The sequence below is a fragment of the Porphyrobacter sp. MBR-155 genome (genome assembly GCF_040547625.1).
Classification (GTDB): Bacteria; Pseudomonadota; Alphaproteobacteria; order Sphingomonadales; family Sphingomonadaceae; genus Erythrobacter.
The window spans coordinates 223,924-309,513 of record NZ_JBEPQB010000003.1; the positions used below are offsets into that span (position 1 = coordinate 223,924).

Genomic DNA, 85,590 nt, shown 5'->3' on the forward strand with positions numbered 1-85,590 from the left:
GCGGCTCCAACTAGCGTGACCAGAGAAACCACGATGGCAAGCGCCGAGGCCGAGCCGTTCTCGGCCAAGAGCCAGTCGCCTATTCCCAACCGCGCAAGACCGGCGACGAACTGTTCGACCCCTAACCCCATCGTCACTGCCACGCCGAGGATCGTTGCCACCACGGCGACGATGTCGACCACGTGGCCGGCTGGCCCTTCCATAACTCGCCCGAACAGCGGAGCGAGCGCGGAGCGGATCGTCAGCGGCAGATCGCGCCGGTGCGCGACATAGCCGATCGCGAGGCCGACGAGCGCATAGGTGCACCACGCTCCGAGCCCCCAGTGGAGGAAGGTATACATGTAAGCCGGGCGCACCGCCGCTGCGCTTTGCGCTGCGATGGTTCCACGGATGATATCGGGGTTATTGGCAAAATGGGCGAGCGGCTCACCGGTCGAATAGGTCAGCATGCCGATGCCGATCCCGGCCCCGAACAGCATCGAAAACCACGAGAAACGGCTGAACTCGGGCTTTTCTCCGGGTGGGCCGATCCTGAGCGATCCGGTCCCCGGCACCAGCGCCAGCCCAAGGCAGGCGATGATCAGGGCCGTGACGAGATAGACATACCAGCCGCCGAAGGTCGAGATGATGGTTGAATTGGCTGCGCTCAGCGTCTTGCTGGCATTCACCGGAAAAAAGATCGCCCACATGATCAGCAGCGATACAATCACCTTGGCCGGGATTGTCACTGCCCGGCTGAACCCGTCATAGAAGCCGCGGTCGTGGGTTTCGATTTCAAGTTCGACCAGCGGCGGATCAATCGGCCAGTCGGCTGGCTCGCCCATGTGCTGATCTGCCTGTGAGGGTGTCTCGCTGGCCCTGCTGCTCATCGCGTTCCTATCCCGAACGGAACCGTGGCAAAAGGCGACGCGGAATTACGCTGCCGGCATAAATGCCAAAGCTCTGTCCGCTTTCGTGAAAAGGCATGGGGCTGTCCCAGACGGACACCAACGTAACAGTCATGCGCATAGCGGCAATGACCCGTTCCCCGGCTGCGGAGTTTGTGATGGACGTAGTCCTACCCCGCTTGATGGCATTTGCAACCCCTCAGGACAGCACGCAGCACCGCAAGCAACGAATCACCGCTTCACCAGGTAAGGGTGCCTTGCGCCCTAGGTGTTTGGTCCCAGCATGTGATGGGTGGGTTTGGTGAGGCGATGCTCGATGCCGTTGCCTTGGCAGGTGCGGGCGAAGACCAGCTTTGAGGTGCGGTCGACAGCGACGAACAGGAAGCCTTTCCCGCCCTCGTAGCGCAGTTCGGCAATATCGATGTGGAAGTAGCCGATCTCGTAGTTCTTGAACTTCTTCGGCTTCTCGCGGTCGGCTTTGGGCAGGCGACTGATGCCGTGGCGTTGCAGGCAACGGTGCAGCGACGAGCGCGTCAGTTGGGGAATAACATCCTTCAGCGCGATGTAGACGTCATCCAGGGGCAGCCGCGCCTGCACCCGCAGCGCCACGATGGCAGTTTCTTCCATCGGTGAGAGCACGGTGCTGCGGCGCTCCTTCGGACCCATTGGCATGTCCTCCACTGACTGCCGCTTGCGCCACTTTAGGACTGTCTTCTCGTTGATGCTGAACCGCTTCGCAAGGCTCGCGACCGAAGCTTATGATCGCTGTAGCTCGCCTCGAATGGCGTGCGTGGTCTTGGCGCTGCCGCGTAGAATCTGTCCCATAGATCCCTCCGCTGTGATGATAATAATCTTACACCATCACATGCTGGGACCAAACACCTAGGCTCAGAGCCCTAGAGAATGACCCGCTCGAACAACCAGAAGCTGCCAGTTATGCCGATGCCATAGGCGGCGACCCGCAATGCTGGTAGTTCAAGCCGCGGCAGCGCACGGCTTATCGCGGCTAGCAGCGCCAGAACCCCCGCGATCACCAGCAATTGTCCCGCTTCGACCCCGATGTTGAACGCCAGCAGCGCGGCCGCGATTTCCCCCTGCGGCAGACCGATTTCGGCCAGCGCCCCGGCAAAGCCGAAGCCGTGAAACAGGCCAAAGCCGAACGCGACCAGCCACGGCACGCGCCGGGCCCATGTTCGCCGCTGCGGATCACGCAGCACCAGCGCAACCTCCACCGCAAGGAACACGATCGAAAGCGCGATCAACGCCTCGACCGGGCGGCTCGGCAAGCCGGCATAGCCCAGCGCGGTTGCCACCAGCGTGATCGAATGGGCGATGGTGAAGGCCGTCGCCGCCTTTATCACCGGCCATGGCGTCCGCACCAGCAACACCAGCGCAATCACGAACAGCAAATGATCCCAGCCCCACAGGATGTGCTGCGCGCCGATGATGAAATAATCGCGCGCCACCTGCCAGCGATCGGGCGCGGCGGCGATGGTGGCGGTGGGTGCAGCGGCGGTCAGGCGGAATGTCTGCGCCGCGCCTTCGCGCGGGATCATGCGGGCGATGGCATCGGCGCTGCCGATCAGTTCGGAAAAGCCGAAAGCCTGACCGGCCAGCGTGCCCGCGCACATCAGCCGCGCGCTGCCGAGCAATGCCGTGGGCGCGGCGCGCTGCACCAACGCGCCCTGCATGGTGCAGGTTTCCGGGATCACCGGGCCGGGCAGCGCGGCGATTTCCCCGCTGCGGGTTGCGGCGATGGGAATCTGCCATTCGATCGTCCATTCACCCGAAGCGCGTTCGGTCAATTCGATCACCGCAGGGCGCAATTCATCGGCGGTGAGTGGCGCAGCGGCGCAGGCGGCCCACAGCGCGGCCAGCATCGCCACCACGCGGCGGATCATTGCGCGATCTCGACCCGATAGGCTTCCCGCAGAACGGTGAAGGCGCGTTCCTTGCGCGCGGCGATTTCGGCGCTGCGCCAGTCGTTTTCAACGCGTGCGCGAACGCTCTCGAAGTCCACCATATCGCTGTAACGATTGCGCAGCCTGACAAGGTGCCAGCCGAAGCCTGAACGTATAGGCCCCTGCCAATCCTCGCCGGGTTTGAGGGTGGTCAGTCCGCGGGCGAATTCCGCCCCAAACTGGATTTCCACATCGCGCATCGGCTTGCCGCCGACCACGCCCGGGAGGCTGATCGAGCCGCCCCGCACATTTCCGCCCAGCGCCGCTTTTGCCTCGGCCTCGGTCTCGAACCACGCTTGGACGAAGCTGACCTTTTCCTCGCCGTCATACCGGTCTGCATTCTTTTTGTAGAAGGCGCGCAGCACCGCCTCGTCCGGATCGGCTGCTTCCGCCGCCGCGCTGGCCGACAGATCCATCTTGGTAACAAGCCGCCGCCGCACAACCGCGTCCCCCTGGCCCAGCCCCAACCGCAGCGCCTCACGATACAGCACCTCATCGCGCACGAACCGATCAATCGCGGTGGCGAGTTCGGCATCGGTCGGCGCGCGGCCCATCATGCGTTGGAATTGCAGCGCAAGCTCGGCCTGCTGCGCGCGATCGACCGAAATCACCCGGCTCGCAGGATCGACCTCACCGGAGCTGCTCCAGGTAAGCAGCGCAAACAGCGCGAAGCCTGCGACAAGAAAGTGGACCAGCGGTTCTCGCGTCCAGCCGGAAAGCCTCACTTGCGCTCCATCACCGCCGGGGCAGCGGGACGTTTTGCCAGCTTCAGCCAGATCGGCGACGTATAGGCGCGTTCTTGCGCCACGGCGTCATCCATCGCTTCCTTGCTCAGCGTGATCCCGAACCGCACCGCATCGAACAAAGTCCAGCGCGGTGTCGGGATTTCGATCACGCGCACGTAATAGAACGCGCGCTGGCCGGGGGTGTAATCGGGATCGGTCCACACGGTGCGCAGTTCGGTGGCACCGATGGTGTTGGTGAAGGTCGCGTTCTTGCGGTTGACCGTATCGCCGACCGCCGGAACCTTGCCGCCAGACCGCACGCGGGTGGCCATGTCGCTCCACACGGCATCATAGACGCGTTCCTGCGTCTGGCCGCTGGAATCCACCCAGCCCTTGACCACCTGAACGCGGTCAAGATTGGCGCCGTCCGGGTCTTTCAGCGCGCTGATCATAAAGCGCGGCGCGGTGCCCTTGTCGGTCAGTTCGCCGCCCATCGGCACGCCGCTGGCATAGCCCTTGCGCACCCAGTCGCCGTCCCAGTCCTGCGCATCGAAGTCAAAGCCGCCGAACACCCGCACGCTCATGCGCGGGCCGGTGGTGGCGTAAACCTCGCGCCGGGAGAAGGCATCAAAGATTTCGGCGCGCGTATTGCCCCGCGCCCAGGCCGCCGCATAGCCGCCGGCAAGGTAATGCCAGCCAAACCGTCCCTGTGACGTGCCAAGGTTCTGAGACACCACCGCACGGTCTTTATAGGCCGGTTCGTTGCCGGTGTGCTTGCCCCAGAAATTGTCTTCATCCGACGTGGCGAGCGAGGTGTGGCTATCCGTCGAACCGACCATGCCGAAAGCATAGGGGTTCACGCCAAGCTGTTGTTCCAGCGACAGGCCCCGCTTCAACGCCTCGCGCACATAGGACCCGCCGAACATATCATCCTTCATCGGCGCGGTCAGCGGCAGGTTGCCCAGTTCCCAGCCCTTGACACCAAATCCGGCCATTTCATCATTGGGCGAAAGGAACGGATGGCTTTCGCTGTCGCCCTTGATCTGGGCTGCCTCAACCACCGGTTCATAGGTCGCGCGCTTCATCGCGTATTCGGCAGTCATGGGCGACCCATCGGGCATGGTCATTTCGAACATCAGCCCGTTCGAAACGTTCGAATTATGCGGGATCGCCAGCGCCCTGCCGCCGGTGCTCTGTTCATAGGCCGCAAGGTAGTCCCACAGCTGTTCGGCAGTGGTGCTTAATCCCGGAAACGGCAGCACGGTTTCGGTCCGGTCGCGGCCATCGCGGAACATCACCACGCGGTGCAGATTGTTACCATCAGGCATCAAGGTCCATTCAAACCCGGCCAGCGCGGTGAACTTGCCCGGCTTGTTATAACGGTCAAGAATGCTCAGGTGAGTGGCCCAGATGTCGCGCGTGTTCTCTTCCCGATTGGCCTGATCGCGCAGCGCTGCGGGCAATTCGTTATTGGCCGCCGCAGTAACCAGTTCGGCAACGGCGCGAACCGATTGTTCGGGGCTTTCGTGCATCATGTCATACCACCGCAGCATGGTATCATCGCCGATCACCCATTTCACATACCAGCGTGGGGCGTCATAAAGCCGCCGGGTCGCGCCCAGCCCGTCCGAGTGATCGGCAATCACGAGGAAATCGAGCGGCCGCGCCAGTCTGGCCTTACCCCCGGTGGTCGCCTCAACTTCCTCGCCCGAGGCAAAGCGCAGCGCGGCCTCCGGCCCAAGCCTGACGCCAAAGCCGAATGCGTCGATCGAATTGTCGGTGTGAAGGTGGGTGTCGCCCCAATATGGCCGATCGGGAAATTCGGCGAGCGTGATCGTGCCTTCACCGGTGCCGGTCTGTTCTTCGGGCACGTCGGCTTCGCCGCCACACGCCGTCAGTGCCATCGCCAGAACGCTGGCCAGCGTCAGCCGCCTGATTGCGCGGTTCATGCCTTTTCCCCTCAAAATCGCCCGAGCGCGGTTATTGTGCCGCGCGGGCCGTGCGTCAAGCAGAGCGCCTCAGCAACGCCGACCGTTCGCAGCGGCACACCACCTCGTCGCGCTGGTTCCACATTTCGTGGATGAAGGTGACGATCCCGGCATCGGGACGCGATTTGCTGTCCCGCAATTCCTTGACCTCGGAATAGGCGCGCAGCGTGTCGCCGATGAACACCGGCTTGGGCGTCACCACCTTGTCAAAGCCGAGGTTGGCGACCAGCGTGCCCAGCGTGGTGTCCCCCACCGACAGGCCGACCAGCAGCGCGAAGGTGAAGGTGGAGTTCACCAGAATCTGCCCATAACCGCTTGCCTTGGCCGCCTCGACATCCAGATGCAGCGGCTGCGGGTTATGGGTCATGGTGGAGAACAGCAGATTGTCGGTTTCCGTCACGGTGCGGCGGATTTCGTGTTCGATCCGTGTCCCCACCACCCATTCATCGAAAAACTTGCCCGCCATTATGCTTGGCTCCCCCAGCTTGCGACCACATCCGCGCCGTCATCCGCGCTTGATCGAACGGCGCCCGGCGTGCGGCTGAAACGCGGCGCAGGGGCGGTGTGCCATGCGCCGTCATGTTCGACATAGGCCCCGCGCGCCTTCATGTGCGGATGGCTGCGTGCCTCGTCGAGCGTCAGCACCGGGGCGAAGCAGGCATCGCTGCCTTCGAGCAGATCGCACCACTCCGCCTGCGTCCGGGTGAGGAACAGCGCGGCCAACCGGGCGGCGTAATCATCCCAGTTGGCGGGGTTCATCTGGCCTTGCGCCAATTCCGCCGGAGCGCCTGCCTTGGCCAGCATCTCGGCATAGAATTGCGGTTCGATGGAACCGAGCGAGATTTCCTTGCCATCCTTGCAAGTGAAGCAGCGGTAGAAATGCGCCGCCCCGCCCAGCATCCCCTTGCCCCGCTCGGTCGAGAGATGCGGCACCCCGCGCGCCCCGAAGAAGAAACTCATCAGGCTGGTCACCCCGTCGACAATCGCGGCATCGACCACCTGGCCCTTGCCCGATTTTTCGCGTTCATACAGCGCGGCCATGATCCCGAAGGCGCAATACATCGACCCGCCGCCGAAATCGCCGACCAGGTTCTGCGGCGGGGTGGCGGTTTCGCCCGGCTTGCCCACCGCCGCCAGCGCGCCGGTGATGGCGATGTAGTTGATATCGTGGCCAGCCGCGTGGGCGAGTGGGCCGTCCTGCCCCCAGCCGGTCATGCGGGCATAGACAAGGCGCGGGTTGAGGCCGAGCAGTTCTTCCGGCCCCAGCCCCAACCGCTCCATCACGCCGGGGCGAAACCCTTCGATCAGCACATCGGCATGGGCCACGGCGGCGCGCACCTGCGCCTTGCCATCATCGCTTTTCAGATCCACCGCCAGCCGATGCCGCGCGCGTTCAACCACGGGGTTGCCCACCCCCGCGCCGGGCCGGTCAACCCGCACCACTTCGGCGCCCAGATCAGCCAGCAACATCGCGACATGCGGCCCCGGCCCGATGCCGCTGAATTCGATCACCCTGAGGCCCGAAAGCGGCCCTGATGGCTGGTTCATCTGTCTCTCCCTTTGGCCGCGTGTGTGGCGTGTCATGAACCGGAGGGCAAGCCCGCGCTTGCGACAACCCGGCCTGCGCGGCAATTGACAGCGCCAGCCTCCTGCCCATAGGCGCAACCTTACGTATTTGTGCGGGCGGCGAAACGAGGTTGACGAATGAAAAGCGGCTCGACCAGAGTGCTCGCAGCGGCATCGGGCGGCGGCCATTGGGAACAGCTGATGCTGCTGCGAGCGACGCTGGACAATTACGACATCCGCTTTGCCACGACCGAACCTGCGGTGGCCGCGCAGCACGGCATCGAAAGCGCTGAACGCCTGCCCGATTGCAACCAGAACAAGCCGTTGCAATCCGCGCTGTGCGGGCTGGTGGCCTTGTGGATCGTGCTCAAACACCGCCCGCAGGTGGTGATATCGACCGGGGCCGCGCCGGGTTTTTTCTGCATTCTGGCCGGGCGTCTGGTCGGCGCGCGCACCCTATGGATCGATAGCGTCGCCAATGGTGAGCAATTGTCGCTGTGCGGCAAGCTGTCGCAGCGCTGGGCGCATGAATGTTGGACGCAGTGGGAACATCTCGGCACGGACGCGCGTCCGCGCTATTTCGGAGCGGTGCTGTGATCCTTGTCACTGTCGGGATGCAGTTGGGGTTTGATCGCCTGATCGCAGCGATGGACGCGCTTGCGCCAACGCTGGGCCTGCCGGTGATCGCGCAGACCGGCAAGGGCCGCTACTCCCCGCAACATATGGATGCACGCGCAAGAATCGCACCTGCGGAATTTGAACGGCTGGTGCAACAATCGCGCCTGATTGTCAGCCATGCCGGGATCGGCACCGTGCTGACCGCAGCCCGCTTTGCCAAGCCGATCATCCTCGTCCCGCGCCGCGCGGCGCTGGGCGAACATCGCAATGATCACCAACTGGCGACCGTGAACCAGCTTTCCGGGCGGCCCGGCATTCTGGTGGCGATGGACGAGGCCGCGCTGCCCGCGCGCATTGCCGAGGGCTTGGCGGTCAAGGACTGGTCAGCCGTGCAATCATCCACCGCGCGCCAGTTGCATCGGGCATTGGCCGCCTTCATCGAAAACCGCCCCTTGTGATCCCCATCACACGGCGAGTGGAGCGCAACATGGTGAAAAACACAGCAAGCCTAACGCGATTTTAAGGGCTTTGCGGCCATGGTTCCGCCTGAAAAAGCCGGGACAGTGATTTCATGAACGCTCCTTTTTATGCCAATGCCGCGCTCGGGCGCGAGGCGCAGGTTCATCCCGCGCCCGATCATCAGGTTGCGGTGATCGGCCTTGGCTATATCGGCCTGCCCACCGCTGCGCTGCTTGCCAGCTACGGCTGGAACGTGTGCGGCGTCGATGTGTCGCAAGCCGTGGTCGATACGGTAAACGCGGGCGGCGTGCATATCGAGGAACGCGATCTCGATCGGCTGGTGCATGATGCCATCACCGCGCAAACGCTGGTGGCCGCGACCGAAGTGCCCACCGCAAGTTTCTACATGATCGCCGTGCCCACCCCGCTGGGGCCGGACAATACGCCCGACATTTCCTATGTCGAGGCGGCCGCGCGTTCGATTGCGCCAAAGATCCTGCCGGGTGCCTGCGTCATCATCGAAAGCACCTCGCCGGTCGGCACCACCGAACGCGTCGCCGCAATCATTGCAGAGGCGCGCCCTGATCTGGTGGTGCCGCGCGATGGCAGCACCGGCGCGGCGGACATCGCGCTGGCCTATTGCCCCGAACGCGTCTTGCCGGGGCGGATCGTCAACGAACTGGTGCATAATGACCGGGTGATCGGCGGGGTCACTGCGGCCTGCGCCGAACGGGCTTCGGCGCTCTATGCCAGCTTTGTGAAGGGCGATTGCCTCACCACCACCGCCCGTGTGGCCGAGACGGTCAAGCTGGTCGAAAATTCCTTTCGCGATGTGAATATCGCCTTCGCCAACGAATTATCGATGATCGCTGACGTGATCGGGGTGGATGTGTGGGACGTGATCCGGCTGGCCAACCGCCACCCGCGCGTGAACATCCTGCAACCCGGCCCCGGCGTGGGCGGGCACTGCATCGCGGTTGATCCGTGGTTCCTGGTGGCCGGCGCGCCGAATGCCGCGCGGCTGGTGCGCACCGCGCGCGAGGTCAATGATCACAAGGCGGTGCACACCGAAAACCGCATTCGCGCGCTGCTGGATGCCGCACCGGGCGGCAAGGTCGCGTTGCTCGGCCTTGCCTTCAAACCCGATATTGACGACTTCCGCGAAAGCCCCGCGCTCGCCATCGCGCAAAGCCTTTCCCACACGCACGGGCAGCGGATACTGGTGGTCGAACCGTTCACCGAAAGCTTGCCCGATGCCCTTGCCGGATCGGGCGCCGCGCTGGTGACGCTTGACGCCGCGTTGCTGACGGCCGAGATTGTGGTGGTGCTGGTCGATCACACTGCGTTCAAATACCTTTCGCCCGATGATCTGGCGGGCAAGCTGGTGTTCGACACGCGGGGCATGCTGCGGCGATGAGTCCGGTTGGCGGGAAACCCCGCATTCTCGTCACCTTCGGCACCCGACCCGAAGCGATCAAGATGTTTCCGGTGGTCGATGCCTTGCGCGAAACCGGGCAGTTCGATGTGAAAGTGGTGGTGACCGCCCAACACCGCGAATTGCTCGATTCGGTGCTCGCGCTAGCCGGACTTAGACCCGACCTTGACCTCGACTTGATGCAGCCTAGCCAGTCGCTAGATGCCCTCGCCGCGCGCATTTTGACGCGTTTTGGTGAGGCTTTGGACGCGCTCAAACCTGATCGCGTTCTGGTTCACGGCGACACACTGACAACGATGATGGCGACTTTGGCGTGCTATTTCAGGCGGATACCTGTAGGCCATGTCGAGGCCGGATTGCGCAGCGGCGATATCTATTCGCCTTGGCCCGAAGAGGTAAATCGCAAGGTAACTGGCGCAGTGGCCGACCTACATTTCGCCCCGACAGCAACCGCGGCGGCAGCTTTACGCGCTGAAAACGTGCATGAAAAAGCCATACACGTCACCGGCAACACGGTGATCGACGCACTGATGTTTGCGCAGCAAAAACTGGCCGCCGATCCGTCATTGGCACCCGCCATCGGCCCGCTAAAACGGCGCTTCGCGGGCAAACGGATCATCGCGGTCACGGCCCACCGACGTGAGAATTTCGGAGCCGGGATGCGAGAAATTGCCAATGCCTTACAGACACTTGCTAGGCGCGCAGACGTGGCGATCATCTATCCGCTGCACCCCAATCCCAACGTCACAGAAGTCATGCGCCCCGCGCTTTCGGGGCATGACAACATCGCCTTGATTGACCCGCTCGACTACCTCGATTTCGTCGCGATGATGGAAGCTTGCGACATTGTCCTAACCGATTCAGGCGGCATCCAGGAGGAAGCGCCCAGCCTCGGCAAACCAGTGCTCGTGATGCGCGACACCACCGAACGGCCCGAAGGTGTTGCCGCAGGGACAGCACGATTGGTCGGAGCGGAGTCGGCAAAAATTACCATGGAAACTAGTCGCTTGCTTGACGACAGCGACGCTTACGACCGCATGGCCAGGGCGCATAATCCCTATGGCGATGGCACCGCCAGCCGCACGATTGCAGCGATCCTTGCCACTGCCGGATAGTTTGCCCGGCCAACCGCTCAAGGGCGCGCACGCACCAATTGGACGTAATAGATCGCTGCAACCAGCACCACGAAGCTCACCCCGATATCAATCACCCAGTTAAGTTTCGGAGGGCCATAAAGGAGGGCATCGGTCAGGTGCAGCGAGGCGATCCGCAAGGCCATCAGACACACCATCGCAGCAGCGGCAAGAACCCCGGTCAAACGCGCAACGTTCCGGCGCCCGCGAAGGTTGCGTGCCCATCGCTGCAGCGCAAACATCGCTCCCGCTCCCGCGATGGTCAGTATCGCCGCTACCAGCGGGGCTTGAAGGCTGCGGCGGTCGCCATAATGACCTGATATTCTGAGGTAATCACGAAGAATTGCGCGCAGCCATTCTTCGGCATTGACCAGACGCAATGTGATCAGGACGCCGAAGAACAGCGCTAGCATCAACCAAGTTCGCAGGTGCCCCGACACTTGTCGCTGGCGCAGCGCGGTCGCGGCAGCGGCAAGGCAAGCGAGCATGACAATGCCGTAAAGGCAACTTGCGGCAAGGCTAAAGGTTGATGGGCCCGATATCATCACTAATTTTCCTGCCGCAGTTTACCAGTTGGGTCACGCCGCTGCGATGTGACCATGTCGATCATTCAGCCAACCAATTCTGCGCACAAGGCAATTCTGATAGGGTCAAACGTTTTTATATAACATCCTAATGCCCCGGCGCCGAGTATGGCTCGGCGTGGGCGACGCCTCGAATCGTGTGCCAAGTCGGCATTAGTATTGCACTGCGATATCCCTACGCCTAAGCAAAAATACGTGCCTAGGGAGGATGTTGTGAAGTTGATGAGCCACACTAGTTTTCGGACAGTGTCAGTTCTCGCAGCCGCCATGGTTGCGCTCACTGGCTGCGCATCGACACCCGAACCCGTGATTGGCGCAAGCGTGATCAAGCCAGCAACCGATTTGGGGCAGTCCGGGTATTCTTACCAGCGGCCAACGACCTATCTTCTGCGTCCGGCGGATCGCATATCAGTCAACGTATTTCGCGAACCGGACTTTACAATCGACGCGGTGCAGATCGGCGTAGAGGGCAATGTTTCATTGCCAATGCTCGGCTCGATACCTGCTGCAGGAATGACGGCAAAACAATTCGAACAGGACGTGACCCGACGGCTTGCTACAATCGGACTTAAATCGCCGATGGTCAGCGTCAATGTTGCTGAATATGCGTCGCATCTTGTTACTGTTGAAGGAGCCGTGAATACTCCCGGTGTTTACCCATTCCAACCCGGCGCGCGCCTCTCCTCTGCAATCGCGCTGGCAAAAGGGCCGAAACGAACTGCGAAAGTCCAACAGGTTGCGGTATTCCGGGAGAGTCCGGAAGGCATCATGGTCGCCAAGTTTGATCACCAGCAGGTGAGCCAAGGGACAATGCTTGACCCGGTACTTCAGCCCGGCGATCGCGTGGTCATGGGCACCGATGGTTTGTCGGTATTCTGGGAAGATTTGCTGAAAGCGTTGCCGGTTTTCGGTGTTTTCGCGGTGGCTGGTCTCGACAACTGATCCGATGAACGAAAGATCGATTATCCACTCACCAGAGCATTCCCGCCAAGGCACTTGGCTTGATGCTTATATGCCCGATGGCCCGATGGGACAGCTGGCCCCGCGTCAGCAGTTTTTCAATTTCGCAGCCATCCGTGGGATCATTTACCGGCAGCGCTGGCTGGTCGTCGCTGTCATCATGGTGGCCTTGCTCGGCGGACTGATTGTCACCCTGCTGTCCACCCCGATGTACCAGGCTGACGCCAAGGTAAGCGTAAAGCCCTACGGACAATATGTGGTTGAGGGGCAGGATACCGATCCCGGGTTCAATCCGGTTCAGATCTACGATTACCTCGCGACCCAAGTCGAAGTAATCAAGAGCCGCAGCCTTGCCGAAGGCGTGGTAACTGAACTCAATCTGGCCTCGCGCTATGACCTGTTGGGCAAGGATGTCGACGAAGGCCGTGCCCCGGGCATGAGCGATGAGCAGTGGATCAAAGCCAAACAGCAACTGGCTGTGTCGATCCTCACCGGTGACGTTGTCGCCGAGGTTCCAACCCAGAATTGGGTGATCACGATCGGCTTTCAATCCGAAAGCCCCACCCTTGCTGCGGAAATCGCCAATGCATATGCCGATGCCTTCGTGGCGACCGGTTCGCGCAACTCCGCTGAGGGGAACGAATACGCACTCGAATACCTCAAGAGTCAGATAGATGAAACGCGGCAACGGCTAGCTGAGGCCGAGCAGGTCTCCAATTCCTATGCTCGGAGCAGAGGAATCATTCTTGAGGCATCAGAATCCGAAGAAGGCACCCCCACCACATCGACTCTGACAGCAATTAATCTCTCCAGCATCAATACCCGCGCCGCAAACGCGCGCGCGGCACGGATCGAAGCAGAGCAAAGATGGCGGGCAATCCAGAAGTTGCCGGTAGCGGAGCTTCCCGAGGTGCAGGCCAATCCGGTGCTGCAAGGCCTATTGTCTGAACGCACCGCCAAGCTTGCGCAGCTCGCCGACCTAAGTCAGCGGTACAACGACGATTTCCCGCAGATTCAGAACCTGCAGGAACAGTTGAAGGTACTTGAAACACAGATCGAACGCATAAGCAGTGATATCAAGGCGAGCGCCCGCAGTCAGTTTCTGGTGGCCCAGAGTCAGGAGCGCGCGCTGACAGCAGAATTGGCCGCTCTGACGGGCGAACGACTGGTCGAACAAGATCAGCAGGTCGAACTAAGCGCCCTCGACCGTGAGGCCCAAGCGCTTCGCGATCAGCTCAAATCACTACTGGATCGCTATAATCAAATCACCAGCGCCGCGAACCTTGACCCCGGCACGATCAGCAAGATCGATTCAGCGATGGTGCCGGACTCGCCCTTCGCGCCGAATATACCGCGCAACATGGGCCTTGCGTTGGTGCTTGGCATTGCGTTGGCCGCTGGGCTGGCGGTGCTACGTGAAGCGCTCGATGATCGTATCCGCTCGCTGGATGACGTGGAGGAAAAGGTCGGCCTGCCGCTGCTGGGGCACACCCCGCATGTCGAGAACCGTGATATTGAATCACACGGTAATAATCGTTTCAGCGCGTTGATGGAGGCCTATTCCTCCATTCGTGCAGCGATTGACTTCACGCTGCCACGAAACCGCAACGTCATCCAGCTTACCAGCAGCCAGGCCGGTGAAGGTAAAAGCACGACCGCCGTGATTCTGGCCGAGCTATTCGCAAGCCTTGGCCGCAAGACCCTACTGATTGATGCCGACCTGCGCCGCCCCTCAGTGGCCAACCTCCTCGACATCGAGCGGCCCAAAGTTGGCTTGGTAGAAGTTCTGCTCGGCCACGTTGAGATCGAGAGGGCGGTGGTCAAAGGCATTCACGAGAATCTCGAAATCCTGCCCGTCGGCGAACTTCCGCCCAATCCCACCGAGATTCTGGCATCACGCGAGATGCGCGAATTCATCGAGAAGTACCGGCACGAATACTCGCTGATCATCTTCGATTCTTCCCCGATCCTGGGACTGGCTGACGCTCCGGTTCTCGCCAACCTTGTCGATGCAACGGTTTTCATTCTCGAAGCCAACCGCCTACCCTTCGGCCAAGCGCGCGCTGCGGTGCGCAGGCTGATGCAATCGGGCGGCACAATCATCGGTGTAGTTCTGACCAAATACCGCGCGCTTGAGGCTGGGCAGGCTTACGGCTACCAATATGGCTATTACGAATATGGGCGCGATAAATAGGGCCAGCTGTCGCGCCCGGCTAGCGGTAGGCTTGAACACTGGACCGAACTGCCCCGTTGCTCCAACTGGAAAATCAACCTTGGCTTTCAATAGTCGCGGACAAGGATAGGTCGCAGGTTTTGGTCGAGCATCAGCCGTTTACGGTCATCATTCCAGCCCACAATGAAGAGGCTGTGATTGCACGGTGCCTGGAAACCATATTTGCTGATGCCCCCTCAGAATGCATGATGGAGGTCATAGTTGCGGCCAATGGTTGCAATGACAAGACCGTAGAGGTCGCACGCATCGCTGCTCCAGGAGCAGTGTTGCTCAATCTTCCTGTCGGATCAAAGACCGCGGCGATCAACGCAGCCAATCGCGCTGCCTCATATTTCCCTCGCATCTATGTCGATGCAGATGTGCAATGTGGATACTGGTCATTATTAGCGCTTGCCCGTGCGTTGCGCGAAGAAGGTGTAATGACCGCCGCCCCCGCCATCAGGCTGGACCTGTCACGCTGCAACTGGATAATGAAGGCCTATTACCGCGCTTGGTTGCGCCAACCCTACGCCACGGCGGGCAAGGGCGGCGCCGGATGCTATGCCCTCTGTGCCGAAGCGCTTGACAGTGTGGGCGAGTTTCCGCCGATCACTGGTGACGATATATGGATCCATACGCGCTTCCCTGACCACCAGAAGCGCTACATCACCGAGGATGAAGTTGGGCGTCCGGTGGTCTCGGTCGTCTATCCGCCGCGAACTGCGCGCGAGCAGATCAGGGTTGAGGCGCGGCGCCAAAACGGCAATACCGAAGTCCGGCGGGAATACCCCAGCCCCCACTTCGCCAATGCGCGCAATGGTGGAGGATTGTCTGCAGCTCTCAGAAGCGGCACGCATCCGGTCGATCTGATCATTTTCTTCGCTATCAAGTTTGCAGCGCGGGCGCTGGCTGTTTGGAATCGCAAGCGCGGTGCCAGCACGGCGTGGACACGCGATCTGTCGACCCGACAGCCATCCTGAACACCGGCCCCGGACATGATGAACATTACTGCCACCACACCTGATGTCAGCATCCTGATCGTTGCCTATAATTCGCATGCGATTATCGCAGCCTGCCTTGGCTCGATCCCTGCCGCCTGCACGCGCCATACATACGAAGTCCTGCTGATCGACAACGGCGACGGGGCATCCGCCGATGTCGTCGTCGCCGCGTTCCCCTCAGTAAAAATCGTTCTCAGCCGCGGCAATGTTGGCTTCGCGGCTGGAAACAATCTGCTCGCCGCGCAGGCCAAGGGCAGGCATCTGTTGCTGCTCAATCCCGATGTGGTGCTCAAACCCGATGCCGTGGATCGACTGTTGGAGGCAACGAAGACCTATCCTTATGCGTCGGCGTGGGGTGGAGTGACCCTTGACCATAATGATCGCCCTGACTTGGGCAACACGGTGCAGATCCCATCATTAAAAGAGATGTTGAGCCGGACACTGGGCCGATCGTCTGCCGCCCTGCGAAACAATGCCACTGTAGCGGCTGACGCTGAGGTGGAGGTCATGAGCGGCAGTTTCGTAATGTTTTCGCGCAGCGCATGGGACGAAGCCGACGGGCTGGATGAACGATACTTCCTTTACTGCGAGGAAGTCGATCTGTTTCACCGTCTGGCGCAGCGAGGGCATTCATTCTGGAGAATTGCCAGCTCTTTAGCGAATCATGATATTGGGCATGGAGAGGCTTCATCCCCAAATAGGGAATTGTATCTAAATGCTGGCGTAATTCAGTTTACGCGACTGCATTGGAGTAAGATTGATAGCCTGCTTGCATTCTTTTTGATTTGGCTTTCATCCCTACAGCGAGTCATATTGGGTTGGCTTTTTGGTTGGTTTAAACCTAATTTGTCCACGGCAGGCAAAAAACAGCGTCTTGTAGCGCTAAGGCCAAATTATTGGCGTCATGGCTATGATCCGCAGCGCGGCCTTCTTGCACGGTTGCGGCGCTAGCGCAGCACCCTCTGACCATCCTCGCTTGATGCGGCCAGCATTAGCGCGGGCGCTCCGCTCCGCGTGTTGGCCGGGCGAAAACCATTTGCGCCGCAGGTTGCGCGCCGAGGCTCACCGTCAGCCCCAGCAGCATGAAGAACCAAGTGAGCGCTGACATCCACAGTGTCACCGAGTTGATCCCGAGCGCAAACACCGACAGCGAAATCGCCACACCGCGCAACAGCCGCGCATCGTGCGGTGGCATGTGCCGCGATCGGCGTGCAACCATGACCAGCCCGATCAGGGTTGCGCCGAGCAATAGCACCGTTTCCGGAATTCCGAATCGAAGCGCCATGATCAGCCAGAAGTGATCGAAAGAGCCCGAGTTCATCCAGTCAGGGCGAACCCAATCGGAGTATCCGATTCCGAACCACGGATGTCTTTCGATATTTTCGGTGCCATATCGCCATATCAAAACACGATTATAGGCTGAGGCTGTATTGAGCGACGCGTAGCGAATGAGCAGATTGTAGAAGCCGGAGTTACTCGCAAGTTCCACGACCCCATAGAAACTGACTGCGAAAAACAGAAATAGCCGCCAGCTCAAATTGCCTATCCGCTCGCCTATCCAGTCATAAACTGACAGAAGCCCGCCAACAACCACACCAAGCATGGCAGCCGAACTCATTGTGAATATCCCGCCAAAGGAGGCGGCCAATCCAAGCAATCTCGGCCATCCCCGCAATCCAGATAGAAGGTATATCGGCAGGAAACTCGCGAGGAAAATGCCCGCTAGAATTGGATGAGGAAATGACGCCGTACCCCGTACCAGGCCCATTCTGACCTCATACCTGATCGGCATCGGCATCCCCGTGACGGCCGACGCCAAGGGTTGAAGCAGTAAGGTGCGAGTGATGGATTCGATTATCACCACCGCGCCGATAATTGCGACCCCAGGGGCAATCAGGATGAGAAATCGTCGCAGGTCGGTTGGTGATTGAATCGTTGCGCGCGCCAGGAAATAGGCCAGCCCCATATCAACCGTATGGGAGCCTCCCATGATAATCGCAGTTCCGACCGAGCCACTGCTCATGTACGACGCCAACCATATCCAAGCCAAAGCAAGGATGATCAGCAAGTCCGGCCAGGCAAAACGTATGGACTTTCGCAACGTGCCCGACAGCACGTACAAACTCGCGCCGAGTAAAAATATGCGGGCAGGTGAAAGATAGACCCCTGCGATTGTTATATTGAATTGCTGAGGAATCAGAAGTAGATACAGCGACAGTGTCGCCAGAATTATTGCCACCATGCTTCCCCGTGGGCGGAAGGCCTGTACGCGTTGGGAGCGCAAAGGAACTGGTAACTGGCTGTAGGCTGTGCCCATCAGTTCAATTCATGCCCTTCGCTCGCCAATTCAGCATACCGGATAAGGCATACTGCATGATCTTCACCAACAGCGCTTCTCTGCCCCGACCGCATAGTGCATACCGCGTGACTGATTAGGCAAGATGCGTTCTAGGCGGCGCTAGCACCCCTTATCCGATCTTTCCAGACATAGCCTAAACCCAACCTGCCATTTACGTGTGCAGCACCCAATGTCCGCATCGTCGATTCGCGCCATAATAAAATCTCAGCTCGCATTGGTGGGCGCGGGCCTCGCTTTGGTTCTGGGCGAGTGAGATGCCCTGACCGTGACCACCTGGACCCTCTCCGCGACCGACGGCGAGCATTCCTTGACGAATTGCGCAAAAAGTCGCTTTCCTACACATAACCAATATGGTTCATTAAAGGGGTAAATTTCATGCAGAGAGGTTAGTTCATGTCGGACAATTTTATCGCTTTTGGATCATCGCCAGCAACACCCAGTGAAAATGCCTACCCTGTTACCCCGAACGACTCTGCAGCGCTGCCCTTGGTCCCGAAATATCTCTACGTTGGCCAAGCCGGAAACGTGGCCTTGCGCACCAGGGACGCAGCGAGCGATGTGGTGTTCGAAAATGTTCCGGCGGGCGGCTATCTGTTCGTACGCGCTACCCATGTCCGTCAGGCCGGAACCACCGCTGCTGCGATCGTGGCTTGCGCCTGATGATTGCCAACATGATCATGGCTCGCCAGCAACTCTTGTCAGGCACCACCCCCCGCCCACCCGCAGACTTCATCGTCACGTCTGACGCCGAGTGGGATGCCGTATTCGCCAATGACGCGGCGACGCTCGCGGGTAAGACTGTCGAGATTGTCGGCTCCAGCTTCACCCAGCGCACCATTAATAGCCGCGATATGTCGGGCAATCCGCTCACCATTCGCAGTGCCAATGCTTCGGCGTCCCTGCCGTCTATCCTGCTTGACGGGATAACGCGCGGGATCGACTTTTCGGGCCTCAATTTCCAGATGACGGGTTGGCCCAAGGCCTATGGCTCTTGCGTGGTGTTCAATAACGGCACATTTGGCGGCATCCGTTTCATCAACGGCACGTCCTTTCGCCACGGCTACGGCGTGGGACTGACCAATATCGACACCGCCGCCGACCTGCCTGAATATGAGCGGATTGATAATGTCCAGACCGCCACCACGACCAGCGCGGCCTATCCGCTGACATGGAAAGACACCGCGCCGGGGCTGACCGGGTGGATCGAGTTCTTCAATCGCGGCGCGCAGACCGTCTTTGTCGAAGTGGGTGGGCCGGGTGTGGTGGCAACCACAGGCAGCACCGCCGCACCAGCGGGGCAGCGCACACGCATCAGCACCGGCATCACACCTGCGGGAAGCACTCATTTCGCCGTGCTGGCCGCATCGGGGACGGTCGAGGTGAACGCCCGCACCGAAATCGGGCTGTCCACATATCTCGCTGCTGCATTCACTTCATCGGGCGCGGCCACCGTCGAGGATTTGGAAATCCGCAATTGTACGTTCCGCGATCTGGTGAACGGGGTGAAGGGAATAAATCCCATGTCCGCGGTGGTCATGGATTGCGACTTTACCCGCATCTATCAGGACATTCTTTCCTTTGCGCCGAAACCGGGCGGGTTTGCCTATGTCCTGCGCAATACCGAATGCCTGCCGTTTGCGCGGTCGGGCATTGCCGAAAACCTCAACGGCGATGCGCGCGATCCGCATGGCGACCAGTTCCAGATTTTCAGTGATGGCACAGGCGTGATTGGCCCGGTCTTCTATGCGGGCAACCGGGTGCGCCCCGGCAATCTGCGCGTAGGCGTGAGCAGCCAAGGCTTGTGGATTTCGGATAATGACCACACCCCGGCATTCTCGGACTTCTATGTGATTTCGACCATGCAGGTGGGCGGTGCGCCGAACTCGCTGTTCATGGGTGAGCCACCCAAGCCCGAGTTCATGGTGCGCAATGCCTTGGTCTATGGCGCAACCGTGGTGGACTGGCGCGATCCTGCGAGCATATCGCCGGGAATCACCTTTGTTACCGATGACGGCGGATCGGTCTATCTGGGTAGCGCAATTGCCGCCCGGATTGTGGCTTCCGAGGATGAGTTCATGCAGCAAGACACGCTGCTATTGCTCAGCGCCGCCGACCCCGCAGCGGTGTTCCCGAACCTTGGCGATCTGACCACGGCGAACACCCGCGCCGAAATTGAAGCGGCGATCACGCCTGCCGCCGAAGGAGCGGGGCTGGGCGCGGTGGCGACCCGTGACGCGGTGGACTGGGCCACCAGCGATCACACTGCGGTAATCCGCTGGGAGAATGTGCCGAGCGGGGCGCATTGGAATGACTTGGCCGGGGTGGCAGAGAACACGCTTATCTCCCTGCCGCTGCGCAAGGTGTTGAACCGGCGCGTAGGCCAGAGCGTGAGCGTTGGTGCGGGCACCGAATGGCGTAAGGTGGCGGCTGATGGCACCACCGAATTGCAGGCGTGGGGCAGCGCGGCGGGCACTATCGAGCCGGATCAGTTCATTCAGATCAGGCGGCAGAGTTCGCCCACGGGCAACGGCTTTGTCACCGCATCGGTGACGATCAACGGGTTTGAACAGGCGGTCAGCATTCAATCCGCCAACACGCCTTCGGTGTTCCTGACGCAAGGCAGCCCGGTGGGTTATTTTGGCGACACAGCCAATCCGCCAGCGGGCCTGACCCGTGTGACATACCGGGGCAAGTTCTTCTGGCCTACGGGGACGCTGGCCAACGCGCAGAAGCCGTTCGCGCAGCTTTCGCTGGGGTGTGATCTTGAAACCTTCAACAACGCTTTCCGCGTTTCGGTCGAGGACGGAACGCAGGCGGCGATGTTCGCAAGCGCTCCAGATCGTCATGCCGGCAGCCTTGTCGAGAACAAATGGCTGGACATCATCTTTGACGCGGATCAGTCTGCGCAGACAGTCACACTGACGGTCAATGGTGTTACCGAAGTCTATCCGTTCAATAACGCCAGCAACGGCGTGTTTAACACCGTGCGCCGGTTCAGCTTTGTTGCAGTGAACAACGGCACCAATCCGCTGCCCGCCGGAGTGCGGATGGCCGATATGTCGGTCGAGTTCAACGGGGTGCTGCACAAGGCAATCCCGAACAGTGCCGCCAGCGCCAACGCCGATCCGTGGAAGCTGGGCGGGGCGTTTGTGTGATGGGTGTGAGAATCAGAGCGAATAGCGCTTTAAACAAAAATCATGCCGATGCCCGACCAACGCCGATCAGCATTCGAGTTGCGTTGCAAGCTCGCGCGGATCAGCACTTGAGTCGCCAGCACGTTGCAAGCGCTTGCCAAGCGACTTCCACAACCGAAGCTTGGCCCACATCAGCGGGAAAGGAGAGCGAGTCAGCGGAACCGTAAGGGTGGGCACTGGCAACTGCTCACTCCACTTCCAGCGCATATAATGCCACGCGTCAGAATAGCCGCCGCGATAACCCCGCACAGGCTTACTGTTGTGGATTGCCGGAATATCAGCGACGTATGACTTCAGCCCGATTGCAGCCGCACTCAGGACGATATCGGTTCCATAAAGATGGAACCCCGGCAGCGCTGAATCGAAGCGCAAACCGCTCGCACGGTTGAGAACGATCACGAACTCGTCGATACACGTCGCCTCGACCGGATTGGGAAATCGCCCGCCCAACCTGCACGCTAACCCAGTCGACCACGCATGACCAACCGGTCGCCCGCCGAGGTCGACGCCGAATGCGCCGATAATCGCCCAATCCGGATCAGTGCTTTCGATCTGTGCGATGGCGCGGTCCAACTGTCGGCCCCAATTGTCTGGGAGAAATACGTCTTGGTGTGCAAACACCACGATCTGCGCCGCGCTATCATCGAGACCTTGATTATACGCCTCTGACGCAGAGGCCGCGCCACTATAACATTTGAGATCGACCTTCCCCTTACGGATGATCGTCGATCGCAAAAGATTGTGTGCCAGCACCGCCCCATCGTTGACTGCGGCGACAATCTGCAAGTTGTCAAGAATATCGGATTGCTGTGTCACGGTGCGCGCCCGACGATGCAAATTTGACGCATTGTAAGGTGGCGGAAACGGTTGAGCGTGAAAACATTAAACAGTGTGCCGGCCGGTCCCGGCGGAGCCATCGCGCGCACATGCTCGATCACAATGCCCGCATCCTCGAACATCCTCCTATACGTGCCTTGCGTGAACCAGCGCAGGTGAGTGCGGTCCATCACGCCTTCATCGGTCAGTTCCCAGCGGTCAGAAATCAGGCCGCGCAGCACCGCGATCTGAGCAACATTGGGCGAACTGGCAAGCACCACCGCACCGGGTTTGAGTTTGGCCACCACCCGCTTTACTACCGACCACGGGTCCACAAGGTGTTCTAGCACCTCGCTCATCAGTACCGCATCGAAATGCTGATCAGGCCAAGGCAGCGTCATTCGTTCAACATCGCCTTCAAGCACTTCGGTCAGGCGACCCCGTGCCACGGAAGCTGCCTGCGAGGCGATTTCCACTCCGATATACGAGCGCGCAAGACCCTGCGCGAGTGCGGCGCTCCCTGTTTCGCCCGCTCCACAGCCAATCTCAAGCACATTCGCCGATCCGTCTCTTGGCAATAGCGCAAGAAAATCGCTCCTGACCCCACCGAAATAGGACGCAGTTTTATCTTGGTAGGCTCTCGCACCCGCTTTCGTGTCTAGCGCCAAGGCCACATTGTGTGACACCGTCCGTCCTTTCAATCAATCTTACGCGCGAGACGGATGAACATCGTTTTGATCCTTTCACGCAAATCGCTCGACATCAATAGCGCAACAAACATTCCCGGCACACCTGCTATTGCCGCACTAAAAATCGCGCCGCTCCAGCTTGTAACTGGATTAAAAGTCACATTCCCCACTATCACCAGCGCGGCAAGGCCGGTGAACACCAGTCCCAATATCCTGCACGAAGGCGCGGCGGCCTTCGTCCTCTGGCTGACCCGCCACAACGCAAGGAACGTCGCCAATGCATCGCCCCCCGCCATGCACGCCGCGACCCAGACAATGTCCTTACCTGATGACAGCGCAAGCAATGCACCGCCCAATCCGATAATCCGCAGAATGCTGGCAGCCAGGATATCACTGGTGCCACCAAGGGTAAGCGAAATCGTCGCGCACCATGATCGCAGCATCATGGCTGCCGCCTGGATCGCAAGGAATGTCGCCAGCAATGCCGGGGTCTGGTAATCGGGGCCGAACAGCAGCACGACCAGCGGCGCGCCGACCATGGCGAGCGGGAAAACCATTGCCGAAACCAGCAGCAGCGATGTGGCCCCGGTGGTGCGGCAGCGTTCGCCAAACAGTTCAGGATTACCGCGCGCCTCGGACAGCAAGGGGAAATAGAGGTTGCCGGTCAGCTTGGCGAGAAACAGGCTGACCCCACCGGTCAACGCCGCAACCGCCACATAGCCGGCCAAGTCCCGCATTCCCGCCAGCGTACCGATCACGATCCGGTCGCCCTGCGTAGCGAAGAAAATCACGATGCCATTGAGCAGCAATGGCCAGCCGTAGCCTATAACCGCGGTAAAGGCCTTGCGATTGAGCCCGAGCCGATAGGGTTCGCGGGCGAGCCGGTGCGAAAGCGTCACCGCGACCACCGAAGTCGTTAATGCACCTGCCGCCACGGCAATGTAATTATGCGTGACCGCAGCAAGCGCCACCGCCAGCACCACGCCCGGCACAAGCCCCCCGATCAACATCTTTACATAGGCGCCGAACTGCATCCGCCGCTGCTGTGCGAGCGGATCGAGATTGCGGAATCCCTCAATCACCGGGATCATCGCGGCCAGCGCATAGAACCAGCCCAGTTCCGGGTGGCCAAACTGTGCCGCGATCCAACCCGATAGCAGCAGGATCATCAGGCCCATCAACAGTCCGCGGATCAGCAATAGAGTGGCAAGCGTCGGCATGGTGTCAGCCAGCTCATTATCACGCGCCTGAATCACATATTTCTCGAGCCCCAAATCGCTGATGAGTGCAAAAGTGCTCACTACCAACAGGAAGGTAACGCTGATCCCGAAAAACTCCGGGCCAAGCAGGCGCGCAACCAAGACCGTGCGCAGGAACATCAACGCATGTTCCAGAATCGAGCCAAAGCCCAGTGTCAGGCCGGCTCTGGACACCCGTTTGGCGGTCATGCGAACCTCACACGCAGCATCAATCCCTGCCCTGCCCTGTCAGCAGGCGGCGGAAGGTGCCAACGAAACTGCGCAAACTTTCCTTTACGCCCAGCCTATGCGCGGTGCGAACCAATGAGAGCTTGGCAAACCGCGGCCGCCTTCGGCCAGTTAACGCCATGGCCGCCAATCGCGGCAGCACCATGCCTTTGCGGCGCGCCTGAAACGGCTGCATATGACCAAGCGATTGCAGGCTCAGCGGCTCAGTCGCAATCGTGCCCGTCGCCATTGCCCGTGCCAGTATTGCCTCGCCGCGCTGTGTGCGGGTGAGAATGATGCTGCGGCCATCCATTTCTTCAAACAGAGGGTTGCCGTCCGCATCGCAATACCAGCCGTCGGCGCAGACGATATCGGCAAATTCGCCAATGCCATCAGGGCATATCTTGCAGCGGAACTGCAGGTGACGGTTGAGGATGCGGCCCCAACTGGTATCATAATCCATCGTCAAGATAGTGCCATCTTCGAGCCGCGCGGTGGCAAATCCCGGCCAGCCATCACCGCGATAGCGCAACGAAACGACCGCGCTTTCATCCTCCACCCCCATCGCCGAAAGCAATGCCGAAGTGCCGCGATAGCTCGGCACGCCTGCGCACATGAAGGCGATCATCACCGATACCTTTTCGTTGACCCGGGGATCGTAGCGGGCAAGCTGACGCAGACCTGCGACGTCGCAAGGCTTGCCGACAAACGCAAATTTCCCCGGCGCATCAAGCCGCACGCCAATATCCTCGAGCGGTGACGACGGTGCATAGCGCGAACCGGCAGCGTGAAACACATCGTCACGCCCGGTGCTGATCGCCAATGCATTGCGCACAGGCGATTGCGAGGACACCGCCGTTTGCACCACATAATCAATTTTCCGACTGGCAAGCAGATGCACAAGAATGCCCGACAATCCACCCCCCGATGAGGCATTGCGGCGCATCTCTATATCAGTGCTCCAGCCGAGGCGCGCGGCGATCAGCGGCCCCCAAACGGGGTGGTATTCGGCCTCATGCTGCGCGGGATCATGCCGGATATTGGCACCGGGGCAGACCGTGTCAATCATCCGTGCAAGCTCTGCGGAAACCTCTCCCACAACCTCGGGACGGCGATAACCCTCAGCCGTATCGCGCATCACGATCGGCGCATCGCCACCAACCGCCATACCCGCACACAGACCGCAACCCGAACACAGCCCATTGGCCTTGATGGTATCAAGATCATACATCGTGATTGCTCAACTTTGTCACGGTATCATCCAGCGCGGAAATATAGTGGCCAAGCCGCCGCTGTGCTTCGGCATTAGCCGCCACCGCCTCAGCGCGAAGTCCAGGCAAATCAGCCAATGCCGCGTCAAACCGAGCAAGCACCGCCGCGTTATCCTCACGCGTGAGATCGGCATTCCAGCCATACCCCAAGGAATCGAACAACCCGCTGAACTTGCGACTGTAGCCGAGCGGCACCACCGCCGTGCCTGACGAGATCGCCGCGATCGTGGCGTGCATCCTGCTGCCTGCAAACAGATCAAGGTTTGCGATGTAGCTTTTCGCCTGCGATGGCCCGGAAAAGCGCGGTGGCAAGATTGCCGCCGGGAAGCGCCGCTGCAATTCCTCGGCCAAAGCGTAATCGTCCTCGTAAGGCGTGGCCGCGGCGAGCACATGCGGCACGAGATGCAACTCGGCCCGTGGCTCGCGCGTTATCCGTTCCAGCAGCGCGTCGATCAGCGCCGGATAATCCACCGTCAGCCTGATCCGATCACCGCGTGCCAGTTCACGCCGATAGAGCAGCGCCGAAACATTCAGCCCAACCTTTATCGGCCCCGCCACAAGGTCGCGGTGCTGCTTCTCAGGCGCAGGCGTGAACGGCAGAGCAAAGGCAACATCCGTGGTCAACGCCGCGTTATGCGCCATGCCAAGTTCACCGAGCAGCTTGAACGATGCTTCGTCGCGCGCAAAAACCCGCTGCACAAAATTCATCGTCCCCACTGCGGCATGGCGGGCGACTGCGGTATGAAACGGGCCGATCGTCTGCGGGCTGAGGATTAACGGCCCTTTGGCACAGCGGGCTGCCCACTTTGATCCGATTATCAGCCAAAACCGGCGCACGGCATAAATATCTGAAAAACTGTCGCCACCGCCGATATCGAACACCACATCGCAGCTCCGCAGCGTCCGGTGAAGGCTTGAGAAGGGATTGATGAGCGACTTGTAGCCAATATTCTCGAAATGGTTCTCGAATACTATTTCGTGGCTGTAATCAAAGGTGCCGCGCACGCCCATCAGATGGAACACCGGTCGGCGGCCAGCCTTTACGGCAGCAGCGCCGATCAAGTTGGCGTTGGCGACACTGAGCGCGCCGACGCCAAGATTTTCGGAAAAGCAGGAATGCCAAAGTAAGCCCACGTTAAGCGGCACCGCTTCAGCGTTCAAGTGCGGCAAGGGGCGATCGGGCATTGATATTCCTTGCCCGGGCGGGCGTAAATTGGCGAAGTTGCCCTTCGTTTACAGAATTTTGCGATTGGGCAAATCGGCTGCCGATGGATCGGCTGCGCGGATGCGTTTTTCGGTTTCGTCCGCATCAAGAAAGCGGCCATAGGCACCCACCGCGATATCGCTGCGCATCAGCTTGGCCGGGTTGCCAGCAACAATCGAGCGCGGCGGCACGTCCTTGGTCACAACACTACCGGCTCCGATCACGCAATTGTCCCCGACAGTAATGCCGGGAAGGATGATGCTTCCCCCACCGATGAAGCAGTTGCGGCCGATATTTGTGTGCATGTACAGGCCGCGGGTGCGGTCATGGGTCAGTATCCGGGCGTTGAAGGCGACATAAGTATATTCGCCAATGTGCACGCCTTTGGGAAAGGTTAGGTCCGGCTTGGCACTAAGCGACATTTCTACTGTGGGATGAATGTCCATCTTCATCACCCCACGGAAAAGGCGCAGCCGTATTCCGGTAAGAAGCTTGCGCAAAACAGACAGTCGGGCGAGGTTCACCTTGTTCCTCCTTCAGACGCATCGAGCGCGATCGTACAGCGCCTTGACCCAAATCGCCTGCAGGCGCAATCCTGAGGGCGTGACAGCCCGGCCCCCTTTTCTGACCAGCGCAAAGAAAATCGCGCTGGCCGTGGCCGCGCTGTTGTTGGGCATGTTTGCCGCGCTTTGGCAAGAACTGCCGCAATGGCGATTAGGGGGCACGCAAAGCGCTGCGGCATCATCGGTTTCCCATCTGCTGGGTGATCTCGTCTGCCCTGCCAGGGGATCACACATCGCCATTATCGGAGACAGCCACGTTGCAGGAAGCCGAATGGGCGAAGGCGGCGCGCCATTTGGCGTGGTGCTCGAACAGTCGCTGGCAAGCCGCGTCAAGGTCGTGCGCTATGGAGTCGGAGGCGAGACAGCAATCGACGGCGAGAAACGCTGGCGAGGGCGAGACTTACCCGAGGCGGATCTGGTAATTCTCGTCTATGGCACAAACGATGCCGCGCCGCGTGGGTGGCTGGGCGACAAGACCACTGTTCCGGTTGACGATTACAAGGCCTCACTGAAACGTCAGATCGCAGGATGGCGCAATCGTGGGGCGCAGGTCGTTCTGCTCGCCCCGCCGCCAGGCGGCAGCACCGCGATCACCCGCAGGCTTTCCCCCTATCGCGAAGCAGCAGGGGCGGTTGGCCGGTCGGCGAAGGTTGCGGTGCTTGATCCTGCCGATGCCTTCACATCCTGCCCTTCGGCCCAACCCGTGTTGGTTGGCGACGCGCTCCATATGAATGCCGCCGGGCATGAGTGCCTTGGGTCATGGATGGCGCACCAATTCTGTCCTGCGCCCGGCTGAGGTTCAGCGCGCCAACAGCGGGCGCCACCAACTTTCGTGATCGAGATACCATCGCAATGTCTGGCGGAGGCCTTCGTCGAAGCCGTGCTTCGGGGCGTAGTTCAGTTCGGCGCGGGCTTTGGTCTCGTCGATGGCGTAGCGGCGGTCGTGGCCGGCGCGGTCGGTGACGAAGGTTTTGAGGGTTTCGGTTGGTTCACCGCGCGCTGCGGGCGCTTGCGGGTAGCGCTCGGCCAGCCCTTCGATCTCGGCAAAGACGCGGTCGACTTCGCGGCAGATTGCGGCGATCACTTCGAGATTGGGCAGCTCTGCCCCGCCGCCAATATTGTAGGTCTCGCCCGGTATTCCGCGCGTGAGGCAGGCTTCGATCCCGCGGCAGTGATCTTCGACGTGCAGCCAGTCGCGCACGTTCATCCCGTCGCCATAGATTGGCAAGGGCCGCCCGTGCAGCGCGTTGAGCAGAAACAGCGGGATCAGCTTTTCAGGGTATTGATAGGGGCCGTAATTGTTCGAACAATTGCTGGTCGTCACCTCCAGCCCGTAGTTGTGGTGATAGGCGCGCACCAGATGATCGGACGCGGCCTTGCTGGCCGAATAGGGCGAGTTGGGCGCATAGGGCGTGACCTCGCTAAAGGCCGGATCATGCGGGCCAAGCGAGCCAAACACCTCGTCGGTCGAGATATGGTGGAAGCGGTGGGCGCGTCCATCGCCAGCCAGCCAAACAGCCCGCGCGGCTTTCAGCAGGCTATTGGTGCCAAGGATATTGGTGTCGATGAAGGCGTCCGGCCCGGTGATTGACCGGTCGACATGGCTTTCAGCGGCGAAGTGGACGATGGTGGTGATGTCGCGGGTCTTTAGCAGGCTTTCCACCAGCGCGGTGTCACGGATGTCGCCTTCCACCAGTTCGGCATTGGTGCCTTCGAGCGTCGAGCGGTTGCCCGCATAGGTCAGCGCGTCGAGCACCGTCACCCCGTCGTCCGGGTGCTGCGCATTCCAGTAATGCACGAAATTGCCGCCGATAAAGCCGGCGCCGCCGGTGACGAGCAGATTAGCCAAGCTTTGCTTCCTCTTGCAGCATCAGGCGCAGGTTGGTGCGCCAGTGAACCGGGGTGTCGCCCAGAAACGCTCGCGTGGCGCTGCAATCGAGCAGCGAGAATGCCGGGCGCTTTGCAGGTGTGGGGTAATCGGCGGTGGTGATCGGGCGGATGGTAGGCATGCGCGCGATCAGACCAAGCGCGTGCGCTTCCTCGGCGATGGCGACCGCGAAATCGTGCCAGCTGCACGCCCCGTCATCGCAGTGATGGAAGGTGCCGGTCGCGCCCTTTTTAACCAGTGCCCAGATGGTGTGCGCGAGCCCGCTCGCCCAGGTCGGCGCACCCACCTGATCGGCAACCACGCCCAGTTCATCGCGCTCGTTCATCAGCCGGATCATGGTGCGCACGAAATTCGCCCCGCCTGCTTCGTAAACCCATGCAGTGCGCACCAGCAGGTCGTCGGCGCGCAAGTAATCCTCGCCTGCGACTTTCGTTCGGCCATAGGCAGACAGGGGGTTGCGGGCTGCTGATGGCTCGTAGGCCGCGCTTGCCTCGCCATCGAACACGAAATCGGTCGATATATGCACCAGCTTGCCGCCGCTTTCCGCCATCGCTGCGACCATCGCAGCCACCGCATCGGCGTTGATCGCGCGGGCCAGGTCTTCGTTGCTTTCGGCCTTGTCCACTGCGGTATAAGCCGCTGCGTTGAGAATGATGTCGGGCGCCTCCACCGACAGCCGCGCGCGCAGCATCGGGATATCGGTGAAGTCGCAATCATCAGCGCCGATCACGCTCACCTCGGCCCAATCCGGGGTCAGGCGTTGCAAAGCGCCGCCCAGCTGGCCGTTCGCGCCGGTGATCAGTACTTTCATGCAAACACCGGCACATCGCCGAGCGCCAGCCCGCGCGCGTCCTTGTCAGAGATGATCGGATCGATCCCTGCCGCCGGCCATGCAACCCCCACCGCCGGATCATCCCAGGCCAGGGTGTGTTCGGACTGCGGGGCATAGGGAGCGGTGCATTTGTAGAGGAAGTCGGTGTCATCCTCCAGCGTCAGGAAGCCGTGGGCAAAGCCTTCGGGCACCCAGAACATGCGGTTGTTGTCCGCGCTCAGTTCCACTCCGACCCACTGACCGAATGTCGGCGATGAGGCGCGCAGATCAACCGCCACATCGAACACCGCGCCGCGCGTTACCCGCACCAGCTTGCCCTGCGCACCCGGGTTCTGGAAATGCAGCCCGCGCAGCACGCCCTTTTGCGAGCGGCTGTGATTGTCCTGCACAAAGGTGACATTCAGTCCCGCTTGCGCAAACGCGGCCGTATTCCAAGTCTCCATGAAAAACCCGCGCGCATCACCGAACACGCGCGGTTCGATGATCAGCGGGCCGGGAATGGCGGTTTGAACAACCTTCACGCCAGCACCGGGTTTTCCAGCAGGCCAAGCAGATATTCGCCGTAGCCCGATTTGCGCAGCGGCTCGGCAATTTCACGCAAGCGGTCGGTGGTGATAAAGCCTTGCCTCCACGCGATTTCTTCGGGGCAGCAGATCTTCAGGCCCTGACGTTCCTCGGTGATCCGCACATAGGTCGCCGCATCGAGCAGCGAGGCATGGGTGCCAGTGTCGAGCCACGCGAACCCGCGCCCCATGATCTCGACCGCCAGCGAGCCTTCATCAAGATAGAGCCGGTTCAAATCGGTAATCTCCAGCTCGCCGCGCGGCGAGGGCGCAAGGTCGCGGGCGCGGTCCACCACCGTCTCATCATAGAAATACAGGCCCGTGACCGCGTAGTTCGATTTGGGCAGCTTGGGCTTTTCCTCGATCGACACCGCCTTGCCGTCCGCATCAAATTCCACCACGCCGAAGGCTTGGGGATCATTGACCCGGTAAGCAAACACGCTCGCCCCGCTGGCACGCGCATCGGCATTGCCCAACAATGCGGGCAGGCCGTGGCCGTAGAAGATATTATCGCCGAGGATCAGCGCGCTCGGCCCCCCGCGCACGAAATCCGCGCCGATGTGAAACGCCTGCGCTAGTCCTTCAGGCTTGGGCTGCACTTCATAGGACAGCGAAACGCCAAAATCCGACCCATCTCCCAGCACCCGCTGAAACTGCGCGGCATCTTCGGGCGTCGTGATAATCAGAATATCGCGGATCCCCGCCAGCATCAGCGTGCTGAGCGGATAATAGATCATCGGCTTGTCAAAAATCGGCATCAATTGCTTGGAAACGCCCCGCGTCAACGGGTAAAGTCGCGTGCCGGAGCCGCCAGCTAAAATGATGCCCCGCCTGTTGCTTCCAATTGCCATAGCGGGTGACCGCTGCCTCTCTAAATCAACCTAAATCAACACGTACCAACTTGACGCCGCATCGCAGCACGGTTTCCGCAGGTCAATCGCAAAGTGCCCGTCCGGCTTGCAGTCGCTTCAAATTGCCTTATCGCGGGAATGCTTGCCATCTGGCAATGGCCGCGGGACAACCGGGCAGCGATTACGTCGCGGGCTGGAGACCGAAAGAGTGATGCGCCGGATCTTATCGCCATGAACATTGCTGCGCTCGACCAGTACCTTGCGCGCTGCGTTTCCAGCATTCTGCGCGACGAGCAGGTTCCACCATGGCCGACGGAATGTTCCGGCGATGTAGACGCAGCGGCGCACCGGATTGCCTTTCACGGGGTTGCCCTGCTGATCGCGCAGGCCCCGGTGGCTTTCGCCACTTGGCCACCGGCGCTCGCCCGTGCGGTGCGGCAGCAGGCTGGGGTGCAATCGTTCTGGGAGGATAGCCACCGCGCCGCGATTGCCCCGCTGCTCGAAGCCTTCGCGGCAGCAGATATCCGTGCGATCGTCACCAAGGGGACCGCGCTTGCCTATTCGATCTATCACGATCCGGCGATGCGGAAGCGCGGCGACACCGACATCTTTGTGCCCGGCGCGCGCCGCAAACAGGTGAGGCAGGTGCTGCGTTCATGCGGCTGGCGCGAGGCTGGTGATACCAAAGCGCTGCAGGAAAGCTGGTTATGCGACACCGCCATCGGGTTTATCCCGACGGTCGACATTCATTGGCGCATCAATGCCAGCGCCGCCGCGTCGCGGATGATCGAGAGAGGACTGCGCTTTGACCAAACCATCGCGCTTGACCGCTTATCCTCCCTCGCTCGCGGCATCGGGCCGGTCGACAACCTCATCCTGATCGCGATCAATCGCGCCGCACACGGCCTGTTCGGGTATCATGTGGGGGCAGATGAAGTATTTGAAACTGACCGCCTGATCTGGGCGGTCGATACACACTTGCTGACCGGAATATTTGGTGCGAGCGATTGGCAGGCGCTGGGTGAGCGCGCCGCGTCCACGGGCACGCAGGCGATGGTGCACAACAGCTTGGCCTTTGCGCAGCGCACACTAGGCACAGCCGTGCCTGAGGCGGTTGCCGACACAATGGCACACGCACCGGAAAATCACGGCGTTGCCGCCTATTTCAGCTCATCCTCGCATCTGTGGCGCTTACGCCGCGACCTTGCCGCCTGCTCTGGGTTGAGCGAAAAGGCGCGCGTGTTTCGCTATGCCGCCCTTCCCGATGATGCGTTTTTGCAAGCCCGCTTTCCTGATGCGGACGGCTGGCCACGGCCCGCGCTGCACCTGCGCCGCTGGACTGAGGGCATCGGCAAACTGCTGATCGGGAAACGCTGACATGCGGCTGGCGTTTCTGCGGCATTGGACCAGCCGGTTTCGGGGCGAACTGGCGCTGATCGGGGGGCTTTCGCTCGCCAGTTCGGCGGTCACGCTGGCACTTCCGTGGCTGGCTGCCCAGCTTGCAGCCAGCATGGTTGGCGAAGCTGCGGTCAATCTCGATGAGACGCTGATCCTGCTGGCCGTCGCGCTGACCGGGCTGGCCGGGACAACGATCATGGTTGCGATCCTATCCGAACGGGCATCGGGGCGAATTCTCGCCAATTTGCGCAAGGAAACCCACGAACGCATTGTGGCGATGCCGATGGCGTTCCATGATCGCAGCCGCGGCGGCGACCTGCTCAGCCTGATGAGCCACGAGGTCGAAAACCTCAGCACCTTCCTCACGGCCACGCTGGCGCGGGTGCCATCAATGGCGATGACGGCGGCTGGTGCCTTCATCATCCTGTTCATCATCGATCCGGTGCTGACCTTCACCATCCCGATCCTGATCCCGCCGTTTTTCATCGTGATGAAGTGGGTGGGCAGGCGGCTCAGGGTGCTGGGCAGGCAGGTGCGCCGTGCCGAGGTCGATATCGTCTGGATTGCCGAAAGCGATATCGAGATGCTGCCCGCGATCAAAGCCTTCGCGGTCGAGCGCGAACATCGATCGCGCTACGCAGCGGCGGTTGAAAAGGCGCGGCTGCTGAAGCTGAAACAGGCCCGGATCACCGCCTTTATCGGACCGATTGTGGCGCTGGTGGCGGCCATCGCGGCGATCGTCATTCTGGTTATCGGCAGTGCGCAGGTTCAGGACGGCGCGCGCAGCCCCAGCGAAATGTTTGCCTTCCTGTTCTACGCCGCGCTGCTGACCCGCCCGGTCGGCAGCCTGGCCGATACCTATGGCAGATTTCAAATTGCCAAGGGGACACTTGCACGGCTGGAGGCAGTGTTCGCGATGCGGCCCGAACCCGGTTATGACCGCAAGCGTCGGATCGAACGGGCAAGGGGCGCGATTGCGATAGACGCGGTGAGCTTTGCCTATCCCGGCCGGCCGGCGGTGCTAACCAATGCGAGCCTTGCCATCGCACCGGGTGAAACCATCGCGCTGACGGGTGACAACGGCATCGGCAAATCCACCCTCGTCAACCTGATCCTGCGGTTTTATCAGCCGGATCAGGGGCGCATTACGCTCGACGGCGTGGATATTGCCGATCTGCAAGTTCAGGATCTGCGGCGGCAATTCGGCTATGTGCCGCAACGCCCCTTGCTGGCTTACGGATCGATTGCCGAGAATATCGCTTTCGGGTGCCCCGATCCTGACCCTGCGGCAATCGAAAAGGCGGCGCGGCTGGCGCAGGCGTGGGAGTTTATCGAACGTCTGCCGCGCGGGTTGGCGACCGAAATCGGCGATGGCGGCGTGCGGCTGTCGGGCGGGCAACGGCAACGGCTGGCGCTGGCTCGCGCGCTATTCCGCGATCCGCCGATCTATATTTTTGACGAAGCCACCAGCATGTTCGATCTCGACGGGGAAACCGCATTCATTCAATCCTGCGCCGATCTGCTGACTGACCGTACGGTGATCATCATCACCCATCGTCCCGCCAGTCTTGCGCTCGCCGACCGCATTATCGAGGTCACACCACAGGGGTTCAAGGTAATCGAGCAAGCTGAAGAAAAGGCCCGGCGATGAGCGGCATCTGCGGCGTCGTGCGGCTTGGTGGGGCCGCGTGCGCCCCGGACGAGCTTGCCGGAATGCTCCGATCCCTCGCTCCGCGCGGCCCGGATGGCAGCGCGGTGTGGGCTGAAGGGGCGGCGGCTCTCGGCCATGCGCTGCTGGCGACCACACCCGAAGCGCTGGAAGAACAGCTCCCCTTTCACCACGCGCCAAGCGGCTGCGTCATCACCGGCGACATACGGATCGACAATCGTGATGAATTGCTCGCTGCGCTGGGCCTAACCAATGCCGGGCGGATGATTGGTGACGGCGAATTGGTGCTGCGCGCCTATCTGCGATGGAGCACCGCCTGCCTCGCTCACCTGCTCGGCGATTTTGCCTTCGCCATCTGGGATGCGCCAAGCCAGCGTCTGTTCTGCGCCCGCGATCAGGTGGGGATGCGGCAACTGATCTACCATCACGCGCCCGGCCAGATTTTTGCCTTTGCAACCGATGCCGATGCGGTGGCCAGTCATCCCGCGATCCCGCGCCGGATCAATGAAGCGCGGATCGGCGATTTTCTCGAAGATCTTGAGGCCTGTGATCTGATCTCGACCTTCTATCAGGGCATCTACCGCCTTCCGCCCGCCCATGCGCTGATCGTGGAAGGCGATGTGCTGCGGATATGGCGTTACTGGGAGTTGCCGCCCCCCTCCTCGCTGCGGCTGGCAGATGATCGTGCCTATGCCGATGCCTTTCTGGAAGTCTTTACCGAAGCGGTGCGTTCGCGGCTTCGGGCGCCTGCGGGAAAGCTTGGGTCGATGCTGTCGGGCGGGATGGATTCGGGATCAGTCGTGGCGGTGGCTTCGCGGCTGTTGCAAAAGGCCGGGATGCCCCCGCTCCCCACTTTTTCAGCCACCGGCAGCGCCCGAGGCTGCGCCGAAACCCGCACCATCCGCGCGGCGCAGACCATGGCGCACCTCGCCCCGCACGACATCGCAATCGAGGATTTCGCCGCCCATGCGAATGAATTGGTGCGCCTGTCACAGCAGAGCGGTGAGCCGTTTGATGGAGATATGGCCATGCTGCGGGCGGTCTATCTTGCAGCGCAGCAGGAGGGCGTCTCCATTATGCTTGACGGGGTGGCTGGCGATACGACGTTGATGGCCGATGACATGGTCGCTTGGCGGCTGCGGCGCGGCGATATCATCGGTGCATGGCGCGAAGCGGCGGGAGCACGCCAGTTCTGGGGAGCGGAAATGCCGCCTGCCCCAACCTTTATCAACGGCGCAAGGCACGTTGTGGTGCCCGAAGGCCTGCGCGCGCTGCGCCGCCGCGCCGGGGCAACATCGCGCCAACGCCGCGCCGATCAAGCCAGCATGATCGCCCCCGCGCTTGCCCGGTCGATCAACATGGCAGAGCGCCGCGCCGCCCATGCCCGCCATATCGCACTGAAACTCGATGGTCGCTGCGATGACCGCCGCGCGCTGGTGATGCACCCCTATGTCGTGGTTGCCCGCGAGCGTTATGACCGGGTGGCGGCGCAATTCGGAATCGAACCGCGCGATCCGTTCCTCGACCGCCGCCTGATTGAATTCGTGCTCACGCTGCCCGCCGATCAGATCGAACATGACGGCTGGCCCAAGATCATCCTGCGTCGGTCGATGGCCGGGCTGCTGCCCGATGCGGTGCGCTGGCGCGTCGGCAAAGAGCATGTTGGCTGGCTGTTTGGCGACGCGGTGGCTGTCCATTGGCTGGGCGGAGCGAAGCCGGGGTGGACTGATGTGCTGCATCCATTCGTCCGATCAGAACGACTAACTGCGGTTGACGCCGCGCGGCATGGCCAGTTAGCAGTTGCAACACAAAAGACCTTGAGCTACCTGTTTTGGTGGATGTCCCGTTTTCGGGATAGGTGATTTTATGGGGATCAGACATGGCGCAGCGCAATGAGACCGCGAACGGCAAAGTCGAGTATTCACGCCCAAGGCTTGTAGTCTATGGCGAATTTGCCAATCTGACCGCAGGTGGCGTCGGATCGACCATCGAAGTGGGCAACAACGGCTCGAAGCGTCGCGCGTAAGATCGCAGGCGATCAAAGGGCATAGTCAGCATCATAACGACTGATTTGTTTGAAGAAATTATAGAGCGGGGTCCGTTTGTCACGGGCCCCCTTTCTGTTTGGCGGTTCGTGAATCTGGGCGCCCATATTCCTGTCGGCATCAACCTACCCGACCGACCCGCACTTTCCGATAAAGATCAGACCCCGCCGCTGCTGATCGAGCGGGACGGGGACGTGGTGTCATTCCATTTCCACGATGTCGCCCGCTTCCGGATCAACTTTGGCGATCGCTCCATTACCGGATTCGACATTAGCCCGGAAACCTCCAAACCCGTTCTCATTCACATCCTGCACGATCACATCGCGCCGCGCCTGCTGGCTGAACTGGGCGAATTGGTGTTGCACGCCAGTGCGGTGCGCTTTGGTGATCGACTAGCGCTGTTTCTGGGGCAGTCTGGTGCCGGCAAATCAACGCTTGCGACCAGCCTTCATCAAGCTGGCTGCGAGCTGCTGGGTGATGATGCGGCAATTGTCACGCCAGGGGTGAACGGTTTTCTTGCGCAGACCGTCTATCCAAGCCTGAGATTGTTTCCCGAAGCAATCACCAGCCTGCTTGGAAATGATGCAGCAACATCGCCGATGGCGGATTATTCGGACAAGCGGCACGTTCACCTCCCGACCCTTCCGAAATCAGCGGGTCAGCCAATGCCGCTCGCCGCCATGTTCTTTCTTTCTGGCGAATGCGGCGCGACCGATGCCGTTGCCACACCTATGAACAGCACCCGCGCTTGCATCGCGTTGGTCGAACAGAGTTTCTCGCTCGACCCCAAAGACCCGCGATGCGGTGCCCGGCGGCTGGCGGGGCTGTCGCAGCTGGCACTTAAGGTTCCGGCTTACCGGCTTTCCTATCCGCATGATTTCAACCGTCTCGGTGCAGTGCATCAAATCATCAAAGCCATCATGGATAACCGCAGACCAATACCGCTGGCCGAACGGCAAGGAAGCCTTTCGTGATGATCCGTGCCTCCAGCTAAGACATCGCCGCCTACGGCCAACCCGAACTTGTCGATGGCCGGTGACTGGATCAGAGCCCGGATCAAAGGCAAACTTAGCCGATCATCACTATGTGTGGTCATGGGACGGCGAAGTGATCGATTCCGCGACCGGTGAAACGCGCGGCGCATTCCGGCAGTCGACCTTTCTCAGCCGGGTCATTTCTGCCGATGATGCGAAGGCGGGGTCAAGCCAGCGCGTCCCGGCGCACTCACCCAAGGTGCAGATCGATACCGATTGCCTTGCGATAGCAGGCAGCGGATTTGATTTCGGCGGCATTGCCAAGGTGATGATGGAGCGTTACCCGCATCACCTGCCTGACTATCGCTCTGCACTCGATCATGTCGTCTCACTATTTTCCCGCTATCGCGAAAATTAGGGTCTGAGCCTTCCGCCGGCAACGCCCCGCGCACTGGCGGCGCGGGCAAGCATGATCCGGAGATTCTGTGTGACTGATATCCTCAATTCCCGCTGGACAATCAGCGATCAGGCGATCGCAAATCGCGTTGGCGATGAAATGGTCGTCTTGCACCTCGCCAATGGCACCTATTTCGGGCTCGATCCGGTCGGGGCACTGTTGTGGGAAGGCCTTACTGCTGGCAACCTCCCGAGCGAGGTGTGCGACAGAATCCTTGAACACTACGAAGTTGATCGTGATACGGCAGAACATGACCTGCGCACGTTTCTTGATGAATTGGCCGCAAGCGACCTTATCGCGCAGGCGTGATACGGCGTGCGTTAGCCCGTGATCTACGATGCGTAGCGCGTATTCTCTCCCACGCTTTTTGGTGCTTGCTCTACGCGGCTTGATTGACCTTGGCACCGCAAGGATCGGATTAGCCCGCATCAGGCCCCACGGCGTGATGGAGCGCAACCGCAAGGTGGCGATATTGCGTGCAACGGAAAATTCACCCGCCGAAATCGTGCGCCGTTGCGACGAGGCGGCGTTCTTCATCTCCCGCATGGCGGCGCGCGTGCCGTGGCGATCAGATTGCCTCGTTCAGGCACTGGCGGGGCAGCGCTGGCTAGCCCGCCTGAGCATCCCAAGCGAAATCGTGGTCGGGACAGCAAAATTGGCGAATGGTCAATTCGATGCCCACGCTTGGCTTCGTCACGGCGACCGGGTCGTATTGGGCGGTGATATATCCCGATTCCAGCCTTTGCTCAAACCGGATGCAACGGTTTTCAAGCAGGATTGAAATCGTCGAGCCCGTCAAGTTTTGCAAAACCCAATAAGCGCAGCTTAACGCGCTTTGGCAGCAGAAACACGCTTCGTTTACCGTTCCACCCTATCGAGCGGGTTGCCATGTATGTTGCAATGCACTAAGTATTAATACGAAGAAGTTTCACGAGGATTTGCCGATGATCAAATTTGCCGCTCGTTCCGTGATGGCAGCCGCAGCCGCCACCATGGCGCTTGCACCGGTTGCCGCTCAGGCGAACACGCGTGCGGGCGATAGTGCATCGGTGTACCGGGTCTCGGCGTCGAAGCCGGGTGTTGGACGCGCTGCGCAAGGCGAATCGAATTCAGACAGAGAAGTGAATGCAGAAACGATCATCATTGCTCTGCTGGCTACCGCTGCGATCATTGGCGCAATCATTATTGCCGCCAGTTCTGGCGATAACAACCAGTCGCCGGGCACCTGACCGCCTTCAGTTTTCTTGAAAAACAAGCTCCATCGAAAAAGTACCCGGCACGCGATGCCGGGTTTTTTCTGTGGCCCTTTGGCGTATCGTCAGGACAGGAACAGCTTGGTGTAAGGTAACGCCATTGGACAAGAACCTGACAGAGCGTACGACCTTTTCCGGCCTAGCAGCACTCTTGTGTGTCGCCTTTGTTCTTGGAGGGGGCGGAAGTTATTTCGGTCTTGCCAACCTTGCCGTCAAATTGGTCGCTTTGGCGATACTGTTACCAAGTCGCGGAGCGTTCTTGCAATTCTGGGCACAATCGCCGGTTCTTCTGCGCATCCTGGTGTCTGCGTCACTACTTTTGCCGCTGATCCAGATTGTGCCGCTGCCCCCCAGCTTGTGGGAGGAAATTCCGGGCCGCAATCTTGTCACCCGCTCGCTTGAATTGACCGGGGTCGTCGGCTGGATGCCGTTGAGCGTCAGCCCGCTACGCACGCTGCTTGCGTTTACAGCATTGATCACACCGATGGCGATTCTGGCTGCAGGCTGGACGCTGCCGCGCCAGCGCCTCATCGGGCTGGGCTGGTTAGTGGTCGGGTTTGGCATAGCCACCACCCTGCTTGGCGTGTTCCAACTCGGAGCAACTGGCAACGAGGCCACGCTGTTTGGTGCACGCAATCCCGGAGATGTCCTGCTCGGCACCTTCGCCAATCGCAATTCAACCGGCTTGCTGCTTGGGTTTAGCCTCACGCTTGCAGCGCTGTTGCCTGCTCCCAAACCGCACTTGGCAATGGTGGCCGTCAGGCTGGCCGTGTGTGCGGTTCTGTTGCTGGCCATCATCCTGACCCGATCACGCACTGCGGTGGTGCTGGCAATGCTGCCCCTGGCAATGGCTGGAATCAAGGCCGTTTGGTGGTTCGTGCGGGAACGCGAAACGGTTGATGCCCGCGGAATTGCTGCACGACCACTCGCCATCATGCTGGGGGCCATTGGCCTCGTGGCGGTCAGCACCGCAGCGTTGACCGTCACCGCGCCCGGCCCGATCGAAAAAACAATTGAACGGTTTGAGGCGAAAGATGATCCGCGCCGCTATATCTGGGATGATGCCAGCTACACCGCTGCGCGCTATTGGCCTGCCGGTGCGGGGATGGGAACCTTCGACGAGGTGTTCCAAGTCGACGAATCGCTTGAAAACCTGACTCAACGCACCGCTGGGCGGGCGCATAATGATTATCTGGAACTGGCGATTGAGGCTGGTTTGCCCGGACTTGTGCTGGCGGCGCTGTGGCTGCTGCTGGTTGCCTTGCTCAGCTGGCGTGCCCGGCATTCGCCGCAGCGCTGGGCTGCGTGGTCGGGCAGCGTGTTTCTTGTGATGATCGCCCTGCAATCAATTTCGGATTACCCCCTGCGAAGCCAGACCTTGCTTGCACTGGCGGGATTCGCCTTGCTGATGCTGGCGCGCACCGCCGATGATCAGGGGAGAGCGCGGCCATGATCGCCAGAGTGGCATGGTTCGGCGCGCTGTTTGCGCTCGCGCTGATCACCACCTTCGTCCAGATCGACCGGCAGGCAGCGACCACGTCGGCGCTGGCATCTGCGGTGCCGGGGCCGCTGCGCAGTTCGGCGCAGGCCGTGGTGGCCGCGCGCGCAATCGAGGGTAGTGACCCCGCGCTTGCGCTTGAAGAAGCGCAAAGGCTGGTTCGCCGACGCCCGATCCCGGCTGAAAATCTGACCTTGCTGGCTGTGGCTCAGACCAAGGCAGGCCTTATCGAGGAAGCCGGCGTCACGATCCAGATCGCCGGTCAGCGGGGCTGGCGCGAGCCGGTGGCCCAGGAAACGGTGTTGCGTCTCGCGCTTGCAGCCGGTGATGAAGCTGAGGCGGCGCGGCGCTATGCAGCGCTATTCCTCAAGGCATCCACGTCCGATACATTGCTGCAAGAGCTGGGGCCGGCGGTGCTCGGCGAGGCGGGCGGTGTGGGGCAGCGCACCCTGATCGACATCGTCAGCGGTACAGACCGTTGGAACGACACCTTCCTGCGGCGCGGAATGCGGGTGTTGCCCCCCAGCACTTTCAGCGAAATTACAGGAGCCGCGATAGGACGCGGTGCCCGGTTTGACTGCAGCGTGATCGCACAGACCATCGAGGCACTACAGCGGAGTGACGAGCAGGCCGCAGACCGGCTGAAAATCGCTTCAGAGGGCCAATGCCCCTGATTTCGGCAGCAGCGCATTACAGCGTGCGGATGATCCCTGAAAAATCGACCCCGGCATTGTCCTTGGCAAAGGCTTCGTAGATCGCGCGGGCGTGTTCGCCGAGTTCAACCTTGGCGCCTGCAGCCTTCGCCGCCTCGATCGCCAGCCGCAGGTCTTTCAGCATCAGTCCTGCAGCAAACCCGCCCTGATAGTCGTTGTCAGCAGGCGTGACCGGCCCGACGCCGGGGACGGGGCAGTAAGACGTCATCGACCAGTTCTGCCCGGATGAAACACTGGAGATATCGTAGAACGTCTGCGCGTCCAGACCCAGCTTTTCGGCCATCGTGAAGGCTTCGCAGGTGCCGATCATGTGGATCGCCAGCAGCATGTTGTTGCAGATTTTGGCGGCCTGTCCGTTCCCTGCGTCGCCTGCGTGGATCACCGCCTTGCCCATCGCGGCGAGGATCGGCTGGGCGCGGGCGAAGGCTTCAGGGGTGCCGCCGACCATGAAAGTCAGCGTACCGGCATTGGCGGCGGCAATCCCGCCGGACACCGGCGCGTCGACCATTTGGTAGCCATGCGCCTCCGTGACCGAGATCACCTCGCGCGCGGTGGCAACGTCGATGGTCGAACAATCGAGCAGGATCGCACCTTCGGGCGCATGGCCGATCACGTCGTCCCAATAGACCTGTTTGACGATCGCCCCGTTGGGCAACATCGAGACGACCGCATCTGCACCTGCGCAGGCTTCCTTGGCAGTGGCAAAGGTCGTGCACCCTGCCTCGCGTGCGGCGGCGAGCGCGGGTCCGGAGAGGTCGAAGGCGCGGACGTCGTGCCCAGCCTTAACCAGATTGGCAGCCATCCCGCCGCCCATGTTGCCGAGACCGATAAAGGCGATTTTCATGTCAAACCCGCTTCCTCAAGGAGACCATAGATGCTGACTGCAACCAGCAGAATTCCGAAGAGCCCTGACATCACCATCTGAAAATCGTGAAGCCAACTGTCAAACTTGGTGCGAGGCAGCGGCTCTTCCCCGCTCGCCTTGAGGATTGCGGCCTCCAGAAGACTGATCGAGCCGCCATCGCGGTACTTCCACAATCGGCTCGCGAGCCAGCAGAAGAACAGGCCGACGGCAAGCAGGCCGAAGCCGAAGATCACCGCCCCTTCCACTGCCCCTCGCGCTTTTCGATAAACGCCGCCATGCCTTCGGCCTTGTCCTCACTCGCAGTGAGGATCTGGAAGATCCGGCGCTCGACGATCAAGCCCTGATCCAGCGTCATTTCAAACGCCGAATTGACCATCTCCTTGTTGGCGATCACCGCCATCGGCGGCATCGCGGCAATGCTTGCTGCGGTCTTCAGCGTCTCGGCGATCAGTTCCTCATGCGGCACCACGCGGGCCACCAGATTGCTGCGCTCGGCCTCCTCGGCCGCCATCATCCGGCCGGTGAGGCACATTTCCATCGACTTCGATTTGCCGATCGCGCGGGTCAGCCGCTGCGATCCGCCCATGCCCGGCGCGACGCCCAGCTTGATCTCGGGCTGGCCAAACTTCGCCTTGTCGGAAGCGATGATGAAATCCGCCATCATGGCAAGCTCGCAACCGCCGCCCAGCGCAAAACCATTCACGGCCGCGATCCAAGGCTTGCGGGTCTTCTTGACGATCTCCGCCGTCCAGGGGCTAAAAAAGTCGTCGAGGTAGAAGTCGGCGGCCGCCTTGTCGCTCATTTCCTTGATATCCGCGCCCGCCGCAAAAGCCTTGTCGCCGCTGCCGGTCAAAACCGCGCACAGCTGCGAGCCATCGGCCTGATAGGCGGCGAAAGCATGGATCAGCTCTTCCAGCACTGTGGAATTAAGCGCGTTCAGCGCCTGCGGACGGTTGATCGTCAGCAGCGTGACGCCCTTGTGGCCCTGTGCGTCGGTTTCGACGGTGATGGTTTCGTAATCAGCCAATTTCGGTCTCCATTTTCGTCATTGCGAGGAGCCGCAGGCGACGCGGCAATCCAGATAGCGCCGGACTGGATTGCTTCGCTTCGCTCGCAATGACGAAGGAAACAATCCATAAAATGGTTCACTGCAGGGGCACCCACTCCTCGCCTTCGGGCAGGGGTGCGAAAATTGCGTCGAGCAGCTCCTCGGTCACGTCCTCGGGCGTTGCCGGGTTCCATTTGGGGTCGTTGGTCTTGTCGGTGATCACCGCGCGCACGCCTTCGGCAAAATCGGGGCGGGTCAGGACACGACTGGCGATGCGATATTCCATCCGCATATTATCGGCAAAGTCGGTCAGCGCCGCGCTTTGTGCCAATTGCCGCAGCGCGACCTTGCAGGTCTGCGGGCTTTTGGTGCCGAGCGTGTCTCGCTCCTTCATCGCCCAGTCGTCGCCTGCATCAGCGGCAGCGTCGAGACTGGCCAGGATGTCCTCGTAAGCGTCAGACGCGAAATGCTTGGCTATCTTGTCAGCATTGGCTTCGATCCGCGCCTTGGGCGGGGTGCCAACCGGTTCGGACAGGATGCCTGCGATCCGATCAGGATGATCGTGGATTCGCGCCTTGATATCCTCCAACATCTCGGCCGGGACGTAATGCGTGGCAAGACCTGTCCACAAGCATTCCGCCCCATCAAGCCGCGCGCCTGTGAGTGCGAGGAACTGACCCAGCCGCCGACCGAGCCGCGACAAATACCAGCCGCCGCCAACATCCGGGAACAGGCCGATCCCGGTTTCGGGCATGGCCAGCCGCGTATTCTCGGTCGCCACGCGGTGCCTGGCGGGCTGCGAAATACCCACGCCCCCGCCCATAGTGATGCCGTCCATAAAGGCGACGATCGGCTTGCCATAGGTGAACATCTGGTGGTTAAGCTGGTATTCGTCGTGGAAGAACTTGCGTCCCGACACACCCCCATCATTCAGCGCCGAATCACGCAGGAATGCGATGTCGCCGCCGGAACAGAACCCGCGTCCTTCTGCATGATCGACGATCACCGCCTTGATATTGTCATCATTCGCCCATTCGGTCAGGCCTGCGCTCATCGAATGGCACATTTCCAGTGTTAGCGCGTGCAGCGCCTTGGGACGATTGAGCGAGATATGGCCAATCGGGCCATTGGTTCGGATGAAAACATCGTCGGTCATTGGGCCGGTTCTTTCGGTTCGATCAGATCCCAGCGATTGCCAAACGGATCGCTGAAGACCGCAACAGTGCCGAAGCTTTCGTGGCGCGGTTGCTCGTGAAAAAGTATCCCTGCATCGACAAGGCGTGCCTGAGTGCCTGCGAAATCATCTGTGTGCGCAAAAAAACCGACACGACCACCAGTCTGGTTACCAATCGCGGCGGACTGCGTCTCGGTCGTTGCCTTAGCGATCAGCAAGCGGCCGCCGTCCGCGCCGCCGACCACGACCCAGCGCTTGCCTGAACCAAGATCGCTGTCTTCGATCAGATCGAAGCCAAGCGTGCCGACAAAGAACGCGATGCCCGCATCATAATCAGGCACCACGAGCGTGGTGAGTGCAAGTTGCATCGCGCTCACTGCCGCAACAGGTCCCGGCCCACGACCATGCGCATGATCTGGTTGGTGCCTTCAAGGATCGAATGCACCCGCAAATCGCGCCAGAAGCGTTCGATCGGGTAGTCCTGAAGATAGCCATAACCGCCGAACAATTGCAGCGCGCGGTCGACCACGGCGCTGCCGTTGTCGGTCGCCAACCGCTTGGCCATTGCAGAAAAACGCGTTTTGTCGGGCGCGTTGTCGGTCACTTTTGCTGCCGCCAGATAAAGCAGCGCGCGGGCAGCTTCCAGGTCGGTCGCCATATCGGCGAGCATGAACTGGGTGTTCTGGAACTCGGCGACAGGCTGGCCGAACTGGGTGCGTTCCTTGGTGTATTTGATCGCTTCGTCGAGGCACCTTTGCGCCCCGCCGAGCGAGCAAGCGCCGATATTCAGCCGCCCGCCATCCAGCCCCATCATCGCGATGCGGAAACCTTCACCCTCGCCGCCGATGTGATTTTCGACAGGCACGCGCACATCCTCAAGGATCAGCTGCGCGGTCGGTTGCGAATGCCAGCCGAGTTTCTTCTCATTCGCGCCGAAGCTGACACCGGGCATGTCCTTTTCGATCACAAGGCAGGAAATGCCCTTCGGCCCATCCTCGCCGGTGCGCACCATCACCACGTAGATCTCGTTTGCGCCCGCACCCGAGATGAACTGCTTGGTGCCGTTGAGGACATAGTAGTCCCCGTCCCGGCGCGCGGTGGTTCGCAGCGCGCTGGCGTCTGATCCGCTGGAAGGTTCTGTCAGGCAGTAGCTGGCGATTTTGTCCATCGTGATCAGCTGGGGCAGATACTTCGCCTTCACCGTCTCCCCGCCGAAGCGGTCAATCATCCACGATGCCATGTTATGGATCGAAATAAACGCCGATGTCGACGGGCAGCCATAGGCCATCGCCTCCATGATCAGCGCCGCCTCCAGCCGCCCAAGGCCGATCCCGCCCGATTGTTCCGAGACATAGATCGCGCCGAAGCCGAGTTCGGCGCTTTGCTTGATCGTCTCGCGCGGGAAGATGTGTTTTTCATCCCACTCGGCCGCATGGGGGGTGATGTTGTCGGCGGTGAACCGCTGGGCCACCTCGCGGATCGCGAGCTGATCGTCGGTGAGCTGAAATTGTCCGTACATAGCCAAGGTCTCTAACCGGGTTGCGTGGGTTAGAAAAGTCTGGCCCATGCAAGAGCCTTGCGCATTTTTGCTAAGCGCGGCGCGATTGTCGCAATCTGTCGGTCTGTGGCATGCGTTTCATCGGTCTGTGGCATGCGTTTCAAACGCTGTGGCTAGCGCCGATTGCCGCCTCAGCCTCAATCTCGACTCGCCATTCTGGGCGGCATAGCCACGCAACCCCGGCCATTGTCGCTGCCGGGCGCGCTGCGCCGAAAAACCGCGCGTGCACTGCGCCAACCGCTTCTTGGTCGGCGGGGTCGGTCAGCAACATCCGGGTTCGCACGACGTCTGCGGCTGAACCGCCGAGTTCCTCAATCGCGGCGCGGATGATGGTGCAGCATCGCTCCGCCTGTGCCGCCGCGCCGCCGGGGGTAGTGCTCCCGTCAGGTTCGACCGGGCCGGTTCCTGCGACTATGATCCGGTTCCCCTCACGCACGGCGCGGGCAAAGCCGAAGGTGGTTTCAAACGGCGAACCCGATGTTGCCCACTGCCGCTCACTCATCCGCAGGTGATCGCGATGATCTTCATTTGGTCGTCGTATTGCACATTTACCCGGTCTTGCCGGTAATCCATCGTCCATGCTGAGCGGGGCGGGCCCCAGCGCAGGGTGCGCGCGCCGCTTTCTTTCAGAATTGCGGTGCCCATTGCTTGCGTCGCATCATGCCCGATGTGGTACTGCACCGGCTCGGCATTGCACATCATCGCCTCAGGCGCGGGCGGCGCAGCGGCCTGCTCCGGCGCTGCATCCGCGCCATATGTCGCACAGCCTGCCAGCCCGATTGCGGCCAACCCAATCACTGCCTGTTTCATTGCACCCTCCCTTGCTGGCACCGGTAAGAATCGGCGCGCACGGCAAAGGTATCAGGCGGGATGCAAACGTCCAGCCAAAGCCTACTCCGCGTGCTTGTCCAACTCATCACCGGTCACGGTCACAACATGCAACAGATTGGTGCTGCCCGGTGTTCCGAATGGCACGCCTGCCAGCACGATCAACTTGCTGCCTGCCGTGCCAAACCCATGGCGCAGCGCCATGCGGCGGCCCTTGCCGATCATTTCTTCGAAGCTGCCAATATCCTTGGTCGCCACCGCGTGCGCGCCCCACAGCAGCGCCGTGCGGCGTGCGGTGCGGATCGACGGGGTCAGCACCAGCATCGGCGTGCCGGGCCTTTCGCGCGCCACACGCCGAGCGGTTGAACCGCTGGAGGTGAACACGGTAATCGCGCTGATCGGCACTGTATCGGCGATGGTCATACAAGCATGGGCCAGCGCATCGGACGTGGTCGCATCGGGCGTGGTTTCGAGGAAGCGCACGCGTTCCCTGTAACCCTCATCGCGTTCAACCTGAGCAGCGATGGCGTGCATCATCGCTACCGATTCTTCCGGCCAAGCGCCCGCTGCGCTTTCAGCCGAAAGCATCACGGCGTCCGCCCCATCATAAACCGCATTAGCCACGTCGGAGACTTCTGCGCGGGTCGGGGTCGGGCTTTCGATCATGCTTTCCAGCATCTGGGTCGCCACGATCACCGGCTTGCCCGCACGCCTGCTGGCAGCCACGATGCGTTTTTGCAGCGGTGGGACTTCGTGCGGTTCCAGTTCCACGCCCAGATCGCCGCGTGCGACCATGATGCCATCGGCGAGTTCGATGATCGAATCGAGGCGGTGGATGGCTTGCGGTTTTTCGATCTTGGCGCACAGAGCGATATCGCGGCTGCCGATCAGCTTGCGCGCTTCGGCGATGTCCTCGGGCCGTTGCACAAAGCTGAGCGCGATCCAGTCCGCTCCGTGTTCGGTGGCAAAGGCAAGGTCACGGCGGTCTTTTTCGGTCAGCGCCGGGATCGGCACTTCGGCATCAGGGACGTTCACGCCCTTGCGATCCGAAATCACCCCGCCAACTTCGGCAGAGCATAGGATGCGATTTTGGTCTGCCTCCAGCACCTTCAGCCGGATTTTGCCGTCATTGATCAGCAATCGCTGCCCGCGCTCCATAATGCCGAACAATTCGGGATGCGGCAGACATACACGGTTTTCATCGCCGGGCGTCTCATCGCGGTCGAGCACGAAGTGGCCCGAATGGCGGATCACCGCCTCCCCATTCTTGAACACGCCGACGCGCAGTTTCGGCCCTTGCAGATCGGCCAGGATCGCGATCGGCCGCGCAAACTGTTTTTCCAACGCGCGGATGGCGTTGATCGCGGCCTCGTGATCGGCGTGATCGCCGTGGCTCATATTGACGCGGAACGCATCCGCTCCCGCCAGCAACAGCTTTTCGAGCATCTCCGGAGATCGGCTGGCCGGGCCGATGGTGGCGAGAATCTTGACCTTGCGGCCGCGCGGGTCGATCCTGATCTGATCGCGTCGTGTCATGGTGTTGCCTATCCCTCGTTACGGCAGGCTATGACAGACCCATTTTGCAACTCAAGGAAAAGCCGCGATGAATAGCAATGCCGACCCGCTAGATGATCTTGACGATGTGCAGGCTGCTGCCGCGTTTCGGCGGTTGGTGCGTCATTTGCGCCATCGTCATGACGCGCAAAACATTGAATTAATGGGGCTAGCCGGTTTCTGCCGCAATTGCCTGGCCGACTGGATTCGTGATGCGGGGTATCCCGGCGACAAGGAAGCCGCGCGCGCGGTGATCCACGGAATGCCAAGCGCGCGGTGGAAGGAACGCTTCCAATCGCCCGCCACGCCGGAACAAATCGCCGCGATGGAAGCGAGTTTGGCGAAGAACACACAGGATTAATTTGCGCCGCCGGTTCAATCGGCGCGGCAGTCTGGCTATCGCCCGCTCCAACTGATTCTGTTTCCACTGGAGATTACCCGATGGCCGAAACCACCGACGACCGCCTGCGCCTGCTGATCGAACGCATCGAACGCCTTGAAGAAGAAAAGAAGGGCATCGCCGACGATATCCGCGACGTCTATGCCGAGGCGAAGGCAGTGGGTTACGATCCCAAGATCATGCGCCAGATCGTGCGCCTGCGTAAAATGAAGCCCGATGATCGCAGCGAACAGGATATGCTGCTGGAAACCTACAAGAACGCGCTCGGGATGGCGTGATTTTCTGCGTTGCAGACCGGCCTGTCATTGAGTTTTTATTCGCCTGTGTTATCTCTCTAATACAGCAATAGGAGAAACCCGATGGCATCCCCATGGAAAGACGCGCGCGGCATCACCGTCACCACCACCCCCACGATAGAAGGTCACCCGATTCAGGAATACCTCGGCATCGTCACCGGCGAAGTGATCGTCGGCGCGAACATCTTCCGCGATCTGTTCGCCAATATCCGCGACGTGGTTGGCGGGCGTTCGGGCAGTTACGAACGAATCCTGGCCGACGCACGCAAGCAGGCGATCGAGGAATTGCAGGCCGAAGCGGCGGCAATTGGCGGTAACGCGGTGGTCGGCATTGATCTCGATTACGAAGTGATCGGCGCCAATGGCTCGATGCTGATGGTCAGCGCCAGCGGTACGGCAGTTAAAATTTGAACGGTCACCACTACCCGTAATCGGTCCCGAGAAACACCGCGTTATAGGCCGCGTGATGCGCCATTGCTGCGCTCGCCGCGGCATCGCGCCTGCCACGCGCACCCTTGCATCCCCGTCCGCCATCGGAGTAAGGCCCGCGCCACCATTTCCAACATTCCGGTGAAGTTCATCCAATGGCAGGCCATTCCAAGTTCAAGAATATCATGCACCGCAAGGGTGCGCAGGACAAAAAACGATCGGCAATGTTTTCCAAGCTGAGCCGCGAAATTACCGTGGCGGCCAAGATGGGCATGCCCGATCCCGACATGAACCCGCGCCTGCGGCTGGCAGTCAACGCCGCCAAGGCGCAGTCGATGCCCAAGGACAATATCCAGCGCGCGATCGACAAGGCGAGCATGGCGGGCGGCGAGGATTACGTCGAGATCCGCTATGAAGGTTATGGCCCCGGCGGGGTGGCGCTGATCGTCGAGGCGCTGACCGACAACCGCAACCGCACCGCTACCAATGTCCGCACCGCGTTCAGCAAGAACGGCGGCAATCTTGGCTCGGAAGGCAGCGTGTCGCACGGCTTCGAACGGCGCGGACTGATCGAATATGGGCCGGACGCGGGTGACGAGGAAGCGATGTTAGAGGCCGCAATCGAAGCAGGCGCGGATGATGTCGAATCATCAGAAGACGGCCACACCATCTGGACCGCCGCTGACGCGCTCCACGGCGTGGCTGGCGCGCTTGAACAGGCTCTGGGAGCGGCGGATAACGTCAAACTGGCGTGGAAGCCGGTGCTCACCGTCGATGTCGACGAGGCGACAGCGGGAACGCTGATGAAGCTGATCGACACGCTTGACGATGATGATGACGTGCAGACCGTGTGGGGTAATTACGAAATCTCGGACGAGGTGATGGAGAAGCTGGGCTGATCATCCTCGGCCTTGATCCGTCGCTGACCTGTACCGGTTGGGGCGTGATCCGTAGCGAAGGTGCGCGGATCAGCCATATCGCCAATGGCCAGATCAAGACCGATGCCAGCGCGCCGATGGCAAAGCGGCTGGCGGTGTTGCAATCCGGGCTTGCAGCAGTGATCGCCTCCCACCATCCCGATCGCGCCGCTGCCGAGGAAATTTTCCTCAACACAAACCCGCAATCCACTTTGAAGCTGGCACAGGCGCGCGGCGCGGTGCTGGCGGCGTGCGGAGCAGCCGGGTTAGCAGTCAATGAACACGCCGCAAGGCTGGTCAAAAAAGCAGTCACGGGCACCGGCGGGGCGGAAAAGACGCAGGTCGCCGCGATGGTCAAGGTGCTGCTGCCGGGTGTCTCCATAGCGGGCAGTGATGCGGCTGATGCGCTGGCAGTGGCGATTGCCGACGCGCATCTGGCCCCGCGGATTTGAACGGAAACAGCAATGATCCACCTTTTCGGTATCCCCAATTGCGACACGGTGAAAAAGGCACGGGTGTGGCTCGACGCGCATGACCAGCCCTACACGTTCCACAACTACAAAAAGGAAGGCGCTGATCCGGACAGACTCGCCTTCTGGATCGCTGCCGCTGGCCTTAATGTGGTGGTAAACCGCAAGGGCACGACTTACCGTGCGCTGTCCGAAGCCGACAAGGCACTTACATCTGACAGTCACACGGCTGTCGCTTTGCTCGTTCAGCAACCAAGCATCATCAAGCGGCCAATCGTCGAATATCCCGGCGGTATTCTGGTCGGTTTCAGGGAAGACGAATGGTCCGCAGTCTTGCTTTGATCGCGCTGATGGCGCTGGCCCCGGTGGCCACCGGGGCTGAGGATATGCTCATCATCGCCCACCGCGGCGCGAGTGCCGAGCGGCCCGAGCATACGCTCGCCGCTTACGAATTGGCGATCGATCAGGGCGCGGATTATATCGAGCCCGATCTGGTCGCCACGAAGGATCTGGTACTGGTGTCGCGCCACGAAAACGAGCTGTCGGGCACCACCGACGTCGCCACCCGCGAAGAATTCGAAGACCGCCGCCGCGACAAGACCATTGATGGGCAAAAGGTCGCAGGCTGGTTCGCCGAAGATTTCACGCTGGCGGAATTGCGCACCCTGCGCGCGAAGGAGCGCATCCCGTCGCTGCGGCCTGCCAATGCGCGGTTTGACGGGCTGTATCAGGTGCCGACCTTCGCCGAGATCGTGCGGTTGGTGCGCGCCAAGGAAGCGGCAACGGGGCGCAGGATCGGCCTCTATCCCGAAATCAAGCATCCGGAATTCCTGTTGCAGGACGCAGGAATAGACATGGTCGATTTGCTGCTGCGCGAACTGCGCACGCTGGGCATCACGCCCGCAGATCCAGTGTTCATCCAGAGCTTTGAAGTCGGCCCGCTCCAGCGGCTCGACAAGCGGGAAGACTTCAAGCTGGTGCAGCTAGTGGCGCCCATTGGCGGCCCAGCGGATGAACCCGCCATGCGCTATGCTGAAATGGTGACGCCGACGGGGCTGGCCGAAATCGCGAAATATGCCAATGCGATTGGCGCGCATATAGGGCTGGTACTGACGCCAGAGGGCACACTGACATCGCTGGTTGCCGACGCCAAGACGGCTGGGCTGGAGGTGCACGCGTGGACGGTGCGACCTGAGAACGAGTTTCTGCCGCCGATGTTGCGGACGGGCGATGACCCCAAGGGCAAGGGCTGCGGCGATGTGCAGCTGGCCCAGTTGCTCAAGAAAGCAGGGGTGGCAGGGGTGTTCGCCGATGGGCCGCTGAAGAGGCGGAGTTGCCCTTCCAATTAATCGTCATCCCGGCGCAGGCCGGGACCCAGAGCCTCACGCGCCGCGCCCAGCCGCCATGGACCCCAGCCTGCGCCGGGGTGACGATGAAGATTAAGCCCGCCGGGCGCTCAGAATATAATTCAGCGCCATATCATCCGACAGATGCAGCCCCTTGCCCGGACGCCATGCGATCCCGCGCTGTGCCGTTACCGACAGCCCCGCGTCCGCCAGCAGCACCTCGAACTCGTCCGGGGTGATGAAATCCTCCCAATGGTGAGTGCCTTTGGGCACATAGCCCACCGCCTCAGCCGCACCGACCAGCAGCACGCGCGAGGCCGCCGTGCGGTTGGGGGTGGACATCACGAGCAGACCATCTGGCGCCAACCGCGCTGCAACATCGCGCAGGAAGGCGGGCTTGTCCGCGACGTGTTCGATCACCTCAACGCAGGCGACCAAATCGAAGGTGCCGATGTCCAGCCCCGCCACTTCACCCGCCATGTAACGGATATCCAGCCCGACGGCCTCGGCATGGGCGGCAGCCGCCGCAACATTCTCCGCCGCCGCGTCCACGCCTGTCACCGCCGCACCCAACCGCGCGAGCGGCTCGCACACCAAACCCGCGCCGCAGCCGATATCGAGCGCACCCTTGCCCGCCAGCGGCTTCGCCAGTGTCGCCGCACCTGGCCAATGCGCATCGATTGCGTCCCTGATAAACGCCATCCGCACCGGGTTTACCTGATGCAGACTCGCCATTGCCCCTTTGGGATTCCACCAATCGCGTGCCAGCCCGGCAAAGAAATCGGCTTCCTCAGGACGGATAGTTACATTCGATACGTTTGCGTTTCCCATAAACGCCCCTTAACAGCGCCCGCGAACACTCACCAGCAGGAGCTTCCTTTTGGCCCGCATCGTGATGAAATTTGGTGGCACATCCATGGCCGGAACCGAGCGGATTCGCCGGGTGGCCAATATCGTGCGCGCGCAGGCGGCCCCCAAGCCCGACGGCACGCGCGATTCTGTCGCCGTGGTGGTTAGTGCGATGGCGGGCGAAACAGATCGGCTGGTTAACTTTTGCCGAGAAGCCAACCCGCTATACGATCCGGCGGAATATGACGTGGTGGTCGCCAGCGGAGAGCAGGTGACCAGCGGGCTGCTGGCACTGACTCTGCAAGCCCTGGGTTGCAAGGCGCGCAGCTGGCTCGGCTGGCAATTGCCGATCCAGACCATCGAAGCCCATGCCAAAGCCCGGATCGACATGATCGACGCCCCCGGCCTGATCGCCGCGATGGAAGCAGGCGAAATTGCGGTGATCCCCGGCTTTCAAGGCGTGTCGGAAGATGGCCGGGTGACAACTTTGGGCCGCGGGGGATCGGATACCTCCGCCGTCGCTGTGGCTGCGGCAATCAAGGCGGATCGCTGTGACATCTACACCGACGTGGACGGGGTCTACACCACCGATCCGCGCATCGTCGCCAAGGCGCGCAAGCAGAAGGCGGTGACCTACGAGGAAATGCTCGAACTCGCGTCGGTCGGCGCCAAGGTGCTCCAGACCCGCAGCGTCGGGCTGGCAATGAAAGAAGGCGTGCGGGTGCAGGTATTGTCGAGCTTTATCGGCGAAGGCGCTTTGCCAGCCGATGATCTTCCCGGCACGCTGATCGTCTCGGACACGGAAATGGATGAATTGGTGGAGAAGGGCCTGATGGAACGCCAGCTTGTAACCGGCATTGCGCATGACAAGAACGAGGCCAAGGTCATCCTGACCCGCGTGCCCGACCGGCCCGGCGCGGTGGCGAATATCTTTGAGCCGCTGGCGGCGGCCAGCATAAACGTCGATATGATCATCCAGAACGTCGGCCGCGACAAGGGTGAGACCGACGTGACCTTCACCGTGCCGCAATCCGATCTGGCCCGCGCGCAGGCGCTGCTGGAGGATCGCCGCGACGCAATCGGCTTCAATCGCATCATCACCGACAGCAAGATCGCCAAGATCAGCGTCGTCGGCGTCGGCATGAAAAGCCACGCCGGGGTGGCGAGCACGATGTTCCGTTCACTGTCCGACCGCGGCATCAACATCCAGGCGATCTCCACCAGCGAGATCAAGGTCAGCGTGATGATCGACGAGGACGAGACCGAACTGGCCGTGCGCGTGCTGCACACTGCCTATGGGCTGGATGCAGTTAGCTGACAGCCGGGCCGCCCCGCCTGAATTAACCATTTCCGGTAACGCAGCTTTTACTTTTTGGGACGGACTGTGCCCGCTCTCCCCCGAGAGCGAAAGGCGCGTATTATGGCCATCAAGGCCCATCTCGATCCATCCAAGTCCGGCGACCCCCAGCGCGCTGCTCCCCGGCGTGAGTTGCGGCTGGAAACCAGCGGTTTTGTTCCGGGCGCAGGCGAAGCCAATGTGACGATCCACAATATCTCGGCCACCGGGCTGCTGCTCGAAACCGGACTGGATCTGACGCAGGGCGAACGGCTCACGCTCGACCTGCCCGAAGCCGGGGCGGTCATGGCGGTGGTCGTGTGGCGCAGCGAGCGTTTATTTGGCTGCACGTTCGAACAGGCGCTTGGCCCAGCGGCACTGGCCGCAGCGCAATTGCAAGGGTTTGCGTCAGAAGCCGCTCAGGCGGAAAGCCGTTCGTCTAGGCCGCCAATCGCCCAAGGCGAAGCGCTCGGCCCAAGGTTAAACCGTTTGCGGCGCGAAGCGGGGCTGACGCTTTCCGATGTCGCTGCTGTGCTGGGCGTAAGCAAGCCGACGGTGTGGGCATGGGAAAAGGGCAAGGCCCGCCCGCTGCCTGAACGGCTGGATGCCATCGCGGCGGCACTGGGAGTTCCGCCTGAAACACTGGCCGAAACGCCCGTCACCCCTGGAAACGCGAGCGCAGTGATCGAGGAATGCCGCACTCGCATCGCAGAAGCCTGCGGTGCCACCGCCAAATCGGTGCGGATCATGATTGACCTATAGCAGCGTCAACTCAGTTCAACGCCAAAAATCATCATAAACACGACAAAGCGACATGAATCGCTGGTTCAACTGAAAAACATGGTAAACGAAATCTGTGAATGATTCGTTTTTTAGTCAGTTATATTTATATAACTAACAAAATTATTAGCAATTGTGGCAACGAAAGGGGATTTGTTGTTTTTAATTGCGATAATCCGACTAACAAACTTACTTTTCGCAAGACAGTTGTGAGCCTGAGTTTGGACTGTGGGGCATTTTTGACATGAAATTCGGTTTGAGCGATGTGGAAGGCCGCGTGTTGCACGGCCTGCTGGACGAAACCTCAAGCGACATTGTTATCAGGCTGGACCGGCACGGGTTCATCCTCCACGCCTCTACCAACATGGCTGATCTTGGCTTTGATTTTTCTGCTGCGCTGCTGCTCCCGCATATCACCGACCTGGCCGAGCGCGATCACGCCTCGTTTCTGAGCGAACACGTCGCTGCCGGGCTCACCAGACAAGCGCATGGAGGGTGGGTGGAGTTCCCGGTAATTACCTGCCCTGAACGCGATACCTGCCGCGAGGCGGATTGCCAGCGCTGGTATGCGCTCAGCCTCAGACCCGTGCTCGATGATTCCGGCGCTGTCGAAGGCGCGCTGTGCCTGATGCGATCGGTGCAGCAATTGCGCAGCCTTGAAGGCGAATTGCACGCCCGCACAGTAACCGATCCGCTGACCGGCCTCGCCAATCGGCAGGCGTTCTGTGCCAGCCTGCGGCGACATCTGGCAGGCGGGGGCGGGCAGATGATTACTGTGTTAGCGGTTGACGGAATGCGTGCGCTGCTGCTGCGTTACGGCCAACGCACCGCCGATGAAGTGCTGTGGGGGTTTGCGCGGTTCCTCGAAACAATGGCGCTGCCGGGGCATGAAATAGCGCAGCTTGATGGCGAGCGGTTCGGCGTGCTGCTGCCTGACATGAAATTGCGCCATGCACGCGAATGGGTTGAAGATGTGGTGCAGACCTTCTCGGCGCTGGCGGCCGCTGCATCGGCCAAAGCGCCGCAATTGACCGCAAGCGCAGGGCTGGCGCGGGTCGAATGCACGGTCGACTGGACTTTGCGTGAGGCGGAGCTGGGTCTGGTCCTGGCGCGCGCCGGAGGCGGACGGCAGGTTGCCATGGCGGCGCATCGCCGCGCGGCATAATCGCGCCTCTGGACTTGGGCTCGCGGGCGGTTAAACCGCTTTGATGAGCCACATTGCCACCATCCTGCTGCTCGGTTCGGGCGAGCTGGGCCGCGAATTCGTGATTGCCGCCAAGCGATTGGGCGCACGGGTGATTGCTTGCGATTCCTATGATGATGCTCCCGCGATGCAGCTGGCCGATGGGCGCGAAGTGTTCTCCATGCTCGACGGCGAGGCATTGAGGGCGGCGGCGAAAAAGCACCGCCCTGATTTGATCGTGCCGGAAATCGAGGCAATCCGCACCGAGGTGCTCGCCGATCTGGAGGCAGAGGGCTTCACCATCGTGCCATCAGCGCGCGCGGCACAACTGACCATGAACCGCGATGCGATCCGCGATCTGGCGGCGGGTGAGCTGGGGTTGGTGACGTCGGCTTATGGTTATGCGACAAGTTTGATCGAGGCTGAGGCAGTCGCTGATAGAATCGGCTACCCGCTGGTGATGAAGCCGGTCATGTCATCGTCCGGCAAGGGCCAGAGCAAGGTCGATGATACCGCAGCGCTGAAGGCCGCGTGGGATTACGCCGTCGGCAATATGCGGGGCGATAGGGCGCGGGTGATTTGCGAGCAGTTCATCGCCTTCGACTATGAAATCACTCTGCTGACTGTGCGGCATAAAGACGGCATTTCTTTCTGCCCGCCCATCGGCCACCGGCAGGAACGCGGCGATTACCGCGAAAGCTGGCAGCCAGCCGCGATGTCGTCCGCTGCGCTCGCCAAGGCGCAGGACATGGCCGCAAAGGTCGTGACCGCGCTGCAAGGCGGCGGTCGCGGCTGGGGGCTGTATGGCGTCGAGTTTTTTGTGAAGGGCGAAGACGTGATCTTTTCCGAACTCTCACCCCGCCCGCACGATACTGGAATGGTGACGCTGGCGTCGCAAGACGTCACCGAGTTTGATCTTCACGCCCGCGCCATCCTTGGCCTGCCGGTGCCGCAAAGCATCACAGCCCGCCCCGCCGCCTCCGCCGTGATCCTCGCCGACCGTGATTGCGCCGACTTCGCGTTCGAGGGATTGGCCGAGGCGCTGGCGATTGATCCTGCTGTTGATGTGCGGATCTTCGGCAAGCCCGTCACCCGCCCTTATCGCCGCATGGGCGTGGCGCTCGCCCGTGCTGACACAGCCGTGGACGCCGTGTCCCTCGCCAAACAGGCCGCCGACGCCGTGCGGATTGTCTATCGCTGAACCCAAGCGGAGCGGCCCCGCTTGTGCGAAACCGCTCCGCCTCGGCAGCACTCTGGTATTAGAAGCTGGCGAGCATCCCCAGCTTGTCAGCCAAGACCGCGACGCGGCGGGCGTTTGCATTGTCAAGCGCGAGCCCAACCTGCGGCTGATAGGTGGCGCGCGCCTCGTCGACGCAGGCCCGATAGCTGCGCAACACTGAGATGTCGCGGGCGGATGGAGAACCGCACGCCTTGTGGGTAGCGCGCGCAAGTCGGCGATCAAGCGCTGCACGATCAGTCTCTTTGGTCAGATCAAGGTCGCCAAAAGGCACTTTTACAGTAACCGTTTCTGCAGCAGCAGGAACGGCAAGAGCAAAGGCAAGCACGGGCAGGAAAAAACGGATAGTCATGGCGTTGTTCCTTTTAGGATTTGTCCAATCAATCAGCCAAGCGGAAAACGGAGAGGAGCTTGGCTGACGCGAAGGTTATGGCAGAAACGGGTTACACCTTGCGGACGCGCGTAAGAAAATCTCGTTATTTAGTAATCATAGTTCAGTCGTCTGCCAGACTTTGAACCGCCGTAGATGTAATTCTGGCGTAACTTCACACGCTATTGTGCCGCTTGCGATGGTTCGCGCTTGCGCCTAAGCGCCGCGCCATGACCAAATATCCCAACACCGCTGCCCTGATGCAGCGCGGCACTGATTTCCTCGGCTGCGATACCGCGATCCTGTGCGGCGCGATGAGCTGGGTGTCGGAACGCAACCTTGTTGCCGCGATCAGCAACGCGGGCGGTTTCGGCGTGATCGCCTGCGGGGCGATGACCCCCGAACTGCTCGACACCGAGATTACGGCGACCAAGGCGCTGACGTCGAAGCCATTTGGCGTCAACCTGATCACCATGCACCCCGCGCTGTTCGATCTGATCGCGGTGTGCCGCAAGCATGGCGTGACCCACGTGGTGCTGGCCGGCGGCATTCCGCCAAAGGGTTCGGTCGAAGCCATTAAAGAGGACGGCGATACCAAGGTGATTGCATTCGCCCCCACGCTGGCGCTGGCGAAAAAGCTGCTACGCTCCGGAGCGGATGCGCTGGTGATCGAGGGAATGGAAGCAGGCGGCCATATCGGCCCAGTGTCCACCAGCGTGCTCGCGCAGGAAATCCTGCCGGAATTGGCCTACGACCACCTGATCTTCGTCGCAGGCGGGATTGGCCGGGGTGAGGCGATTGCCAGCTATCTGGAAATGGGCGCGGCGGGCGTGCAACTCGGCACGCGATTTGCCTGCGCCACCGAAAGCATCGCTCACCCCGATTTCAAGAAAGCGTTCTTCCGCGCCAGCGCCCGCGAGGCGGTTGCATCGGTGCAGGTCGACCCGCGCCTGCCGGTGATCCCGGTGCGCGCCTTGAAAAACAAGGGCACCGAGGAATTCACCGCCAAACAGCGCGAAGTCGCCGCTCTGCTCGATTCGGGCGCGGTCGACATGGGTGAGGCGCAATTGCAGATCGAACATTTCTGGGCCGGCGCCCTGCGCCGCGCGGTGATTGACGGCGATGTCGAAAACGGCAGCGTGATGGCGGGGCAATCGGTCGGCATGGTCAAGGCCGAAGAACCTGCCGCCGACATCATCGCCGAACTGATGGCGCAGTGCGAGGCGGCGCTCGCCAAGTAAGGTGGGCATGATGCGCATGGCCCCGCTGATCCTCACCCTCGCCTGTCCCGACCGGCCCGGTATCACCGCGCGGGTGACGGGGTTTCTTTTCGAGCGCGGGTGCAACATTCTTGACGCGCAGCAGTTCAATGATCGGGCGGAAGCGGGGGGGACTGACCGGTTTTTCATGCGGGTGGTGTTCGATCCCGACGGCGCGACCGCCGAGGGGTTGCGCGCCGACTTTGCTGCGCTGGCGGTCGAATATGCGTTTGAATGGAAAATGGCGCGCGAACAGCGCCCGCGCCGCACCATCATCCTGGTCAGCAAGTTCGATCACTGTCTGGTCGATCTGCTGTATCGCTGGCGCACGGGGGAATTGCCGATCACTCCGGTGGCGATCGTCTCCAACCACCCGCGCGAAACCGCGATCCGGGTCGATATTGGCGATATCCCGTTCCACCACATCCCGGTAACGCCCGAAACCAAGCCGCAAGCCGAGGCGCAATTCCGCGCACTGGCTGATAAGGTGAACGCCGAATTGGTGGTGCTCGCACGCTACATGCAGGTGTTTTCGGACGAACAATCGGCCCATTTCGCGGGGCGCTGCATCAATATCCACCACAGCTTCCTGCCCGGCTTCAAGGGTGCGCGGCCCTATCACCAGGCGCACGAACGCGGGGTCAAGATTATCGGTGCGACAGCGCATTTCGTCACCGCCGACTTGGATGAAGGCCCGATCATCCATCAGGATGTCGAGCGCATCACCCATGCCGATGCCCCCGCCGATCTGGTGCGCAAAGGCCGCGACATCGAACGCCGCGTGCTGGCCGAAGCCGTGCGTCTGTTCGCGCAGGAACGGGTGCTGATGAACGGCTCACGCACGGTGGTGTTCAGGGGTTAGGGGTGTTCAGCGGCTGGATGAGTAATTCACGCCACACCGCAACGCGGGGATCGTCGCTTTCCAGCGGGTTCCAGACCGCCGCCATCCGCGCCAGCGCCTCACCTTCAGGTACACCCGCCGCGCAGTCGATCAGATAGAAAAACGCTGTGACCCGGTAATTCGCGATGCAATGAACATGATGCGGGCCGTGATGCGCTGCCAGCGCTTCTTGTAACATTGCCACATGATGCAGCGTCGGTGCGTCGAACGGCACCGGGATGTGGGTGTAGGCGATACCCTGCGCAGCCAGCAGCGCGGCTTGATCGCTGAGTGCCTCAGGATGATCGTCGAGCGCGAGGTTGACCACATGGCGCACGCCGATGGCCGCCAGCCGCGCCGGATCGCTTGCCTCAAGCTTTCCCGAAGTGGTGATCCCGTCAGGCCGCCGCTGCCAGTTACGGATGTCGGTAGGATCACCCACCGCCATCATCGCCGCGCGACCTTCTTTGCCCTCTCGATCGCCTTGTCCTCGTTGGCGCGGTGGATCACGTAGGCACGGATGGCCTCGATCTCGTCCTTGCTGAGCGATCCTGTAAAGCTCGCCATGCCGTTGTCCTTGAGCATCCCGCCTTCGACCACCGCGTTCCACGCACTCGCGCTTTCCAATGATCCGGCGCGGCGCAGATCGGGCAGCACGGTCGATCCAACCGCGCCCGGCGCATGGCACACCGCACAATAGCGGCCATATTTCGCCTGCCCCAATGCGATCACTTGCGGAGAAGCCTTGCTTGGCGGCGGATCGAGCGGGAGCGCGGCGAGTTCGGGCGCAGGCGGCAATTGCGCCTTGCCCCCCAGTTTGAACACCAACAGGCGCGAGACATTGCGCACTGGTGCCTTGTCCGCGATCAGCGCGCCATCCACGCTCAATGCATAGGCCCCGCCCCAGCCTGCCAGCACGGCGACATATTGTTCGCCATCAACGGTGTAGGTGACCGGCGGCGCAACCACCCCGGTTTGCGCGGCAAAGCTCCATAGCTTGTCGCCGGTGGCCGCGTCATAGGCGTTGAACTCGCTGCCAGCCGTGCCCTGAAACACCAACCCACCGCCGGTTGCCAGCAACCCGCCGTTCCACGGGCCGGGATGCTCGACCGTCCAGCGCGGTTTCTGCGCCACCGGATCCCATGCCACCAGCATACCCTTGAGCGTGCCCGCCACCTGTCTGCGAATACCGAGATCAGGCGGCAGATCGCCCGCACCAAGATTGAACCCGACGTTGAAGCCGCGGGCGCTGTCGGGCTTCCATCCGGCTTCGGGGGCATACATCATGCTCGCTTCAAAGGCTGGGATATAGACCAGCCCTTCGGCCGGGTGAAACGCCATCGGGTGCCAGTTGTGCCCGCCCAGCGCGCCGGGGGTGACCAGTGCAGGCTTGCCGGTCTTGTCCACGCGCGTTTCGGGGTTTTCAATCGGGCGGCCCGTTTTGGGGTCAATCCCGCTCGCCCAATTGACGCTGACATAGGGTTTGGCGCTAATGAATTTTCCGGTTTCCCGGTCGATCACGTAGAAGAACCCGTTCTTGGGTGCCTGCATCAGCACCTTCCTGACCGCGCCATCAATCGTCATGTCGGCGAGCATGATGTGCTGCGTGGCGGTGAAATCCCAAGTTTCGCCCGGCGTGGTCTGGTAATGCCAGACATATTCACCAGTGCCGGGCCGGATCGCGACGATGCTGGAAAGGTAGAGGTTGTCACCCTCCCCCGTCCCGTCCGCGCCGGGCGAACGATAGGCGCGGTTCCACGGGCTGCCATTGCCCACCCCGATATAGAGCAGATCAAGCTCGGGATCATAAGCCATCGAATCCCACACCGTCCCGCCGCCGCCAATCGCATCCGACGCGCCCAGCACGTCCATGTTCCACGTTTCGGCGGCCTTTTGCAGGTAAGCGGGCGCGTCTTTCGGATCGCCACCCTCTGGCACGGTATAGAACCGCCACAGTTCATCACCATCCGCCGCATCATAGGCGGCGACGTATCCGCGCACGCCGAACTCCGCCCCGCCATTGCCGATGATCACCTTGCCATCGATCACGCGCGGCGCGCCGGTGATGGTGTAGCTTTTGGATTGGTCGACCGTGACCTTTTCCCACGCCACCGTGCCAGTATCGCGATCAAGCGCGACCAGGCGGCCATCCAGCGTGCCAAGGAACAGCTTGTCGCCCCACGCCGCCAACCCGCGGTTCACCACATCGCAGCAGGCTTTGACTGCGGTTTCGCCGGGAACCTTGGGATCATATTCCCACAGCGATTTACCGGTGGCGGCGTCAAACGCCTTCACCTTGCTCCACGCGGTGGTGAGATACAGCTTGCCGTCGATTACAAGCGGAGTCGCCTCCTGCCCGCGCGCGGTGTCCATATCGGCAAACCACGTCAGACCCAGATCGCCCACCGTATCGCGGTTGACTGCATCGAGCGGCGAATAACGCTGTTCGGAATAAGTGCGCCCGTGGCTGATCCAGTTGGCGCTATCCGCGTCCGCGCCGACCAGCGCGGCATGGGTAATGCCATCATTCCCGCTGCCATCGAAAATCTGGCTGCAATTCGCCAAGGTTCCGGCCGACAGCAACAAGGCTGCGCCGCACGCCCACCGTACAAGGTTCATTGATCCCGCTCTCCCCGTTTTGTTTTGCGTATGTTGGCGCGTGAAACTCTGCTTGTCCATGCCTACCGCTCCCGACTATCACAGGCGCAAGGGGTCAGCAGGAGAACGACGAACATGTGCGATGAAAGCAAACTGGCCGAATGGGCCAAGCAATCTGTCAACCGCCGCCAGTTCGGCGCACTCAGCGGCGCTGCGGCGCTGGCAGCGTGCGCATCGGGCGAAAGCGCCAGCAATGCGCAGCCTTCGACCGCTGGCCTGACCGAAAGGGTGATCGGTTTCGATACCGCTGATGGGACGATGGATGGGTTTTTCGTCCATCCCGAAGCCGGCAATCACCCCGCCGTGATCCTGTGGCCTGATATTGGCGGCCTCCGCGAAGCCAAGCGTAACATGGCCCGCCGCCTCGCCAGCGAAGGCTATGCGGTATTGGTAGTGAACCCCTATTACCGCGACGTTGCCGGCCAGCAATTTACCGATTTCGCCGATTTCATCACCAATAGCGGGTTTCAGAAAGTTGGCCCGTGGCGCGGCAAGCTCGATGCCGAAGCGATCATGCGCGATGCCGCCGCCACGGTCGGCTGGCTCGATCAGCAGGAGGGCGTCGATCAGGAGCGCGGGATTGGCACGCAGGGCTATTGCATGGGCGGGCCGTTCACCATCTGGAGCGCGGCGGCGGTGCCAGCGCGGATCAAGGCTGCGGCGAGTTTCCACGGCGGCGGGCTGGTGCGCGCGGATAACCCGATGAGCCCGCACGCGCTGCTGGACAAGGTCGACGCGCAGCTGCTGATCGCGGTCGCCCGCAATGATGATGCCAAGGCCCCGCAGGACAAGGTCATTTTTGGTGAAGCGGCCAAGGCGGCAGACGTGCCCGCGACAGTCACCGTCTATGATGGCGATCACGGCTGGACCGTGCCGGACAGCCCGGTCTATGCCGAAGCCGCCGCTGAGCAGGCCTATGCCGATCTGAAAACGCTGTACGCAGCGGCGCTCTGACTTTGCGTATCCAACGGCAGGCGGGAGCAATACGGCTCCCGCCGATGCTGATGATGGGGTCAGCCCGCCGCGCTGCGCGCCTTGGCGCGGTCATTGCTGAGGCCAAAGCGCCCATGCTTGCGGAACCGCGTCATCCACTTGTCGAGGAACAGGCCCAATGGCCTGGGTTCGATCCCCAATTCGGCAAATCCGCGCGCGCCGTCCGCCACGGTGCTGCCGGGTTTCAGCAGCGCCCACTGATCGCGGCTTATCGGGGTACCGGGCAGCGCCGCAAAGGCAGCTGACAGCCCATCGGGCACCGCGAAAAAATGCCGCTTTCGCCCTTGGGCTGCGGCGATCCGTTCATGGATTTCCATCATCGAAAGCTGCTCCGGCCCACCCAGTTCATAAGTGTGCCCGCCGTGTGCATCGGGATATTCCAGCGCGGTCGCCACCGCTTCGGCAACATCATCGGCATAGACCAGTTGCAGCTTCGCCTCTGGCCCGAACACCGGCAACACCGGGAGCATCTCGATCATCCCGCCAAACAGGTTGAGGAAGTTATCGTCCGGGCCGAACACGATCGAGGGCCGCAGGATCGTCGCCGTCGGGAAGCCCGCCATGACGCGCTGTTCGCCCAGCGCCTTGGATTTGGCATAGGCGGTTGGCGATGCCGCATCGGCGCCAATGGCGCTGATATGCACCATCGCGCGCACGCCCTTCGCCGCTGCCAGCCGCGCGATCGTGCCGGGTGCCTCGCCCATCAGTGCGGTCAGATCGCCATCAAACGCGCCGACCAGATTGACGACGTAATGCGCCCCATCAAGCGCAGCGGCAACGTGGTCGTCTTGGGTGATGTCGCAGGGAAGGAATTGCAGCTGGCCAAGATTGGCGAGCGGTTTGAGAGCTTGCGCCTTGTGCGGCGCACGGCTCGCCAACCGCAAGCGCGCGCCGCGTTCCAGCAGGCTCTGCGCGACATAGTTACCGATATAGCCGCTGCCACCGAAAATCGTGACAAGCTGGCCGGAAAGCGGGGATGAAGTGGGCATGGGTCAGGGTGCTCTTGGTGGCTGTCCAGTTGCTGGCAGCGCTTTGCGGCAACACGAGCCCGCAGGCAAGGGCCGCGATGCGTTGATCAGCATTTGCGGCATTTCCGCTTGCATTCGCAACACATCACTTTAAGTGCGTGATACGTTATCTCATTAAAGCAACGGGACCCCCATGATCAATCGCAAGAACCGCCTTGCCTCATCCCACCTCGCCCTCGCCGCCGTTCTCTGCGCGGATACTATCGCCGCCCCGGCGCTGGCAGAAACCGCGCAAGCTGAACAGCAGCCCGCGACCAGCACACCAGCCGGTGCCAAGATCGAGGATGACGTCCACAATCGCCAGACCGATGAAACCGGCAACATCATCGTCAGCGCTTCGGGCCTCAAAGAACTCGACTTGCTGGCAGGCACCAGCGTGCTCGAGATCGGCGACATTCAGCGCGATATGGTGACCGGCCAGATCGGCGATCTGCTGTCCAAGGTCCCCGGCGTGTCTGCCACCAGCTTTGCCCCCGGCGCCTCACGCCCCGTTTTGCGCGGCCAGCAGGGTGAGCGCGTGCGCGTGCTGGTCGACGGGATCGGCACGTCAGATGTCTCAAACACCTCTGCCGATCACGCCACCACCATTGATCCGATCACGGTTGAACGCATCGAAGTGCTGCGCGGCGCGGCGGTGCTGCTTTACGGCAGCCAGGCGATTGGCGGCGCGGTGAATGTGATCGACAAGCGCATCCCGACCAGGATGCCGGATGAAGCGTTCCACCTCGATGCGCTGGGCGGTATCGATAGCGCGACCAATATGCGCACCGGCGCAGCCTCGCTCGATGTCGGTGTCAGCTCGAACCTGGTGCTGCATGTCGACGGTTCGTGGCGCAAATCGGGCGACATAGAGATCGGCGGGTTTCAGGTATCCAACGCCCTGCGCGCTGATCTGCTTGCTGACGCCGCCGCGCAGGAAGATGACGGCGCGCTTGATGAAGCGGCGGCGCTGCGCGACGCTGCTGGTCAACGAGACCGCGTGGCCAATACCGCGATGGAAAGCTGGACGCTCAATGGTGGGCTTGGCCTGATCCTTGGTGACAGCACGTTTGGCGCATCAATCGGATACTACGACACCGATTACGGCGTTCCCACCCGACCCGGCGGAGCGGAAGGGGATGCGTTTGTCACCATCGGCCTCGAACAATTCCGCGCCGACTTCAAAGGCGACATCTACCTTGGCGAAGGCGCGGTCGAGCGGCTGAAATTGCGGGTCGGCTATTCCGATTACACCCATACCGAGTTTGAAGGGGCCGACATCGGAACCACCTTCGATTCCACCAGCATCGAAGCACGCGCCGAACTGGTGCAGAACGCCCAAAGTCTGCTGCGTGGGTCAACCGGAGTCCAGTTCATGCACCGCGATTTCTTCGCCCAAGGCGAAGAGGCCTATGTTCCGCCCAACCTGACAGATCAGCTGGCAGTGTTCACCTTGCAGGAATTTGGCACCGGCCCATTCCAGATCGAAGCTGCCGCGCGCGGCGAGTTCACCAATGTCGAAGCCCAGACGCTGGGCATCAAACAGAATTTTGACACCTTTTCGGGCGCGCTTGGCGTGGTTTACGAAGGCGTTGAGGGCGTCCGCATCGGCCTGAATGGTTCGCGCGCCGAACGTGCGCCGAGCGCCGAAGAACTGTTCGCTGACGGCCCGCACATCGCCACGCAGGCGTTCGAAATCGGCAACCCTGACCTCAAGACCGAAAGCGCGTGGGGGCTGGAAGCCTATGCGCGCGGCAATATCGGGGCGGGCACATTCAGCCTGACCGCATTCCGCCAGTGGTTTAACGACTACATCTTTCTCAACGAAACCGGCGAGGAGGAAGATGATCTGCCGGTGTTCGAATACCTGCAGCAGAATGCAGACTTTTACGGGATCGAAGCCGACCTGTCCTATCCGGTGATCGATACCGGAAGCTTCCGTCTGCTGACCGATCTCCGCGCATCCTATGTCAGAGCGGAACTGGCCGATGATACGGCTATACCGCGCATCCCGCCGCTGAGCTTGCTTGGCGCGTTGGAAGCGCAAACGACAGCGTTCGACGTGCGCGGCGAAGTGCAGTGGTTTGACCGACAGAACCGGGTGACCACGTTTGAAACCCCAACTGACAGTTTCACGCTGGTCAACGCGCTGATCGCATGGCGACCCCTGGCGGATAACAAGAACGTCACGGTGCAAGTCGCGGCCGACAATATCTTCGACGTGACCGGCCGCCGCCACGCGAGCTTCACCAAGGAGTTTGTCCCGTTGGTGGGCCGCAACTTCCGCGCGAGTGTTCGCCTGAGCTTCTGAGCCCTGTTGTGAGTCCCCCGCGCAGGCGGGGGCTCACCATCTCAGCTTTCAACCGCGAAGGTCAGTTCGGCGTGATCTTCCAGCCGCTTGACCAGATCTTCGCCCAGAAATGCGCCGGGCGTGCCGATCCCGCCCGGTTTGGCGCAGGAAAGCAGCGCGATCCCGGTCTCGCTCAGCATCCGGCTGGTTGAACCATAGCCCGGATCATAGCGCCCCTTCACGCCATATTGCAGCCGCCCGCCATCCGCCATATCGGCCACGAACACGACATCGTAGAAGCCGTTTTCGCGTTCTTCCTTGGTCGGACCCTCGCCGGGCTTGGGCGGCTTGGCACCGAACGGGTTTTTCATGAATTCCAACGCCGCATTGGCCGCTGCCTTGCCCGCTTCTCCGGGGCTGGTCAGCATCATCTCGTCATACTTGAAATCGGTGCCGTAAGGGTGGCCAAGCAGGAAGTTGGTGCGGTGCACGTTCTTGGTGTTGATCGGCGCCATCACGAACGGCGCGGCCCATTTGCCGAGATCCTCCTCGTGGCTGGGGATCATGCCCGAAGGCTGATCCGGCCCTTCAAACCCCGGCGTCAGCGCGAACGGATTGCGCAGCACGTTGATGATCGAGGGACTTTTGGCCGCCGCCTTCATCGTCGCGCCGAGGCTGGCCGCGGTGCCACCCGAAAACGTCCCCTGCATCGCCCGCACCCGCCCCCGGATGCGCGGGGCAGGCTTGTCGAAGCGTTCGACGCAGGCCTTCTGCGTCATCAACACGCCAAGATCGAAGGGGATCGAATCGAACCCGCTGGAAAAACAGATGCGCGCGCCGCTGGCTTCGGCGGCGGCCTGATGCTCGGCGATTTTCTGCGCCATCCATGCCGGTTCGCCGCACAGATCGGCGTAATCGGTGCCAGTGGCAACACAGGCGGCCACCAGCTTGTCACCATAAAGCTGATAAGGGCCGACCGTGCTCAGCACCACCTTGGTGCGCGCGCACATCGCTTCGAGATCGGCGCTGTCATCGGCATTGGCGACCACCAGCGGGGTGGTGGCAGGCGCACCAATCAGGTCGCGCACTTCCTCAAGCTTGGCAAGGTTGCGCCCCGCCATTGCCCATTTCGGGCCATCAGCGCGGCTGCCATAATGGTGGGCGAGATATTCAGCGACGAGCCGCCCAGTATAACCGGTGGCACCGTAAACGATGATGTCGAATTCGCGGGTGGCCATATGATCCCTCTTGAAACGGTCATTCCAGCGAAGGCTGGAACCTCAAGTGGATTAATGCCGCATTTCCGCCCGAGATGCCAGCTTGCGCTGGCATGACGTGAAGGGTTACAATCGCGGCAACGTCACTCCGCGCTGGCCCATATATTTGCCCGCACGGTCTTTATAACTGGTCTCGCAGCGTTCGTTGCCCTGCAGAAACAGGAACTGGCACGCGCCTTCATTGGCATAGATTTTGGCAGGCAGCGGGGTGGTGTTCGAAAATTCGAGCGTGACGTGCCCTTCCCAGCCCGGCTCCAGCGGCGTCACATTCACAATGATCCCGCAGCGCGCATAGGTGCTCTTGCCGAGGCAGATCACCAGCACATCTTCGGGCACACGGAAATATTCGACGGTGCGGGCCAGGGCAAAGCTGTTGGGCGGAATGATGCAAACATCGGTTTCGCGGTCGACAAAGCTATCGGGATCGAACGCCTTGGGATCGACCACCGACGAATTGACATTGGTGAAGATCTTGAACTCCGGCGCCACCCTTGCGTCATATCCGTAAGACGATAGGCCGTAGGAGATCACCCCGTCACGCCGCTGGGCTTCGACGAAGGGTTCGATCATGCCGTGTTCCTGCGCCTGTGCGCGGATCCATTTGTCCGAAAGAATCGCCATCCGCGATGGGATTCCCGATGGCGCGGGCAAGGGCAAGGCCGGGGGCGGAAATATCCCCCCTTCGCTTTGGTCAGCGCAACATCAACCCGTCACAAACCGAAGCTGCCTTTCAGCCCGTCGATCACATATTGCGCCGCCAGCGCGGCCAGCAACACGCCGAGCAGGCGGGTGATCACGGCTTCGACCTTATCGCCCAGCAGCCGGATCAGCGGGCCTGCCGCGACCAGCGCCGCTCCGGTAATCACCAGCACCGCTGCGAGCGCGCCGAGCACTTCGAACGATTGTGCCAGCCCGTCCGCCTCGTTCATCAGCAGCATCACCGCTGCGATCGCGCCCGGCCCGGCCAACATCGGCATGGCCATCGGAAACACCGAGACATCCTCAATCTCTGGTGAGGCGGCGACTTTTTCGGCGCGTTCCTCGCGGCGCTGGGTGCGTTTTTCGAATACCATGTCAAACGCGATGAAAAACAGCATCAGCCCGCCTGCGATGCGGAATGAATCCAGTTCAATATGCAGCGCGGCCAGCAATTGCTGGCCGAACAGCGCAAACAGCAGCAGGATCAGCGACGCAATCACCGTCGCCCGCAGCGCCATGCTGCGTGCTTGGCTAGCGCTCGCGCCCTTGGTCAGCCCGGCATAGATCGGCGCGCACCCCGGCGGGTCGATCACCACGAAGAAGGTGACAAAGGCGGAGAAGAACAACTCGGTCAGCACCATCACTCTCCGCTTGTCGGCGCAAGGTTTTGCTCAAACGCGGTGAGCCAACGACCCTGATAGAAATAGTCGGCAGCGGCAAACCGGGTGCCATCATCGCGGTGTTCCCAGCGCCAACGCAAGGTGCCGTCGCGCGACAGGCGGGCATCGGCCTTGCCTTCATCGCCCACGGGGATCGCGGGCGGCGGCGGGATCGCGGCATCACGGCGCGGGCATGAAGCGACAAGGCCCTGCACCGCATCAATCGAGGTGACGACGATATCGCCATCCTCAACCGGTTTGCGCGGCGGGGGCTGCGGCACATCGAGTCCGCCGACATCGAAGATGTAGCGATAATCGCCGCCGCTCTGGCGTTCCCACACGGTCAGAAAATTGCCGACCTTGCCCTCGGGCGTGGTGATGCGTCCGTGGCTGACGGCGACCGCCCCATCGCAGCTGATCACCACCGCGCGCGGTTCCCACTGCACTGCGGTAGGCGGATCGGTTTGCGTGGCGAGCCAGGGCTCGATTGCGAAGGGGCCGTTTTCACCGTGGAGCAGCGCGCCGGGGGCCGCGAACATGCGAAACGCGGTCCACTGTCCGTTTTCGCGTGCGGCGCGGGAAAAGGCGATTTCGGTGGCCACGATCGTGCTTGGCTGCGCGGCGCCGGGGGCGGTGGCCAGTGCGCGGTTGATCAAAGCTACGGTGCGGTCGCTTGGTTTCTGTCCGCCGCTCGCGCAGGCGGTCAGGGCCAGCGCCGCTGCCCCCAGCAATAGAAGGTAACCCGCGCGCCTCATAAGCCCTCCGGCGGTGCAAGCCCGGCATGGGCGTGGGCTGCAACCAAGGTATTTCTCAACAGCACCGCAATCGTCATCGGCCCAACCCCGCCCGGCACCGGAGTAATCGCACCGGCGACTTCACGCGCCTCGGCAAAGGCGACATCGCCGACCAGCTTGCCCCGGTCCTTGCCCGGTTCGGGGGGCAGGCGGTTGATGCCGACATCGATCACGGTTGCTCCCGGCTTGATCCAGTCAGCCCGGATCATTTCCGGGCGGCCCACCGCAGCCACCACAATATCAGCGCGGCGCACGATATTGGGCAGGTTTTTGGTGCGGCTATGCGCGATAGTCACGGTGGCGTTGGCGTCCACCAGCAACTGCGCCATCGGCTTGCCGACGATGTTCGACCGACCGATCACCACCGCATCCAGCCCAGACAGATCGCCGAGCCGGTCTTTCAGCAGCATCATGCAGCCCAGCGGCGTGCAGGGGATGAAGCCCGCCTGCCCCACGGCAAGCCGCCCGGCGTTGATGACGTGGAAGCCGTCAACGTCCTTGTCCGGGTTGATCGCGGCGATGATCGCCTGTTCATCGAGGCCATTTGGCAGAGGCATCTGCACCAGAATGCCGTCCACCGCCTCATCCTGATTGAGCCGTTCGATCAGCGATAGCAGCGCGGCTTCGCTGGTGTCGGCAGGCAGGCGATGTTCGAAACTGGCCATTCCGGCGGCGTCACACGCCTTGCCTTTTGCGCCAACATAGACCTGGCTGGCAGGGTCTTCGCCCACCAGCACCACTGCTAGGCCCGGACGCCGTCCGGTGGCCTGCGCAAACGCGCTCGCCCCCACGCCAATGCGCGCGCGCAGGGTTTCGGCAAACGCCTTGCCGTCGATAAGCGCGGCTTCGGGCATCAATAGGCCCCGGCAACGCCGATCAGCACCCGCGTGAGAATCTGCAGGCCAAGGATCAGCACCAGCGGCGAAAAGTCGATCGCGCCGGTATTGGGCATGATGTTGCGGATCGGGCGAAGCACGGGTTCCAGCAACCGGTTGATCGAGTCATATACCTGCCGAAGGAACTCATTGCTCGGGCTCACCACGTTAAAGGCGAACAGCAGCCCGATCACGAATTGGATAATGATCAGCATCACCAGCACATTGGTGAGCATCACGATGATATCGACGAGTACGGCCAGTCCTTGCATTGTGATCCGTTTCCATTGCCGGGGCGGCGGGGTGCGCCACCCTGTGATGTCCCTTATAGGCGTATTAGCGTCTTAATACGCCTCGCGCCACAATTGTGTTCCCGCTCAGGCGCGCACCAGCGTGCCGGCCCCGCGGGCTGTGAAGAATTCGAGCAGCATCGCATGACCCACCCGACCATCAAGCACCACCGCCGCTTCGCACCCGGCTTCGACCGCGTTGATGCAGGTTTCCAGTTTGGGCACCATCCCGCCGTGAATCACGCCGTCTGCGCGCAGGCGGTTGATGTCTGCGGGGGTGAGATCGGTCAGCAGCTTGCCTTCGCCATCCAGTACGCCCGCCACATCGGTGAGTAGAAACAACCGCGCCGCGCCCAGCGCCGCTGCAATCGCGCCCGCCATCGTATCGGCGTTGATATTATAGGTCGCCCCGTCCTCGCCGGCTGCGATCGGGGCAATCACCGGGATCATCCCGGCGGCCACAGCGGTGTCGATGATGGTGGTATCGACATAAGCAGGCTCGCCCACGAAGCCGAGGTCGACCACCTGTTCGATCAGGCTTTCGGGATCGCGGGTGGTGCGGGTAACTTTGCGCGCTGTGACCAGCCCGCCGTCCTTGCCCGATATCCCGATCGCCTTGCCGCCTGCAGCCGCAATCCAGCTGACAAGCTCCTTGTTGATCCCGCCAGAAAGCACCATTTCGGCGATCTTGGCGGTCGCTTCATCGGTGACGCGCAAGCCATCGACAAAGGTGCTTTCCACCCCCAACCGGGCGAGCATCTGACCGATCTGCGGCCCGCCGCCATGCACCACCACCGGGTTGATGCCGACCGCCTTCAGCAGCACGATATCCTCGGCAAAATCGCGCGCGGCGGCAGGATCGCCCATCGCGTGGCCGCCATATTTCACCACGAAAGTGCGCCCGGCATAGCGCTGGAAATAGGGCAGCGCTTCGATCAGCACTTCTGCCTTGGCGAGATCAGGGGCGTCTGCCCGAAGGTGGTCATTTGTGTCAGTCACCGGCGTTCCAGTTCTGTGGCCAATCGGCTTGTCGCCGCGCGCCCTAGCGGTTTGGCGGCGCGGGGCCAAGCGACTTGCTGCGCGATCTGGCAAGCTGACGCGCAATGCTAGGAATTTCATCGAGTCAGTGTTACTTTCATTCCGCTGTAATGTTTGAATCATCTAGTTCAACGAGGGGTGATGGCATCGGATAATCCGGGCTTGGCCTCAGGAGACATGGGCATGAGCGACGAAAATTCCGGAGCGCGGGGCACCAGTAATTCGCCTGCATCATCCGGCGACGGACGGCGGCAGGCAGACCGGCGCAAATCGCAGCAGCCTTTTGATGGCCCCGATCGCCGCAAGGCCGACCGGCGTTCCGGTGCCGACCGCCGCACCACGCCTCGCGCCGATGGGATCGTTGGCGAGGAGGAATAGCGCCTGAACGGCAGTGACCAGGCTGCGTTTTATGCTAGGGCTCCCCGCATGACCATGCCTCACCCCGTTTGCTTTCAACCCCTCCACCGTGGCCGCTGGGCCGCCTGCGGCGTGCTGTTGCTGGCAGGGTGCGCCGCATCCAGCGCTCCCGATTCGGTCGACCCGCAAACCCGCTTCTGGGCCGCCTTGGAAAGCCATTGCGGCAAGGCCTATGCCGGGCGGATGGTGACAGCCGATGCCGCCGACTCCGGCCTTGCCGGACGGGCGATGGTGATGGCGGTGACAGAATGCAGCGACACCGGGATTGCGGTTCCGTTCCACGTCGAGAACGCCGATGGCACATGGGATCGGTCGCGCACTTGGCTGATCACCCGCAACGATGCTGGCGGCCTGCGGTTAAAGCACGATCACCGCCACGCGGATGGCTCGCACGATGCGGTGACGATGTATGGCGGCGACACTGCGGCCCGCGGCACAGCGCGCGCGCAAACCTTCCCGGTGGATGCCGAATCCATCGCGCTGTTTACCCGCGGAGGCCTCGCCGCATCGGTCACCAATGTCTGGACGGTCGAGGTTGATCCGGCGGGGACGGCGGGCGCGACCTATGCCTATCAACTGCGCCGGACGGTTGCCGGGGGCGCCCCGGCGGAACGGCATTTCCGGGTCGAGTTCGATCTTACCCAGCCGATTGCCCTGCCGCCGCCAGCGTGGGGCTGGAAGTAACCTGCGCGGGTCTAACGGGGGTCAAGCCCAGCCCCAGACCCTCCATTCAAATCCGGGCCTTCCATTCAAATATCGTCGCTGCGGTCGGCAAATTAACTGAGGCCCTCCAATTGAACCATGAGTCACTGCTTTGCGGGAATGCGGCGCCATCCACGGCGTGCCGGATCTGCGACGGCGGCATGGCCTATCCCCGCGTGGATGTTACCGATCGCGCCTATTTCCAGTGTCGGCGTTGCGAGGGGACTTTCGTTGCATGGGAAGGCCTCCCAACCAGCGATGTCGAACGGTCGCAATATGAACTTCATGAGAATGATGCGAGCGATCCGAATTATCGGCAATTCGTCGGGCGACTTGTCGCGCCCCTGATCGAACGTCTTGCTGCGGGCGCTGAGGGTCTGGACTACGGGTGCGGTGAAGGCCCTGCCGGAGCGGCCATGCTGATTGAAGCGGGCTTCAACGTGACCCTTTATGACCCCTTCTTCGTGCCCGACGAGGCTGCGCTTGAACGCGACTATGATTTCGTTTTCTGCTGCGAAACGGCCGAGCACTTTCATGATCCGGGCCGCGAATTCGACAAGATGGAGCAGCTACTGCGTCGCGGCGGAATCCTCGCCATCATGACAGGGCTTGAATATCCGCAGGTCAATTTCGCCACGTGGCATTACCGCCGCGATCCGACCCACGTGACGTTCTATCGGCCAGTGACGATGGAACGGATCGCACAGGATCGCGGCTGGGAGGTTGATTTCCCAAGCAAAAACACGATCCTTTTCCGCAAACAGTCCTAGGATCAGGCCACTCCGGGCAGTCCCCAGTGGCCGAAAAGTCGCATCAACTACGGGATGTTGGTTGCCCCCCCATTAACCAATTATCGCGACCTCATCTTATATCGGTCGCCCTTACGCCTTCTGAATGCAGACGGCGAAGAAGATATGCTGGCACCACTTCAGGCTCCCCGGATGGATCGGGGTGGCCTCGCTGTTGGCGGGCATCAATCCGGCTCCGGCCCATGCGTATTTCTCGTCGGCAGCCGTCGGCGCCTTGTTCGGATGCACCAACCAGCTTTCCATGCCGCTCCCGACGGGCGCTGAGGGCCTTGAGAGCGGGAAGTCATCGGCCATTCTTGGCGGTCAGCCCAGTGCGCTTGACCTCATCAGCGCGCAGCAGGGTGGTGCCACCGCAACCAGCGTGTCCTATTCACCCGATCAGGCGCAGCCCGCAGCGATGACGACAATGTTGCCTTGTCCGCTAGGGGCCTTCGCTCCGACGGCGCTGATTGAACCTTCGATGACGAGGGCGCAGGCATCCGGAGAATTTCTCGGCAGTTCGCGTGTCTTGATCGGTAGCACGCCGCTCGACCGTGTCTGGCGGCGCGTTTCACGAAAGAGCGCGTCGGTATCGGCGACCGAATACCTCCAGAGGGACCGACTGGCATCTGACCTCGATCATGTCACAAAGGTCAATGCGTGGGTAAACCAGAACGTCGATTATGCCGAAGATCAGGCCATCTACGGCCAATCGGATTACTGGGCCACGGCGAATGAGACCCTGCGTCGGCGCAAGGGCGACTGCGAGGATTTTGCGATCCTGAAATACCAGTTTCTGGTCAATGCGGGTTTCGATCCGGAGTCGCTTTATCTGACCTTGGTCTGGGATGCCGTGCGTCGACGCGAACACGCCGTGCTGATCGTCAAGCTGAACGGTTCACACTATCTGCTCGACAACCAATCCGATCAGGTTCTGCTGGCCGATAATTCCCATGAATATTCTGCGAAAATGAGCTTCAGTGAGCGGTCATCGTGGCTCCACGGTTATACCGCCCGGCCCGATGCCGGCCAGACATTGGCAGTCAGGCGCATTGCCTATTTTTCTGACAATGCCGTATCGAATGCCCGCGCGACCGGCTTTAACAGATAGGAAAGAATGCTTTTTGAACCGGTTATGATTTCCACGTCGGTCATCATTCCGGGGACAATCGAAAATTTCTGGCCGTTCTTTTCAACAAAGCTGCGATCAGTTTCGATCAGGACGCGATAGTAGCTTTCGCGTTCCACTTCGTCATAAATGCTGTCGGCTGAAATCTCGACAACCTTGCCTGCCAGCCCCCCGTAAGTGGCAAAGTCATAGGCTGTGACTTTGACATTGGCGGGGTCTCCTGCCGCGACAAAGCCGATGTCACGCGGGCTGACCCGCGCTTCGACCAGCAAGCGGTCGCCAACAGGGACGATCTGCATGATCGTTTCGCCCGCGCTTACGAAGCCGCCTTTGGTCGTGATCTGCAGATCGTTGACGATCCCCGCTGCTGGCGAGCGCAGTTCGTTCCGGTTGCGCCGGGCCGATGCTCCGCGGATGCTTTCCTCGTTGACCGCGATCCGGGTTTCAACCTCACTGCGTTCATTCAACGCCTGCTCCTGAAAATCGAGACGCGCTGACTGAAAATCGGCCTGCGCCTCGCGAATTGATGCTGACGCGCGCCCGGCTGCCTGCTGCGCGGCCGCAAGCCTTCCTCGCACGTCGACCAGTTCCCTTTGGGCGGTCAGCAATTCGGTGCGGGGAACGATGCCCTGCGCCGCCAGCGGCTCAAGCATCCGCACCTGTTCCTGCGCCAGCCTGACGCTTTGCTGGAGTGAAGCGGCGGTCTCTTGCGCTTCGCGAAGGTCGCGCCGACGCTGTTCGATGGCCGCCGAGAGTGACGCCTCGCGGCTGCGCGCCGCGGCCAGCCGTGCGCGTTGAAGCTGTTGTTCTTCGGCACACACCGACCCCGGCTCACACCCCATCACAGAGCCGCTCGCTTCGCCCTCAAGCCGGGCGGCCTTTGCCTCAAGCCTTACGTTTTCTGTCTGGAGCTGGCCCAGTTCGGAGGCCGCCATACTGTCGTCCAGTCGGACAAGGAGTTGGCCCTGTTTGACCAGCTCCCCGCTGCGCACCAGTATGTCCGCCACAACTGACGGCTCTGCGGGTTGAACAAGCTGCGCCTGACTGGATGGGATCACCTTGCCCATGCCCCGAGTGACTTCGTCGACCTCGGCAAGGCTGCTCCAGACGATCAGCAGAAACAGCGCCGCCGCCGAAACGATGATCAGCTTGCGGTTCGCATCCAGAACTTCAAAGCGTTGCACCAGATTCATGGCAGTTGGCTTCCCGAAGCTGTGATTACTCGCGGCAGGGCAGCCTCGGATCGCTGTTGTTCAAGCGTGGACTGCAATGTCTTGCTGGCGGCAACCGGATCGGGAATCGAAAGCGTCCAGCCCACGGCGGGATCCATGCGTCCACCGACATCATTATCCGCGCGCCGTTCGGTTGGGCTGCGCTGCAAATGCTGCGGCAAGGCCGACGGCAGTTCGCCTTCCTGACCTTCATCATAGGCGGCGAAGCGCCTTGGATCGAAGGTTGGATAATGCTCGCTGCCAGTCCAACGCGCCGAAAACCGCGTGGCATCGCCTGCGCGCCCGGGGAAACGATAGAAGATGTGCCGCCCTTCGACATGAACCTTTTCAAGGCGGTACGCCCAATAAGGCAAAACATAATCGGCATGATAGTGCGTCGCGGTTCCCACGGCCTTTTCCACGTGCCCGGTCAGGGCCGCTTCGGCTACGTTAGCCGATTGGCGCCAAAGGTGGCCGACCGGACGGCGCGCAAGCGAGCCGTCACACGTGTAACTGAACTGGCAGACTGGCTCTGACCACCCCTGATAGACCACACCGCAGACCGACGAGGGGTAGGCAGGGTGGGTGACCCGGTTGAGAATGACCTGCGCCACGGCGCGTTTGCCAGCCGGGCTTTCGTTGGCAGCCTCGTAATAGATCGCCTCTGTCAGGCAATGCAGTGCGGTCTTGTAGGTTGCCGCGCCTGCCGCCCCAGCCCGGAATGGCTTGGCAAACCCGGCAGACGTGGTGACGAACGGGATCAGGGCATTGCGCTCCTCTGCGCTATACGTGCCCGTGTCGATCAGGGCTGATGGCTGCACAGTCAGCTTTTCAAGATCGCGCGCCAATCCGGCAGGCATGGCTGAGAGCGCATTATTGGCGCCCACTGAACTATCAGACGCGGTCGGCAAACTGGGCGCGGCCAGCAGCATGAGCAAAGCTGCCACGCCGGTCGCTTTCAGCGGGCCTGAGCCAAGCCGCAGTGGCGCGATCCTAGGCAGTCCCGGCATCACGCTTCCACCCTGGCGCGCAGGTTTTTGAGGATTTCAGCCTTCGGCCCGTCTGCAACCACCCTGCCTTCGTTGAGGACGATGATCCGGTCGCAGATATCGAACAGGGCCGGGCGGTGCGTGGCCACAATCAGGGTCTGCTTTTTCGATAGTGCGGATTTCAACTTCTCGACCAGCATCGCCTCGGTATGAGAATCCATCGCGCCTGTGGGTTCATCGAGGTAGAGCATTTCGAACGGGCTCATGAAGGCGCGTGACAATGCCAGAAATGCGCGTTGCCCGCCCGACAATGTGCGTCCCTGCTCGCCCACTTCGCGGTCAAACCCCGCAGCGTCGCGGGTCAGGAAGCCATCAGCCCCGGTTTTGACCAGCGCGTTGATGATATCTGCATCCGAGGCCCCCGGCGATCCGAGGGCGATATTTTCACGGATGCTGCCCGTAAAAAGGTTGGCATCCTGACCAACAAAGCGGAAATTGCGCCGCAACTCTGCAGGGTAGAACTGGCGGCTGTCGATCCCCTCGATCCTGATCGCGCCATCGGTTGGCGGATAAAGCCCGCACAACAGGCGGCCCAAGGTGGATTTGCCCGAAGCAACGCGTCCGACAATGGCGATGCGCTCGCCCGGCTCGATCGTGAGATTGATGTTGCTGATGCTGGCGATTTCGCTGCCGGGATAGGCGAAGGACACATCTTCGAGGGCAATGCGATACCCGTCTCGCTGCGATGGAGGCAGGCTGATGCTGCCTTGCTTTCGTTCGTCGGCTGCGGCGAACATCACCTCGATCGAATCGAGCGCTTCGCGTGCCTGCCGACCGCGCGTCAGCAGGAACGCGATCTGGCCGGCCGGAGCAAGCGATCGCGATGACAGCATGACGATTGCAATGATCGCGCCCATGGTGATCTCGCCCGCAGCGAACAGGTAATATCCGCCCACGACGAGCGAAACGCTCGAAACTTGCTGGAATGACGAAGCAAGCGCGACCGCCCTTGATGAGATCTGCCGCAGCCGCAACTGCGATTGGCTACCGATCCGGGACAGGGACTGCCACTTGCCGAGCAGCCGACGTTCCCCGGCGATGCTCTTGAGGGTTTCCATTCCCGCAACCGATTCAACCAGAACTGTTTGCTGGAGCCCCGCATCGGATTGTGCATCGCGGGCAGCGTCGATCACCTTGCGCTGCAAGATCATTCCGGCGATCGCCATGATGACGAGCGCGGCCAACGGAACCAACGCGAGCCACCCTGCGATGTAGGCAATGACCGCGATAAACAGGGCCAGAAACGCGAGGTCAACAACCAGAACCACCGTGGTCGACGCAAAGAATTCGCGAACCAGAGTATATTCATTGACCCGGGCAGCAAGCGCACCGGTGCTGCCCCGCCGCTCATTCATCGGGGTCGACAATATTCTTGAGAACAGCTTCTGGGAAAGGTTGATGTCCAAACGTCGGCCGATCTCGTCGACGACGTTGGTTCGCGCTGTCCGGAGCGCAAATTCCAGCAGAAAGGCGAGCGCAACGCCCGAAGCCAGAACCCAAAGCGAGGATTCTGCCCTGTTCGGGATGACCCGGTCATACACATTCATTGAGAACAGGGGGAGCGACAACGCCAGCATGTTGATCAGCAGCGATGCCAGCAATACCGATCGAAAGGCCTTGCGCTCCTTGCGCAGCTCGGACCAGAACCAGTGATTGCGACCTTTCGCATGCCACGGCGCATCCTTGGCACGAAGCGCGTCGGGGTTCGCCACGACACTGATGAATTCGCCTGAAAACGCGCTGTCGAACCCGGAAAGAGGCGTCCAGACTGGCTCGCTCGCGTCATCGGCAAAGGTCAAAACATCGTCTGCTGATAGTTCTAGCAGCGCGATAACCGAATTGTCCTGCATACGCGCAATGAGCGGGTAGGCATCAGGCTGTCTTGGCAGCCGCCGCGCGGTCGAAGCCTCGTGATTGAAACCAGCGAGGTCAAGCGCTGCGCTTGCCTGATGAAATGGCAGCGCGCCGGACTCGTCCCGTGGAAGCGCATTGAACAGCACTCTGGGATCTGGGGTGCCGAAATGCATCGCCACCCGGACAATCGCAAGGATCAGTGGATCCCGCTCGGATGCCTCTGTGAACTCTTGTGAGTACTGCACTCTGATACTCCGGAGCTTATGCTCCTATTCAGGATAGCGACGTCGCTGTAATTCCGCCGGACGCGAGGGCCCATAATCAAAACGATCGCGTTCTGCGGCCCCGGCTCCCGTACCGGGTGCGATACTAAGCGCGCTGAGGAAATTATTCGTTGCCGCCAATACTTGATATTGTGCGAACAGCTCGGAGAAGCGCGCCGTTTCGCGGCGAACCTGCGTGTTGAACCGGGTGTTTTGCGCATCAAGCACGTCAAGCAATGACCGCCGCCCGATGTTGAACTGGCTACGGTAGGAAAGGAGCACGTCATCACTGACCTGCGCTTGGCGTTCCAACGCACCGAACACCGTTTTCTGCGTTGTCATCGCCGTCCACGCGTTGCGAACGTCTTCTTCCGCCTGGCGAACCCGGTCATGCAGGCGGAAACGCGCCTCGCTTGATCTGCGGACCATTTCCTGAACCTGCGCTGCGCGGCGACCACCATCGAACATCTGCCAGCGAATATACACCCGCCCCTGGATGTCATTGGTTTCGCCTCTGAAACCGTCAATGTCATCGCCGATCCGGCCGGTCACATCAACACCAACCCTCGGGGCAAGTTCGCCACGGGCCGAAGTAACCATTGCGTTGGCGGCATCCACATCTGCCTGCGCTTCACGCACAAGCGGATTGGCAGTGCGCGCCTGACCAATCGCTATTTCCTGACTGCCGGGTAGGTTCTGTGCGAGGGACGGTGGAAAGTTCGCGCGCGTGATGTCGAGGCCGGTCAGCCGCTTGAGAGCGGTCTGGGCGTTGGTCAGATCTTCTTCGGCTTGGGTCTTCAGGACTATCGCCCCCTGCAGACGTTCTTCGGCCTGCTGTAAATCAGCCACGCTGATCGAGCCTTGGGAAACGCCTTGCTGCAAACTGCCGGTCATTTGCTCATGAAACACAACATTGTCCGTGGCTGCGGCGACGATGCGTTCCTGCAAAAGGATGTTCAGATATTGACGCGACACTTGCAGAGCGATGAATTCCGACCGCTCAAGCACCCGCAACGATGCGCCATCCACCCGCGCAGCCTGCCGCAACAATTCGCCGCGGCGACGCCCGAAATCGAGTATGGTCCAATCCCCTCTGACTTGCGCTTCAAGCGGATTGAGCCAGTCATCGGCAATCCCAAGCGCCCTGCGGGTCTGGTTCTCAAGCCTGCGCGCGCCTGCCGATGCTTCTACATCAATCGTGGGGAAATAGAGCGATTGCGCCTGTTCCCGTTCGAATTGAATGGCTTCGGTATTCATCTGAGCCTGGGAAATCTCAGGATTAGATGCGACCGCGGATTCAATTGCCTCCTGCAACGATACCGGGCCTGCCTCGCTCTGTGCCATTGCTACAGACGAACACGTCGTCAAAGCTATGGCGATGGCGATGTTTCTTGCGGTTTTCATCTCTGCCATTCCCCCCAGTTATTTCGCTGTAATCTCGACGCGGCGATTTTCCGGACTGCGCGTTCCGTCGGCTAACGGCACGCGCGGATTCGCCTCGCCTTTGGCATCTACGTTGATGACTGTCCCCGCAGCCACTTTTGACCGCAGCGCCGCTGCGACAACGTCAGCCCGTTGCTGCGACAAGGCCAGATTATACTGGTCACTGCCCGCCTGATCAGTGTGGCCGACGACGGCAAGAGCGGTCCATCCGCACGCATTGGCCTGCTGTGATGCCGAATCCAGAATGGACATTGAATCGGCCTGAAGTTCAGTCGAATCGAACTCGAAAAAGACTGTCACCAACCCGGCATCTGTGCAGAAATTCGGGCGGCTTGGCGGCGGGGGCGGCGGGGGAGCGGGTCGCGCCGCAGGGGCACGCGGCGTGCGGTTCATCAGATCATACGCCCGCGCGCACTTGCTGATGCTCGCTTCGTCGCGGGTCGAAGACTTCATGTAGCCCAACGCGATCCCGCATTGCACCTTGGCCTCAAGCGCCCAAAGATGGCGGCTGTCATTCGCTGACGTCAGGCGATCATCGAGCGAGGCGGCTAACGCCGCATCGTAACGATTCGTCAGTTCATTGACGAGAGCGCCACCCTCCAGCGCCCCAAGCTCGGAAGCGTTGGTCGTTTGGGCGCTCACAGCCCCCCCGGCCAAAACAATGTAAGCAGTCGCCGATGTCAGCGCCAGTCTCGCGAGTCGCATGTGAACGTCCCCCCTTTTAGTTCCGTCTGTTAACCGTGCATTAGCGCAAGTTGTGCGGCTTCGTCGACCATAGATGTGTCGGGCACCGAAACCGAAGCCAAGGTCGGCCCGGATAGGTCTGCAGACAACAGGCTGACCAGATGATCGGTGTTCACCGCCTCATGCGTGATATTGTCGTTGCTACCACTATCGACAAACTGGTCGATCACGAGGTCGACAAAACTGCCGCCAAGCGCATCACTCAAAGTTTGCTGCGCGAGCCCTTCTCCAAGCAGACCGGCCAAGTTCGGATCGATGTCCCCGGGCAGGGCAGCCTGTTCACCGCCAAGCAGCAGCAGGGCTTCCATCATGCCATGATCCGATGCGCCCGGGCCTTCAGCGAAGACCTCAGTCGCAAGGGGCTCATGCTCAATGGTCGAAAGCTGCAGCGGTGCTGCATCCACCACTTCGCCGGAAAACTCCAACGGGTTCGAGCCGAATTGCGTCGCTGCATCAAGGGTCGACCGCGAGCCAGCAGAACTGACCGAGGCCACCGCCGTGCCATCGCCGCCCAAAAGCGCGTCGACACCAAAGTCAGCAAGGCCGGAGCCGCCAGCCAACGCCAGACTGTCGCTGACCATCTGGATCGCTGGATCGCTTGCAAGGCGGGTGCCGAGCGAATGGTCAATGTCCACCTGAGCTGCGGCAGACACCGGCAGCCCCACCAGCATACCGGCCAGTGCCGCATAGTTCACCGTGCTTGCGGCCAAGCGCTGCTCGATCGCTGAAGAGACAGTGTTGCTGGACGACTGGTCATGGATTGCGAAGGGCAAGGTTGCAACACCGACCGCGCTGGCTTCTCCGCTGGCTGCGCCAGCATCCTGGATCGGGTCAACCAGCGCATTGGCAAGGTCATAGGTTCCTGCGGCCAACGTGCCCGTGCCATTCGCCGTGAAGGTTGCTGTGCCTTGCACCACCACCTCACCATTGGCTTCCGAAGAGCGGATATTGTCATCCGAAGTCGCGATCGACGTGATGCCCAGCGATGGAAGCGTAAGCAGTTCACCGTTATCGACCACACCATTCTGGTTGGCATCCTGCCAAACCCTCAGGCTGGCCCAGATCGGATCGGCCGGATCCAGAGCGCCCGCGATACCGGCCGTGTCGAAAGCCGACAGCGCCGCCAAAGCATCCTGCATATTGTTGCCGAACACGATTTCAGCTGCGCCATCGACCTGGTTATTGCCGTTGGCATCACGAACCAGAATGCCGTCATTCGCGCCGACCCAGGCGGTCGCTTCTGCGATCCCGTCGCCATCAAGATCAAATGCCACTCCGGCTTCGGTGCCGACGAACTCAACCCCATCCCCGTCCAGATCAAGCGCCAGCATGGGGGAGACCGGGTTCACGGTAACATCAAGATTGACGGAGCTGACGATATCACCGTCACCGTCGATCACGGATACCGGCACAAAGAAGCTTACCGGAGTATCGGTAGCCACCGAAGCGCCGAAGTCGCCGATCTTGAACGTGTTACCGCCCACCCAGCCCCATTCGATGCTGTTGAAACCGTCAGCCGTAAAGGCGGCGATCCGGGTGTTATCTCCAACCCCTGCTACATCGACGACACCATTATTGAATGTAACGGTGAACAGGCGTCCGCCAATGGTAATCGCGCCGCTCGCGCTGATCGTGTTAGTCTGCCCGTTGAACGAAATCGCGATACTCGTGATCGGGTCTGGCAGGCCGTCGCCGACATTCCGTACCGTTCCGCTGTCATTGTCGTCAAAAGCGGAAATCCGAACGGTCGAAGCATTGTTGATCGCAGTAAAGAGCGCCGAAGCGCCATTGACAGTATAGTGGCCATCAAAGTTCTGCGTGTCATCGCCGTCGTTGAAGTCACCACCCGGCACCGGGTTTCCGACCAGATCGATGACATAATCGACACGCATCGCCTCGCCCGAACCGACCGAGTTGCCCCCCGCAATACCGCCCTCATTCGCATTGGTATTGACCGTGCCGCCGCCGACGGGCGTGAGCAAAAGATCGCGGCTGTCATTGTCACCCGGTTGGGTAAAACCAGCCCACGAACCATTGCCGCCGACGAAATCCAAACCAGCATCATTGAAGTCGATATTGGTTATCGAATCGATCGGCTGGCTGATCTGGACAACGTATTGGTCTTCGGCACCGCTCGGCTCGAGCGTGATGCGGAAAACCTCGGTTCCGTCGGTCGACTTGTTTGCGAAGAGTGTTCTTCCGTCGCCGCTGAGCGAGTATGTGATCGGCGCAAGGCCCGATGTGAGCGACTGACCGGCAAGCGCAGTGATCGTTGCGGAAGTGAACACCACGCCGCCCCGGCCATCAGCACCAAGGTTGTCGTCGACGTTGCCGTTAACCGTATCGAGGCTGAACACACCCAACGCGCCCATGATATTGGCCATGCTGGCGGCTGCAGGAACGACCGCCACCGGCGTGTCATCATCGATAGTAACGGCAACGACCCCGGTGGACACCGCGACGTCACCATCCCCATCGGTTGCCTGGATCAAGCCGCCAAACTGGATGGTCAAGTCATTCTCATCCCCGCCCGGCGCGTGGTCGAGCGGCCCACTCAGCGTGAATGTCCAAGAACCTGTGTCGGCGTCGAGCGTAAAGGAGAATATATCTGCTCCGCCCACGCCCTGGGTCGCAGTAATGGTGTTGCCGGTTACGTCATAGGCAAGGTCGATACCACCAGAGGACAGGCTCTGGGCTTCCAATGCGGCTTGCACTTGCGCGCTGCTGATAAAGCCAAAGCTGCCTTGCCCATCCGCACCGAAATTGAACAGACCAGCGGCGGAACCTGTGGCAGTTAGCGCCTCACCCGGAACGTCGCCGATGCCGCCGGGTATGCCGCCGGGAAGACCATCCTCGTCGACAGTCCCGGTGCTTATTCCCCCGATGGCAAGCGGCACATCATCGATGATCCGCACGTCAAGGCTGGCATTGGCATCGGAGCCATCGGTATCGGTGACCACCACGGTGAAGCTGTCGAACACGCTGTTCTCGCCGTCGCCGTCCGGGTGCGCGGTGTTGTCTTCGAGCAGGTAGGAATAGCTGATCGTCCCGCCGATCACAGTGCCGCCAGCAATGGTAACCGGCGTGAACCCGGTGATGGTGAGCAGGCCTGCCGCCGTGTCGATGGTCTGGCCGGGCACGAACGCGCCGTTCTCGAACACCGTGACCCCGCCAATCGTGACCGTTGCCAGCCCATCGGGGCTGTCGATCGTGAAGCTGCCGGTGCGGGTCAGCGCCGCCGCATCGGGCGAAGAGCCGTCGGCAAGGTCGTCCTCGTCAACCACCACTTCGCCGCCGACCACACCAAGCCCGTTGATCACCACGCCGTCATCGGCGCCGTTGATGGTGATGGTCAGGGTCGTGCTCGCGCTATCGTCGTCGCCATCGGTGATGGTGTAG

General features: G+C 61.3%; 87 protein-coding genes and 1 pseudogene (1 of these 88 only partly in view). 41 read left to right on the plus strand and 47 right to left on the minus strand.

Translation table 11 applies throughout. The annotated features are described in order from the left end of the window. From ABIE62_RS04585 to ABIE62_RS04615, 7 genes and pseudogenes are all read right to left on the minus strand, one after another. Nucleotides 1–869: the 5' end (the start) of a BCCT family transporter gene (locus ABIE62_RS04585; protein WP_354323942.1), read on the minus strand. It extends 874 nt beyond the left edge of the window; only the first 869 of its 1,743 coding nucleotides appear in the window; its start codon is at nt 867–869; the stop codon falls past the left edge of the window. Nucleotides 870–1,175: 306 nt separating this feature from the next. Beyond that, nucleotides 1,176–1,712 (minus strand): annotated as a pseudogene (locus ABIE62_RS04590) (transposase family protein); the annotation flags it as partial. A 71-nt stretch (nt 1,713–1,783) separates the two neighbouring features. After that, entirely contained in the window at nt 1,784–2,788 is a 1,005-nt protein-coding gene (locus ABIE62_RS04595) for a HupE/UreJ family protein (protein ID WP_354323944.1), read from the minus strand. Further along, the gene (locus tag ABIE62_RS04600; protein ID WP_354323946.1) at nt 2,785–3,573 is read right to left on the minus strand and encodes a peptidyl-prolyl cis-trans isomerase; all 789 of its coding nucleotides are present in this window, start codon (nt 3,571–3,573) and stop codon (nt 2,785–2,787) included. Before ABIE62_RS04600 ends, ABIE62_RS04595 begins: the two co-directional genes overlap by 4 nt. Beyond that, entirely contained in the window at nt 3,570–5,522 is a 1,953-nt protein-coding gene (locus ABIE62_RS04605; RefSeq protein ID WP_354323947.1) for a DUF3604 domain-containing protein, read from the minus strand. The genes ABIE62_RS04600 and ABIE62_RS04605 overlap by 4 nt, the downstream gene beginning before the upstream one ends. 55 nt (nt 5,523–5,577) lie before the next feature. Beyond that, complete coding sequence (locus ABIE62_RS04610; RefSeq protein WP_354323949.1) at nt 5,578–6,027, minus strand: MaoC family dehydratase; 450 nt, start codon at nt 6,025–6,027, stop codon at nt 5,578–5,580. Next, nucleotides 6,027–7,109 (minus strand): CaiB/BaiF CoA transferase family protein, encoded by a 1,083-nt coding sequence (locus ABIE62_RS04615; RefSeq protein WP_354323950.1) that lies wholly within the window; start codon nt 7,107–7,109, stop codon nt 6,027–6,029. Before ABIE62_RS04615 ends, ABIE62_RS04610 begins: the two co-directional genes overlap by 1 nt. 156 nt (nt 7,110–7,265) lie before the next feature. Here ABIE62_RS04615 and ABIE62_RS04620 point away from each other — a divergent pair, with 156 nt between their 5' ends. From ABIE62_RS04620 to wecB, 4 genes are all read left to right on the plus strand, one after another. Further along, on the plus strand, nt 7,266–7,724 hold the full coding sequence (locus tag ABIE62_RS04620; RefSeq protein WP_354323952.1) for a glucuronosyltransferase: 459 nt from the start codon (nt 7,266–7,268) through the stop codon (nt 7,722–7,724). After that, on the plus strand, nt 7,721–8,203 hold the full coding sequence (locus tag ABIE62_RS04625; RefSeq protein WP_354323954.1) for a glycosyltransferase: 483 nt from the start codon (nt 7,721–7,723) through the stop codon (nt 8,201–8,203). Before ABIE62_RS04620 ends, ABIE62_RS04625 begins: the two co-directional genes overlap by 4 nt. A 113-nt stretch (nt 8,204–8,316) precedes the next feature. Next, nucleotides 8,317–9,621 (plus strand): UDP-N-acetyl-D-mannosamine dehydrogenase, encoded by a 1,305-nt coding sequence (gene wecC, locus ABIE62_RS04630; RefSeq protein ID WP_354323956.1) that lies wholly within the window; start codon nt 8,317–8,319, stop codon nt 9,619–9,621. Then, complete coding sequence (gene wecB / locus ABIE62_RS04635; RefSeq protein ID WP_354323958.1) at nt 9,618–10,754, plus strand: non-hydrolyzing UDP-N-acetylglucosamine 2-epimerase; 1,137 nt, start codon at nt 9,618–9,620, stop codon at nt 10,752–10,754. The genes wecC and wecB overlap by 4 nt, the downstream gene beginning before the upstream one ends. A 17-nt stretch (nt 10,755–10,771) precedes the next feature. Here the strand turns inward: wecB and ABIE62_RS04640 are convergent, their stop codons facing one another. Continuing rightward, complete coding sequence (locus ABIE62_RS04640; protein ID WP_354323960.1) at nt 10,772–11,317, minus strand: hypothetical protein; 546 nt, start codon at nt 11,315–11,317, stop codon at nt 10,772–10,774. 345 nt (nt 11,318–11,662) lie between these two features. On the opposite strand from ABIE62_RS04640, the gene ABIE62_RS04645 reads away from it, so the two are divergent. The 4 genes from ABIE62_RS04645 to ABIE62_RS04660 are packed head-to-tail and all read left to right on the plus strand — an operon-like array spanning nt 11,663 to nt 16,480. Next, entirely contained in the window at nt 11,663–12,298 is a 636-nt protein-coding gene (locus tag ABIE62_RS04645) for a polysaccharide biosynthesis/export family protein (RefSeq protein WP_354323962.1), read from the plus strand. 4 nt (nt 12,299–12,302) lie between these two features. After that, complete coding sequence (locus ABIE62_RS04650; RefSeq protein ID WP_354323964.1) at nt 12,303–14,510, plus strand: GumC family protein; 2,208 nt, start codon at nt 12,303–12,305, stop codon at nt 14,508–14,510. Between the two features lie 56 nt (nt 14,511–14,566). Next, nucleotides 14,567–15,508: a glycosyltransferase family 2 protein gene (locus tag ABIE62_RS04655; RefSeq protein ID WP_354323966.1), complete on the plus strand. Its 942-nt coding sequence runs from the start codon at nt 14,567–14,569 to the stop codon at nt 15,506–15,508. Between the two features lie 15 nt (nt 15,509–15,523). Further along, a complete protein-coding gene (locus tag ABIE62_RS04660) occupies nt 15,524–16,480 on the plus strand; it encodes a glycosyltransferase family 2 protein (protein ID WP_354323967.1) in 957 nt (318 codons plus the stop codon). 40 nt (nt 16,481–16,520) lie between these two features. Here the strand turns inward: ABIE62_RS04660 and ABIE62_RS04665 are convergent, their stop codons facing one another. Continuing rightward, entirely contained in the window at nt 16,521–17,771 is a 1,251-nt protein-coding gene (locus ABIE62_RS04665) for an O-antigen ligase family protein (protein WP_354323968.1), read from the minus strand. Between the two features lie 510 nt (nt 17,772–18,281). Here ABIE62_RS04665 and ABIE62_RS14695 point away from each other — a divergent pair. Further along, nucleotides 18,282–18,548, plus strand: a complete 267-nt coding sequence (locus ABIE62_RS14695) for a spike base protein, RCAP_Rcc01079 family (protein ID WP_454184747.1) — start codon at nt 18,282–18,284, stop codon at nt 18,546–18,548. Nucleotides 18,549–18,565: 17 nt separating this feature from the next. Beyond that, nucleotides 18,566–21,043: a hypothetical protein gene (locus ABIE62_RS04675; RefSeq protein ID WP_354323972.1), complete on the plus strand. Its 2,478-nt coding sequence runs from the start codon at nt 18,566–18,568 to the stop codon at nt 21,041–21,043. Between the two features lie 66 nt (nt 21,044–21,109). Here ABIE62_RS04675 and ABIE62_RS04680 read toward each other — a convergent pair whose 3' ends face one another. The 6 genes from ABIE62_RS04680 to ABIE62_RS04705 are packed head-to-tail and all read right to left on the minus strand — an operon-like array spanning nt 21,110 to nt 27,052. After that, a complete protein-coding gene (locus ABIE62_RS04680) occupies nt 21,110–21,898 on the minus strand; it encodes a hypothetical protein (protein ID WP_354323973.1) in 789 nt (262 codons plus the stop codon). Beyond that, complete coding sequence (locus ABIE62_RS04685) at nt 21,895–22,572, minus strand: class I SAM-dependent methyltransferase (protein WP_354323975.1); 678 nt, start codon at nt 22,570–22,572, stop codon at nt 21,895–21,897. The genes ABIE62_RS04680 and ABIE62_RS04685 overlap by 4 nt, the downstream gene beginning before the upstream one ends. A gap of 23 nt (nt 22,573–22,595) precedes the next feature. After that, nucleotides 22,596–24,035, minus strand: coding sequence for an oligosaccharide flippase family protein (locus ABIE62_RS04690; RefSeq protein ID WP_354323976.1), 1,440 nt, complete (start codon nt 24,033–24,035; stop codon nt 22,596–22,598). Between the two features lie 19 nt (nt 24,036–24,054). Further along, nucleotides 24,055–25,284: a Coenzyme F420 hydrogenase/dehydrogenase, beta subunit C-terminal domain gene (locus ABIE62_RS04695; RefSeq protein WP_354323978.1), complete on the minus strand. Its 1,230-nt coding sequence runs from the start codon at nt 25,282–25,284 to the stop codon at nt 24,055–24,057. Beyond that, nucleotides 25,277–26,509: a polysaccharide pyruvyl transferase family protein gene (locus ABIE62_RS04700; RefSeq protein WP_354323980.1), complete on the minus strand. Its 1,233-nt coding sequence runs from the start codon at nt 26,507–26,509 to the stop codon at nt 25,277–25,279. Before ABIE62_RS04700 ends, ABIE62_RS04695 begins: the two co-directional genes overlap by 8 nt. Nucleotides 26,510–26,557: 48 nt before the next feature. Next, nucleotides 26,558–27,052, minus strand: a complete 495-nt coding sequence (locus ABIE62_RS04705; RefSeq protein WP_354323981.1) for an acyltransferase — start codon at nt 27,050–27,052, stop codon at nt 26,558–26,560. A 79-nt stretch (nt 27,053–27,131) separates the two neighbouring features. Here ABIE62_RS04705 and ABIE62_RS04710 point away from each other — a divergent pair, with 79 nt between their 5' ends. Beyond that, nucleotides 27,132–27,887, plus strand: a complete 756-nt coding sequence (locus ABIE62_RS04710; protein ID WP_354323982.1) for an SGNH/GDSL hydrolase family protein — start codon at nt 27,132–27,134, stop codon at nt 27,885–27,887. A 3-nt stretch (nt 27,888–27,890) separates the two neighbouring features. On the opposite strand, the gene rfbB is transcribed toward ABIE62_RS04710, so the two are convergent. Genes rfbB through rfbA form a run of 4 tightly spaced genes read right to left on the minus strand, consistent with a single transcriptional unit; the run spans nt 27,891 to nt 31,225 of the window. Beyond that, nucleotides 27,891–28,940: a dTDP-glucose 4,6-dehydratase gene (rfbB, locus tag ABIE62_RS04715; protein WP_354323984.1), complete on the minus strand. Its 1,050-nt coding sequence runs from the start codon at nt 28,938–28,940 to the stop codon at nt 27,891–27,893. Beyond that, on the minus strand, nt 28,933–29,790 hold the full coding sequence (rfbD, locus tag ABIE62_RS04720) for a dTDP-4-dehydrorhamnose reductase (RefSeq protein ID WP_354323986.1): 858 nt from the start codon (nt 29,788–29,790) through the stop codon (nt 28,933–28,935). Before rfbD ends, rfbB begins: the two co-directional genes overlap by 8 nt. After that, nucleotides 29,787–30,332 (minus strand): dTDP-4-dehydrorhamnose 3,5-epimerase, encoded by a 546-nt coding sequence (rfbC, locus tag ABIE62_RS04725; RefSeq protein WP_354323988.1) that lies wholly within the window; start codon nt 30,330–30,332, stop codon nt 29,787–29,789. The genes rfbD and rfbC overlap by 4 nt, the downstream gene beginning before the upstream one ends. Continuing rightward, entirely contained in the window at nt 30,329–31,225 is an 897-nt protein-coding gene (gene rfbA / locus ABIE62_RS04730; RefSeq protein WP_354323990.1) for a glucose-1-phosphate thymidylyltransferase RfbA, read from the minus strand. The genes rfbC and rfbA overlap by 4 nt, the downstream gene beginning before the upstream one ends. A gap of 231 nt (nt 31,226–31,456) precedes the next feature. Here rfbA and ABIE62_RS04735 point away from each other — a divergent pair, with 231 nt between their 5' ends. The 11 genes from ABIE62_RS04735 to ABIE62_RS04785 all read left to right on the plus strand — a co-directional run bounded on the left by ABIE62_RS04735 (nt 31,457) and on the right by ABIE62_RS04785 (nt 41,193). Then, nucleotides 31,457–32,602, plus strand: coding sequence for a nucleotidyltransferase family protein (locus tag ABIE62_RS04735; RefSeq protein WP_354323991.1), 1,146 nt, complete (start codon nt 31,457–31,459; stop codon nt 32,600–32,602). Between the two features lies 1 nt (nt 32,603). Beyond that, nucleotides 32,604–34,274, plus strand: a complete 1,671-nt coding sequence (locus ABIE62_RS04740; RefSeq protein WP_354323992.1) for an ABC transporter ATP-binding protein — start codon at nt 32,604–32,606, stop codon at nt 34,272–34,274. Then, a complete protein-coding gene (locus ABIE62_RS04745; RefSeq protein WP_354323994.1) occupies nt 34,271–36,154 on the plus strand; it encodes an asparagine synthase-related protein in 1,884 nt (627 codons plus the stop codon). Before ABIE62_RS04740 ends, ABIE62_RS04745 begins: the two co-directional genes overlap by 4 nt. 17 nt (nt 36,155–36,171) lie before the next feature. After that, nucleotides 36,172–36,318, plus strand: coding sequence for a lasso RiPP family leader peptide-containing protein (locus ABIE62_RS04750; RefSeq protein WP_354323996.1), 147 nt, complete (start codon nt 36,172–36,174; stop codon nt 36,316–36,318). 45 nt (nt 36,319–36,363) lie between these two features. Then, the gene (locus ABIE62_RS04755) at nt 36,364–37,311 is read left to right on the plus strand and encodes a hypothetical protein (protein WP_354323998.1); all 948 of its coding nucleotides are present in this window, start codon (nt 36,364–36,366) and stop codon (nt 37,309–37,311) included. Nucleotides 37,312–37,372: 61 nt separating this feature from the next. After that, complete coding sequence (locus tag ABIE62_RS04760; protein ID WP_354324000.1) at nt 37,373–37,729, plus strand: hypothetical protein; 357 nt, start codon at nt 37,373–37,375, stop codon at nt 37,727–37,729. Between the two features lie 69 nt (nt 37,730–37,798). After that, complete coding sequence (locus ABIE62_RS04765) at nt 37,799–38,077, plus strand: PqqD family protein (protein ID WP_354324002.1); 279 nt, start codon at nt 37,799–37,801, stop codon at nt 38,075–38,077. Between the two features lie 28 nt (nt 38,078–38,105). Then, on the plus strand, nt 38,106–38,549 hold the full coding sequence (locus ABIE62_RS04770) for a lasso peptide biosynthesis B2 protein (RefSeq protein ID WP_354324004.1): 444 nt from the start codon (nt 38,106–38,108) through the stop codon (nt 38,547–38,549). Nucleotides 38,550–38,712: 163 nt separating this feature from the next. Next, nucleotides 38,713–38,997, plus strand: a complete 285-nt coding sequence (locus ABIE62_RS04775; protein WP_354324006.1) for a hypothetical protein — start codon at nt 38,713–38,715, stop codon at nt 38,995–38,997. A 325-nt stretch (nt 38,998–39,322) separates the two neighbouring features. After that, entirely contained in the window at nt 39,323–40,474 is a 1,152-nt protein-coding gene (locus ABIE62_RS04780; protein ID WP_354324008.1) for an O-antigen ligase family protein, read from the plus strand. Further along, nucleotides 40,471–41,193: a hypothetical protein gene (locus ABIE62_RS04785; RefSeq protein WP_354324010.1), complete on the plus strand. Its 723-nt coding sequence runs from the start codon at nt 40,471–40,473 to the stop codon at nt 41,191–41,193. Before ABIE62_RS04780 ends, ABIE62_RS04785 begins: the two co-directional genes overlap by 4 nt. A 16-nt stretch (nt 41,194–41,209) precedes the next feature. Here the strand turns inward: ABIE62_RS04785 and mmsB are convergent, their stop codons facing one another. The 9 genes from mmsB to pyk all read right to left on the minus strand — a co-directional run bounded on the left by mmsB (nt 41,210) and on the right by pyk (nt 48,241). Continuing rightward, on the minus strand, nt 41,210–42,076 hold the full coding sequence (mmsB, locus tag ABIE62_RS04790) for a 3-hydroxyisobutyrate dehydrogenase (RefSeq protein WP_354324012.1): 867 nt from the start codon (nt 42,074–42,076) through the stop codon (nt 41,210–41,212). Beyond that, nucleotides 42,073–42,330 carry a hypothetical protein gene (locus ABIE62_RS04795; RefSeq protein WP_354324014.1) on the minus strand — a complete coding sequence of 86 codons (258 nt, stop codon included), beginning with the start codon at nt 42,328–42,330 and terminating at the stop codon, nt 42,073–42,075. Before ABIE62_RS04795 ends, mmsB begins: the two co-directional genes overlap by 4 nt. After that, nucleotides 42,327–43,124 (minus strand): enoyl-CoA hydratase-related protein, encoded by a 798-nt coding sequence (locus ABIE62_RS04800; RefSeq protein WP_354324016.1) that lies wholly within the window; start codon nt 43,122–43,124, stop codon nt 42,327–42,329. Before ABIE62_RS04800 ends, ABIE62_RS04795 begins: the two co-directional genes overlap by 4 nt. A 118-nt stretch (nt 43,125–43,242) precedes the next feature. Further along, on the minus strand, nt 43,243–44,301 hold the full coding sequence (locus ABIE62_RS04805) for an enoyl-CoA hydratase/isomerase family protein (RefSeq protein ID WP_354324018.1): 1,059 nt from the start codon (nt 44,299–44,301) through the stop codon (nt 43,243–43,245). Then, a complete protein-coding gene (locus ABIE62_RS04810) occupies nt 44,298–44,687 on the minus strand; it encodes a VOC family protein (protein ID WP_354324020.1) in 390 nt (129 codons plus the stop codon). The genes ABIE62_RS04805 and ABIE62_RS04810 overlap by 4 nt, the downstream gene beginning before the upstream one ends. A 5-nt stretch (nt 44,688–44,692) precedes the next feature. Then, nucleotides 44,693–45,838, minus strand: coding sequence for an acyl-CoA dehydrogenase family protein (locus tag ABIE62_RS04815; RefSeq protein WP_354324021.1), 1,146 nt, complete (start codon nt 45,836–45,838; stop codon nt 44,693–44,695). Between the two features lie 139 nt (nt 45,839–45,977). Then, nucleotides 45,978–46,379, minus strand: coding sequence for a RidA family protein (locus tag ABIE62_RS04820; RefSeq protein ID WP_354324022.1), 402 nt, complete (start codon nt 46,377–46,379; stop codon nt 45,978–45,980). Continuing rightward, nucleotides 46,376–46,687: an I78 family peptidase inhibitor gene (locus tag ABIE62_RS04825; RefSeq protein ID WP_354324024.1), complete on the minus strand. Its 312-nt coding sequence runs from the start codon at nt 46,685–46,687 to the stop codon at nt 46,376–46,378. The genes ABIE62_RS04820 and ABIE62_RS04825 overlap by 4 nt, the downstream gene beginning before the upstream one ends. A gap of 81 nt (nt 46,688–46,768) precedes the next feature. Continuing rightward, complete coding sequence (gene pyk / locus ABIE62_RS04830) at nt 46,769–48,241, minus strand: pyruvate kinase (RefSeq protein WP_354324025.1); 1,473 nt, start codon at nt 48,239–48,241, stop codon at nt 46,769–46,771. 67 nt (nt 48,242–48,308) lie between these two features. On the opposite strand from pyk, the gene ABIE62_RS04835 reads away from it, so the two are divergent. The 7 genes from ABIE62_RS04835 (at nt 48,309) to ABIE62_RS04865 (ending at nt 52,120) form a co-directional block, all read left to right on the plus strand. After that, a complete protein-coding gene (locus ABIE62_RS04835; RefSeq protein WP_354324027.1) occupies nt 48,309–48,620 on the plus strand; it encodes a DUF1244 domain-containing protein in 312 nt (103 codons plus the stop codon). A gap of 80 nt (nt 48,621–48,700) precedes the next feature. Beyond that, nucleotides 48,701–48,937 carry a DUF2312 domain-containing protein gene (locus tag ABIE62_RS04840; protein WP_354324029.1) on the plus strand — a complete coding sequence of 79 codons (237 nt, stop codon included), beginning with the start codon at nt 48,701–48,703 and terminating at the stop codon, nt 48,935–48,937. An 81-nt stretch (nt 48,938–49,018) separates the two neighbouring features. Further along, a complete protein-coding gene (locus ABIE62_RS04845; protein WP_354324030.1) occupies nt 49,019–49,366 on the plus strand; it encodes a heavy metal-binding domain-containing protein in 348 nt (115 codons plus the stop codon). Nucleotides 49,367–49,539: 173 nt separating this feature from the next. Further along, nucleotides 49,540–50,283, plus strand: a complete 744-nt coding sequence (locus tag ABIE62_RS04850; protein WP_354324032.1) for a YebC/PmpR family DNA-binding transcriptional regulator — start codon at nt 49,540–49,542, stop codon at nt 50,281–50,283. Beyond that, entirely contained in the window at nt 50,280–50,753 is a 474-nt protein-coding gene (gene ruvC, locus ABIE62_RS04855; protein ID WP_354324100.1) for a crossover junction endodeoxyribonuclease RuvC, read from the plus strand. Before ABIE62_RS04850 ends, ruvC begins: the two co-directional genes overlap by 4 nt. A 12-nt stretch (nt 50,754–50,765) precedes the next feature. Beyond that, nucleotides 50,766–51,113 carry an arsenate reductase gene (locus ABIE62_RS04860; protein WP_354324034.1) on the plus strand — a complete coding sequence of 116 codons (348 nt, stop codon included), beginning with the start codon at nt 50,766–50,768 and terminating at the stop codon, nt 51,111–51,113. Beyond that, on the plus strand, nt 51,092–52,120 hold the full coding sequence (locus ABIE62_RS04865) for a glycerophosphodiester phosphodiesterase family protein (protein ID WP_354324036.1): 1,029 nt from the start codon (nt 51,092–51,094) through the stop codon (nt 52,118–52,120). The genes ABIE62_RS04860 and ABIE62_RS04865 overlap by 22 nt, the downstream gene beginning before the upstream one ends. Before the next feature lie 90 nt (nt 52,121–52,210). On the opposite strand, the gene ubiG is transcribed toward ABIE62_RS04865, so the two are convergent. Next, nucleotides 52,211–52,948 (minus strand): bifunctional 2-polyprenyl-6-hydroxyphenol methylase/3-demethylubiquinol 3-O-methyltransferase UbiG, encoded by a 738-nt coding sequence (gene ubiG / locus ABIE62_RS04870; protein ID WP_354324037.1) that lies wholly within the window; start codon nt 52,946–52,948, stop codon nt 52,211–52,213. A gap of 49 nt (nt 52,949–52,997) precedes the next feature. Here ubiG and ABIE62_RS04875 point away from each other — a divergent pair, with 49 nt between their 5' ends. From ABIE62_RS04875 to purT, 4 genes are all read left to right on the plus strand, one after another. Further along, the gene (locus ABIE62_RS04875; RefSeq protein WP_454184749.1) at nt 52,998–54,284 is read left to right on the plus strand and encodes an aspartate kinase; all 1,287 of its coding nucleotides are present in this window, start codon (nt 52,998–53,000) and stop codon (nt 54,282–54,284) included. 102 nt (nt 54,285–54,386) lie between these two features. Further along, complete coding sequence (locus ABIE62_RS04880) at nt 54,387–55,064, plus strand: helix-turn-helix domain-containing protein (protein ID WP_354324038.1); 678 nt, start codon at nt 54,387–54,389, stop codon at nt 55,062–55,064. Nucleotides 55,065–55,326: 262 nt separating this feature from the next. After that, nucleotides 55,327–56,247, plus strand: a complete 921-nt coding sequence (locus ABIE62_RS04885) for a GGDEF domain-containing protein (protein ID WP_354324040.1) — start codon at nt 55,327–55,329, stop codon at nt 56,245–56,247. A 43-nt stretch (nt 56,248–56,290) separates the two neighbouring features. Further along, on the plus strand, nt 56,291–57,466 hold the full coding sequence (purT, locus tag ABIE62_RS04890) for a formate-dependent phosphoribosylglycinamide formyltransferase (protein ID WP_354324042.1): 1,176 nt from the start codon (nt 56,291–56,293) through the stop codon (nt 57,464–57,466). 58 nt (nt 57,467–57,524) lie between these two features. On the opposite strand, the gene ABIE62_RS04895 is transcribed toward purT, so the two are convergent. Continuing rightward, complete coding sequence (locus ABIE62_RS04895) at nt 57,525–57,854, minus strand: UrcA family protein (protein ID WP_354324043.1); 330 nt, start codon at nt 57,852–57,854, stop codon at nt 57,525–57,527. A 248-nt stretch (nt 57,855–58,102) separates the two neighbouring features. Here ABIE62_RS04895 and ABIE62_RS04900 point away from each other — a divergent pair, with 248 nt between their 5' ends. Both ABIE62_RS04900 and purU read left to right on the plus strand, forming a co-directional pair. Next, the gene (locus tag ABIE62_RS04900; protein WP_354324044.1) at nt 58,103–59,113 is read left to right on the plus strand and encodes an NAD(P)H-dependent flavin oxidoreductase; all 1,011 of its coding nucleotides are present in this window, start codon (nt 58,103–58,105) and stop codon (nt 59,111–59,113) included. Nucleotides 59,114–59,129: 16 nt separating this feature from the next. Then, nucleotides 59,130–59,993 carry a formyltetrahydrofolate deformylase gene (gene purU, locus ABIE62_RS04905; protein WP_354324104.1) on the plus strand — a complete coding sequence of 288 codons (864 nt, stop codon included), beginning with the start codon at nt 59,130–59,132 and terminating at the stop codon, nt 59,991–59,993. Here the strand turns inward: purU and ABIE62_RS04910 are convergent. Both ABIE62_RS04910 and ABIE62_RS04915 read right to left on the minus strand, forming a co-directional pair. Then, the gene (locus ABIE62_RS04910) at nt 59,983–60,462 is read right to left on the minus strand and encodes a beta-lactamase hydrolase domain-containing protein (protein ID WP_354324046.1); all 480 of its coding nucleotides are present in this window, start codon (nt 60,460–60,462) and stop codon (nt 59,983–59,985) included. The genes purU and ABIE62_RS04910 overlap by 11 nt on opposite strands. After that, nucleotides 60,459–62,630 carry a PQQ-dependent dehydrogenase, methanol/ethanol family gene (locus ABIE62_RS04915; RefSeq protein WP_354324048.1) on the minus strand — a complete coding sequence of 724 codons (2,172 nt, stop codon included), beginning with the start codon at nt 62,628–62,630 and terminating at the stop codon, nt 60,459–60,461. The genes ABIE62_RS04910 and ABIE62_RS04915 overlap by 4 nt, the downstream gene beginning before the upstream one ends. A gap of 114 nt (nt 62,631–62,744) precedes the next feature. Between ABIE62_RS04915 and ABIE62_RS04920 the strand changes: the two genes are divergently transcribed. Next, complete coding sequence (locus ABIE62_RS04920; RefSeq protein WP_354324050.1) at nt 62,745–63,623, plus strand: dienelactone hydrolase family protein; 879 nt, start codon at nt 62,745–62,747, stop codon at nt 63,621–63,623. A 59-nt stretch (nt 63,624–63,682) separates the two neighbouring features. On the opposite strand, the gene ABIE62_RS04925 is transcribed toward ABIE62_RS04920, so the two are convergent. After that, complete coding sequence (locus ABIE62_RS04925) at nt 63,683–64,651, minus strand: complex I NDUFA9 subunit family protein (protein ID WP_354324051.1); 969 nt, start codon at nt 64,649–64,651, stop codon at nt 63,683–63,685. Nucleotides 64,652–64,823: 172 nt separating this feature from the next. On the opposite strand from ABIE62_RS04925, the gene ABIE62_RS04930 reads away from it, so the two are divergent. Then, on the plus strand, nt 64,824–66,980 hold the full coding sequence (locus ABIE62_RS04930; RefSeq protein WP_354324053.1) for a TonB-dependent receptor: 2,157 nt from the start codon (nt 64,824–64,826) through the stop codon (nt 66,978–66,980). 41 nt (nt 66,981–67,021) lie between these two features. Here ABIE62_RS04930 and ABIE62_RS04935 read toward each other — a convergent pair whose 3' ends face one another. The 7 genes from ABIE62_RS04935 to argB all read right to left on the minus strand — a co-directional run bounded on the left by ABIE62_RS04935 (nt 67,022) and on the right by argB (nt 72,552). Continuing rightward, the gene (locus ABIE62_RS04935) at nt 67,022–68,197 is read right to left on the minus strand and encodes a saccharopine dehydrogenase family protein (protein WP_354324055.1); all 1,176 of its coding nucleotides are present in this window, start codon (nt 68,195–68,197) and stop codon (nt 67,022–67,024) included. A gap of 105 nt (nt 68,198–68,302) precedes the next feature. Then, nucleotides 68,303–68,857, minus strand: coding sequence for a dCTP deaminase (gene dcd, locus ABIE62_RS04940; RefSeq protein ID WP_354324056.1), 555 nt, complete (start codon nt 68,855–68,857; stop codon nt 68,303–68,305). An 89-nt stretch (nt 68,858–68,946) separates the two neighbouring features. Next, a complete protein-coding gene (locus ABIE62_RS04945) occupies nt 68,947–69,570 on the minus strand; it encodes a MarC family protein (protein WP_354324106.1) in 624 nt (207 codons plus the stop codon). A 5-nt stretch (nt 69,571–69,575) separates the two neighbouring features. Further along, nucleotides 69,576–70,349: a Cif family virulence factor gene (locus ABIE62_RS04950; protein WP_354324058.1), complete on the minus strand. Its 774-nt coding sequence runs from the start codon at nt 70,347–70,349 to the stop codon at nt 69,576–69,578. Next, nucleotides 70,346–71,242, minus strand: a complete 897-nt coding sequence (gene folD / locus ABIE62_RS04955) for a bifunctional methylenetetrahydrofolate dehydrogenase/methenyltetrahydrofolate cyclohydrolase FolD (protein WP_354324060.1) — start codon at nt 71,240–71,242, stop codon at nt 70,346–70,348. Before folD ends, ABIE62_RS04950 begins: the two co-directional genes overlap by 4 nt. Then, nucleotides 71,242–71,535, minus strand: coding sequence for a YggT family protein (locus tag ABIE62_RS04960; protein ID WP_354324062.1), 294 nt, complete (start codon nt 71,533–71,535; stop codon nt 71,242–71,244). Before ABIE62_RS04960 ends, folD begins: the two co-directional genes overlap by 1 nt. 105 nt (nt 71,536–71,640) lie before the next feature. Beyond that, nucleotides 71,641–72,552, minus strand: coding sequence for an acetylglutamate kinase (gene argB, locus ABIE62_RS04965; RefSeq protein ID WP_354324064.1), 912 nt, complete (start codon nt 72,550–72,552; stop codon nt 71,641–71,643). Nucleotides 72,553–72,774: 222 nt separating this feature from the next. Here argB and ABIE62_RS04970 point away from each other — a divergent pair, with 222 nt between their 5' ends. The 3 genes from ABIE62_RS04970 (at nt 72,775) to ABIE62_RS04980 (ending at nt 74,480) form a co-directional block, all read left to right on the plus strand. Continuing rightward, on the plus strand, nt 72,775–72,969 hold the full coding sequence (locus tag ABIE62_RS04970) for a hypothetical protein (RefSeq protein ID WP_354324066.1): 195 nt from the start codon (nt 72,775–72,777) through the stop codon (nt 72,967–72,969). A gap of 48 nt (nt 72,970–73,017) precedes the next feature. Continuing rightward, on the plus strand, nt 73,018–73,692 hold the full coding sequence (locus tag ABIE62_RS04975; protein ID WP_354324068.1) for a hypothetical protein: 675 nt from the start codon (nt 73,018–73,020) through the stop codon (nt 73,690–73,692). A 179-nt stretch (nt 73,693–73,871) separates the two neighbouring features. Next, nucleotides 73,872–74,480, plus strand: coding sequence for a class I SAM-dependent methyltransferase (locus ABIE62_RS04980; RefSeq protein ID WP_354324070.1), 609 nt, complete (start codon nt 73,872–73,874; stop codon nt 74,478–74,480). A gap of 111 nt (nt 74,481–74,591) precedes the next feature. On the opposite strand, the gene ABIE62_RS04985 is transcribed toward ABIE62_RS04980, so the two are convergent. Then, a complete protein-coding gene (locus ABIE62_RS04985; RefSeq protein ID WP_354324072.1) occupies nt 74,592–74,762 on the minus strand; it encodes a hypothetical protein in 171 nt (56 codons plus the stop codon). On the opposite strand from ABIE62_RS04985, the gene ABIE62_RS04990 reads away from it, so the two are divergent. Next, nucleotides 74,761–75,609: a transglutaminase-like cysteine peptidase gene (locus ABIE62_RS04990; protein ID WP_354324073.1), complete on the plus strand. Its 849-nt coding sequence runs from the start codon at nt 74,761–74,763 to the stop codon at nt 75,607–75,609. The two genes, ABIE62_RS04985 and ABIE62_RS04990, sit on opposite strands and share 2 nt — an antisense overlap. Here the strand turns inward: ABIE62_RS04990 and ABIE62_RS04995 are convergent. From ABIE62_RS04995 to ABIE62_RS05020, 6 genes are all read right to left on the minus strand, one after another. After that, nucleotides 75,555–76,820 (minus strand): HlyD family type I secretion periplasmic adaptor subunit, encoded by a 1,266-nt coding sequence (locus ABIE62_RS04995; protein ID WP_354324075.1) that lies wholly within the window; start codon nt 76,818–76,820, stop codon nt 75,555–75,557. The genes ABIE62_RS04990 and ABIE62_RS04995 overlap by 55 nt on opposite strands. Further along, nucleotides 76,817–77,848: a cell wall hydrolase gene (locus ABIE62_RS05000; RefSeq protein ID WP_354324077.1), complete on the minus strand. Its 1,032-nt coding sequence runs from the start codon at nt 77,846–77,848 to the stop codon at nt 76,817–76,819. Before ABIE62_RS05000 ends, ABIE62_RS04995 begins: the two co-directional genes overlap by 4 nt. After that, on the minus strand, nt 77,848–79,986 hold the full coding sequence (locus tag ABIE62_RS05005; protein ID WP_354324079.1) for a type I secretion system permease/ATPase: 2,139 nt from the start codon (nt 79,984–79,986) through the stop codon (nt 77,848–77,850). The genes ABIE62_RS05000 and ABIE62_RS05005 overlap by 1 nt, the downstream gene beginning before the upstream one ends. Before the next feature lie 24 nt (nt 79,987–80,010). After that, complete coding sequence (locus ABIE62_RS05010) at nt 80,011–81,408, minus strand: TolC family protein (RefSeq protein WP_354324080.1); 1,398 nt, start codon at nt 81,406–81,408, stop codon at nt 80,011–80,013. Between the two features lie 18 nt (nt 81,409–81,426). Then, nucleotides 81,427–82,089, minus strand: coding sequence for an OmpA family protein (locus tag ABIE62_RS05015; protein ID WP_354324082.1), 663 nt, complete (start codon nt 82,087–82,089; stop codon nt 81,427–81,429). Nucleotides 82,090–82,181: 92 nt separating this feature from the next. Beyond that, nucleotides 82,182–85,590, minus strand: a 3,409-nt coding sequence (locus tag ABIE62_RS05020) for a beta strand repeat-containing protein (protein ID WP_354324084.1), incomplete at its 5' end; no start/stop codon positions are given.

What these genes read in the sequence shown, in the direction of transcription:
- ABIE62_RS04915 (WP_354324048.1), bottom strand. Translation starts at nt 62,630, where the DNA reads ATGAACCTTGTACGGTGGGCGTGCGGCGCAGCCTTGTTGCTGTCGGCC.
- ABIE62_RS04925 (WP_354324051.1), bottom strand. Translation starts at nt 64,651, where the DNA reads ATGCCCACTTCATCCCCGCTTTCCGGCCAGCTTGTCACGATTTTCGGT.
- ABIE62_RS04750 (WP_354323996.1), top strand. Translation starts at nt 36,172, where the DNA reads ATGGCGCAGCGCAATGAGACCGCGAACGGCAAAGTCGAGTATTCACGC.
- ABIE62_RS04650 (WP_354323964.1), top strand. Translation starts at nt 12,303, where the DNA reads ATGAACGAAAGATCGATTATCCACTCACCAGAGCATTCCCGCCAAGGC.
- ABIE62_RS04640 (WP_354323960.1), bottom strand. Translation starts at nt 11,317, where the DNA reads ATGATATCGGGCCCATCAACCTTTAGCCTTGCCGCAAGTTGCCTTTAC.
- ABIE62_RS04845 (WP_354324030.1), top strand. Translation starts at nt 49,019, where the DNA reads ATGGCATCCCCATGGAAAGACGCGCGCGGCATCACCGTCACCACCACC.
- ABIE62_RS04745 (WP_354323994.1), top strand. Translation starts at nt 34,271, where the DNA reads ATGAGCGGCATCTGCGGCGTCGTGCGGCTTGGTGGGGCCGCGTGCGCC.
- mmsB (WP_354324012.1), bottom strand. Translation starts at nt 42,076, where the DNA reads ATGAAAATCGCCTTTATCGGTCTCGGCAACATGGGCGGCGGGATGGCT.
- ABIE62_RS04740 (WP_354323992.1), top strand. Translation starts at nt 32,604, where the DNA reads ATGCGGCTGGCGTTTCTGCGGCATTGGACCAGCCGGTTTCGGGGCGAA.
- ABIE62_RS04930 (WP_354324053.1), top strand. Translation starts at nt 64,824, where the DNA reads ATGATCAATCGCAAGAACCGCCTTGCCTCATCCCACCTCGCCCTCGCC.
- ABIE62_RS04975 (WP_354324068.1), top strand. Translation starts at nt 73,018, where the DNA reads ATGACCATGCCTCACCCCGTTTGCTTTCAACCCCTCCACCGTGGCCGC.
- ABIE62_RS04935 (WP_354324055.1), bottom strand. Translation starts at nt 68,197, where the DNA reads ATGGCCACCCGCGAATTCGACATCATCGTTTACGGTGCCACCGGTTAT.
- ABIE62_RS04595 (WP_354323944.1), bottom strand. Translation starts at nt 2,788, where the DNA reads ATGATCCGCCGCGTGGTGGCGATGCTGGCCGCGCTGTGGGCCGCCTGC.
- ABIE62_RS04675 (WP_354323972.1), top strand. Translation starts at nt 18,566, where the DNA reads ATGGCTCGCCAGCAACTCTTGTCAGGCACCACCCCCCGCCCACCCGCA.
- ABIE62_RS04700 (WP_354323980.1), bottom strand. Translation starts at nt 26,509, where the DNA reads ATGCCCGATCGCCCCTTGCCGCACTTGAACGCTGAAGCGGTGCCGCTT.
- ABIE62_RS04970 (WP_354324066.1), top strand. Translation starts at nt 72,775, where the DNA reads ATGAGCGACGAAAATTCCGGAGCGCGGGGCACCAGTAATTCGCCTGCA.
- ABIE62_RS04775 (WP_354324006.1), top strand. Translation starts at nt 38,713, where the DNA reads ATGATCAAATTTGCCGCTCGTTCCGTGATGGCAGCCGCAGCCGCCACC.
- ABIE62_RS04990 (WP_354324073.1), top strand. Translation starts at nt 74,761, where the DNA reads ATGCCGCTCCCGACGGGCGCTGAGGGCCTTGAGAGCGGGAAGTCATCG.
- ABIE62_RS04895 (WP_354324043.1), bottom strand. Translation starts at nt 57,854, where the DNA reads ATGACTATCCGTTTTTTCCTGCCCGTGCTTGCCTTTGCTCTTGCCGTT.
- ABIE62_RS04820 (WP_354324022.1), bottom strand. Translation starts at nt 46,379, where the DNA reads ATGAGTGAGCGGCAGTGGGCAACATCGGGTTCGCCGTTTGAAACCACC.
- ABIE62_RS04900 (WP_354324044.1), top strand. Translation starts at nt 58,103, where the DNA reads ATGACCAAATATCCCAACACCGCTGCCCTGATGCAGCGCGGCACTGAT.
- purT (WP_354324042.1), top strand. Translation starts at nt 56,291, where the DNA reads ATGAGCCACATTGCCACCATCCTGCTGCTCGGTTCGGGCGAGCTGGGC.
- purU (WP_354324104.1), top strand. Translation starts at nt 59,130, where the DNA reads ATGGCCCCGCTGATCCTCACCCTCGCCTGTCCCGACCGGCCCGGTATC.
- ABIE62_RS04980 (WP_354324070.1), top strand. Translation starts at nt 73,872, where the DNA reads ATGGCCTATCCCCGCGTGGATGTTACCGATCGCGCCTATTTCCAGTGT.
- ABIE62_RS14695 (WP_454184747.1), top strand. Translation starts at nt 18,282, where the DNA reads ATGTCGGACAATTTTATCGCTTTTGGATCATCGCCAGCAACACCCAGT.
- ABIE62_RS04840 (WP_354324029.1), top strand. Translation starts at nt 48,701, where the DNA reads ATGGCCGAAACCACCGACGACCGCCTGCGCCTGCTGATCGAACGCATC.
- ABIE62_RS04615 (WP_354323950.1), bottom strand. Translation starts at nt 7,109, where the DNA reads ATGAACCAGCCATCAGGGCCGCTTTCGGGCCTCAGGGTGATCGAATTC.
- ubiG (WP_354324037.1), bottom strand. Translation starts at nt 52,948, where the DNA reads ATGGGAAACGCAAACGTATCGAATGTAACTATCCGTCCTGAGGAAGCC.
- ABIE62_RS04835 (WP_354324027.1), top strand. Translation starts at nt 48,309, where the DNA reads ATGAATAGCAATGCCGACCCGCTAGATGATCTTGACGATGTGCAGGCT.
- ABIE62_RS04910 (WP_354324046.1), bottom strand. Translation starts at nt 60,462, where the DNA reads ATGATGGCGGTGGGTGATCCTACCGACATCCGTAACTGGCAGCGGCGG.
- ABIE62_RS04620 (WP_354323952.1), top strand. Translation starts at nt 7,266, where the DNA reads ATGAAAAGCGGCTCGACCAGAGTGCTCGCAGCGGCATCGGGCGGCGGC.
- ABIE62_RS04880 (WP_354324038.1), top strand. Translation starts at nt 54,387, where the DNA reads ATGGCCATCAAGGCCCATCTCGATCCATCCAAGTCCGGCGACCCCCAG.
- ABIE62_RS04660 (WP_354323967.1), top strand. Translation starts at nt 15,524, where the DNA reads ATGATGAACATTACTGCCACCACACCTGATGTCAGCATCCTGATCGTT.
- ABIE62_RS04860 (WP_354324034.1), top strand. Translation starts at nt 50,766, where the DNA reads ATGATCCACCTTTTCGGTATCCCCAATTGCGACACGGTGAAAAAGGCA.
- pyk (WP_354324025.1), bottom strand. Translation starts at nt 48,241, where the DNA reads ATGACACGACGCGATCAGATCAGGATCGACCCGCGCGGCCGCAAGGTC.
- wecB (WP_354323958.1), top strand. Translation starts at nt 9,618, where the DNA reads ATGAGTCCGGTTGGCGGGAAACCCCGCATTCTCGTCACCTTCGGCACC.
- ABIE62_RS04610 (WP_354323949.1), bottom strand. Translation starts at nt 6,027, where the DNA reads ATGGCGGGCAAGTTTTTCGATGAATGGGTGGTGGGGACACGGATCGAA.
- rfbA (WP_354323990.1), bottom strand. Translation starts at nt 31,225, where the DNA reads ATGGCAATTGGAAGCAACAGGCGGGGCATCATTTTAGCTGGCGGCTCC.
- ABIE62_RS04960 (WP_354324062.1), bottom strand. Translation starts at nt 71,535, where the DNA reads ATGCAAGGACTGGCCGTACTCGTCGATATCATCGTGATGCTCACCAAT.
- ABIE62_RS04985 (WP_354324072.1), bottom strand. Translation starts at nt 74,762, where the DNA reads ATGGAAAGCTGGTTGGTGCATCCGAACAAGGCGCCGACGGCTGCCGAC.
- ABIE62_RS04825 (WP_354324024.1), bottom strand. Translation starts at nt 46,687, where the DNA reads ATGAAACAGGCAGTGATTGGGTTGGCCGCAATCGGGCTGGCAGGCTGT.
- ABIE62_RS04770 (WP_354324004.1), top strand. Translation starts at nt 38,106, where the DNA reads ATGCGTAGCGCGTATTCTCTCCCACGCTTTTTGGTGCTTGCTCTACGC.
- ABIE62_RS04805 (WP_354324018.1), bottom strand. Translation starts at nt 44,301, where the DNA reads ATGACCGACGATGTTTTCATCCGAACCAATGGCCCGATTGGCCATATC.
- ABIE62_RS04885 (WP_354324040.1), top strand. Translation starts at nt 55,327, where the DNA reads ATGAAATTCGGTTTGAGCGATGTGGAAGGCCGCGTGTTGCACGGCCTG.
- ABIE62_RS05010 (WP_354324080.1), bottom strand. Translation starts at nt 81,408, where the DNA reads ATGAAAACCGCAAGAAACATCGCCATCGCCATAGCTTTGACGACGTGT.
- ABIE62_RS05000 (WP_354324077.1), bottom strand. Translation starts at nt 77,848, where the DNA reads ATGCCGGGACTGCCTAGGATCGCGCCACTGCGGCTTGGCTCAGGCCCG.
- ABIE62_RS04785 (WP_354324010.1), top strand. Translation starts at nt 40,471, where the DNA reads ATGATCGCCAGAGTGGCATGGTTCGGCGCGCTGTTTGCGCTCGCGCTG.
- dcd (WP_354324056.1), bottom strand. Translation starts at nt 68,857, where the DNA reads ATGGCGATTCTTTCGGACAAATGGATCCGCGCACAGGCGCAGGAACAC.
- ABIE62_RS04735 (WP_354323991.1), top strand. Translation starts at nt 31,457, where the DNA reads ATGAACATTGCTGCGCTCGACCAGTACCTTGCGCGCTGCGTTTCCAGC.
- ABIE62_RS04695 (WP_354323978.1), bottom strand. Translation starts at nt 25,284, where the DNA reads ATGTATGATCTTGATACCATCAAGGCCAATGGGCTGTGTTCGGGTTGC.
- ABIE62_RS04815 (WP_354324021.1), bottom strand. Translation starts at nt 45,838, where the DNA reads ATGTACGGACAATTTCAGCTCACCGACGATCAGCTCGCGATCCGCGAG.
- ABIE62_RS04995 (WP_354324075.1), bottom strand. Translation starts at nt 76,820, where the DNA reads ATGAATCTGGTGCAACGCTTTGAAGTTCTGGATGCGAACCGCAAGCTG.
- wecC (WP_354323956.1), top strand. Translation starts at nt 8,317, where the DNA reads ATGAACGCTCCTTTTTATGCCAATGCCGCGCTCGGGCGCGAGGCGCAG.
- ABIE62_RS04665 (WP_354323968.1), bottom strand. Translation starts at nt 17,771, where the DNA reads ATGGTGGCAATAATTCTGGCGACACTGTCGCTGTATCTACTTCTGATT.
- ABIE62_RS04920 (WP_354324050.1), top strand. Translation starts at nt 62,745, where the DNA reads ATGTGCGATGAAAGCAAACTGGCCGAATGGGCCAAGCAATCTGTCAAC.
- rfbD (WP_354323986.1), bottom strand. Translation starts at nt 29,790, where the DNA reads ATGAAAGTACTGATCACCGGCGCGAACGGCCAGCTGGGCGGCGCTTTG.
- ABIE62_RS04865 (WP_354324036.1), top strand. Translation starts at nt 51,092, where the DNA reads ATGGTCCGCAGTCTTGCTTTGATCGCGCTGATGGCGCTGGCCCCGGTG.
- folD (WP_354324060.1), bottom strand. Translation starts at nt 71,242, where the DNA reads ATGCCCGAAGCCGCGCTTATCGACGGCAAGGCGTTTGCCGAAACCCTG.
- ABIE62_RS04950 (WP_354324058.1), bottom strand. Translation starts at nt 70,349, where the DNA reads ATGAGGCGCGCGGGTTACCTTCTATTGCTGGGGGCAGCGGCGCTGGCC.
- ABIE62_RS04605 (WP_354323947.1), bottom strand. Translation starts at nt 5,522, where the DNA reads ATGAACCGCGCAATCAGGCGGCTGACGCTGGCCAGCGTTCTGGCGATG.
- ABIE62_RS04690 (WP_354323976.1), bottom strand. Translation starts at nt 24,035, where the DNA reads ATGACCGCCAAACGGGTGTCCAGAGCCGGCCTGACACTGGGCTTTGGC.
- ABIE62_RS04810 (WP_354324020.1), bottom strand. Translation starts at nt 44,687, where the DNA reads ATGCAACTTGCACTCACCACGCTCGTGGTGCCTGATTATGATGCGGGC.
- ABIE62_RS04850 (WP_354324032.1), top strand. Translation starts at nt 49,540, where the DNA reads ATGGCAGGCCATTCCAAGTTCAAGAATATCATGCACCGCAAGGGTGCG.